General features: G+C 71.7%; 97 protein-coding genes and 1 pseudogene (2 of these 98 running past the window's edge). 60 read left to right on the forward strand and 38 right to left on the reverse strand.

Going from position 1 to position 115343, the window contains the following annotated elements; translation table 11 throughout:
* The 5 genes from GA0070607_RS31175 to GA0070607_RS31195 form a co-directional block, all read right to left on the reverse strand.
* Nucleotides 1-354: the start of a carbohydrate ABC transporter permease gene (locus GA0070607_RS31175; protein WP_089021396.1), read on the reverse strand. The gene continues 564 nt to the left of window position 1, outside the view; 354 of the gene's 918 nt are visible here — the first part of the coding sequence; its start codon is at nucleotides 352-354; the stop codon falls past the left edge of the window.
* A 113-nt stretch (nucleotides 355-467) separates the two neighbouring features.
* Entirely contained in the window at nucleotides 468-1763 is a 1296-nt protein-coding gene (locus GA0070607_RS31180) for an ABC transporter substrate-binding protein (protein WP_089021397.1), read from the reverse strand.
* A 567-nt stretch (nucleotides 1764-2330) separates the two neighbouring features.
* Nucleotides 2331-3791: a P-loop NTPase family protein gene (locus tag GA0070607_RS31185; protein ID WP_197701196.1), complete on the reverse strand. Its 1461-nt coding sequence runs from the start codon at nucleotides 3789-3791 to the stop codon at nucleotides 2331-2333.
* Nucleotides 3788-5644, reverse strand: coding sequence for a dynamin family protein (locus tag GA0070607_RS31190; protein WP_089021398.1), 1857 nt, complete (start codon nucleotides 5642-5644; stop codon nucleotides 3788-3790). The genes GA0070607_RS31185 and GA0070607_RS31190 overlap by 4 nt, the downstream gene beginning before the upstream one ends.
* 115 nt (nucleotides 5645-5759) lie before the next feature.
* A complete protein-coding gene (locus tag GA0070607_RS31195) occupies nucleotides 5760-6650 on the reverse strand; it encodes an IniB N-terminal domain-containing protein (protein ID WP_089021399.1) in 891 nt (296 codons plus the stop codon).
* Nucleotides 6651-6950: 300 nt separating this feature from the next.
* Between GA0070607_RS31195 and GA0070607_RS31200 the strand changes: the two genes are divergently transcribed.
* The 8 genes from GA0070607_RS31200 to GA0070607_RS31230 all read left to right on the forward strand — a co-directional run bounded on the left by GA0070607_RS31200 (nucleotide 6951) and on the right by GA0070607_RS31230 (nucleotide 15681).
* A complete protein-coding gene (locus GA0070607_RS31200) occupies nucleotides 6951-8216 on the forward strand; it encodes an Hsp70 family protein (RefSeq protein WP_172899138.1) in 1266 nt (421 codons plus the stop codon).
* Nucleotides 8217-8221: 5 nt separating this feature from the next.
* Nucleotides 8222-10798 (forward strand): helix-turn-helix transcriptional regulator, encoded by a 2577-nt coding sequence (locus GA0070607_RS31205; protein ID WP_197701197.1) that lies wholly within the window; start codon nucleotides 8222-8224, stop codon nucleotides 10796-10798.
* A gap of 43 nt (nucleotides 10799-10841) precedes the next feature.
* Nucleotides 10842-12773, forward strand: a complete 1932-nt coding sequence (locus tag GA0070607_RS31210) for a sensor histidine kinase (protein ID WP_157743328.1) — start codon at nucleotides 10842-10844, stop codon at nucleotides 12771-12773.
* Nucleotides 12770-13219 (forward strand): roadblock/LC7 domain-containing protein, encoded by a 450-nt coding sequence (locus GA0070607_RS31215; RefSeq protein ID WP_089021402.1) that lies wholly within the window; start codon nucleotides 12770-12772, stop codon nucleotides 13217-13219. Before GA0070607_RS31210 ends, GA0070607_RS31215 begins: the two co-directional genes overlap by 4 nt.
* Nucleotides 13197-13577, forward strand: a complete 381-nt coding sequence (locus GA0070607_RS31220) for a DUF742 domain-containing protein (RefSeq protein WP_089021403.1) — start codon at nucleotides 13197-13199, stop codon at nucleotides 13575-13577. Before GA0070607_RS31215 ends, GA0070607_RS31220 begins: the two co-directional genes overlap by 23 nt.
* 108 nt (nucleotides 13578-13685) lie before the next feature.
* The gene (locus tag GA0070607_RS31225) at nucleotides 13686-14384 is read left to right on the forward strand and encodes a cellulose binding domain-containing protein (protein WP_157743329.1); all 699 of its coding nucleotides are present in this window, start codon (nucleotides 13686-13688) and stop codon (nucleotides 14382-14384) included.
* 104 nt (nucleotides 14385-14488) lie between these two features.
* Nucleotides 14489-14611, forward strand: coding sequence for a hypothetical protein (locus GA0070607_RS33920; RefSeq protein WP_269458405.1), 123 nt, complete (start codon nucleotides 14489-14491; stop codon nucleotides 14609-14611).
* Between the two features lie 11 nt (nucleotides 14612-14622).
* Nucleotides 14623-15681 (forward strand): zinc-dependent alcohol dehydrogenase family protein, encoded by a 1059-nt coding sequence (locus tag GA0070607_RS31230; RefSeq protein ID WP_089021405.1) that lies wholly within the window; start codon nucleotides 14623-14625, stop codon nucleotides 15679-15681.
* On the opposite strand, the gene GA0070607_RS31235 is transcribed toward GA0070607_RS31230, so the two are convergent.
* Nucleotides 15656-17311 carry a glycoside hydrolase family 10 protein gene (locus GA0070607_RS31235; protein ID WP_089021406.1) on the reverse strand — a complete coding sequence of 552 codons (1656 nt, stop codon included), beginning with the start codon at nucleotides 17309-17311 and terminating at the stop codon, nucleotides 15656-15658. The two genes, GA0070607_RS31230 and GA0070607_RS31235, sit on opposite strands and share 26 nt — an antisense overlap.
* A 116-nt stretch (nucleotides 17312-17427) precedes the next feature.
* Nucleotides 17428-18504, reverse strand: a complete 1077-nt coding sequence (locus tag GA0070607_RS31240) for a glycoside hydrolase family 19 protein (protein ID WP_089021407.1) — start codon at nucleotides 18502-18504, stop codon at nucleotides 17428-17430.
* A 179-nt stretch (nucleotides 18505-18683) separates the two neighbouring features.
* On the opposite strand from GA0070607_RS31240, the gene GA0070607_RS31245 reads away from it, so the two are divergent.
* Together GA0070607_RS31245 and GA0070607_RS32900 are read left to right on the forward strand one after the other, a co-directional pair.
* Nucleotides 18684-19016, forward strand: coding sequence for a putative quinol monooxygenase (locus GA0070607_RS31245; protein ID WP_089021408.1), 333 nt, complete (start codon nucleotides 18684-18686; stop codon nucleotides 19014-19016).
* Nucleotides 19017-19035: 19 nt separating this feature from the next.
* Nucleotides 19036-19590: a hypothetical protein gene (locus GA0070607_RS32900; RefSeq protein WP_172899139.1), complete on the forward strand. Its 555-nt coding sequence runs from the start codon at nucleotides 19036-19038 to the stop codon at nucleotides 19588-19590.
* A 108-nt stretch (nucleotides 19591-19698) separates the two neighbouring features.
* Here GA0070607_RS32900 and GA0070607_RS31255 read toward each other — a convergent pair whose 3' ends face one another.
* The 3 genes from GA0070607_RS31255 to GA0070607_RS31265 form a co-directional block, all read right to left on the reverse strand.
* Nucleotides 19699-20493, reverse strand: a complete 795-nt coding sequence (locus GA0070607_RS31255; RefSeq protein ID WP_089021409.1) for a S1 family peptidase — start codon at nucleotides 20491-20493, stop codon at nucleotides 19699-19701.
* Between the two features lie 164 nt (nucleotides 20494-20657).
* Nucleotides 20658-21398 carry a GNAT family N-acetyltransferase gene (locus tag GA0070607_RS31260; protein WP_089021410.1) on the reverse strand — a complete coding sequence of 247 codons (741 nt, stop codon included), beginning with the start codon at nucleotides 21396-21398 and terminating at the stop codon, nucleotides 20658-20660.
* Nucleotides 21388-22458, reverse strand: a complete 1071-nt coding sequence (locus GA0070607_RS31265) for a LacI family DNA-binding transcriptional regulator (RefSeq protein WP_089021411.1) — start codon at nucleotides 22456-22458, stop codon at nucleotides 21388-21390. Before GA0070607_RS31265 ends, GA0070607_RS31260 begins: the two co-directional genes overlap by 11 nt.
* A gap of 219 nt (nucleotides 22459-22677) precedes the next feature.
* Here GA0070607_RS31265 and GA0070607_RS31270 point away from each other — a divergent pair, with 219 nt between their 5' ends.
* Nucleotides 22678-25032: an AbfB domain-containing protein gene (locus tag GA0070607_RS31270; protein ID WP_172899140.1), complete on the forward strand. Its 2355-nt coding sequence runs from the start codon at nucleotides 22678-22680 to the stop codon at nucleotides 25030-25032.
* Between the two features lie 73 nt (nucleotides 25033-25105).
* Here GA0070607_RS31270 and GA0070607_RS31275 read toward each other — a convergent pair.
* The 4 genes and pseudogenes from GA0070607_RS31275 to GA0070607_RS31290 all read right to left on the reverse strand — a co-directional run.
* Nucleotides 25106-25345: pseudogene (locus GA0070607_RS31275) on the reverse strand (alpha/beta hydrolase-fold protein); the annotation flags it as partial.
* Between the two features lie 137 nt (nucleotides 25346-25482).
* Complete coding sequence (locus GA0070607_RS31280; protein ID WP_089021412.1) at nucleotides 25483-27000, reverse strand: VCBS repeat domain-containing M23 family metallopeptidase; 1518 nt, start codon at nucleotides 26998-27000, stop codon at nucleotides 25483-25485.
* A 20-nt stretch (nucleotides 27001-27020) separates the two neighbouring features.
* On the reverse strand, nucleotides 27021-29084 hold the full coding sequence (locus GA0070607_RS31285) for an N-acetylmuramoyl-L-alanine amidase (RefSeq protein ID WP_089022231.1): 2064 nt from the start codon (nucleotides 29082-29084) through the stop codon (nucleotides 27021-27023).
* A gap of 20 nt (nucleotides 29085-29104) precedes the next feature.
* Complete coding sequence (locus tag GA0070607_RS31290) at nucleotides 29105-30547, reverse strand: FG-GAP-like repeat-containing protein (protein ID WP_089021413.1); 1443 nt, start codon at nucleotides 30545-30547, stop codon at nucleotides 29105-29107.
* Between the two features lie 230 nt (nucleotides 30548-30777).
* Between GA0070607_RS31290 and GA0070607_RS31295 the strand changes: the two genes are divergently transcribed.
* The 12 genes from GA0070607_RS31295 (at nucleotide 30778) to GA0070607_RS31350 (ending at nucleotide 44294) form a co-directional block, all read left to right on the forward strand.
* On the forward strand, nucleotides 30778-31899 hold the full coding sequence (locus GA0070607_RS31295; RefSeq protein ID WP_408630931.1) for a DUF4185 domain-containing protein: 1122 nt from the start codon (nucleotides 30778-30780) through the stop codon (nucleotides 31897-31899).
* A 71-nt stretch (nucleotides 31900-31970) separates the two neighbouring features.
* Nucleotides 31971-33110 (forward strand): sulfite oxidase, encoded by a 1140-nt coding sequence (locus tag GA0070607_RS31300; protein ID WP_231930613.1) that lies wholly within the window; start codon nucleotides 31971-31973, stop codon nucleotides 33108-33110.
* A 573-nt stretch (nucleotides 33111-33683) separates the two neighbouring features.
* Nucleotides 33684-34976 (forward strand): cytochrome P450, encoded by a 1293-nt coding sequence (locus GA0070607_RS31305; RefSeq protein ID WP_089021416.1) that lies wholly within the window; start codon nucleotides 33684-33686, stop codon nucleotides 34974-34976.
* Nucleotides 34977-35240: 264 nt separating this feature from the next.
* On the forward strand, nucleotides 35241-35720 hold the full coding sequence (locus GA0070607_RS31310) for a helix-turn-helix transcriptional regulator (RefSeq protein WP_089021417.1): 480 nt from the start codon (nucleotides 35241-35243) through the stop codon (nucleotides 35718-35720).
* Between the two features lie 253 nt (nucleotides 35721-35973).
* Nucleotides 35974-38364 (forward strand): sensor histidine kinase, encoded by a 2391-nt coding sequence (locus GA0070607_RS31315; protein ID WP_089021418.1) that lies wholly within the window; start codon nucleotides 35974-35976, stop codon nucleotides 38362-38364.
* A gap of 16 nt (nucleotides 38365-38380) precedes the next feature.
* On the forward strand, nucleotides 38381-38785 hold the full coding sequence (locus tag GA0070607_RS31320) for a roadblock/LC7 domain-containing protein (protein ID WP_089021419.1): 405 nt from the start codon (nucleotides 38381-38383) through the stop codon (nucleotides 38783-38785).
* A gap of 48 nt (nucleotides 38786-38833) precedes the next feature.
* A complete protein-coding gene (locus GA0070607_RS31325) occupies nucleotides 38834-40027 on the forward strand; it encodes an ABC transporter substrate-binding protein (protein WP_089021420.1) in 1194 nt (397 codons plus the stop codon).
* A complete protein-coding gene (locus GA0070607_RS31330) occupies nucleotides 40024-40920 on the forward strand; it encodes a branched-chain amino acid ABC transporter permease (RefSeq protein WP_089021421.1) in 897 nt (298 codons plus the stop codon). Before GA0070607_RS31325 ends, GA0070607_RS31330 begins: the two co-directional genes overlap by 4 nt.
* A complete protein-coding gene (locus tag GA0070607_RS31335) occupies nucleotides 40917-41945 on the forward strand; it encodes a branched-chain amino acid ABC transporter permease (RefSeq protein ID WP_089021422.1) in 1029 nt (342 codons plus the stop codon). The genes GA0070607_RS31330 and GA0070607_RS31335 overlap by 4 nt, the downstream gene beginning before the upstream one ends.
* On the forward strand, nucleotides 41942-42685 hold the full coding sequence (locus tag GA0070607_RS31340; protein ID WP_089021423.1) for an ABC transporter ATP-binding protein: 744 nt from the start codon (nucleotides 41942-41944) through the stop codon (nucleotides 42683-42685). The genes GA0070607_RS31335 and GA0070607_RS31340 overlap by 4 nt, the downstream gene beginning before the upstream one ends.
* Entirely contained in the window at nucleotides 42685-43455 is a 771-nt protein-coding gene (locus tag GA0070607_RS31345; protein WP_089021424.1) for an ABC transporter ATP-binding protein, read from the forward strand. Before GA0070607_RS31340 ends, GA0070607_RS31345 begins: the two co-directional genes overlap by 1 nt.
* A gap of 35 nt (nucleotides 43456-43490) precedes the next feature.
* On the forward strand, nucleotides 43491-44294 hold the full coding sequence (locus GA0070607_RS31350; protein ID WP_089021425.1) for a class I SAM-dependent methyltransferase: 804 nt from the start codon (nucleotides 43491-43493) through the stop codon (nucleotides 44292-44294).
* Nucleotides 44295-44439: 145 nt separating this feature from the next.
* Here GA0070607_RS31350 and GA0070607_RS31355 read toward each other — a convergent pair whose 3' ends face one another.
* Nucleotides 44440-46815, reverse strand: a complete 2376-nt coding sequence (locus GA0070607_RS31355; RefSeq protein WP_089021426.1) for an acylase — start codon at nucleotides 46813-46815, stop codon at nucleotides 44440-44442.
* Nucleotides 46816-47079: 264 nt separating this feature from the next.
* Here GA0070607_RS31355 and GA0070607_RS31360 point away from each other — a divergent pair, with 264 nt between their 5' ends.
* Complete coding sequence (locus GA0070607_RS31360; RefSeq protein WP_089021427.1) at nucleotides 47080-48060, forward strand: ATP-binding cassette domain-containing protein; 981 nt, start codon at nucleotides 47080-47082, stop codon at nucleotides 48058-48060.
* Nucleotides 48057-48884: an ABC transporter permease gene (locus tag GA0070607_RS31365; protein ID WP_089021428.1), complete on the forward strand. Its 828-nt coding sequence runs from the start codon at nucleotides 48057-48059 to the stop codon at nucleotides 48882-48884. The genes GA0070607_RS31360 and GA0070607_RS31365 overlap by 4 nt, the downstream gene beginning before the upstream one ends.
* Here GA0070607_RS31365 and GA0070607_RS31370 read toward each other — a convergent pair.
* Both GA0070607_RS31370 and GA0070607_RS31375 read right to left on the reverse strand, forming a co-directional pair.
* On the reverse strand, nucleotides 48844-52065 hold the full coding sequence (locus GA0070607_RS31370; RefSeq protein ID WP_089022232.1) for a BTAD domain-containing putative transcriptional regulator: 3222 nt from the start codon (nucleotides 52063-52065) through the stop codon (nucleotides 48844-48846). The genes GA0070607_RS31365 and GA0070607_RS31370 overlap by 41 nt on opposite strands.
* A gap of 74 nt (nucleotides 52066-52139) precedes the next feature.
* Nucleotides 52140-53573 (reverse strand): FAD-dependent oxidoreductase, encoded by a 1434-nt coding sequence (locus GA0070607_RS31375; protein ID WP_197701198.1) that lies wholly within the window; start codon nucleotides 53571-53573, stop codon nucleotides 52140-52142.
* A 207-nt stretch (nucleotides 53574-53780) separates the two neighbouring features.
* Between GA0070607_RS31375 and GA0070607_RS31380 the strand changes: the two genes are divergently transcribed.
* Together GA0070607_RS31380 and GA0070607_RS31385 are read left to right on the forward strand one after the other, a co-directional pair.
* Nucleotides 53781-54050, forward strand: a complete 270-nt coding sequence (locus tag GA0070607_RS31380) for an ATP-binding cassette domain-containing protein (protein WP_089021429.1) — start codon at nucleotides 53781-53783, stop codon at nucleotides 54048-54050.
* Nucleotides 54051-54079: 29 nt separating this feature from the next.
* Nucleotides 54080-54985 carry a siderophore-interacting protein gene (locus GA0070607_RS31385; protein ID WP_089021430.1) on the forward strand — a complete coding sequence of 302 codons (906 nt, stop codon included), beginning with the start codon at nucleotides 54080-54082 and terminating at the stop codon, nucleotides 54983-54985.
* Here GA0070607_RS31385 and GA0070607_RS31390 read toward each other — a convergent pair.
* The 8 genes from GA0070607_RS31390 to GA0070607_RS31425 form a co-directional block, all read right to left on the reverse strand.
* A complete protein-coding gene (locus GA0070607_RS31390; RefSeq protein WP_089021431.1) occupies nucleotides 54952-56229 on the reverse strand; it encodes a metalloprotease in 1278 nt (425 codons plus the stop codon). The genes GA0070607_RS31385 and GA0070607_RS31390 overlap by 34 nt on opposite strands.
* The gene (locus tag GA0070607_RS31395; RefSeq protein WP_089022234.1) at nucleotides 56226-57272 is read right to left on the reverse strand and encodes a thiopeptide-type bacteriocin biosynthesis protein; all 1047 of its coding nucleotides are present in this window, start codon (nucleotides 57270-57272) and stop codon (nucleotides 56226-56228) included. Before GA0070607_RS31395 ends, GA0070607_RS31390 begins: the two co-directional genes overlap by 4 nt.
* Nucleotides 57265-60045 (reverse strand): lantibiotic dehydratase, encoded by a 2781-nt coding sequence (locus tag GA0070607_RS31400; RefSeq protein ID WP_089021432.1) that lies wholly within the window; start codon nucleotides 60043-60045, stop codon nucleotides 57265-57267. Before GA0070607_RS31400 ends, GA0070607_RS31395 begins: the two co-directional genes overlap by 8 nt.
* A gap of 79 nt (nucleotides 60046-60124) precedes the next feature.
* Complete coding sequence (locus GA0070607_RS31405) at nucleotides 60125-61741, reverse strand: SagB family peptide dehydrogenase (RefSeq protein ID WP_089021433.1); 1617 nt, start codon at nucleotides 61739-61741, stop codon at nucleotides 60125-60127.
* Between the two features lie 10 nt (nucleotides 61742-61751).
* Entirely contained in the window at nucleotides 61752-63713 is a 1962-nt protein-coding gene (locus GA0070607_RS31410) for a TOMM precursor leader peptide-binding protein (RefSeq protein ID WP_089021434.1), read from the reverse strand.
* A gap of 93 nt (nucleotides 63714-63806) precedes the next feature.
* The gene (locus GA0070607_RS31415; protein ID WP_089021435.1) at nucleotides 63807-63992 is read right to left on the reverse strand and encodes a thiazolylpeptide-type bacteriocin; all 186 of its coding nucleotides are present in this window, start codon (nucleotides 63990-63992) and stop codon (nucleotides 63807-63809) included.
* Between the two features lie 292 nt (nucleotides 63993-64284).
* Nucleotides 64285-64467, reverse strand: a complete 183-nt coding sequence (locus GA0070607_RS31420) for a hypothetical protein (protein ID WP_046564715.1) — start codon at nucleotides 64465-64467, stop codon at nucleotides 64285-64287.
* A gap of 53 nt (nucleotides 64468-64520) precedes the next feature.
* Nucleotides 64521-66665 carry a TOMM precursor leader peptide-binding protein gene (locus tag GA0070607_RS31425; protein ID WP_172899141.1) on the reverse strand — a complete coding sequence of 715 codons (2145 nt, stop codon included), beginning with the start codon at nucleotides 66663-66665 and terminating at the stop codon, nucleotides 64521-64523.
* A gap of 444 nt (nucleotides 66666-67109) precedes the next feature.
* Here GA0070607_RS31425 and GA0070607_RS31430 point away from each other — a divergent pair, with 444 nt between their 5' ends.
* The 5 genes from GA0070607_RS31430 (at nucleotide 67110) to GA0070607_RS31450 (ending at nucleotide 71299) form a co-directional block, all read left to right on the forward strand.
* Nucleotides 67110-68066, forward strand: coding sequence for an ABC transporter ATP-binding protein (locus GA0070607_RS31430; RefSeq protein WP_089021437.1), 957 nt, complete (start codon nucleotides 67110-67112; stop codon nucleotides 68064-68066).
* A complete protein-coding gene (locus GA0070607_RS31435) occupies nucleotides 68063-68905 on the forward strand; it encodes an ABC transporter permease (protein ID WP_089021438.1) in 843 nt (280 codons plus the stop codon). Before GA0070607_RS31430 ends, GA0070607_RS31435 begins: the two co-directional genes overlap by 4 nt.
* Nucleotides 68906-68922: 17 nt before the next feature.
* Nucleotides 68923-69156 (forward strand): hypothetical protein, encoded by a 234-nt coding sequence (locus GA0070607_RS31440; protein WP_089021439.1) that lies wholly within the window; start codon nucleotides 68923-68925, stop codon nucleotides 69154-69156.
* Nucleotides 69157-69284: 128 nt separating this feature from the next.
* Nucleotides 69285-70739: an SDR family NAD(P)-dependent oxidoreductase gene (locus GA0070607_RS31445; RefSeq protein ID WP_089021440.1), complete on the forward strand. Its 1455-nt coding sequence runs from the start codon at nucleotides 69285-69287 to the stop codon at nucleotides 70737-70739.
* 83 nt (nucleotides 70740-70822) lie between these two features.
* Entirely contained in the window at nucleotides 70823-71299 is a 477-nt protein-coding gene (locus GA0070607_RS31450) for a heme-degrading domain-containing protein (RefSeq protein ID WP_089022235.1), read from the forward strand.
* A gap of 23 nt (nucleotides 71300-71322) precedes the next feature.
* On the opposite strand, the gene GA0070607_RS31455 is transcribed toward GA0070607_RS31450, so the two are convergent.
* Nucleotides 71323-72699 carry an FAD-dependent oxidoreductase gene (locus GA0070607_RS31455; protein ID WP_089021441.1) on the reverse strand — a complete coding sequence of 459 codons (1377 nt, stop codon included), beginning with the start codon at nucleotides 72697-72699 and terminating at the stop codon, nucleotides 71323-71325.
* A gap of 191 nt (nucleotides 72700-72890) precedes the next feature.
* On the reverse strand, nucleotides 72891-73268 hold the full coding sequence (locus tag GA0070607_RS31460) for a MerR family transcriptional regulator (protein WP_089021442.1): 378 nt from the start codon (nucleotides 73266-73268) through the stop codon (nucleotides 72891-72893).
* 109 nt (nucleotides 73269-73377) lie between these two features.
* Here GA0070607_RS31460 and GA0070607_RS31465 point away from each other — a divergent pair, with 109 nt between their 5' ends.
* Nucleotides 73378-74082, forward strand: coding sequence for an SDR family oxidoreductase (locus tag GA0070607_RS31465; RefSeq protein ID WP_089021443.1), 705 nt, complete (start codon nucleotides 73378-73380; stop codon nucleotides 74080-74082).
* Nucleotides 74083-74128: 46 nt separating this feature from the next.
* On the opposite strand, the gene GA0070607_RS31470 is transcribed toward GA0070607_RS31465, so the two are convergent.
* A complete protein-coding gene (locus tag GA0070607_RS31470; protein ID WP_089021444.1) occupies nucleotides 74129-75427 on the reverse strand; it encodes a D-alanyl-D-alanine carboxypeptidase family protein in 1299 nt (432 codons plus the stop codon).
* Between the two features lie 117 nt (nucleotides 75428-75544).
* Complete coding sequence (locus GA0070607_RS31475; RefSeq protein WP_157743330.1) at nucleotides 75545-76453, reverse strand: hypothetical protein; 909 nt, start codon at nucleotides 76451-76453, stop codon at nucleotides 75545-75547.
* Between the two features lie 109 nt (nucleotides 76454-76562).
* On the opposite strand from GA0070607_RS31475, the gene GA0070607_RS31480 reads away from it, so the two are divergent.
* The 4 genes from GA0070607_RS31480 to GA0070607_RS31495 all read left to right on the forward strand — a co-directional run bounded on the left by GA0070607_RS31480 (nucleotide 76563) and on the right by GA0070607_RS31495 (nucleotide 80757).
* The gene (locus tag GA0070607_RS31480; protein WP_197701200.1) at nucleotides 76563-76886 is read left to right on the forward strand and encodes an ArsR/SmtB family transcription factor; all 324 of its coding nucleotides are present in this window, start codon (nucleotides 76563-76565) and stop codon (nucleotides 76884-76886) included.
* On the forward strand, nucleotides 76883-77362 hold the full coding sequence (locus GA0070607_RS31485; protein ID WP_089021446.1) for an SRPBCC family protein: 480 nt from the start codon (nucleotides 76883-76885) through the stop codon (nucleotides 77360-77362). The genes GA0070607_RS31480 and GA0070607_RS31485 overlap by 4 nt, the downstream gene beginning before the upstream one ends.
* A 229-nt stretch (nucleotides 77363-77591) precedes the next feature.
* Nucleotides 77592-79751 (forward strand): amylo-alpha-1,6-glucosidase, encoded by a 2160-nt coding sequence (locus GA0070607_RS31490; RefSeq protein WP_231930615.1) that lies wholly within the window; start codon nucleotides 77592-77594, stop codon nucleotides 79749-79751.
* Between the two features lie 58 nt (nucleotides 79752-79809).
* Complete coding sequence (locus GA0070607_RS31495) at nucleotides 79810-80757, forward strand: PfkB family carbohydrate kinase (RefSeq protein WP_089021448.1); 948 nt, start codon at nucleotides 79810-79812, stop codon at nucleotides 80755-80757.
* Here GA0070607_RS31495 and GA0070607_RS31500 read toward each other — a convergent pair.
* On the reverse strand, nucleotides 80740-81336 hold the full coding sequence (locus GA0070607_RS31500; protein WP_089021449.1) for a helix-turn-helix domain-containing protein: 597 nt from the start codon (nucleotides 81334-81336) through the stop codon (nucleotides 80740-80742). The two genes, GA0070607_RS31495 and GA0070607_RS31500, sit on opposite strands and share 18 nt — an antisense overlap.
* Nucleotides 81337-81431: 95 nt before the next feature.
* Between GA0070607_RS31500 and GA0070607_RS31505 the strand changes: the two genes are divergently transcribed.
* From GA0070607_RS31505 to GA0070607_RS31530, 6 genes are all read left to right on the forward strand, one after another.
* Complete coding sequence (locus GA0070607_RS31505) at nucleotides 81432-82067, forward strand: class I SAM-dependent methyltransferase (protein ID WP_089021450.1); 636 nt, start codon at nucleotides 81432-81434, stop codon at nucleotides 82065-82067.
* A 263-nt stretch (nucleotides 82068-82330) separates the two neighbouring features.
* The gene (locus tag GA0070607_RS31510) at nucleotides 82331-82807 is read left to right on the forward strand and encodes a hypothetical protein (protein ID WP_089021451.1); all 477 of its coding nucleotides are present in this window, start codon (nucleotides 82331-82333) and stop codon (nucleotides 82805-82807) included.
* A gap of 34 nt (nucleotides 82808-82841) precedes the next feature.
* Complete coding sequence (locus GA0070607_RS31515) at nucleotides 82842-84656, forward strand: glycoside hydrolase family 15 protein (RefSeq protein WP_197701201.1); 1815 nt, start codon at nucleotides 82842-82844, stop codon at nucleotides 84654-84656.
* Between the two features lie 105 nt (nucleotides 84657-84761).
* Nucleotides 84762-85955 (forward strand): erythromycin esterase family protein, encoded by a 1194-nt coding sequence (locus GA0070607_RS31520; protein ID WP_089021453.1) that lies wholly within the window; start codon nucleotides 84762-84764, stop codon nucleotides 85953-85955.
* A gap of 145 nt (nucleotides 85956-86100) precedes the next feature.
* Nucleotides 86101-86613 (forward strand): hypothetical protein, encoded by a 513-nt coding sequence (locus GA0070607_RS31525; protein WP_089021454.1) that lies wholly within the window; start codon nucleotides 86101-86103, stop codon nucleotides 86611-86613.
* Nucleotides 86614-86727: 114 nt separating this feature from the next.
* Complete coding sequence (locus GA0070607_RS31530) at nucleotides 86728-87459, forward strand: DinB family protein (protein ID WP_089021455.1); 732 nt, start codon at nucleotides 86728-86730, stop codon at nucleotides 87457-87459.
* Nucleotides 87460-87490: 31 nt separating this feature from the next.
* Here GA0070607_RS31530 and GA0070607_RS31535 read toward each other — a convergent pair whose 3' ends face one another.
* Nucleotides 87491-88150, reverse strand: a complete 660-nt coding sequence (locus GA0070607_RS31535) for a helix-turn-helix transcriptional regulator (RefSeq protein WP_231930618.1) — start codon at nucleotides 88148-88150, stop codon at nucleotides 87491-87493.
* Between the two features lie 114 nt (nucleotides 88151-88264).
* On the opposite strand from GA0070607_RS31535, the gene GA0070607_RS31540 reads away from it, so the two are divergent.
* The 4 genes from GA0070607_RS31540 to GA0070607_RS31555 are packed head-to-tail and all read left to right on the forward strand — an operon-like array spanning nucleotide 88265 to nucleotide 91046.
* Entirely contained in the window at nucleotides 88265-88774 is a 510-nt protein-coding gene (locus GA0070607_RS31540; RefSeq protein ID WP_089021456.1) for a DUF2231 domain-containing protein, read from the forward strand.
* Nucleotides 88774-89169, forward strand: coding sequence for a hypothetical protein (locus GA0070607_RS31545; RefSeq protein WP_089021457.1), 396 nt, complete (start codon nucleotides 88774-88776; stop codon nucleotides 89167-89169). The genes GA0070607_RS31540 and GA0070607_RS31545 overlap by 1 nt, the downstream gene beginning before the upstream one ends.
* A 1-nt stretch (nucleotide 89170) precedes the next feature.
* Nucleotides 89171-89767, forward strand: coding sequence for a GTP cyclohydrolase I FolE (folE, locus tag GA0070607_RS31550; RefSeq protein ID WP_089021458.1), 597 nt, complete (start codon nucleotides 89171-89173; stop codon nucleotides 89765-89767).
* Nucleotides 89768-89795: 28 nt separating this feature from the next.
* Nucleotides 89796-91046, forward strand: a complete 1251-nt coding sequence (locus GA0070607_RS31555; protein ID WP_089021459.1) for an NAD(P)/FAD-dependent oxidoreductase — start codon at nucleotides 89796-89798, stop codon at nucleotides 91044-91046.
* A gap of 61 nt (nucleotides 91047-91107) precedes the next feature.
* On the opposite strand, the gene GA0070607_RS31560 is transcribed toward GA0070607_RS31555, so the two are convergent.
* Nucleotides 91108-92463, reverse strand: coding sequence for a glycoside hydrolase family protein (locus tag GA0070607_RS31560; RefSeq protein ID WP_197701202.1), 1356 nt, complete (start codon nucleotides 92461-92463; stop codon nucleotides 91108-91110).
* A 365-nt stretch (nucleotides 92464-92828) separates the two neighbouring features.
* On the opposite strand from GA0070607_RS31560, the gene GA0070607_RS31565 reads away from it, so the two are divergent.
* Genes GA0070607_RS31565 through GA0070607_RS31600 form a run of 8 tightly spaced genes read left to right on the forward strand, consistent with a single transcriptional unit; the run spans nucleotide 92829 to nucleotide 101870 of the window.
* Nucleotides 92829-93875 carry a LacI family DNA-binding transcriptional regulator gene (locus GA0070607_RS31565; RefSeq protein ID WP_089021460.1) on the forward strand — a complete coding sequence of 349 codons (1047 nt, stop codon included), beginning with the start codon at nucleotides 92829-92831 and terminating at the stop codon, nucleotides 93873-93875.
* Nucleotides 93876-93905: 30 nt separating this feature from the next.
* Complete coding sequence (locus tag GA0070607_RS31570) at nucleotides 93906-95510, forward strand: FAD-dependent oxidoreductase (RefSeq protein ID WP_197701203.1); 1605 nt, start codon at nucleotides 93906-93908, stop codon at nucleotides 95508-95510.
* Between the two features lie 27 nt (nucleotides 95511-95537).
* Nucleotides 95538-96821 carry an ABC transporter substrate-binding protein gene (locus tag GA0070607_RS31575; protein ID WP_089021461.1) on the forward strand — a complete coding sequence of 428 codons (1284 nt, stop codon included), beginning with the start codon at nucleotides 95538-95540 and terminating at the stop codon, nucleotides 96819-96821.
* Nucleotides 96822-96832: 11 nt separating this feature from the next.
* Complete coding sequence (locus GA0070607_RS31580; RefSeq protein ID WP_089021462.1) at nucleotides 96833-97780, forward strand: carbohydrate ABC transporter permease; 948 nt, start codon at nucleotides 96833-96835, stop codon at nucleotides 97778-97780.
* Nucleotides 97770-98612, forward strand: a complete 843-nt coding sequence (locus GA0070607_RS31585) for a carbohydrate ABC transporter permease (protein ID WP_089021463.1) — start codon at nucleotides 97770-97772, stop codon at nucleotides 98610-98612. The genes GA0070607_RS31580 and GA0070607_RS31585 overlap by 11 nt, the downstream gene beginning before the upstream one ends.
* Nucleotides 98609-99523 (forward strand): ROK family protein, encoded by a 915-nt coding sequence (locus GA0070607_RS31590; protein WP_089021464.1) that lies wholly within the window; start codon nucleotides 98609-98611, stop codon nucleotides 99521-99523. Before GA0070607_RS31585 ends, GA0070607_RS31590 begins: the two co-directional genes overlap by 4 nt.
* Nucleotides 99520-100227 carry an N-acetylmannosamine-6-phosphate 2-epimerase gene (locus tag GA0070607_RS31595; protein WP_089021465.1) on the forward strand — a complete coding sequence of 236 codons (708 nt, stop codon included), beginning with the start codon at nucleotides 99520-99522 and terminating at the stop codon, nucleotides 100225-100227. The genes GA0070607_RS31590 and GA0070607_RS31595 overlap by 4 nt, the downstream gene beginning before the upstream one ends.
* Nucleotides 100228-100229: 2 nt before the next feature.
* The gene (locus tag GA0070607_RS31600; protein ID WP_089021466.1) at nucleotides 100230-101870 is read left to right on the forward strand and encodes a DUF4127 family protein; all 1641 of its coding nucleotides are present in this window, start codon (nucleotides 100230-100232) and stop codon (nucleotides 101868-101870) included.
* 138 nt (nucleotides 101871-102008) lie between these two features.
* On the opposite strand, the gene GA0070607_RS31605 is transcribed toward GA0070607_RS31600, so the two are convergent.
* From GA0070607_RS31605 to GA0070607_RS31625, 5 genes are all read right to left on the reverse strand, one after another.
* Complete coding sequence (locus tag GA0070607_RS31605; protein WP_089021467.1) at nucleotides 102009-102716, reverse strand: copper homeostasis protein CutC; 708 nt, start codon at nucleotides 102714-102716, stop codon at nucleotides 102009-102011.
* A complete protein-coding gene (locus GA0070607_RS31610) occupies nucleotides 102713-104839 on the reverse strand; it encodes an ABC transporter ATP-binding protein (protein ID WP_089021468.1) in 2127 nt (708 codons plus the stop codon). Before GA0070607_RS31610 ends, GA0070607_RS31605 begins: the two co-directional genes overlap by 4 nt.
* 13 nt (nucleotides 104840-104852) lie before the next feature.
* Nucleotides 104853-105773 (reverse strand): ABC transporter permease, encoded by a 921-nt coding sequence (locus GA0070607_RS31615; RefSeq protein ID WP_089021469.1) that lies wholly within the window; start codon nucleotides 105771-105773, stop codon nucleotides 104853-104855.
* Nucleotides 105770-106729 (reverse strand): ABC transporter permease, encoded by a 960-nt coding sequence (locus GA0070607_RS31620; RefSeq protein ID WP_089021470.1) that lies wholly within the window; start codon nucleotides 106727-106729, stop codon nucleotides 105770-105772. Before GA0070607_RS31620 ends, GA0070607_RS31615 begins: the two co-directional genes overlap by 4 nt.
* Nucleotides 106730-106805: 76 nt before the next feature.
* Nucleotides 106806-108611, reverse strand: a complete 1806-nt coding sequence (locus GA0070607_RS31625) for a peptide ABC transporter substrate-binding protein (RefSeq protein WP_089021471.1) — start codon at nucleotides 108609-108611, stop codon at nucleotides 106806-106808.
* Nucleotides 108612-108901: 290 nt separating this feature from the next.
* On the opposite strand from GA0070607_RS31625, the gene GA0070607_RS31630 reads away from it, so the two are divergent.
* The 5 genes from GA0070607_RS31630 to GA0070607_RS31650 all read left to right on the forward strand — a co-directional run bounded on the left by GA0070607_RS31630 (nucleotide 108902) and on the right by GA0070607_RS31650 (nucleotide 114148).
* A complete protein-coding gene (locus tag GA0070607_RS31630; protein ID WP_089021472.1) occupies nucleotides 108902-110047 on the forward strand; it encodes an ROK family transcriptional regulator in 1146 nt (381 codons plus the stop codon).
* 12 nt (nucleotides 110048-110059) lie between these two features.
* Nucleotides 110060-111529 (forward strand): M81 family metallopeptidase, encoded by a 1470-nt coding sequence (locus tag GA0070607_RS31635; protein WP_089021473.1) that lies wholly within the window; start codon nucleotides 110060-110062, stop codon nucleotides 111527-111529.
* A gap of 4 nt (nucleotides 111530-111533) precedes the next feature.
* The gene (locus tag GA0070607_RS31640; protein WP_089021474.1) at nucleotides 111534-112526 is read left to right on the forward strand and encodes an ROK family protein; all 993 of its coding nucleotides are present in this window, start codon (nucleotides 111534-111536) and stop codon (nucleotides 112524-112526) included.
* A 63-nt stretch (nucleotides 112527-112589) separates the two neighbouring features.
* Nucleotides 112590-112970, forward strand: a complete 381-nt coding sequence (locus GA0070607_RS31645; protein WP_089021475.1) for a VOC family protein — start codon at nucleotides 112590-112592, stop codon at nucleotides 112968-112970.
* A 161-nt stretch (nucleotides 112971-113131) separates the two neighbouring features.
* A complete protein-coding gene (locus tag GA0070607_RS31650; protein WP_089021476.1) occupies nucleotides 113132-114148 on the forward strand; it encodes a helix-turn-helix transcriptional regulator in 1017 nt (338 codons plus the stop codon).
* An 88-nt stretch (nucleotides 114149-114236) separates the two neighbouring features.
* Here the strand turns inward: GA0070607_RS31650 and GA0070607_RS31655 are convergent, their stop codons facing one another.
* On the reverse strand, nucleotides 114237-115343 hold the 3' portion of the coding sequence (locus GA0070607_RS31655) for a M4 family metallopeptidase (RefSeq protein WP_089021477.1). The gene runs 1851 nt beyond the window's last position; only the last 1107 of its 2958 coding nucleotides appear in the window; its start codon lies beyond the right edge, outside the window; its stop codon occupies nucleotides 114237-114239.

Genomic DNA, 115343 nt, shown 5'->3' on the forward strand with positions numbered 1-115343 from the left:
GTTCCACCGGCTCGACTCCTGCACGAGCAGGGCCAACCCCAGGCCGAGGGCCAGGAGCAGCACGGTCGCGAGCACTGTGTACTTGACTGTGAACACCACCGAGTCGGTGAAGAACCGGTGGTTGACCGCCTTGACGAAGTTGTCCGGAGCGTTGATCCCCTGGTCGCCGGTCAGCAGCGGCCATCTCGACACCGACATCCTGATGACGAGCAGCAGCGGTAGGGCGAACAGCGCCACGACGAACACCGCGGTCGGTGTCGCGTAGAGCCAGCCCAGCAGGGCCTGCCGGCCGCGCGGGCGGGCACGGCCCCGCGTCGCCGCACTGGGCGGGCGAGACGGTGCGGTGACTCTCATGGGAACCTCTCGATCGGTCGACGGCGGGCGGTCGTGGACACCCGGGGACGTGTCCCGCCGCGGGCGTGCGCCGGCCCGGAAGCCGCTGGTCGGCACACGCCCGCGAGGGGCATCTACTGCTTGAGCACGGCGGTGATTTCGCCGTTGTCCTTCTGCAGGTCGCCGCTGCCGTTCAGCACCCGATTACGGACGAGGGTCAGCCATGGGCTGTTCGGCGCGTTGAACGCCTGCTGGAAGTTCAGCGCGACGGGGGTGTCGCCCTTGCCGGCCGCCTCGTTGATGGTGATCAGCCGCGGGTCCTCGGCGGCGTACTTGTTGTTCGCGAGGTCGGCGCGGGACACCACGTCCTTGTTCTTCGCCAGTACCTCGACCTGGGCGTCCTCGGACATCATCCAGCTCAGGAAGTTCCAGGCCTGGGCGGCCTTCTTCGAGTCCTTCGAGACGCCGATGCCGTCGCCGCCGACGAAGGTGGAGCCACCACCGCTGGGGCCGGGGATCGGGGCCACGCCGACGTCGAACGGGGTCGAGGAGAGCAGCGTCGCCGGATAGAGCATCAGACCGACCTTGCCCTCGGTGAACGGGGCGGTCCAGGTCGGGCCCGTCTCACTCGCCGAGGCGGGCAGCACCGCGCCGGACTTCCACAGGTCGTTCCAGGTGCTGTAGACCTTCTGGGCGGTGTCGTCGGCGAGCTTGGACTCGGTGCCGTCCTCGCTCAGCACCTCACCGCCGCCGGCCCAGACCGACGGGAACCAGGTGAAGACCAGGCAGCCGCCGCAGTTCAGGCCGGTCGCCGTGCCGTAGACGCCGTTCTTCTTGGTTGCCTGGACCGCCTTGGCGGCGGCGGCGTACTCCTCGAGCGACGCTGGGGCCTTCTCCGGGTCCAGCCCGGCGTCCTTGAACAGCTGCTTGTTCCAGAACAGCATCGACAGGTCCAGCACGAAGGGCAGGACGTGCTTCTTGCCGTCCACAGTGCCGGCGGAGAGGTGCCCCTTGTTGATGGAGTCCTTGAAGCTCAGGCCGTCGATGTTGGCGCTGAGGTCCTGGAAGAGGCCCTGCTTCACCCAGTTCGGCACGTAGACGATGTCCGCGGCGAAGAGGTCGGGAAGTCCGTCCGAGCCTGCGGCCGCACCGACCTTCGCGACGTAGTCGTCGTTGGGGACCACGGTCAGCTTGACCGTGTTCTGGTGGCCGGCGTTGTACGCGTCGACGAGGAGCTTCGCCTGCTTCTCCAGTGGCGCACGGGTCCACAGGGTGAGCTCGCTGCCGTCGTCGACGCCGTTGGGGCCGGCCTCTGCCGCGCTCGTGCCGCCGTCGTCGCTGCCGCACGCGGCCGTGGCCACGGTCAGCGCGGCCACGAGGACTCCTGCCAGTGAACGCAGAGCGGTGCGCCTGCCCAAGGTTCTAATCATGGTTCCTCTCCTAGGGGTTCATCGTTCGGAGAAAGCCGCTACGCGGGTCCCGCGAACGAGGATCAGTCCGGTTCCTTGGTTCGTTCGTGTCGTCGGGGTGGGCCGGAGCCGCCACGCCAGGGCGATGGTGTCGGCCGCCGCGGTCGATCGTGGTGGCCGCCAGGCAGGTCGGGCGGATCCGGTCGGGTTGGTGGCCGTGCCTGCCCTCCACTGCGGACCGTCCGGCACGTCGCGGGATTGCTGGTCCTCATCGCGCCCCCGCCTCCCGCCGGATCCGGCGCGGCTCGTGCAGCACGTCGTTACTGCCGCGACCAGGGTGGTGGATGTCACTTCCGCCGCTAGCGTCGCGCACGAAAACGGTTTCGGCAAGATGTCAGGTGGGTAAAACCTGAACCGCTCTCGCTGGCTTCCTTACCGTCCTACGTGGGCCGCCTGGGCCTCTGGCCTGCCGGGGACATGAGCCCACGAGCGACTGCCGGGTTCTCTGAAAAGTTTGCGAAAGGGTTTCGGTAGACCGACAGGCCGGTCGACCAGCTGTCCGCGGATCCGCGTCCGCGCCGTCGGATCTCACCGACCGCCAGCGGCCAACTCGGCCAGCATCCCCTCACAGCTGCGGACGACGACCTGCGCGGCGCGCCGCTGGGCCAGTGGCAGCAGCGGGTCCTCGGCCCGGTCCCGCCACCGCCACTGCGCGTCGGCGGCGACCTCCCAGAGCCGCTGCACCGTCGCCTCGTGCTCGACACCGAGGCGGGCCGCCAGCCCGACTCCGTCGCCACCGATCAGTCGCTGCGCCTCGGCCACCAGCTCGGGGTCGAACCCGAGCCGGCTGTTGCGCAGCGCCACCAGCAGACGAAGCTCCCGGAACTCGTGCGCGCCGGCGAGGATCTGCTCGATCGTGCCGACCAGCTCGTCGACGCCCCGGACGGGCTCGGCTCGCACCAGCGCCTCCACAGCGGCCAACGCCGACCGGGCCTTGAGCGTGTCGCGGCGATCGATGAAGCAGCGGGTCATCGACTCGCGCAGCTCGGTGAGCCCGCTACGCCGGATGAGCTCGGCGGACAGCTTCACCCGGCTGTCGAACCCGGAACGGACCAGGGTGGCCGCCAGCCGGATCCCGAAGAGCCCGAACCGATCCAGCAGCGCCGCGCGGACCTCGGGGTCCAGCCGTACGGGCAGCTCGCCACCGAGGAAACGGTCGGCGGAGAGCAGGTGCGCCTCGAGCTCCGGCCGGGGTACCCGGGCCAGCACCGCGAGCGCGGCGAAGTCCGACTCGCCGAGCATCCGGCCCGCCAGGCCGATCGCCCCGCTGCACGCCACCACGTTCACGCAGAGCGCGCCGACCCGCGGGTCCCGGTGGTGGCGCCGGGCCAGCTGGCGGGCCGTGAGCAGCCCGTCGATCCGGCCACCACCGGTCTCGTCGGCCCGGGACAGCACCATGATCACATTCACCGGCGCGGCCTGCCCGACAGCACTGTCCCGGCCGGACTCCAGCACCCGCAGGTCACTGTCACGCCCGTCGCGGGTCAGGTACAACACCGCGTCCGCGTCCCGCAGCACCCGGTCCATCACCGGCACGCGACCCTGCTCGCCGGTGCCGGTGACCGCCGGAGTGTCGATCAGGGTCACCTGGCGCAGTGCCCGGGTCGGCCACCGCACCACGATGTCCCGCACCTCCCCCGCGCCCCAGCCGAGGTCCACCCGCATCCCGGTCGCCGACTTGACCACCGACAACTCCTGTGGAGGCTGGCCGGCCGGGTAGGCGGTGGCGCGCGGTTCGGCACCGTCCTCGTACCAGGTGAAGACGCCGTCGGCTCCCTCGACCGGTGCGACCTCCTCCCCCATCAACGCGTTCAGCACAGTCGACTTGCCGGAACGCCAGGGGCCGGCGACCGCGATCCGCAGCGGTTGCTCCAACCGGGCCACCTGATGCCGCAACTGCCCGACGGCCCGGGGGTTGTCCTGGTAGAGGTCGATGGCCTGGTGCAGCAACCCCCACGCGGCCTCGTCCAACCGCAGCCCGACGGTCACGCCCGCGGCTCCAGCAGCACCGGGGCCGCGCGGGTGCCGCTCAGCTGCTGAGCCTGCTCGTAGAGCGCGGCCAACCGGGTCATCTTCAGCCGGATCTCGCGCTGCCGCTGGTCCCGCAGGGCGGCATCGGTGTCGGCCTCCTGCTTGGCGCTGCGGAACGACTGGACGATGGCCTCCTGCAACTCCTCGGTCAGCCCCGTGAAGTGGTCCCGCAGCATCCGCTGCACCTGTCGGGCGGCGTCCCGGCAGTCCCTGATCATCCGGACGAAGAAGTCGTCGACATGCCGCTGGATCGCCGTCTTGACGGTCGCCTGTCGGCGACGCAGCAACTGCTTGCTCTCATCGCGGATGCTCTTGCCGCCGAAGAGCGCGCCGATGCCGACCGAGACCGGATTGATCATCGGCATCCCGGCCAACGTCGTCGCCAGACCGAACATCAGCATGCCGCCGTACGAGCCCTTCATGCCGGTGAACAGCTTCTGACCGGTGGTGAACCGGTCGATCTTCGGCCGTTCCAGCTCGGGCAGCCGACCACCGATGTCCTCCGGCATCGTCATCGACCAGGGCGGCAACACGTCGTAGCCGTACCGGGCGAAGTTGGCGGCCACCCGGCGGGCGATCCAGTCGCAGCGCTGGATCAGCCACTCGTGGTTCGCCTCCGCCGCCTCCACCAGGCTCCGCTCCAGCCAGTCCTGGAAGGTGTCCCAGGCGATGAGCGGATCGGCCGTGTCGAACGCCTCGTCCACCGTGCGCAGGATCTGCCGGGTCCGGTCGCGCAGGTCGTACTCGATGTCCGAGAGCAGGTCGGCCATCTCGTCGGTGAGGGTGTTCTGCCACCGGGTGGAGCAGCGGCGCAGCTCGTCGACCTCACGCTGTGCCGCGTGCAGCCGGGAGATCGGCCCGGACTGCTCCTCGGCCTCCTGGGTCGCCAGCTCGGCGCGCAGCGGCGCGGCCAACTGCTCCACCACCGTGCGGGTCACCCCCTGCACCGAGGCCCGGGCCAACTGGTCGGCCTTGCCGGACAGGTCCCGCTGCAACCGGGCGATCAGCGCGGGAAAGCCGGACTCGGCGTTGAGGCCACGGTCGTCGGCCGCGGCCGCGCGCAGTCGCAGCGCCGCCGAGACCGGTATCACCGGCACCGGGACGCCGGCGTCGGCCAGGTGCTGGCGGTTGCGCTCGGCGATCGCGCGCCAGTCCGCCACGAGATCCGTCTTGCTCTGCACCACGACCACGTTCGGATGCGAGCGCATCACGTGCAGCAGCATGTTCAACTCGGTGACCGAGAGTTCCCGCGTGGAGTCGGAGACCAGCAGCACGGTGTCCGCCCGGGTGGGAGCGGCGACCGCCGCGGTGCCGCCCAGCGTGGCGATCTCGTCGGTGCCGGGAGTGTCCACAAGCACCAGTCCGGCACCGAGCAGCGCCCGGGGCAGCCCGATCTCGACGTACGCCGGCCCACCACCGGGCCAACGCCCGACCGCGCCGGCCACCCCCGCCGCGACCTGGTTGAGCGCCACCGGGGACCGCTCGACGAGCGCCGCGGGCGCGGCGCCGGCGGGCCGGCCCGGGGCCGGTGGTGGCGCCTGGATCACGGCCGCGGACGGGACGTCGGCGTGCTGCACCACGGTCGGCAGGACGGTGGTGCGGCCGTCGCCGACCGGGCAGGCCGGCGCGTTGATGATCGCGTTGATCAGCTGGCTCTTGCCCTGGTTCGGCTCGCCGATGACCAGGACGCGGAGCTTCGGGTCCAGCAGTTGGGCGCGTTTCTGGCGCACCGTCTGGAGCAGGTCACCTCGGCCGTGTGCGTTGCACGTGCGGGCGATCTCGTCCAGCACGTCCAACCAGATCCCCGCCATCACCGCACCAAGTGTGCGGATTTCGGCTCAATTATCAAGAGGGACCGGATGTGGAACCGGAGAGGGCCGGACCGCCCAGGGCGATCCGGCCTCCCGCTCCTACCGGGAATCCCCGTCAGAGCAGACCGCCGGTGATGCCCAGCAGCCCGTTGTCCGACGAGGCGTGCCCGCCGTCGTGCGATTCGCCCAGCACGCCATCGGTGAGGCCGCCGGTCACGTCGCCGACCGTGCCGGTGACACCGGGCACGAGTCCGTCGACCTGGTGCGTCACGCCGCCGACCACGGACGGCACGTCGAGCGGCGGGACCACGCCGCCGACACCGTCACCGTGACCCAGGCCCAGCCCGCCCAGGGTGTCGTCGACACCGAGGGAGCCGACGACGCCGTCGAGCTGACCGCCGGTGCCGGAGAGGAGACCACCGGTCAGGTCGCCGCCGAGCGGGCCCGCGTCGGCGGTGCCGACCAGGCCGGTCGGGTTGCCGACCGTGCTGGTGACGTCACCGAGCACCGGGTCCACGATGCCGTCCACCGGCGCGACCACGTCGGCGTCGAGGGTGTGCGCCACGTCGTTCACACCCGTCAGATCGGTGTCGAGCCCGTTCGGACCGACACCCAGGCCGATCCCGGGCAGCACGGTGACCCCGGCGGCGACCGTCGCCGGATCGACCGCGATGGCGCCCAGCACGCCGGCCTTGACGTCCAGGCCGGTGGGAGCACTGGTGATGCTGATCTGCTGCGCCACGCTCTGGAGCTGGCCGACCACATCGGTGGCGTCGGTCACCAGCGGGTCGAACCCGAGCTGCCCGACCGGGGCCAGCGGCGCCAGGCCCTGCCCGGGGGCGTAGTCGACCACCAGCGGAACCACGTCCTGCACGTCGGCCGCGGTGATGTCGGTGAGCCCCGCGGCGTTCAGCGCGCCCTCCGGGTCGAGGTCGAAGGCCGACCGCGCGTCGGGGTTCGTCAGCAGGTCGAGCACGAAGTCGTGGAGGGTCTGGTTCGAGTCCATGTGCCGGTGTCTCCTCGGATGTGGCGTCAGCGACCGTCGTTCGTCGACAGTGACGTTATTGCGGGTCGGCCCCCCGGACATCGGGGCTCGGCCCGCATCCCGTCCCGCTGCATTAGGGTCTCCGCAGCCTCGTACGTTAGGGGGACTGGGGGAAACCGTCCCGGTCAGATTAGGGTCCCGACCAGGGAGCGATCTCTGGTACGAACGTAGGAGCCCGCGGGGGTTCGCCGGGGGTGGGTCGCCGGGCAGCGCCGAAGCGGTCGCCACCGGCCGGCCAACTCACGGGGAGAGATGAGACGGATGCCGTACGTCCTGGGGATAGACATCGGAAACACCAACACCGCCGCGGCCGTCGCGCGGCGACATGGTACGACCTGGACGCGTCCCGAGGCGGTCCCTCTGCACGCCGGCTCGGCCCTCGTACCGTCGGTGCTGCACCTGTCGGAGGACGGCTCGCTGCACGTCGGCGAGCCCGTGACGGACGACGGCAGCCGCACCACCAGGGACTTCGTCCGCCGGATCGGCGACGACGTCCCCCTGCTGCTCGGCGGCGAGGCGTGCGCACCGCAGACGCTGACCGCCGAGTTGGCGACGTGGGTGGTGGAGCGGGTGCACGCCTTCGAGGGTGGCCCGGCCGAGGCGATCGTGCTCAGCCACCCGGCGGGCTGGCGCCCGTACCGGCGCGAGTTGCTGCACCGGGCGCTGTTCGACCTCGGTCTGCGCACCGTGACGCTGCTGCCCCGCACGGTCACGGTGGCCGAGAGCCACGCGGCGCGCGGGTTCTCGGGCACCACGGCCGCGGTCTACGCGCTGGGTGGCAACAGCTTCGAGGCGGCCCTGGTACGCCGCACCCCGCGCGGCACGTACGAGAGCTTCGGCGTCCCCCAGGGTCTCGACCCGATCGGCGGCACCGACTTCGACGAGGCGCTGGCCGGGCACGTACGGACCGTGCTGGCCCGGGAGCTGGCCGCCACCGCACGCCGGGGCACCCAGGCCGCCCTGCGCGGGCTCCTCGCCGAGTGCGACCGGGTCAAGCGGGAGCTGACAGTCGACCTCGCAGCCGACGTGGTGCTGGCCCTGCCGACCGGCCCGGCGCGGGTCCCGGTGACCCGGGCACAGTTCGAGGCCATGATCCGCCCGACGGTGCAGGCCACCGTCGACCTCCTGCTCCGGACCGTGCACGGCGCCGGCCTGGCGCCGGCGCAGCTCGACGGCGTCCTGCTCGCCGGCGGTTCCGCCCGCATCCCGCTCGTCACCGAGCTGATCAGCGCGGCCCTCCCGGTCCCCGTCGAGGTGGAGCCGGACGCACAACTCACCGCCGCCACCGGGGCCGCGATGGCCGCCTGCCAGGTGGTGTCGCCGCGCCCCCGCCGGCCGGAGCCGGTACGCGAAACAGCGCCGACCTCCGGTGCCGGGCGGGCCACCATCCCGGCGATGCGCCGCCCCCACCACGACACCATCGTCCCGGGCGATCCGCCACCCCGCCCCCCGGTCCGGATCCTCCCACTGGAACTACCGAAGGCGTCCCGCCTGGCGCTGGCCCGAAGCCGGGGACGCGAAGGATGACCCTGATGATCATGAATGACGTCGCCGAGTCCCGGCTGATCCTGGGCCAGGGGCCGGCAAGCCTGCTGGAGATGGTCGCCCAGGACCCGACCGGTCCGCTCGCCGTTGGCCTGGCCGGGCCGGGCGGCCACGGCAAGACCGCGCTGCTCGCGGAGCTGGCGCGGGTCCACCAGCAGGCCGGGATCGCCGTGCGCATGGGCGTCCCGGAGCCGAGCGAACCTGTCGACCCGGACGCGCTGGTGCTTGTCGACGACGCGCACCTGCTCGACGACGCGCGGCTCGGCACGCTGCTGCGTCTGGTGGCCACCCGCCGGCACCGGCTGGTGATCGCCCACCGCCCGTGGCCCCGGTCGGCTGCCCTCATGGACCTGGCTGACGCCCTGCGGCGGGACGGACGGGCACTGCTGCTCACCGCGTTCACCCGGGAACAGACCGCGGCCTACCTCGCCGCCGTGCCCGAGCTGGGCCGGCGGAACGACCTGGTCGACTTCGTGCACGCACAGACCGCCGGCGTGCCCCGGGACGTCGAGCGGCTGACCCGCGGACTGCGCGGGCCGGAGAACGTCACAGGCGTACCTGTCGAACCACCCCGGTCCGTCGTCCTGGAGTTCGGGCCGGACCTGGAGGTCCTGCCGGCCGACGTCCGACGACTGCTGCTCGCCGTCGCGGCGGGCGTGCCGCTGCCGGTGAGCATGCTCGGCGCGCTCCTCGGCCGGGAGCCCGAGGCGGTGGACGAGTTGATCGCGACGACCAGGGCGGCCGGGCTGCTCGGCGCCGACGGCCGGCTCGCGCCGATCGTCCGGCGGTCCGTCACCGCGCTCAGCCCGGCGACCGACCGCACCGCCGTCTGGCGCCGGCTCACCGAGTTGCAGCTCGCGCGGGGCGGCGCGGTGCTGCCCCTGGTCCGGTCCCTGCTCGCCGCCGGTGTGCTCGGTGACTGCCCGGCCCCGACGTTGGCGGCCGCCGCCGAGGAGGCACTGGCCGATGAGCCGGCGTTCGCCGCCGAGTTGTTCGCCGCCGCCACGGCGGCCGGGTGGCCGGCCAGCGCCCGGCAGGCGCTCGCCGCCGCGCTCGCCGGCAACCTCGACGGCGCCCTGCGGCTGGCGGACCGTCTCCTGGCCGCGGCCGCTCCCGCCGACCGCACCGAGGCTGCCATCGTGGCCGCGACAGCCCTGGCGCACCGCGGTCACGCCGACCGCAGCGTGGAGCTGTACCGGTGGGCGGGCACCTCCTCGTCGCTCGCGTTCGCCACCGTTGGCGGGCTCGCCACCGGCGACCTGGCCGCCGCCACCGAGCCGGCGGCGGGCGACCCGGCCGGCGAACCACCCACGCTGCACGCCAGCGCCGCCCGGCTGATGGCCGACGGGGTACGGGAGAGCGTCGCCGGCACGCCCACCGGTGCGCTCTCCGCGCTCGTGCAGGCCGCCGCACTGCTGGAACCGGACGGGCGGGCCGTGCTCCTGCCGGACAGTCCCGCCGCGCTCGCCGCGCTGACCGCCGTGCACTGTGGTGAGCTGGAGATCGCCGAACGGGTGCTGCACCGGTCCCTGGCGGCCGGTGTCGGCGGCCCGCTGATGGTCCGCCGACACCGGCTGTTGCACGCCTGGATCCTGATGGTCCGGGGCCAGACGCTCGCCGCGGCCGAACACCTCGCCACGGTGGCGGTCGACGGGCGACCGCTGGAGTCACGCGACCAGCTCTTCGCCGCCGCGCTCCAGATGGGCATCGGCCGGCGCAACAGCGACCTCGGCGCGCTCAAGCGCGGCTGGGGGCAGGCGCTGGAGGCGGTCGTCCGGCACCCCGTCGACCTGTTCGCGCTGCTGCCGCTGGGCGAGCTCGCCATCGCCGGCGCCCGGCTGGGTGACCTGGCCCGACTGGAGCCGTACCTGCGGGAGGGCCGCGCGCTGCTCGGCCGGCTCGGCGAGCCGGCACTGTGGAGCGTCCCGCTGCACTGGAGCGGGCTGCACGCCGCGATCCTGACCGACGAGCCCGTGGCCGCCGACGAACATGTCGCCGCCCTGCTCGCCGCCGCCGGCCACAGCCGGTACGCGGCCGTTGTCGCCGCGGCCGCCGAGAGCTGGGTGGAGGTGCTGCGGGGGGTGGTCGACCCGGTCCGGGTGGAGGCCGCCGCGCGGGGGCTGCACGACACCGGGCTGTGCTGGGACGGGGCTCGCCTCGCCGGGCAGGCCGCGATCCGCACCTCGGACCGGCGCGCGATGACCAGCCTGCTGGAGTGCGCCCGAGTCCTGCAGGGCCGGCCGGCCGGTGCCAACGGAGGGCAGCGGCCCGCCACCGGCGAGAGCGCCACCCAGGTCGCCGACGCCACCACCGGCACCACCCAGCAGGGGCTCAGCGACCGCGAGTACGAGGTGGCCGAGCTGGTGCTGGCCGGGCTGACCTACCGGGAGATCGGCGACCGGCTGTTCATCTCGGCCAAGACCGTGGAGCACCACGTGGCCCGGATGCGCAACCGGCTCAACTGCGCCAACCGCGCCGAGCTGCTGACTCTGCTGCGTGCCATGGTCGCCGACCGGGCCAGCAACGCGGCCGGCCAGCCGTGGCCGCAACGGACGGCCCGATGAGGCGGCAGCAGGATCGACGCCGGCCGACCGAGCGGAGCGGAACGTGACGCGGCCCGAGGACCGGCGAACGCTGACCCGGCTCGTCGCCCTGGCGGTCGTGCTGGTGACGCTCTGGTCGTACGCGGCCTACCTGAGCGTCCAGGACGCGGCCGACCTGCTGCGGGTGCGGGCCCTGGCGGACACGCTGGGCCAGCCCATCGACCGGCTGATCCTGAACCTGCAGACCGAGCGTCGGCTGACCGCCGAGACGATCGCCGGGGCCGGGCAGTCGGGAACCGCGCTGGCCGGGGCACGTGCGGGGACCGACCGGGCGGCCGCCGAGGTCCGCACGTTCACCGAGGGCCGCGACCTGCGGCTGCTCACCGCCGGCGCGGTTCGCGAGCGGGCCGACGAGCTGGGCCGGCGGCTGAACGGCCTGAGCGCCGTCCGGTCCGAGGTGGACGCCGAGCGGCTCGACCCCGCCGGGGCGGTCGACGGGTACGACCAGCTCGTCGACGCGGCCTTCGCCGTGTACGGCCCGGAGTGGGGCGCGTACGAGAGCGCGCTCGCGGCCGACACCCGTGCGGTGATCGCGTTGGCCCGCGCCCGCGAGCTGCTGGCCCGGGAGGACACCCTGGTCAGCGCCGCCCTGGCCGCCGACCGGATCTCCGCCGACGAGCGGCGCCGCCTGACCGAACTGGTCAGCAACCAGCGGTACGCGGGCGCCGAGGCGACCGTCGGGCTTCCGGTCGACGGCCCGGGAGAGCATCAGCGACTCACCGAGGGCCCGCGGTTCGCGAACCTGCTCGCCCTGGAGGACGCGCTGCTGCGGGCGGACAGCGCGAATCCCCTGAGCGGAATCACCAGGCCGGCGTGGCGGGCGGCGGCGGACGACGCCCTCGGCGCGCTGCACGAGCTGGTGACGACGACCGCCCGTAGCAGTGTCGAGCGGGCCACGCCGGGTGCCGCCGTGATCGTCGCGCGTACCGGCGCCGTGGTGGGCCTCGGCCTCATCGCGGTGATCGTGGTCCTGCTGGGCTGGGCCGGCACCGTCCGCCGGCTGACCGACCAGCTGGCCCGTTCGGGCGCCGACCCCACGGCGGAAGTCGAGACCCCGGCCCAGCCCCGGGACGCCACGGCGACCGAGCACACCACACGGGACCTGTTCCTGCGGCTCACCCGACGCAACCAGGTCCTGCTACGCGATCAGCTCGGTCTGCTGGACGGTATGCAGCGGCGGGAGCGGGCCGCCGAGGAGACCGACGAGCTGTTCCGGCTCGACCACCTCACCACCCGTGTCCGGCGCAACGTGGAGAAGCTGATCACCCTGGCCGGCGCGGCGCCGGCCCGCCGGTGGCGGCATCCGGTGCCTCTGCTCGACGTCGCACGCGGCGCGGTCGCCGAGGTGCCGGACTACCACCGGGTCCTGGTCGCGCCGCACTGGCCCTGGTCGCTCGCCGGTCCCGCCGTAACGGACGTCATCCACCTGCTGGCCGAGCTGATCGAGAACGCCCTCGCCTTCTCGACGCCGGAGACCACCGTCCGGGTCGCCGGTGAGCACCGGCCGCAGGGCTGCGCCATCCTGGTCGTCGACGACGGCGCGGGCCTCGACGCGAGAGCGCTGGCCGAGGCCAACCGGTTGCTCGGCAACCCGCCCCCGGACGGCCCGCCCGCCGGCTCGGCCGGGCTGTACACCGTCGCCGTGCTCGCCGCCCGCTGTGGCGCGCGGGTCTTCCTGCGCCCCAGCCAGCGCGGCGGGACGGCCGCGGTCGTGCTCCTTCCGGCCAGTCTGGTCACGGTCACCGGACCGGCCGCGGCGCCCCCCGACCCCGCGCACCGGCCGGCCCGGGCCGCAGCCGTCGAGCCGGACCCGGGCGGCCCCGGCGAGCTGCCGGTACGGACCCGCCAACCCGGTCCGACCGGGCCCGTACCCGGCACCCCCGGCCCCGACACCGTCGAGTTGCCGGTCGCGAGAGCAGCAAGGAGACATCGATGACGCATGCAGTGGTCAGCGGAGACAGCCTGACCGGTGCCCTGGACCGCCTGGTCGCCCGGGTGCGTGGCGCGGAGTTCGCCGTGGTGCTCTCTCCCGACGGGCTGCCGTTGGGCGGGTCCCGGCGTGTCGAGGCGAAGCTGGCCGAGCAGATCTCCGGCGTGGTGGCCGGCCTGCTGGCGTTGGGGTTGGCCGCCACCCGGACCTGCGACGCGGGTGGGCTGCGCCAGATCGTGGTGCAGATGTCGCGGGCGTTCCTGTTCGTCGCCACCATCCGCAACGGGACCATCCTCACCGTTCGGATCGCCGGCGACGAGGCCGAGATCGGGGACATGGCGTACGAGGTGGCGCTGTTCGTGGGGCAGGCCGAGCGGCACCTGCCCGTCACCCTGGAACCGGCCTCCGCGGCGATGAGCGGGGACACAGGTGTACACCTCCGACACCGCTGACGAGGCATGGTACGACGACGCCGCCGGTCCGGTGGCGCGTCCCTACACGATGACCGGTGGTCGCACCGCACCCGATCGCGGGCGGTTCGACCTGATCTCACTGGTCGTCGCCCGGCGGGGGGTCACGCCCGGTGCGCCGCTCTTCCCCGAACAGGCGCGGATCGTCGAGCTGTGCCACCATCCAGTGTCGGTGGCTGAGGTCGGCGCCGAGTTGGACCTGCCCCTGGGGACCGTCCGGGTTCTCCTCGGTGACCTGGTCACGGCCGGGCTGATCGAGACGCACGAACCACCGGCGTTGTCGGAGCGGCCGACCGCGGACCTGCTTGAGGCGATACTCGTCGGGCTTCGCGCGCTGTGACCGGGACGGGTGCCCCCCGACCGGGGGAAGCACAGGCGCGTGTCCGGTGACGAATTGAAGGGGAGACAGGTAGTGCCGGCAACACCGCCCCAACCACGGCGAACTGTGGTGATCGTTCTGCTGGACCGGATCGTGGCCGTCGCCGCGGCCGTACGGCGGGTCCTCACCGGCCGGGGCGACGTCTCCCGGGCCACCTGGGTGGCCGTCATCGCGGCCCTCGGGGTGCTGATCGCCACGGCGGTCTCCGTCATCGGGGTGCTGCGCACCCCGGAAGGGTTGACACCGGTGGCCCTCGACCCGCCGCCATCCGCCGACCAGGTGGGCGCCCTGCCGACCGACACGCCCAGGGCGGGGCAGGCGAGACCGGCAGCCACCAGCCCGAGGCCGGTGCACCCGTCGGCCACGGCAGCCCCGCCGACCCCCGGACCGTCGTCCAGCGCGCCCGCACCCTCCTCCGCGGCGGCTCCACCCACACCCGCCGCCCTGCGCGCCGACTTCGCCATCGCGGAGAACGCTCTGCTCAGCTACGGCGCCGCCGTGACGATCAGCAACCCCGGCGAGGTGCCGGTGGCGCGGTGGAAGCTGACCGTCACCCTGCCCAGGGAGTCGCTGCGGGTCAGTTCGGTCGAGGGCGCGACGGCCAGCCAGGACGGTGCGGCGTGGACGTTCGTGCCCGACGGGAGCGCCGCGCAGGTGCCCGGCAGCGCCTCGGTCCGGGTGACCTTCCGGGTCAACGGCTCGTCGATCGGCTCCACCCCCACGGCGTGCACCATCGACGAGGCGGCCTGCACCGGCCTGCCGGACTGACCGACCTTCCCGGAGGCGCCGATCCCTCGGTAGGGGTTTCCCCACCACTGAGATCATGGGTCGCCGTGTGGTCCGGAAACGTCGCCTCGACCAGGCTTTCCGCTATGCGAAACAGCGATGTGAACCCCGCTCGCGGGCTGGTCGTCGAGGTGCTCGACGTGACGAAGACCTATGCCGGCGGGGGCGGTGTCCGGGGGTGGGGAACTCGTCGGGCCTTCGGCGTGTGAGGATGCGGCGCATGCGTGCGGTGATCTTCGACGAGTTCGGTGCCCGACCCGAGGTCCGCGACGTCCCGGACGCGGTGCCGCCGCCCGGGGGCGCGGTCATCCGCGTCGAGGCGACGGGGTTGTGCCGCAGCGACTGGCACGGGTGGCAGGGACACGATCCGGACATCCGCCTGCCGCACGTGCCCGGTCACGAGTTCGCCGGCGTGGTCACGGCGGTCGGCGACGGCGTGCGCGGCTGGCGGCCCGGCGATCGGGTCACTGCGCCGTTCGTCTGCGCCTGCGGGCGGTGCCCGGCCTGCCTCTCCGGCGATCAGCAGGTCTGCGAGCGGCAGACGCAGCCGGGCTTCACCCACTGGGGCTCGTTCGCGGAGTACGTTGCGGTGCGGAACGCCGACGTCAACCTGGTCCGGCTTCCCGACGAGCTGGACTACCCGGCCGCGGCGGCGCTGGGCTGCCGCTTCGCCACGGCGTTCCGGGCAGTGGTCAGCCAGGGGCGCGTCGCCGCGGGCGAGTGGGTGGCGGTGCACGGCTGCGGCGGGGTGGGCCTGTCCGCGGTGATGATCGCGGTGGCCTGCGGCGCGCGGGTGGTGGCGGTCGACGTCACCCCCGGCGCGCTCGAGCTGGCCAGGAGCTGCGGGGCCGCGGTCTGCCTGGACGGTAGCGCCCTGACCGGGCCCGGGGCGGTGGCCGCCGCCGTACGGGAGGCGACCGGCGGCGGGGCCCACCTGTCACTCGACGCGTTGGGCAGTCACGCGACCTGCGTCGCGTCCATCGAGAGCCTGCGCCGGCGAGGCCGGCACGTGCAGGTCGGGCTCCTCCCCGCCGCGCAGGGCCGACCGGCCCTGCCGATGGATCTCGTGATCGCGTTCGAGCTGGAGCTGCGGGGCAGTCACGGCATGGCCGCGCACGCCTATCCGGAGCTGCTGCGGCTGGTCACCGCCGGCGTGCTGCGCCCCGCCGCGCTCGTCACCCGCACCATCGGCCTGAGCGAGGTGCCTGACGCGCTTGTCACGATGGACCGGCCCGCTCCCGGCGGGATGTGCCTCATCCGGCCGGCACAGCCGCGCTGAGTGGGCCCTCGTTCCCGCTGCGATCCAGCGCGGACACGCAGTAGGTGAGCGGACGGTCGGCCGGGGCGGTGCGGTCGATCCAGCCCGTACCGCGGGCGGTGCCGACGAGCCGGGCCCCGTCGCCGTCCATGCGGTAGACGGCGAAGCTCGTGGCGTCGTCGCCGCGCCAGTTCAGCTCCACCCCGGTGTCCGCACGCCGTACGCCGGTGACCTCCGGCGCGGCCGGGGGCGCCGCCGGCAGCCGCGCCATGGTGGGCACCAGCGCCGGGCTGCCGTAGTGCGCCGCGCTGTACCGGCTGACCGCCCCGAGCTTGTCCGCGCGCACCTGCCGGGCGCTGAAGTGCACGCTTCCGCTCACCGCGTACCGACGGTTGAGGGCGAGCTGGCGGTCCAGCTCGGCCGGGTCGCGCCAGGCGCCGCGCTCGCCCACCCGGTAGTCGGCCTGGCCGATGTAGAGCTGCACCCCTGTGCCCTTCACTGTGGCCGCCCACCACGGCAGGAGCTTGGCGTAGTCGGCCTTTTCGAACCCGATGTGCCAGTAGAGCTGCGGCACGACGTAGTCCAGCCACTGTTCGCGTACCCAGAGTCGGGTGTCGGCGTAGATGTCGTCGTAGCTCTGCAGTCCGGCTGTCGCGGAGCCGGCCGGGTCGGTGCGCTTGTTGCGCCAGATGCCGAACGGGCTGATGCCGAACTTCACCCACGGCTTGATGGCCTTGATCCGCTCGCTCATCTCCCGGACCAGCGTGTTCACGTTGTCGCGGCGCCAGGCGTCCTTGTTCGCGAACCCTCCGCCGTACCGGGCGAACGCCGCGCCGTCCGGGAAGTCCTGTCCGGCTTCCGGGTACGGGTAGAAGAAGTCGTCGAAGTGCACCCCGTCGACGTCGTACCGCTGGACGGCCTCCAACATCGAGTCCTCGACGAAGGCGCGCGCCTCAGGGATTCCCGGGTTGAAGTAGAGGCGACTGCCGGGTCGGTCGGCGCTGGGGTAGGTCACCACCCAGTCGCGGTGTCGCCGCAGCGGGTGTGTCGGCGCGAGCTGGTCCAGCTTCGGGCCCGGCCCGCCGACGGTGGCCGGCTGCCCGCCGCGGTACGGGTTGAACCACGCGTGGAACTCCAGGTTGCGGGCGTGCGCCTCGGCGACCATGAACTCCATCGGGTCCCAGCCCGGGTCGCGCCCGTCGCGGCGTCCGGTCAGCCACTCCGACCACGGCGCGTAGCTGGACGGCCAGAGCGCGTCCCCGCTCGGTCGCACGTGCACGAAGACCGCGTTGTGGTTGCGCCGTACGGCAAGGTCCAGCCAACCCCGGAACTCCGCCCGCACCGTCTCGGCCGGCAGCCCGCGACGGCTCGGCCAGTCGATGTTGTTCACGGTGGTGATCCACATGCCGCGCAGCTCGCGGGGCGCCCGTGCCGGCTGGCCGGCACAGGTGGCGATGCCGTTCGCCGGGGCGGCGTCGGATGCCGCGTTCGGGGCGGCCGCGCCTGCCGTCCGCGGCGCGTCGCCGCCGACGCGGTCCCGCAGTGTCCAGGCGCCGATCGCGACGGCCACGGCGATCGCGGCGACCACGGCGATGAACAGGTGGGCCCGGGGGCGACGAGCGGTGGCAGCGGGCGGATCGGCGGCGGGCATTGGCCCAGTCTGCCGAGTCCGCCGGCCCGGTGAAACCGGTGACCCGTTACTTAACGGTCAGCTAAGGCTGGCGGCCCGCCGGGCCTCGTCGCCGCGGCGACGAGGCCCGCAGTGCCTCAGCAGTACAGGTTGGCTCCGGCCGGTACGCCCAGGATGCCGACGAACTGCTGGTACCTGGTGACCCGGCTCTGCACCTGGCCGGAGTTCCCGCCGTTGCACTCGATCGAGCCGTTGATGCTGCGGATGGTCTCGCCGAAACCGGCGCCGGTGACCATCGCGTTGTGGGCGGTCATGCTGCCCGGCCCGTTCTGGGTCATCCAGTACCAGATGGCGGTCTTCCAGGCGACCGCGGCATCGTTCTGCACCAGCCAGGGGTTGGTCAGCAGGGGCAGCCCGAGGGCGTTTCCGGCGGCGTTGTAGTTGAAGTTCCAGCTCAGCTGGATCGGCCCGCGACCGTAGTAGGCGGCCTGCCCCGCCGGGCAGCCGTACGGCTGGCCGGGGTCGCAGTAGTGCGGGTAGTTCGCGGTGTTCTGCTCCACGACGTGGACGAGTCCGCCGGTCTCGTGGTGCACGTTCGCGAGGAAGGCCGCGGCCTCCTGGCGCTGGACGGTCGCGCTGCCGGTCCTGGTGAACGCCGAGTAGGCGTTGAGTGCGGCGACGAGCCCGGAGTACGTGTAGAAGGAGTTGCGGCTTGGGAACATCTGGTTGAACTGGGCCTCGCTGACCACGAAGCCGCCGGGGTTGGTGGGCGGGTTGGTGGGCGGCGTTCCGCCGCAGGTGTAGGGCTCCCAGTACCAGGTGCTGATGACGGGGTCGTAGCCGGGATTGTCGTGCTCGGCGATGTAGTACAGGCCGTTGGTGTACCGCACGATGCTGCCGGTGGCGTACCAGGTGCCGGCGACCCAGTTCGGGTGGTTGCAGCTGCCCGTGGGCGGCGGCGTGGTGCCGCCTCCGCAGGCGCCGAGGTCCTGCCACACGCCGGTGGTGCCCGGCGGCGCCTCGTTCTGGGTCCACCACTTCGCCTGGTAGTTGCGGCCGTTGTGGGAGACCTGGGCGCCTCCCGTGTAGACGGCCGAGGCCTGCCACGACGCTGCGCAGGCCGCAGCGGATGCGGCGGTCGCCGGGATGATTGCCACCAGTCCGCCGGCGACAACCAGTGCCGCAAGCGCGACCAGGGCCCGCAGTCTCGACATGGGATCACTCCTTCCTGGGATACCACGTGCCGATGACTCGGAACGCATCGACAGGAGTGACTGTAACACCCACTGTTCACAATCCTTACTATTTCCCGGGGTGAACCGCCCCCACGAACAGGGCGCGGCACACGGGATGGCTGCCGCCGATCCGCGGTGATCTGGGTAGCCTGGACGCCATGATCTTCATTACCGCCAAGTTCCGGGTTCTCCCCGAGCACGCCGACCGGTGGCCGCGGATCGCCGCCGAGTTCACCGGGGCGACCAGGGCCGAGCCGGGCTGCCTGTGGTTCGACTGGTCCCGCAGCCTGGACGACCCGACCGAGTACGTGCTGGTCGAGGCGTTCCGCGACGACGAGGCCGGCGCGGCGCACGTGCAGTCCGCGCACTTCCGCAAGGCGCAGCAGGACCTGCCTCCCCACCTCGCCGAGACGCCTCGGATCGTGAACGCCACAGTGCCGCAGCAGGACTGGTCGCTGCTCGGCGAGATGGCCGTCCCCGAGGGTCGCTGATCACCACCACCCCGGGCTGATGGACGTCACCAGGGACGGGCGACGCTGGCGGATCGGCACGAGCAGCGAGGTCGCCTGGATCGCCGGCCGGACCGTGCCCGGCCTCTCGATCACCACAGCGATCCCGCCGGTGTACGACGCCTACGCCACCTTCCACCCGCCCGATGGCGTCGCGCTGGACGCCCACGAACGCGCGGTGATCGACGAACTCGCCGAGCAGACCCCCGACCAGCCCTGGTGGCTGGGCTATCTCGACACCGGCGCGCACGACATCGTCTTCCCGCTCGCTCCGACGGTGCCCCTCTACTGGGACTGGCGCTACCTGCTGGTCGAGGCCGGCCCCCGACAGGCCCTGACCTGGCGGACCGGCCACATGCGCGGCGAGGGGTCACTGCCCGACCTGTTCTTTCCCGCGGACCGCTCCTGGCTGGTCTCCGCCCTCTGGGACGACACCTGGACCGACATCGGCGGCAGCCCTTCCCTGATCAGCGCGCTGCACCGCAACCCGCTGGTGAACGCCCGTCCGGTCGGACCGGACGACGATGCCCTGCCGCCAGGGCTCACGCGCGAATGACCCCGTTGGTGACCCTCGCCGCGTCGATCGTGGCGGCCCATCCAAGGGCGGCGCTGGCACGCGTGCGGCCCGGCCGTCGCCGGCCGGGCCGCGCGATCGGGCGTACGGTCAGCCGCCGAGGCTCGCGGCGGCCGAGGCGATCGTCGAGGCGAAGTAGCTCACCTGGGTGTAGACACCCGGGTAGTTGGGCCGGGCGCAGCCGTTGCCCCAGCTGACGATGCCGACCTGGACCCAGGCGTTGCTGGCGTCGCGGCGGAACATCGGGCCGCCCGAGTCTCCCTGGCAGGTGTCCACGCCGCCGCTGGCGTAGCCGGCGCAGATCTCCTGTGCGGGGATGATCTCCCCGCCGTAGTAGGAGTTGCAGGTGGAGTCGCTGACGAACGGCACGGTCGCCTTGAGCAGGTACCGCTGTTGCGAGCCGCCCTCGCGGGCGGCGCCCCAGCCGGCGACTGTGAAGGTGCCGCTGTCGTACGCGGTGGTGTTCGCGATCTTCAGGGTGCTCAGCCCGGTGACGGGGGTGGCCAGCCGGATCAGCGCCCAGTCCCTGCCGCTGCCGTTGTAGCCGGGTGCCCGGTAGACGTAGTTCGACCGGACGGTGATCCGGCTGGACGACTGGAGGTCGACCACGCCGAGCGTCGCGGTGATCCTGGTGTTGGTGCCGGTGGCGCCCACGCAGTGCGCCGCGGTGAGCACCAGCCGCGAGCTGTACAGGGCTCCGCCGCACCCCATCGAGAGCCGGACCATGAAGGGGAACTCGCCCTGGGCGGCGCGGGTGCCGCCGACGACGGTGGGCGTCGGAATGACGTCGGCCGCGGCCGCCGGGGCCGCGACAGTGAGGCTGCCCGCGGTCACCGCGGCCAACGCGGTGGCCAAGAGGCCGGTGAGGGTACGCCAACGGACCATGCATTCCTCCGCATCAGGACGGCACGCCTCGTGAGCGCACCTGATTCACGATGCGGTCATCATATTGAGATCAATAGATGAGGCAGGATATCCTCTCTGGGTCGTACCACCGGCGCTATGGATCCTCGTGGGGATCGGCCGCTCCGATCCATCCACAGCGACAGTCAGAGCCGGTGGCGGACCCACACGTTCGGTTCGACGTAGACGCCGTGGTCATGCTCGACGTCGCAGCGGACCGGGACGAGGGCGCCCGGCACGCGCACCGGGCCGGTGCGGTCGAACGGCAGGCCGGTCCAGCCCCGCCACTCCTGCAACGTGCCCGGGATGGTCATCGACCGGGGCGCCACGGACTCGATCACTCCGCCGGCACGCACGTGCGTACGCAACCACGGGTCCGCCGGCAGGCCGTCGTCGCGGACCCGGAAGGCGTACCGGTCCATCGGCTCGTCGGGATCCGCGTGCTTGCCGCTGGGGCGTACCGGCGCGACCAGGGTCTGGTAGCCGAGCCGGCGGGCGTTCTCGCGCATCGCGTCGAGCATCCGGGCGGACAGGCCCCTGCCGCGGGCCTCGGGGCGAACGCAGATCTCCAACGCGGACACCGTGTTCGTCGGCGTGCCGGCGAGGCGGTTGATCGTCGCTCGCTGCACGACCCGGTCCCATCCGCCCGGCGGCAGCCGCTCCTCGGTCCAGGACAGCGGCACGCTGTAGGCCCGTGCCAGCGCCCGGCCGGGCTCGGCGGGGTCGATGGCGAGCAGGACGAACTCCGGGTACAGCTCGTCGGCCACCGCGTAGTACAGCGAGGCCATCGGATCCCAGCCCATGAACTCCGGCCAGGCGCCGTCGAAGTCGTCCAGCAGGGGCGCGAGCTCGGGGCGCTGCGCGACCGTCACGATGTCAAGATCCATCCGGCGGACGATAGCGGAACGGCGGGGCGACAGCACCCGAGTTTCCGCCTCGCCTGCCGCAGGTGCTCTCCCTGCGGATCAGCCGGAACGGCGTCTGCACGGTCAGCGCGTCGGTGACCTCCGCACCCTCGATCCGGGCGACGAGGCGGCGTACCGCGAGACGGCCGATCGCCTCCTTGTCCGGCGCGATGGTGGTGAGGGTCGGGGTGCTGAAGAGTCCCTCCTCGATGTCGTCGATGCCGATCACCGCCACGTCCTCCGGCACCCGGTGGCCGGCCTCGGTCAACGCCCGCAGCGCGCCAACGGCGACCAGGTCGTTGTAGCCGAACACCGCGTCCGGGGGTTCACCGAGGGCGAGCAGGTCACGCATGGCCGTCCTGCCGTCACGTCGGCCGAACTCGGGGGTACCGGCGACCAGCCGCGGGCGGTACGGCAGGCCGGCCGCGGCCAGGGCCTCCCGGTAGCCGCGCAGGCGCAGGTGCGCCGACTGCCGGTCACCGCCGTCGGCCGCGCCGATGAACGCTATCCGGCGGCGCCCGATCTCGACCAGATGCTGGATCGCGGCCTGACTGGCGGCGACGTTGTCGATGGCGATGTGGTCGTGCGGTACGTCGTGGACGCCCTCGCCGATGAGCACCAGCGGGCTGTCGGCGGTCCGGGCCAACACCTCTTCCCTGCCGATGCGCACCGGACTGAAGATCAGGCCGTCGATGATGTGCCGCCGCGAGCCGTCGAGGAGCAGCAGCTCCGCCTCCCGGTCCGCGGCGGTGTTCTCCATCACCAGGGTGTAGCCGAGACCTGCCGCTTCCCGGATGGCGATCTCGGCCAGCTCAGCGAAGTAGGGGTTGTTCAGCTCCGGGATGGCCAGGGCGATCAGGCCGGTACGTCCCCGACGGAGGTGCCGGGCGCTGAGGTTGGGGCTGTACCCGAGTTCGTCGACCGCCTGCTGCACACGCTGACGCGTCCGCTCCCCCACGGGTCGGTACCCGTTGACCACGTTGGACACCGTGGCCAGCGAGACGCCTGCGCGTTCGGCGATGTCCCTCAGGCTGACGCCCATCCACCCACCCTTCGCACTCGACCGACGCACCGACAAGACATTGACGGACAAGGATTGACGGGGTGTCCGCCGTACCTCTATAACGTTATAGAGGCGATGATGGATGTCAATATCATCCGTCGATCCGTCCGTCCCTCGTCGAGTGACCACCCGATGCCCACCGCCAACGCGCTTCGGGCCAGCTGCACCGCCCGCGGCGACTCGCCCCCCGGAGACGGCATGACACGTCAGGTCCCCATCCGCCCCGCCCTGCCCCTGCTGCTCATCATCGCCCTGGTCGCCGGCGTCCTCGCCACGCCCGCCGAGCGGGCACGGGCCGCGCCGCCGAAGACGCCGCCACTGACCACCCCGTGGACCAACCAGGCGCTGGTCGGCACTCCACTGCCCGAGTACCCGCGACCGCAGATGACCAGGCCGGACTGGCTCAACCTCAACGGGGAGTGGCAGCTTCGCCAGTCCGCCACCGACGACGCCCCGCAGTTCAACACCACCCTGCCCGAAAGGGTAAACGTGCCGTTCCCGGTGGAGAGCGCGCTCTCCGGCATCCAGCGTGCGGCCAACGACAACCGCAACTACCTGTTCTACCGACGTACCGTCACCGTCCCACCGAACTGGTCGGGGCGACGGACACTGCTGCACTTCGGTGCGGTCGACTGGCAGAGCACCGTGTGGGTCAACGGCATCCGGGTCGGTGCGCACACCGGTGGCTACGACGCCTTCACCTTCGACGTGACCCCGCAGCTCACCGCCGGAACCAACGAGATCGTCGTCAAGGTGTGGGACCCCACCGACACCCGGCAGAACGGCAGCCTGCCGCCTATCGGCAAGCAGACCAAGCAACCCGGCGGGATCTTCTACACCCCCAGCTCCGGCATCTGGCAGACGGTGTGGCTGGAGCCGGTGCCCGCGGCCTCGATCAGCAGCGTGGACGTCTACCCGAACCTGAGCAACAACACCCTGCGGGTCCGGGTCTTCACGCGCGGCGACGTGAGCGGCCACAGCGTGCTCGCCGAGGCGCTGAACGGGAGCACAGTGGTCGGCTCGGCCACCGGCGGCTTCACCGACTTCAGCGTCCCGGTGCCCAACGCACGCCGCTGGTCACCCGACGACCCCTTCCTCTACAACCTCCGGGTCACCCTCCGCAACGCCGCCGGGGCCACCGTCGACCGGACCACGCACTACTTCGGGATGCGCGAGATCACCACCGGCCTGGTGAACGGGGTGCTACGCCCCAAGCTCAACGGCCAGTTCGTGTTCCAGGTCGGCACCCTCGACCAGGGCTACTGGCCGGACGGGCTGTACACAGCACCGACCGACGCGGCTCTCGCCTTCGACCTGCAGAAGCACAAGGATCTCGGCTTCAACATGGTGCGCAAGCACATCAAGGTCGAACCGCAGCGCTGGTTCTACCACGCCGACCGGCTCGGCCTGCTTGTCTGGCAGGACATCCCGTCGATGACCGCGCAGGACATCAACGCGACCGACGCCCAGCAGGCGCAGTTCGAGACCGAGGCCCGCGAGATCGTCGACGAGCACCGCAGCTCCCCCGCCGTCGTCGTGTACACCCCCTACAACGAGGGCTGGGGTGAGCGGGCCCTGGCGGACACCCGCCGGGTCGCGCAGAACATCAAGAACCAGGACCCCACCCGTCTGGTCAACCCGCACAGCGGGCACAACTGCTGCCAGTCCCTCGGCAACCCCGGCAACGGCGACATCGACGACTGGCACGCCTACCTCGGGCCGGACTCCCCCGCACCGTCGAGCAGCCGGATCGCCGTGCTCGGCGAGTTCGGCGGCCTGGGCCTGCACACCCCGGGCCACGAGTACAGCCCGAACGGCAGCTTCTTCGCCTACGAGTGGCAACCCGATTCGACCGCGCTCACCAACCGTTACGTGGGTCTGGTGCAGGGCAGCCAGAACCTGATGCTCGGCAAGGGGCTCAGCGCCTCGGTCTACACCGAGATCACCGATCTGGAGGGCGAGCTGAACGGCTTCCTCACCTACGACCGTCAGGTGATCAAAATGGGTCAGGCACGGGTCCGTGCCGCGAACACGGCACTGATCAACGCCTCGAAGACCATCGGCAGCTCGGCGCCCGTCACTCTCCCGGTCAACACGCGGCGGTCGTTGCAGGTGACCACGCCCGGCCACACCAACCGGTACCTGCGGCACCAGGACGGTCTGGCCTACACCGAGGTCGTCGACGCGGGCAGCCCGACCCTGCTCAAGAACGACGCGACGTACACCATCCGACCCGGTCTGGCCGACGCCACCTGCTACTCGTTCGAGTCGGTCAACTTTCCCGGGCAGTACCTGCGGCACCAGAACTCGCGGGTACGCAACTCGCCGAACGACGGCTCCGCGCTCACCCGCGCCGACGCCACCTGGTGCGCGCGGGTGGGACTGACCGGCACGGGCGTGTCGCTGGAGTCGTACAACTTCCGGGGCAGGTACCTGCGGCACTACAACTCGGAGGTCTGGCTCAGCAACGGCGCCGGCGGCGACGCGTACAACACTCCAACGCTGTGGGCCGCCGACAGCACCTGGACGATTGCCGCGCCCTGGGCGCCCTGACCGGTCGGAGGCCGCGACGACCCTGTCGCGGCCTCCGCTGACCCGGGGGGCTGACCTGGCCGGCCCCCCGCGGTCAGCCGGCGCGGCGCAGGCGTCCGAGCATGCCGTTGAGGTCCTGGACGAACAGCTCGCGGCGGAAGTAGTGCCCGCCCGGCACCTCGCGCCACTCGTGCGCGATGCCGGCCCGGGCGAGTGCGGCGCGGAACTCGCGCTGACCGGCCAGCACCTGGGTCTCGTTGACCGTGTCGAACCAGTTGACCGGATCGGGTGAGGTGCCGGCGGCCAGGAAGATCCGCGGCCGGTGCGGTGAGGGCGCCGCCGAGCATGCCGGCGGCGGCCACCGCGGCGGAGCCGCCGATCAACCGCCGACGGCTGATCGGCGAGGATGCGGGAACGTTGGACATCGGAACCTCCATGGTCCGGTGACAGGGGGAAGCCGCGAGCCGGGGATTAGAAGGTCGTTTCGTTGGGCAGGCCGAAGAAGTCGTGCCACTTGACGCCGCCGCGGAAGGCGGTGCCGGTCGAGAGGCCGACGTAGACGTCGTTCAGGCTGCCCCGGGTGAAGGCGACGATGTCGTCCCTGCCGTCGCCGTCGAAGTCACCGAGGTAGGGGAACTCGCCGGCCAGGCAGAAGAAGTCGTTCCACTTGACGGTGGTGCCGGCGAACGAGGTGCCGGTGGAGACGGCCGCGTAGACGTCGGCGTCGGCGTTGCAGGTGAACGTGACGATGTCGTCGCGACCGTCGCCGTTGATGTCACCGACGCGCGGCTGTTCGGCACCGACGGCGAACAGGTCGTGCCACGTCTGCGACGACCCGAACGAGGATCCCGTGGACAGGGCGACGATCACGTCCGACGCGGTGGCCGGCCCCTGGGTGAAGGTGATGATGTCGTCCCTGCCGTCGCCGTCGACGTCGCCGAGCGCCGGATACTCGCCGGCGATCGAGAAGTACTCGTGCCACTTCAGCGCCGTACCGGTGAACGACGACCCGGCGGAGAGCGCGACGTACACGTCGCCGGCGCCGTCGTGGGTGAAGGCGACGATGTCGTCGCGGCCGTCGCCGTTGACGTCCCCCACCGCGGCGACCTCGGCGTTCGGCGCGAACCAGTCGTGCCACTTCGTGGCGCCCGCGAACGATGACCCGGTCGACAGTGCCACGTACACGTCGGCGAGCGAGCCGTGGGTGAACGCCACGATGTCGTCGCGCCCGTCGCCGTTGAAGTCCCCGGACAGCAGCGTCTCGTCGTTCAGCCCGAAGAAGTCGTTCCACTTCACCGACGTCCCGGCGAACGAGGTCCCGGTGGACGCGGACACGTACACGTCGTTCAGCGACCCCCGGGTGAACGCGACGATGTCGTCGCGGCCGTCCCCGGTGAAGTCCGTCGGCGAGCCGGCCAGGTACCGGCCGCCGGACGACCCGCCGCAGTTGTCACTGACCAGGTATTTCTGGTTGTACTGCGACGGGTAGGGGGCGAGCGAGACGCCGTTTATGACGATCGTCTGCCCGACACCGTTGTAGAGCTGCTCGTAGTGGACGTGCGGCCCGGAGGAGTTTCCCGTGCTGCCCGTGATGCCGATCTGCTGGCCCTGCTGCACGTACGCGCCGTCGGGCACGGAATAGGCGCTGAGGTGGAAGTGGTAGGTGGTCCACCCACCACCGTGGTCGATGACGAGGTAGTTGCCCGCTCCGCTGGGCTGCGAGTAGTGCCGCGCCACACCCGCGGCGGAGGCGACCTGCGGGGTGCCGCCGGTGGTGCCGCCGTCGGCGCGGACGAAGTCCAGCGCCTGTCGGACCTCGGCGCTGTGGTGGTCGTACGTCCACCGCTGCCCGCAGGGGAACGGCGCCTTGAAGATCGGTGCGGCGAACGCGGGTGAGGGCGGCGCCACCACGGCGGCCAGGACCGCCGCGGCCAGGGTGAGAAGCGCGACCAGGGCGCGACGCGCGGGGGTACGTGAATGCCGGAACATGGCGTGACTCCTGTCGGGGCTCAGAGGGTCGTTTCGCCGTTGAGGCCGAAGTAGTCGTGCCACTTGGTGGCGCCGAGGAAGCTGGTGCCGGTGGAGAGCGCGACGTGGACGTCGTTGGTGGATCCCCTGGTGAAGACGATGATGTCGTCCCTGCCGTCGCCGTCGAAGTCGCCGAGGTAGGGGAACTCGCCGGCCAGGCAGAAGAAGTCGTTCCACTTGACGGTGGTGCCGGCGAACGAGGTGCCGGTGGAGACGGCCGCGTAGACGTCGGCGTCGGCGTTGCAGGTGAACGTCACGATGTCGTCGCGACCGTCGCCGTTGATGTCCCCGACGCGCGGCTGTTCCGTCCCGACGGCGAACAGGTCGTGCCACTTCTGCGGGGCACCGAACGAGCCGCCGGTCGACAGGGCGATGATGACGTCGCTGGCCGCGGCGGGGCCCTGGGTGAAGGTGATGATGTCGTCCCTGCCGTCACCGTCGACGTCACCGATCGCCGGGAACTCCCCGGGGATCGAGAAGTACTCGTGCCACTTCACGCCGGGACCGAAGCCGGTTCCGGTGGACAGCGCCACGTACACGTCGGCGTTGGTGTCGTAGGTGAAGGCGATGATGTCGTCGCGGCCGTCACCGTTGACGTCGCCGACGGCGGCGACCTCGGCCCCCGGCGCGAACCAGTCGTGCCACTTCAGGCCACCGCCGAAGCTCGTGCCTGTGGAGAGGGCCACATACACGTCGGCGAGGGTGCCGTGGGTGAAGGCGATGACGTCGTCCTTGCCGTCGCCGTTCACGTCTCCGGTGAGCAGGGTTTCGCCGGAGAGACCGAAGAAGTCGTTCCACTTGACCGACGTGCCCGCGAAGGCACTTCCGGTCGAGGTGGCCACGTAGACGTCGTTGAGACTGCCCTGCGTGAAGGTGACGACGTCGTCTCGGCCGTCACCGGTGAAGTCGGTCGGTGATCCCGCCAGGTACCGGCCCCCCGACCCACCGGCGTTGACCAGGGAGATGTAGTAGTTCCAGTTCCAGTTCGGCCCGGGGTCGGTGTGGTCGTTGCCGGGCAGCTCGTTGTGTCCCTTGATCGCGTTGCGGTTCTTCGGCAGGCCGTACCGGTCGCAGAGGTAGCGGGTCAGCGCGGCCGACGACCGGTACATGGCGTCGGTGAACCAGGCCGGGTTGTCCACGAACCCCTCGTGCTCGATACCGACGGAGTACGGGTTGGCCGAGCGCGCGTGGTAGGCCGTGTCGCCCTCGCGGACCATCTGGGTGATCTCACCGTTGCTGGACTTCACGACATAGTGCGCGCTCACTCCCGCCGACGGGTTCTGGAACCAGCTGACCGTGCCCGCGTACGACCCCTGGGTCACGTGCACCACAACTGTGGTGATCCGCGACGATCGGCCCACCTGGTAGTTGCCGCCGTACGCGGGGACCCAACGGGCCGGTCCGTACTCCGGTACCGCCGCGGCGGCGACGTTCGGACCGGGCGCGCCGGCGGGGGCGACCCGGGCGTAGCGACCGAGCTCGGGTCGGACCGGGTACGGCGCGACCCGTACCGGGCCGGCCACGATGCCGGTTCGCAGGAGGTCGTAGACGTGGTCGGCGTAGAGCCGGGCCGTCGCGTCGTTGACGGCGGCGCTGTACCGCGCCACGACCGGATACCAGGCGGACAGCCGGTCCCGCGCGCCCGCCGTCAGTCCTTCACTGTCGGCCAGGTCGCGCAGGACCGCGGCACCGCCCCGGACGTTGGCGGAGGTGATCGAGCGCAACCGATCGACCGGCTCACCGGTGAGCGTGGCCGCCCGTTCGAGACTGTGCTGGGTGGGATTGCTGACGAGGTGCATGACGCCGTATCCGTTGGCCTGGCTGGGCAGGCCGCCGTGCTCCTCCAGCCGCGACTCACCGTAGGCGACGGCGACCAGCAGGTCCCGTGGCACGTCGTATTCGCCGGCGGCCCGATCGAAGGCCGAGGCGAGTGGACCGGGGGCTGCGGGTTGGGAGGCGGCCGCCGGCGCGGCCGTCATCTGGCTGGCGAGCGCCACCGCCATGAGGAGGGCGCAGGCGCGCCACGAGAGCCTGGTCAGTCGCATGGGAGCCTCCAGTTCGCCGGTCACAGCGTCGTCTCGCCGTTGAGGCCGAAGTAGTCGTGCCACTTGGTGCCGCCGAGGAAGCCGGTGCCCGTGGAGAGCCCGACAAAGACGTCGTTGGTGGATCCCCTGGTGAAGACGATGATGTCGTCCCTGCCGTCACCGTTGGCGTCGCCGAGGTAGGGGAACTCGCCGGCCAGGCAGAAGAAGTCGTTCCACTTGACGGTGGTGCCGGCGAACGAATTGCCGGTGGAGACGGCCGCGTAGACGTCGGCGTCGGCGTTGCAGGTGAACGTCACGATGTCGTCGCGACCGTCACCGTTGATGTCACCGACGCGCGGCTGTTCCGTCCCGACGGCGAACAGGTCGTGCCACTTCTGCGGGGCACCGAAGGAACTGCCCGTCGAGAGGGAGACGATGACGTCGCTGGCCGCGGCGGGGCCCTGGGTGAACGTGATGATGTCGTCCCGGCCGTCGCCGTTGACGTCACCGAGGGCCGGGAACTCGCCGAACGGGCTGAAGTACTCGTGCCATTTCAGGCCGGGCCCGAACGAGCTGCCGGTGGAGAGGGCGACGTACACGTCGCCGGCGGGATTGTGGGTGAACGCCACGATGTCCGCGCGCCCGTCGCCGTTGACGTCACCGACCGCGCCGATCTCCGCGCCCGGCGCGAACCAGTCGTGCCACTTCAGCCCGCCGCCGAACGAGGTGCCGTTGGACAGCGCCACGTAGACGTCGCCGGTGTTGCTGTGGGCGAAGGTGACGAGGTCGTCCCGGCCGTCGCCGTTGACGTCGCCGGTCGAGGCGGTCTCCCCGCCGATGGAGAAGAAGTCGTTCCACTTCACGGAGGTGCCGGTGAAGGAACCACCGGTGGACGTGCCCACGTAGACATCGGCGAGAGTGTTCTGGGTGAAGGTGACGATGTCGTCGCGACCGTCGCCTGTGACGTCGGTGGCGGAACCGCCGGCGATGGCGTGGGTACGGGCCGCCTCGTCGAGTTGGGCTCGGGCGACGGCCGCCACCTGGTCGTACCGGTCGGGGAAGCCCGACCGTTGCACACACTGGGCGACCTGGCCCGCGCTGTACCCGGGGTTGTTGCGGTCGCAGACGATCGCCCTGGTCACGTACTGGGTGCTGGCGTAGACCGGGTCCATGATCTGCTCCGGAGTGCCCCAGCCGTAGTCCCAGCGTTGCTGGAACACCCCGAGCGACGACTTGTCGCCACACGGCAGGTTGTTCATGTGTGACTCGACCCAGCCCGCCTCGAAGGCGGACAGCGTCACCTTGTCGTTGGCGTTGTGGGCCCGCGCGACCCGGTAGACCACCAGGGTCACGGCGGGGTCACGGTAGGCGGGGATGGACGGGCAGGCCAGGGTACCGATCGGGTCGGCGTGTGCCGGCGCCGCCGCGACGGTCGCCACGGCCGCGCCGAGGGCGACCAACAGGGCCAGGAGAGTACGTCTCACGGTGCTCCTCGCGAGGTCGGGGGTCAGCTTGCTGGCTTCGCGTACCTGTCTCTGGCGCTGATATCGATTGCTGAGTGTGCCATCGGGACGATGATTTCTGTCAATGCCTCGTGAAGATTTCCTTCACTATGTTGTCAGTGATAGGCGCTTATTGACATCGACGTCCGTCGCAGGTTTACTCGCCGGTAATCGATGTCCGGCCGCCCACCAGCAGAGGACCCGCCATGGGTATGCGTCGCCGCTCGTTCATCGGCCGTGTCGCAGCGGTCGGCGCCGCCGGCGCCCTCGGCGGCGCCGGAGCCGCCCTCACGGCGGCCGGGCCGGCTCAGGCCGCCGTGTGGAAGAAGCGGTTGACCGGCGCGGACCTCGACACCAACAGCCGGTGGCGGGTCGCCGGCACCGACCTGGGCATCCCGTACGTGCTGGAGAACGGGTCGATCGGCTACCTCTTCGGCGACACCTTCGACACGCCGTGGCCGGAGGGCCCACCCCTGCCGAACGACTGGCGATCACCGGTCATGTTGCGCTCCGCCGTCCACCCGGGCGCGTCCGGCGGAGTGGTCTTCGACAGCGCGGCACGGGTCGCGGGCAACGGTCGGGCTCCGGAGCTGATGCACAACGGCCACCACGGCGTCGGCATCGACGGCCTCCCGGAGGTGACAGTCATCCCCAACGACGGCATCAGCTTCCCCGAGACCGGCCGGCAGCTCATCTCGTACATGAGCATCGAGAACTGGAACTCGGCCGGCCCGGCGGGACCGCACTGGAAGTCGCGCTACGCGGGGCTGGCCTACTCCGACAACGGCAACGACTTCGTCCGTACGCCCCTGAAGTGGTGGAACAGCCCGGACAACAAGGATCCGTTCCAGATGTGGACCATGCAGCGCGCCGGCGACCACGTCTACGTCTTCTCCGTGCGAGCGGGCCGCCAGAGCGGCCCGATGATGCTGCGTCGCGTCCGGTGGGACCGCCTCTTCTACCCCGAATCGTATGAGGGGTGGGGCTGGAACGGCACGGACTGGGGCTGGGGGCGGCCCTGCACACCCATCCTCACCGGCCGCTTCGGCGAGCCCTCCGTACGCCGCCTGGCTGACGGCACCTGGGTGATGTCGTACCTGAACTGCCAGACGGGATGCCTGATCACCCGGACCGCCCCCGGGCCGGACCAGGTGTGGACGGCCGAGAAGATCCAGGTCACGAGTTGGCAGGAGCCCGCCCTCTACGGTGGGTTCATCCATCCCTGGTCGAGCCGCGACGCCAACGGCCTGCACCTGATGGTCTCGAAATGGACCCGTACGCCGGACGGCCGCAGCACCGCCTACCACGTCAGTCAGTTCGTCGGCACGGTCTGACCCCGGCGATCCGGCGGCCACTCCTACTGCTTGAATGGGATCACCTGCCGTCGAGCCATTGGGGGCCCCGCGTGCCAGCCTCCTTCCCGTCGGGAGAGGCGTCCGACCCGCCGAGCGCTGGCGCGGCGATCGTCAAGCCGCTCCACCCGGGTCTGCTCACCTACCGTGACGGCAACGCCGAGATGCGGTGGGAGGCCATGGCGGGGCAGGGCCACGTGGTCCCGACCGACCGGTTCTTCGTCCGCAACCACACCAGCAGCCCACAGGTGGATGTCGACACGTGGCGGTTGCGTCTGTTCGGCACTGGCCTGCGGAACAGCCCGACGCGGGACGACGCGGTCGAGTTCGACTACGACGACCTGCGGGCCATGCCGGCCGAGGAGACCACGGCCCTGCTGGAGTGCGCGGGCAACGGCCGCCTCCACTTCGCCTCGCAGCAGGCCCACGAGACGCCGGGAGTCGCGTGGGGTCTCGGCGCGGTCGGGGTGGCGCGCTGGCGGGGCGTACGACTGTCGACCGTGCTCCACCACGCCGGCCTGACCGACGCCGCGGTCGACGTGCAGCCCGAGGGACTGGATCCGGACTACGTGACCGGCGGGGTGAACCTCGGTCGGGTGCGTCGACCACTTCCCATCGGCAAGGCCCTCGATGACGTACTGCTGGCGTACGAGATGAACGGCAGGACGCTGCCGGCCGACCACGGCTTCCCGGTGCGGTTGGTGGTGCCGGGCTGGGTCGGCGTCGCCTCGATCAAGTGGGTCGGCTTCGTGGAGGTCTCCGCGACGGCCCTCTTCTCGCCGTGGAACACCCTGTTCTACCGCATGTTCGGTCCCGGTCATCCCGCTGGCGGCGGCCTTCTGACGACCCAGACGGTCAAGAGCGCCTTCGAACTGCCCTGGAACGCACGCCTGCCGGCCGGCGTGGACGTGCTGCTGCGGGGACGATCCTGGTCCGGCAACGGCCCGATCCGGTCGGTCGAGGTCAGCACGGGTGATCGCGACGACTGGCGGCCGGCAACCCTTGAACGCCACGACGAGGGCGGGGCCTGGCAGCGGTGGACGGCCGTCTGGCGCCCGCCGGGGCCGGGCCGGTGGACCCTGCGTGCGCGGGCCACCGACGTCACCGGGGCCGGCCAGCCGGAGCACGCCCGTCCGAATGACCTGGGGTACGTGTTCGACGGCATCGTCCGGCACCCGGTGACGGTCGACTGACCCGGAGGCGCGGAGCCGGGCGGTACCCGTACACCGTTCCGCGGCTCCGGAAACGCGGGGCCGGCCCGCTTTCGGAGCTTTCGCCAGCCCACCGGAAACGCGCGTCACGGGCCCTCGCTCCCACCGCACGGCGGGCAACCTGACGCGCGTCACCTGCGGGTCGTGGTGGCCGTTTCCCCGGTCATGAGGGAAATGCGGCGACCTGTTATCCCCACCGTCCGTCGTGGTCGGTCCGATCGGGTCCGTCTCCGTCCGGTCGGCCGCAATGTCGCGGCCAACCAGGACCGGCATGGCGCTCGGCGCCGCCTCCCGGGCACCCCGATCCGGGCCGCTCAACTGCGCTGACTCAGGCAAGGACCGGCTCGCAACTTGCATCCGGCGGGCATTGACCCGTCCGTTGCACCACGCAATTACGACGTATGATAAATAGACGACTGCCAATCTTGACTTGTGCAGCTCGTCAGCGCACCGTGAAGAGTAAGAGGCAGATGCGCTCCATTATCGGCCCGACTGACGCGGTTCGCTGAATGGGGGCGCTGCCGATTTCACGCCGCGCGCAACAGGAGGCGTTACATGCGGTTGAATCCGTTCACCGGGGCCTATCTCAGCGATCCGGCCAGCGTGTGGCGACGCATTCTCGACGATCCCGCCGGGGTGCACCACGCCGAGGATCTGGGTCTGTGGTTGATCAGCAGGCACGAGCACGTGCGGCGCGCTCTCGGCGACGCCGGAACCTTCGGCAACGCCCTCACCCTCGCTCCGGTCTACGAGGTCTGCCCGGAGGCGATGAGTGTCATCATGCAGATCGACGCGCCTCCCACCACCGCCGCCGCGGATCCGCCCGTACACCCCCGCACCCGCCGGGCCCTACGCGCCACCTTCGCGAACACTCCGGACCGGGTCGAGTCCGAGTACGGCCCGATCGTCCGTCGCCGGGTCGACCAACTGGTGTCCCGGCTGGTCGCCCGCCAGGGCCGGCAGGTCGATCTCGTCCCGGAATTCGCCACCGAGCTTCCCCTGCTGGTCGTCCTGGACATCCTCGGAGTGCCCGACGCCGACATCGGGCGGATCCGGAGTTGGGCGGACGGTCAGATCGCCCTCATCTGGGGACAGCCCGACCCGGAGGAACAGGTGCGCCTGGCGCAGGGTCTGCTGGAGTTCTGGCACTACTGCCAGGAACTGGTCCGCCAGCGGGCCGACAGCGGGCACCTCGGCGACGACTTCATCAGCCGGGCCCTGACCTACCGCGACGACGATGACGACGTGCTCACGGTGACCGAGGTGGCGAGTCTCGCCTTCAACCTCCTGGTCGCCGGCCACGAGACCACCGCCGGGCTGCTCGCCCACGCCCTCGACCAGGCGCTGTCCAGCCCGCAGCGGTGGCGGGCGATCGCCGCCGACCCGCTGTCCGTCCCCGCGTTCGTTGCCGAGACGCTCCGGTTCGCACCCGCCATCGACGGCTGGCTCAGGGTGACGCGCCGAGAGGTCACCCTGGGGGACGTCACCATACCGGCGGGGGCACGCTGCCTGCTGTTGATCGGAGCCGCCAACCGGGACTCCGCGGTCTTCGCGCACCCGGACCGGTTCGATCCGCACCGCTCGGACGGAAGAGATCACCTGTCCTTCGGCCACGGGCCACATTTCTGCATCGGAGCGGCATTGGCGCGACTCGAGGCCGGGATCGCCCTCACCCGACTCGCGGCCGCCATTCCTGGCCTCCGGCTAACATCCGAGCAACATCGTTCATACAAGCCCAACGTTGCATTTCGCGCACACCACGCTCTGGCCGCAACAATCGATATCATGGCACCGGTCGACGACCCGAAGGTGCGGGCGACGGCGAGCGCCGAGGTGCGCGCCGCCTGACTGTTCCGCGATCCGTCCGCGCGCCAACGGGGCTGACCTGCGGACCGATCGGGTACGGGGCGGCCGGGCCCACCGCGCACCGCGGGTGCCCGGGGTGGGTCTCCTGCCGCCCTTGGTCGCGCTTTCCTCGACGATCCATGTCGGCCAACGTCTTCACACCCATAGCATCATGGGTTAAGAATTGCCCCCTATGAATGTTCGGCCCATCGGTTAATCTCGATCGGACGCCCACTGTCGATTCGCTGGTGCCATGAAGGTGAGCGCATGGAACACACGTCCCCGTCGAGCGCTGCTCACTCCGCCGCCAGTGAGCGGTTCCGATGGGAGCTCCGCAGCTGCCGGGTCCGACGAGGCCTGACGCAGCGGGCCCTGGCGGACCTGGTGCGGTTCAGCCGGGAGACGGTCGCGGCGGTCGAGTCGGGTCGCCGGTTCGGCAGTCACGAGTTCGCGGTCCGCTGCGACGACGTCCTCGACACCGGCGGCCGGCTGGTGGCGCTGTGGCCGCAGGTCGCGGCCGAGCAGTTGGCGGCCGACGGCCGCCGCGGCCCCCGCTCCCCGGACCCGGTGCGGCTGGAACCACCGGTGCCCCACCAGCGCGGTCGACGCGACGCGCGCGACCCGGGCGCGATGGTGGACGCCATCGACGAGCTGCGTGAGCTGATCGGCCAGGTGCTCAGCGGCCAGCCCGATCCGGACGACGGTGCGCGGCGTCGGGCGGTCAGCCCCCACGACGACCAGCGCTGACTTCACGGACCCCGCCCACCCTCGCTGCGTCACCGGCTGCTGACTCTGGGTACAGATGCTGGTACGGGCAGTTTGTACCACGGCCAGGTCTGGTCACCGGGCGCGCGTTCCGGCCGAATGAGACTTGCATTCCGCAACGTGCGTATAGACCGTCATCGACGAGTCGTGGGAGTCAATCTTGGCGTCGAGCACGAGGTCCCACGCGGCCCGACCCTACCCGACCCGGCGGCGCGGTTGGAAGATCGCCGGGCGGATGCGCCTCATCGTCGCGGCACCGCTGGTCGCCGTGATCGGGTTCGCCGGCCTGGCGCTGACCGAGAGCGCGCGCCAGACGAGCCGCGCCAGCGACCTGGAGGTGCTGGCGCGTCTCGGCGCCGAAGCCGGTGACCTGGCCTACCGGCTGCAACGCGAGCGCATCGCCGCCGCCGACCTGCTCACCTACGCCGCACCGGAGCAGCAGGACGCCTTCGCCGCGGAGATGGCCGCCACCGACGACGCCGTCGGCCGCTACCGCCGGCAGCGCGACCGGGTGCCCGCCGACACGGACGCCAACCGGCCCCTCCTGCGACGCATCGACACGGCCCTGGACGGCCTCGCCCCGCTGCGTACCCAGGTGCGCACGGCGGCGCACGCCTCGGTGTCGGCGATGACCTTCAGCTACCGCATCGCGATCGCCGACCTGATCAATTTCCGCGAGAACGTCTCGCACGGGGTGGTCAACGCTCAACTCGCCGACGGGATCCGAGCCTCGGCGGCACTGTCGAAGACGGCGGAGGCGATCGGTCAGCAGCAGGTCGCCGTGCTCCGCGCCGTCGCGGCCGGCGAGCTGACCCCCGCCATGCAGCAGGACATCACCGCCGCCCGCACCAGCTACACCGAATCGAGCCTGTCGTTCCTCGCCCTGGCCCCACCCGACTGGAGCCTCTGGTGGGACCAGGTCGGCACCGGCAAGGAAGCACTCGTACTGCAACGGATGCAGGACGAGGTGTCCCGGGCCCAGCCGGGGACGCGACTGCGACTGGCGACCGACTCCTGGGTGTCCACGACGCAGGAGCGTGCCGCACGCCTCTCCGAGCTGCGGGGCCGGGTCGACGACGCGGTGCTCGACGACGTCCGGGCCGCGCACGCCGACCAGCGCCGCCGGGCGGTCGCCGAGGCCGTCGGCGTCCTCCTGGCGCTGCTGCTGACCGCGCTGGTGACCTGGGCCGTCGCCCGGCAGATCACCCGGCGGTTGCGTCGCCTGCGCGACGCGGCCAACGCCGTCGCGTTCGAGCAGCTCCCCGCCGTGGTGGCCCGGCTCCAGCAGCCGGGCAGCGCCGCCGTCGACCCCAACGAGCTGGCCCGCCAGCAGTCCACCGCCGCCCTCGAACCATCCAGTGCCGACGAGATCGGCGAGCTGGGCCAGGCGTTCAGCGCAGTGCACCGGGCCGCCGTGCGGACCGCCGCCGAACAGGCGGTCATGCGTGCCAACACCGCCGACATCTTCATCCACCTGAGCCGCCGCGAGCAGCGGCTGGTCGACGCCGTCCTGGCCCAGGTCGATCTGGTCGAGCGGGACGAGACCGACCCCGACCGGCTCCACCAGCTCTACACACTGGACAACCTGGCCACCCGGATGGGACGGATCAACGCCAGCCTGCTGGTGCTCGGCGGCGTCGGCGTGGGTCGGGTACGCCAGCACGACGTGCCGCTGCAACAGGTGCTCCAGGCGGCGTTGTCCCAGATCGAGCACTACGCGCGGATCCGGCTCGGCATGGTCGACGGGGACGTCGCCGTCGCGGCCAAGTCCGTCGACGAGGTCGTGCACCTGCTCGCCGAACTCATGGACAACGCGACGACGTACTCGCCGCCGGGCAGCGAGGCGTGGGTGACCGGCCGGAGCCTGGGAGACCGGGTCATCGTCCAGATCAGCGACGAGGGCGTGGGCCTGTCCCCGCAACGGCTGCAGCAGCTCAACGAACTGCTGGCCCGCCCGCCGGCCATCGACGTCGCCGCCGTACGCGCGATGGGGCTGGTCGTCGTGGGCCAGCTCGCGGCCCGGTTGGGGGCGAGCGTCCAACTGCGACGCGGCCCCCGACGCGGCACCCTCGCCGAGGCGACGCTGCCCGCCGCGATGATCCGGTCGCTGCCACCGGAGGAGTACCTGCTCGCACCCGGCCGGCTGTCCCGCCGGGCGGCCCGTACGACCAACCCGCCACCGCCGTACCAGCCGCGCCCGCAACCCACCGCGGGGCACCCCCCGGCCGAGCGGACCCTGCCGGCGGCGCCGGTGTTCCGACCCGCTCCCACACGCACGGACCGGGGTGAGGCGCCGACCGAGGAGCTCCTCATCTTCGAACAGGTGAACCACTGGTTCCACACCGATGTCGTCAACGGTCACGACGGCCGGGAGTGGTCGAGTCCGGCCGACGACGCCTGGCGTACCGCCGCCCAGGCGCACGCCCCCGAGGTCGCCACGACGACCACGTCCGGCCTGCCCAAACGACAACCGCAACGGCATCTCGTGCCCGGTGGCGTCACAGTGCCGCAGCAGCAGCAACGGTCCGAATACCGCGACCCGGCCCAGGTGGCGACGGCGATGGCCGCGTACGCGCGCGGAGTGGCGACCCGACGACGCACCCCGATCAACCTCGGCAACAAATGACGCGACAGGAGAGCACGTGAGCGACCAACAGGATCTCGGCTGGCTGCTGGACAACTTCGCCGCGCGCGCGACCGAGGTGAGCCACGCGATCGCCATCTCCAGCGACGGTCTGATGGTGGCCGCCACGCGCGACCTGCCGCCGGACCGCGCCGACCAGCTCGCCGCGACGGGCAGTGGGCTGGTCAGCCTGCTGCGGGGCGCGGCGGCGTTCTTCGACGCCGGAGCGGTGATCTCCAACGTCACACAGCTCGAAGGCGGGTTCATGTTCTCGATGGCCTTCAACGATGGCGCCTCGCTGCTGGTCCTCGCCGCACCGGAGTGTGACGTGGGCAAGGTCTCCTACGAGATGACCGAACTGGCCAACCGGATCGGAGACGCGCTGACCCCCGCGGCCCGAGCTGCCCTGGCCCGCAGCCGCTGACACCCGGCGCCCCCACGCCGGAGACACCTCCCTTCCCCTGGAGAAGACATGCCTCTCACCACCCCTCGGCGCAGCCGTGCCCTCACCGCAAGCCTCCTCGCGCTCGTACTGGGCGTCGGCACGGCCTGCGGCGACGACGGGCCCGGCACGAGTGCCAGCGGATCGATAAAGATCGGCCTGCTCGCGTCACTGTCCGGGACGTACCAGGCCGTCGGCACGGAGATCCGCGACGGCTTCCAGCTCTACCTGGACACCCACGACGGCAAGCTCGGCGGCCGCCAGGTCGACCTCGTCGTCGCCGACGAGGGCAACGGCGCCCAGACCGCGGTGCCCGCGGCGACCAAACTGCTCAAGCAGGACCGCGTGGTAGCGCTCACCGGCATCGTCGGTGGCGGCTCGGTCGCCGGGGTCACCCCGCTGCTCGCCGAGACCAAGGTGCCGCTCGTCGGCTCCAACGGCCGGCCCGAGCTCAAGGACGTCTCCCGGGTCTGGCACACCTCGTACCTCTCCGACGAGCCCGGGGCGGCGATCGCCCAGCACGTCCGGGACAACGTGCAGGGCTCGGTGTACGCGATCGGCCCGGACTACCAGGGCGGGTGGGACGAGCTGCGCGGCTTCACCGACGCGTTCGCCAAGGCCGGTGGGAAGCTCGCCAACCCCGATGGCAAGACGACGTTCACCCCGTTCCCGGCGACCACCAACTTCACCCCGTACTTCGCCCGGATCAAGGCTTCTGGCGCGGCGGCCGTCTACACCTTCTACGCCGGCAGCGCCGCTGTCGACTTCGTCAAGCAGTACGCGCAGTCCGAGATCAAGGACGTCCCGCTGTACGCGGCCGGGTTCCTCACCGAGGGCGGAGTGCTCAACGCGCAGGGCGAGGCCGCCCGGGACATCTACTCGGTGCTCAACTACTCGCCCGACCTCGACAACGCCGAGAACCGTGCCTTCGTCGCGGCGTGGAAGGGGAAGCACGACGGCTCCCCCACGACGTACGCGCTCGCCTCCTACGACGCGGCGGCGGTGCTGGACCGGGCCATCGGGGCCGCTGGGAGCGACCCGACCCCGGAGGCCATCAACAAGGCCATCGGTCAGCTCGGCCAGATCGCCAGTCCGCGCGGCACCTGGCAGTTCTCCACCGCCACGCACTCCCCCGTGCAGAAGTGGTACCTGCGGCAGGTCCGCCAGGACGGTCGGGCGCTGTCCAACACCGTCGTGGGTGACCTCGCGACCATCGGCCGGTGATCGCGGTGGCGGCCGGCACGAATCGGATCGACCCGTACCTGATCCCGGCGCTGGACGGGGTCGCCTACGGGCTGCTCGTCTTCGTCGCGGCGTCGGGTCTGGTCATCTGTTTCGGCGTCGCCAACATCCTCAACCTGGCGCACGGCACGCTCTACGCGATCGGCGGGTACACCGCCGCCGCCCTGCTCGACGGCGGCTGGGCGAGCCTGGCGTTGGCGCTGGCGGTCGGTGTGCTGGCCGCCGCCGCGGCCGGTGTGCTGCTGGCCGGCCTGCTCACACCTGTCGCCACGGGCAACCACCTCACCCAGGCGCTGCTGACCTTCGGGGTGGCGCTGGCCGGCGGCAGCCTGCTCGTCGCCGGCTTCGGACCCGACGATCCGCAGGTCCAGGTCCCCGCCGCCCTGGACGGGTCGGTCGTCGTCGCCGGCCACCGCTACGCCGCGTACCGGCTGGTGTTCATCGTCGTGGCCGCGGTGCTCGCCGCCGCGCTCTACCTCGTGGTGCGGCGTACCCGGGCCGGGATGCTGGTCCGGGCGGCCGTCGACGACGCGGAGATGGTCGCCTGCATGGGCGTCAGTCCCGCGCGGATCCGGGCCGGTGTGCTCGCCGCCGCCGGCGCGCTGGCCGGCGCGGCCGGGGTCCTGGGTGCGCCCATCATCGGCCCCGGCGCGGACACCGCCGACACCGTGCTGCTGCTGTCCCTGGTGGTCGTCGTCCTCGGTGGCCTCGGGTCGATGGCGGGCACCCTGCTCGCCGCGCTCGCAATCGGGGAGATCCAGACCCTGGGAGTGGCGCTGCTGCCGTCCGCCGCACCGTTCCTGCTGTTCGCCGCCATGGCGGCCGTCCTCGCCGTGCGGGCGCGTGGCTTCGCCACCAACCGGAGGGCGACATGAGGGACGAGGTGATCCGTTGGGTACGCGGCGGTATCGCGGCACTCGTGCTGGCCGGCCTGGTCGTGGCGCCCTGGGTGGTCGACGACTACACCGCGGCGATCCTCGCCCGGACGCTGGCGCTGGCCCTGGTCGGGGTGAGCGTGGCGCTGCTCACCGGCGTCGCCGGCATGCCCACCCTCGGCCAGACCGCACCGTACGCGGCCGGTGCCTACGCCTGCGCCGTGCTCGGCAGCCAGATCTCCGACGTCGGCGTCGTGCAGGTCGCCGTCGCGGCGGGCGCCGGGGCGTTGCTGGCCGCGTTGACCGTGCCGCTGGTCGTCCCCGCCCGAGGGGTGATCGTCCTGATGATCACCCTGGCCATCGGTGAACTCGTCGTGACCGTCCTGGGCCGGTGGCGGTCGGTGACCGGCGGCACGGACGGGCTGGCCGGCCTGTCCCCGGTCCGCCCGTTCTGGGGCCTGCCGGTCCTCGCCAGCGACCAGGCGCGCTACCTGTACACGCTGGTCGTCGTGGCCACCCTGGTCGGCGCGGTGCTGCTCCTGCTGCGTACCCGGTTCGGGTTGCTGCTGCGTGCCGGCCGCGACGACGAGACGCGGCTGCGGGCCAGCGGGCACCGGGTGCCGCTGCACCTGTCCGGCGCGCACATCGTCGCCGGGGCGATCGCCGGTGCCGCCGGCTCACTGCTGGTCGTCGCCCAGCAGTACATTTCGCCCGCCGATTTCGGCTTCGACACCTCCGCGCTGCTGCTGCTCGGTGTCGTCATCGGTGGTACCGCCTCGGTTGGTGGCGCCCTGGTGGGCGCAGCGCTCGTCATCGCCGTCCGGGACTGGCTGTTCGGGGTGCTGCCCGGCCACGCGCCACTGGTGCTGGGCGCACTGTTCGTCGCGACGGTCTACCTGCTGCCGACCGGCGTCCACCGTGCCCCGAGATTGCGCGGCAGGGTGCGCCCGCCGACCGCCCCGCCGAGCCGGCAAGACGCCCCGGCCACCCGTGACCACGCCCCGGTACCGGAGCTACGCGGATGACCGGCCTGCTCAGCGCCCAGGATGTCAGCGTGCGCTACGGCTCGCTCGCCGCGCTCGCCGGCGTCGACCTGTGCATCCACGACGGTCAGCGGCACGCCCTCATCGGCCCCAACGGAGCCGGCAAGACGACGCTGCTCGACGTCATCGGCGGGTCGACGAGGCCACACCGAGGCACTGTGCGGTTCAACGGACGCGACGTCAGCCGGCTGGGCCCGGCGGCGCGGGCCCGCCGAGGCATCAACCGGATACACCAACGGCCCGCGGTGTTTCCCACGCTCACCGCGACGGAGAACGTCGTGGTCGCCGCGCTGCCCCGGGTCGACCGGCGCCGCGGGTGGTGGCCCGGCGGGCACCGACGTGCCGCCCAGCACCGGGCTGGCCCGCTGCTGGACCAGATGGGCCTGGCCGACGTCGCGGCGGTGCAGGCCGGCCACCTCGCACACGGGCAACGACGCCAGTTGGAGATCGCGATGGCCCTTGCCGGTCGCCCCCGCCTGCTGCTGCTCGACGAACCGGCGGCCGGGCTGTCCGCCACCGAGGTCGGCCGGCTGATCGAGCTGCTCCGGGCACTGCCCAGGGCGGTCGCCGTGTTGCTTGTCGAACATCGACTGGACCTGGTGTACGCCCTGTCCGACACGGTCACCGTGCTGCGCGACGGCCGGACGTTGGCCGCCGGGACGCCCGACGAGATCCGTACCTCGCCGCTGGTGCGGCAGGCCTATGCCGACGGGGTGTCCTGATGCTGTGTGTGGAGCGTCTCTGCGCCGGCTACGCCGGCGGAATCGTGCTGCACGAGGTGAGCCTGCGGGTGCCTCCGGGCAGCATCCAGGCGGTGGTCGGTCGCAACGGCGCGGGCAAGAGCACCCTCGTGCACACGATCGCCGGCCTGGTGCGAGCCTCCAGCGGTCGAATCGAGATCGGCGGGGTGCACGTGGCCGGCCGGCACCCCCATCGCGTCGCCCAGTCCGGGGTCGGTCTCGTCCCGCAGGGCCGGCGGGTCTTCTCCCGGTTGACCGTGGCCGAGCATCTCGTCCTGGCGGCCGCACCGTGGCGCGCCGCGACGGCCGGCGGCGAGGGCTGGACGGTGGCCCGGATCCTCGAGCTGCTGCCGAGGCTGGCTGTGCGGCTGCGGCACCGCGGCTGCGAGCTGTCCGGCGGCGAGCAGCAGATGCTCGCGATAGCCCGTGCGCTGCTCGGTCAACCGCGGGTGCTGCTGCTCGACGAACCGTGTGAGGGCCTCGCCCCCGACCTGGCGGCGCGGGTCCGTGAGCTCATCGGTGGCCTGGCCGCCGACGGATTGACCGTGCTGCTCGTCGAGCAGCAGCTCCAGCACGCGATCGAGATCGCGGACCGGGTGGCGGTGCTGGAGTACGGCCAGGTCGTCTATGACCGGCCGACGGCCGAGGCCCGTACGGATCCCGCCCCGCTGGCGGCGATGTTGAGCGTCGCCGCCGTCCCACCGCCCCCGGCCAACAGACCAGCCCCTCGGCTCTGGGCCGACACCCCGTAGGTCACCCGACCCCCTTTTCGGAGAGGTAGACACCGATGGCAACCGCTACCACCGATGGCGCGTACACCTTTGACAACGGCTCGCCGGACGCCGTCCCGCAGATGCAGGCGCTGGAGTCCTTCCTGGATCCGATCACGATGCGTCGCCTGGCCCGCCCGGTGCTGCGCCTGGGGGCGAGGTGCTGGGAGGTCGGTGCCGGCGGGGGCTCGATGGCCCGGCGGATCGCCCGGGCGGTCGGCGAGGACGGTCACGTGCTGGCCACCGACATCGACCCCACGCATCTCGTGGCCGAGGGCAACCTGCACGTACGCCAGCACGACGTCCGTACCGAACCGCCACCCGGGAACGCGTTCGACCTGATCCACGCCCGGCTGGTGCTGCTGCACCTGCCGGACCGACGACGGGTCCTGCGCACGCTCGCCGGCGCGCTGGCTCCCGGCGGATGGCTGGTGGTCGAGGAGTTCGACTGCACCGCGCCACTGCGGGTGCTGACCGCGCCGAGCGACGACGCGGCGAAGCTCTTCGCGCAGGTGATGGACACCATGATGGGTGTCCTGCAGGAGCACGGCGCCGACCTGGGGTGGGCGCAGGACGTGCACACCGAGATGGCCCTCGCCGGTCTGACCGACCTCGACACCATCACCCACTCGCAGAGCTGGGTCGGCGGTTCGACCGGGACGTCGCTCTACGACACGAACTCCCGCCAGTTGGAGCCGGACCTGCTCGCGGCGGGCCTGTCCCCCAACCAACTGCACGCGTTCCGCCGGCTGGTCCGCGACCCCGGGTTCGCCGTCATGTCGTACCACTTCGTCTCCACGCGAGGCCGCCTGCCGGGCTGAGAGGCAGGTGGACCACCGCGCGGAGAACGGTCGCGCCGTCCGTAACTCCTCCGCACAGCACGCCCCCGCTGATCCGGGCAGCTCTACGGAAGGCGCCGACCGAACCGGCCGGGCTTCCCGCCAGGGAGCCCGGCCGGGCCGCGTCTCAGTGGTGGCGGCCCTCGCTCACCCGGTACGTGCGCAGGTTCGGGTCGGCCTTGATCTGGGCCTCGGTGTACTTGATCGTGTCCCAGCCCTTCCCGGAGTAGAGCGCGGTCTGGTCGCCGTACCAGGGGGAGTTCGGGTTGGTCGACTGGGAGTAGGTCAGGATCTGCCGCCCGGACGGTCCGTGCGGGCCCAGCTCGACGGCCATCACGAACGACGAGCCGTGCACCACCTTCGGGTAGCCGACGCCCGGCACCCGATTGTTGATGATCATGTTGAAGATGCCGGCCTCGGCCCGTCCACCATGGATCGGGATACGCCGGTCGCCGCGCGGCTCGGTCTGGATGTCGCCGAGACGGGCGTCGAGCGGGATGCCGGCGAGGCGCTGCACCGCGTCGGCGAGCGCGGTGCGGACGCCCGGGTTGGTGGTGTCGAGCCGGCGCGGCGTGCGCACCGGATCGCTGGCGGCGAAGGTGTCGGCGAAGCGCAGCCCGTTGGCCAGGACGAACTCGGTGAACAGGTGGGCGCCGCGGCTGTTCAGGTCGGCGTGCAGGTCCCAGCGGGCCAGTGCGGTGCAGGCGGCACGCAGATCGACGGTCGCGCCGTTCGACGCGGTGCCGGTGGGCTGGGCGGTGCAGAGCGCCACCAGGTCGTCGCGGACCAGTTCACCGCCGTACACCCGGTTGCCGAAGACCGTCCGCCACAGCCGGTCGGCGGTGAACCCGCGCCCCGGCAGCCCATCGGTGCCGGCGAGGCGCTGCTGCACCTGGTCGAGGCCGAGACGGGTCCGCAGGCTGCGCGGGGTGCGTTCGTCGCCGATGATCCGCGCGTAGCCCTCGAGCGGGGCCTGCGGGTTGGCCAGCCAGTAGCTGTCGTTGGAGTTGGTGACGTAGTCGGTGCGGAAGCGGACAGGCAGGTTCGCCGGGCCGAGGATGCCGGGCACGGCGGCGTCCGGGTCGGCGCCGAGCGCGCAGGCCGACCGGGAGCCGTCCAGGACGGCCTGGCCGCTGCTGGCGTAGAGCGGCTGGAACGGCGCCGGGATGCAGGCGGCGGCGAGGGCGTCGGTCACCCGGGGCACCACCGAGTGGTCGGCGTAGAGCGCCTCACCGCGGGCGTCGGCGGCGATCACGTTGACCCAGGGCAGGAACTGGTAGCGGTCGAGCACCCTCTTCAGGTCGCGGACCGTCTTGGCGCGGCCCATCTGCAACCAGCCGTCGAAGGCCCGGTTGTTGGTGGCGTTGATGTCGGTGATGGCGTACGCGGTGCCGGCGGTCCAGTCGAAGGTGCCGGGCACCACCACGACCGGCCCGAAGTGGGTGTCGTGGAAGGTCCGGCTGACCGGTACCGTGCCTCCGTTCGGACCGGGCACCTGGACGGTGACCGTGCGGGTGGTCATCTTTCGCGGCTTGCCGTCCAGGTAGTAGGACGTGGGGTCGCCCGGGACCAGCGCGAGGCGGTGCCACACGAACCGGCGGGCGGTGGAGACTGTGTGACTCCACGCGAGGGTGCGGTTGTGCCCGATCTCGACGATCGGATCGCCGATGAGCGCGGCGCCCTCGACGTCGTACCGGCCGGGCACCTTGAGGTGCATCCGGTAGAAGCGTTCCGCGCCGTCCCATGGAAAGTGCGGGTTGGCCAGCACCATGCCGCCCCGGTTGGCGGTCGCCGCGTCGCCCAGCCCGTACGCGTTGCTGCCCACCCCGGCGGGCGCGCCGTCGCTGGCGGCGAGCACCGCCGCCGCGCCGGGCGCGTCCTGGACGGCAGCCGGGCCGGTGGCGGTGGGCGGCGCGGCGGCGACGATCCCGTCGAGCACCGCGCGGGAGCCGGCCCGGACCATGCTGGCCCAGGTGGTACGCCAGATGTCCAGCTCGGTGATCGGGCGCACCCACGGCTTGGCCCGGCACGCCGGGTCGGTGAGCTTCGCCGCACCTGTGCGGCGTAGGTAGGAGTTGTAGCCGGCGACGAAGCCGCGGATCTGGTCGCGGACGTCGTCGGACGGCGAGTGCACGCCGTCGCGGCGGCCGTCGAGCAGCCCCTCCACCGCTCGGTCGTCGATGGCCTTGCGGAAGAACAGGTCGCTGCGCACGTTCGCGTCGGTCGGGCCGGTCGCGCCGAAGTAGCGGGAGCGCTCGCCGTTGACCGTCACCACCTTCTCGGCGATCACGCAGAGGTTGTCCTCCGCCTGCACGTACCCCACCCCGAAGCCGAGGTTGGCGTAGCTCGTGGCGGTGATGTGCGGGACGCCGTAGGACGCGCGGCGGATCTCGGCCGAGTAGCCGTGATCGCGCTGGTGCGCGCCGGCCGGAGGCGTACTCAACCCGGCCACGACCAGGCCCAGGACCACCCCCGCCGCGCCGAGGCGTTGTGCTGCTGTCACCGCGTCCTCCCCCCGTCGCGTCCCCCAGACGCCGTTGCCGGAGGGACATTCACGTTGGTCGGCATTCTCGCCGCTGTTGTGCCGCCCCGTACACCCCGGCGCGCCGACCGCGCGCCGTGGTGCGTTCAGTGGCAGCCGGCCGGCGCGCAACGGCGAGGGCCCCACCGCCTCGGCGACGTGCCGGGCCCGGTGTCAGAGGCGTGTCAGGGCCCGTGTCGGTGGCGTGTCAGGGCCGTGTCAGGCGACCCGCGCAGGCTCTACGACATGACAACTGACCTGGTGATCGAGGCCGAGGGCCTCGTCAAGACCTTCGGGCGGACGAGAGCGCTTCAGGGCGTGGACCTCGCCGTGCCCCGGGGGACGGTGCTCGGGGTGCTCGGCCCCAACGGCGCCGGCAAGACCACCGCCGTACGCATCCTCTCCACGCTCCTGGTCCCGGACGGCGGCAGCGCCCGGATCAGCGGCTTCGACGTGGTACGCGACGCCGAGCGGGTCCGGCAGACGATCGGGCTCACCGGCCAGTACGCCTCGGTCGACGAGGACCTGACCGGACGGCAGAACCTGGAGCTGTTCGGCACGCTGCTGGAGCTGGGGCGCACCGGCTCCCGACGGCGGGCCGCCGAACTGCTCGAATGGTTCGATCTGACCGCGGCCGCCGACCGGCAGGCCAAGACCTACTCCGGCGGTATGCGGCGGCGCCTGGACCTGGTCGCGAGCCTGGTCGGCTCGCCGGATGTGATCTTCCTGGACGAGCCGACCACGGGGCTCGACCCGGCCAAGCGCGAGGACATGTGGGACGTGGTCCGATCGTTGGTCACGAACGGCTCGACCGTGCTGCTCACCACGCAGTACCTGGAGGAGGCCGACGCGCTCGCGGACGCGATCACGGTGATCGACCACGGCCGGGTCATCGCGTACGACACACCCGAGGGGCTCAAGCGGGTGGTCGGCGGTCAGACGCTCGAGGTCCGGCCGTCCGACCCCGCCCACCTGCGGCGGGTCGCGGCGATCCTGTCCGAGGTCGGCTCCGGCGCGCAGGCCGACGAGATCCGCAAGGGCGTGCTCGCGGTGCCGGTCACCGACGACGAGGCCCTGACCGAGAGCGTCGCGCGGTTCGCCGCCGCCGGCATCGCGGTCACCGAACTCTCCCTGCACCTGCCGAGCCTCGACGAGGTGTTCTTCACCCTCACCGGGCGTACGGCATCCGAGGACGACACCACCCGCCTGAAGGAGGTCGCCGCATGAGCACCCTGGTCAGCGCAGCACCCGCGAAGAGCCCGGCGCTCTCGGCGGCCGTTCCGAACCCTCGACCGTTCCGGCTGGTCCGGCACTCCCTGGCGCTCGCCAAACGCAGCCTCATCAAGACCTTGCGTACGCCCGAGGCGCTCATCGACGTCACGCTGCAACCGGTGCTGTTCCTGGTCATCTTCGTGTACATCTTCGGCGGCGCGGTCGCCGGATCCACCCATGACTACCTGCAGTTCCTGTTGCCCGGCATCCTGGCGCAGACGATCGCCACCGGCGCCATCGCGATCGGCGTCAACCTGAACACCGACATCGCCAAGGGCATCTTCGACAGGTTCCGGTCGCTGCCGATCCCCCGCTCGGCGCCGTTGGTCGGCGCGGTCCTGGGCGACGTCGTACGGTACGTGATCGTCACGATCTCGACCCTCGCGATCGGTTACGTGCTCGGTTTCCGGATCGACTCGGACCCGTTCCGGGCGATCGCCGGTTGCCTGCTCGCTGTGCTGTTCGCGCTCTGCCTGAGCTGGCTGCCGGTGTTCGTCTCGATGAAGGTGCGTACCCCGGGCGCCGTGCAGGGCCTGATGTTCGCGCTGATCATGCCGCTGAGCTTCGCGTCGAACGTGTTCGTCAGCGCCGACACCCTGCCGGGCTGGATGCAGGCGTTCGTGGACGTCAACCCGATGACCCACCTGGTGGCAGCGGTGCGCGGACTGTTCCTCGGCACACCGGTCGGCTCACATGTGTGGTGGACGCTCGCCTGGTGTGCCGGCTTCGTGGCGGTGTTCATGCCGCTGGCGTTGCGCGCGTACCGCAAGAAGATCTGACCTGGGCGAGCAGGTCGTCCATCAGCTCGCGGACCCGGGCGATGACCGCGGCGACCGGCCGCTCGCGCCACACGGCCAGCAACGGCTCACGCTGCTCCTCATCCCCGAGGGCGGCGGTGAGCCGTTCGGCGTCGCCGGGCGGGCCGAGGAACCCGAAGGTGGCGCCGACGCGCGTTCCGAGCGCGAACAGTTCCCGCACGGTAGCGACGTCACCCCGGTACGCCGCGAGTTCGGCGCCACCCAGCGCCCATGACCCGATGACCGGCAGGTCTCTCGTCGACAGCGCCTCGTCCCGGGCGAGCCTCAGCAACCCGGCCGCGGTGGCGTCGGCGTCCTGGCTCGAGCCGGGCCGCACCTGGGCCACCCGCAGTTGCAGGACCGCCACCGCGACCCGGAGCATGACGCGCGGCTGCGGTGGCCCGCCGGCCCACCCGGTCAGCCTCCGGGTCACCCCGTCAGCGTGGTCGAGCGCCTCGTCGTACCGCTCGCGTTGCCACGCGAGGTGGGCCAGCCCGAGGCGCGCCAGCGCGGAGTCCAGCTCCTCGGCCTCGCCCGGCGCCGCCGTCTCGCCCAGCCGCCGCTCGGCTTCCGGGTCGCCGGTCAGAGCAAGCTGCGCGTCCAGCCGTACCCGGATCGACCGGGCATCCTGCGCCGCGCCGACCAGTTCCATGTGCCGGATGCTGCGCGCCAGCCACTCGGCCGACTCGGTGCCCCCGCTGGGAATCAGGAACTGCCCGATCGCGCCCGCCGCCATCGCCATGCCCCAGTGGTCACCGGCCACCTCGAAGCGGCGGTACGCCAGCTCGGCGTCGACCACCGACGGCTCGGCCATGCCGCCGTTCTCCCGGATGGCGGCGCGGGCGAAGTGGCCGAGGCCCTGCACGTACGGGTCCGGGTGCGCGATCATCTCGGCGGCACCCTTCATGCTCTTTTCCTCGTCGGAGGCGTCGAACGCGGGCAACGCCGACGCCAGAACGCTCTGCCGGGGCGACATCTCCGCGGGCCGCTCGGCGAGGAGCGTCCGCAGGGCCCGGCGGGCGAGTACGGCGAGTCGGAGCTCGCCGCTGATACCGGCGTTGACGCCGATCGCCAGGCACAACCAGGCGAGCCGGTCCGCGTCGGGCAGTGGTCGGCCGGCGGCCCGGCCGCGCAGGATCCCCGATGCCCGCCGCCGGCCCGGATCCTCGACGTGCAACAGTCCCCGCGCCCAACCGATGACCTCGAGGTGCAGGCCGCGCACCGACCAGAGGTGGAACAGCGCGGCGGCGACGTCGACCGTCGCCGGCTCGTCACCGGACCCGAGCGCCCACCGCAGGCCCGCGATCAGGTTCTCCTGCTCGGCGGCGCAGCGGGCGAGCGCCTCGATCTGGCCGGGCCCGACGAAATGATCGGCGAACGCCACCGCCTGCTCCCGGGCCCAACCGACCAGGCCGGCCATGGCCGGCTCCCGGTCACCGACCGCGTCGAGCCGGGCCTCGCCGTACTCGCGGACGGTTTCGAGCATCCGATAGCGGGGCGGGTCGTCCCCCTCGACCAGGGTCAGCAGGGACTGTTCGACGAGCGTCGCCAGGCCCCGCCGTACGTCCGGGGTCCGGGCGACCGCGGCGGCGAGGTCCGCGGTGAACGCCGCGGGAATGACCGCGAGCCGTTGGAGCAGCTCGCGGTCCTCGGGTGCGAGCAGTTCCCGGCTCCAGTCGACCATCGCCCACAGGCTCGCGTGCCGTTCCGGCAGCCCTCGCAACGCGTCGTCGAGCAGCGCGAACCGGTCGGTCAGCCCGGCGAGCACGTCGTCGATCGGCATGTGCCGCAGCCGCGCGGCAGCCAGTTCGAGAGCCAGCGGCAGGTTGTCGAGCCGGTGGCACAGCGCGAGCGCCCGTTCGGTGTCCCAGGTGGGCACCGCGCCGCCGGCCGTCGCCCGGGCCTGGATCAGCCCGAGTGCGTCGTCGTCGGGCAGCGCGGTCAGGCGGTGGACCAGTTCGCCGGCCAGGCCCAGCGGGGCCCGGCTGGTGGCGAGGACCGCGACCTCGGGCGGGACCACCGCGATCAGGTCCGCGACGACGGTGGCCGCCGCGTCCAGGACATGTTCGCAGTTGTCCAGCACGATCAGCCCGTCGAGGTCCGGCGCCACGGCGCGCAACCGTTCCTCGGGGCTGAGCACCCGCCGTTCGAGGCCCAGGTTGCCGCCGGTCGCCGAGGTGTCCGCGCCGCCGAGTGCCGCGAGCACCGTGGGCAGCACCTCGTCGGGCGAGCGCAGGCCGGCGAGTTCGATCACCCGTACCGACTGCCCGGCCGCCGCCGCGCGCCGCGCCACCTCGGCGGCGAGCCTGGTCTTGCCCGCGCCGCCGGTCGCCACGATCGTCACCAGCGGCGCCTCGGTCAGCGCTCCGCCCACCGTCTCGACGTCCCGCTCCCGGCCGACGAGGGCGGTCATCGACCGGCGCCACGCGGCGGGCAGGGCGATCCGCGCCGGAGGCCGCGGTGGCGCCACGACGGCCGGGGTGGTGAGTTCGCCGCGCAGCAGCGCCAGGTGGACCTGTGTGATCACGGGCGACGGGTCGGTGCCGTAACGGTCGGCCAGTTCGGCGCGGAGTCGCTCGACCACCTCGAGCGCGTCCGCGTCCCGGCCCTGGGCGGCGAGCACCCGGACGAGCAGGGCCGCCGACGGCTCGTCCGGCGGCGTACGCGCGACGAGCCGGCGCAGGTCGACCTCGTCGAGCGGTCCCGCACCGGCGAGTGCGGCCTGTGCGCGCAGCGCCGCGACGTCCGCGAACAGGCGCGTCTCCTCGGCGGTCACGAGTTCCGGGACCTCGGGGAACAGCGCACGGGCCCGGTCGGCCGGGTCGCGGGCGCCCGGGGCGTCACCGGTACGGAGTGCCGCACGCCCCCGCTCGACGAGCGTCCGCGCCTCGACCGCGTCGACGGAGATCTTCTCGGCGGGCAGGCGGTATCCCGCCGGAACCGCGACCACGGGCAGCCCGAGACGGCGTACCCGGGACACGAGCGCCTGGACGGCACCGGTCGCGTCGTCGGGGGGCGTGCCGTCCCACACGGCGTCCACGAGCAGCGTGGTGGAGACCGCTCGGCCGCGCGCGTCGACGAGCGCGCGGACCACCGCGGCGAGCCGCTCCCCCCGGACCGGCCGGCCGTCGACGGCGAGCGGCCCGAGGATGGTGATCTGCACGGACCCAGCATCCCCCACCTCGTCCATCGAGCCGCCGGCAACCCGCTCGTGGTCACCGGCCCTCGTGTGCGGCGCTAGAGGGTGTGCGCCGGGGTGGCGGCGGTCCGGCGCCGGAACAGGCCGAGCCGCAGCGCCCGGAGCAGGGTGCCGGGGCGGCTCAGCGTCGCCGGGTGGTCGAGCATGGTGGTGACCCGGCCCAGCCGGGCGTTGAGCACCGGATCGGCCAGCGACGTCCGGAAGACCAGGTCTCCGAACCACTTGGTGACCTTGTACCCGGGTGGGTACGGGCCGTTGACGTGTGGCAGCTCGATGTCGGCCGAGGTGGAGATCTGCCAGGCGGCGTCGACGATCACCCGCACCTGGTCGAAGTACGCCCGCGCCGCCTGCTCGTGCGGTTTCGGATCCGAGCGCAGGTACGCCGACAGGCAGGACGCGTGCAGCATCGCGGAGGTCATGCCCTGGCCGTACACCGGGTTGAAGGACGCTATCGCGTCTCCGGCCGCGACCAGGCCGGCGGGCATCCGGTCGAGCTTGTGGAAGTCCCGGCGTCGGCTGTCCGCCTGGTGGTACGTGACCACCCCGCCGAGCATCTCGCCACGTTCGGCGATGTCGCCGAACATGTGCGGATAGTGCTGGCGGCAGCGGGCGGTGAAGTCGGCGACGTCGCGGCTGGGCCGGTCCTCGTCGTAGCCGGCCACCAGCATGATCCAACGGCCACCCTCGACCGAGTTGATCCCGCCGATCCGGGCGGAACGGCCCTTGCCGGCCATGGTGTGGTAGACCACCACCCAGGTGTCGCTGACCGCCGTGTCCTGCTTGTAGAGCGCGGTCGCGTAGTTCAGTTTGATCGGCATCCGCTGCATCGGCGGGCGCGGCCACCCGTTGTCGGCCAGCCAGTCGCTGAGCCGGCTGGACCGGCCCATCGCGTCGACCACGAGGTCCGCCGGTTCGACGATCGGCTCGGTCCCGCCGTCCGGCACGTACCGCGCGCCGGTGACGCGCCGGTCGGCGAAGACCAGGCCGTCCGCGCGGCCGTACACCATCCGGATGTTGTCGATCGCGAGCGTCCGCCGCCGGACCAGCGCCTCCAGGAACGGGCGCGTGGTGATCAGCATCGGGCCGGTGCCGGACGGTTCCGGCGGCAGCCCCAGCACGCCGTTCACGAAGATCTTCGCCGCGCCCTGGTCGGTCGGCGGCGGCGGGGCGCCGGCCGCGAGCGCCTCGTCGACAATGCCGGGGAACCAGCGTTCCAACTGGATCTGACCCGACGGCAGCAGCGCGTGCACCTGGCTGCCCTGCGGCACACCGGGACGCGGCCCGTCATCCACATCGGACGGATCTCGCTCGATGACGAGCACCTCGTCGGCATGGTCACTCAACACCCGAGCCGCCATGAGCCCGGCGATGCTGCCGCCCAGCACCACCGCCCGCCGCATGACCACCCGGGTCTCGGCCGGGGGTTCCGCTGTCGCTATCTCCGAGAAGAGCCGGGACGGCGAGGGGGGCATACGGTCACTCCTCGAGTGGTCGGGAAACCTCGGCATCCACGACCGTAACCACCAGAGGCGCCGCAGTCAGTGGCAGCGGACCCACCATTTCTGGTCCGCACCGGCGGCCGACCCCGCTCAGCAACGTCGATGCGCGAGGCACGGCAGCAATTCGCAGGCCCGGACCCGTCTTGACAGATCATTCGGCGGTTAGGTTAGCCTAACCTCATGCACAAGCAGCTGGCGTCGGCCGCCGGGGAAGACCGCCTGTCGGGCGTCGGCCTCCACCTGGGTTACCACGCCGTGACCGTGGTGCACGGCGCGGCGATCCGCTTCCGTCGGGGTGCGGTGACCGCGCTCGTCGGGCCCAACGGCAGTGGCAAGTCGACCCTGCTGCGCGCCCTCGCTCGGCTGCACCCGATCGAGGCCGGCGTGGTGCACCTCGCCGACGGCGGCGCCCCGGTCAGCCTGCCGGCCGTGGCGAACCACCCCCGGTAGCAGGCCGGACCGAACCCGAGAGAGGCACCATGACCGAGACCATGCCCATCGCCCCGTGGCGCCTGTTCACCGTCGAGGTCCGGGCGGTACGCCGGCTGAGCCCGTCGTTCGTCCGGGTGACCTTCACCGGGCCAGACCTCGACCGCTTCGCCGACAACGGTTACGACCAGCGGATCAAGCTGGCGCTGCCGCTGCCCGGCCAGCGTGAGGTGCGTCTGCCGGAGGGACCGGACTGGTACGCGAAGTGGCGGGCCCTGCCCGAGCACCTGCGCAATCCCGTGCGCACCTACACCGTACGGGCGGTCCGGCCGGAGCTGGCCGAGGTCGACGTCGACCTGGTGCTGCACGGCGACAGCGGCCCGGCGACCCGCTGGGCCGCGCGGGTGCGCGCCGGCGACGAGATCGCCATCCTCGGGCCGGACGCCGGCTACGACGGTGACCACGGCGGGATCGAGTTCCGGCCGTCAGCGGCGACGAGCCTGCTGCTGGCCGGGGACGAGACCGCCGTACCGGCCATCAGCGGCATCTGCGAACGACTTGGAAGCGATGCCCGTGGCACAGTCGTGCTGGAGGTGCCCGACGTGGACGACGTGCTGCCGCTGGTGGCTCCGCCGCGAGTCGAGGTCCGCTGGCTGGTCCGGGGCGCGGACGGGCACGGCAGCCGGCTGGTTCCGGCCGTCGCCGCCGCGGCGGGGGAACTGCTGGCCGGTGACGCGACGGGCGCCGCCCAGCCCGTCGCGGACGTGGACGTCGACACCGAGATCCTGTGGGAGGTCCCGGACGTGGTGCCACCGGTTCCGCTGTACGCGTGGCTGGCCGGGGAGGCCGGCGTCATCCGTACCCTGCGCCGACACCTGGTCGCGGAGCGGGGTCTCGACCGGCGGGCCGTGGCGTTCATGGGCTACTGGCGGCTCGGCCGCGCCGACCCGGCCTGAGTCGCCGCCGTGCCCGCCGAAGCGCTCCCGCCCGCCGCACGCCGCCGCCGGGCCAGGTGACCGGCGAACGCCAGCAGCAACAGGGCCTCGGCGAGCAGCACGGCCACCGCCCAGCCGGGCCCGAGCCAGCCGGCCAGCGAGACGTACCAGAACCGGACCAGCAGCGTCAGCACGGTCACCGCGAAAGCCGCCGACGCCAGGCCGTATCCGGTGTAGACCAGCCGGTTCCGGCGGCGGTAACCGGCGACCGTGGCAGGGCCGCCGCGCAGCAACCGACCCCAGAACCGATAGGTGTCGGCCCGCAGGTCGGCCAGGTTGAGGGCGTGGCTGAGCATGTGGTAGCCGTCCAGGCGCAGGAACGGCACCAGGTTGAGCGCGGCCGTCGCGGTGCCGAAGAGCAGCATGGTGCCGGCCAGGTCGCGCAGCGCACCGGCCCCCACCCAGGCCCGGATCGCGGCGAACGGCACCAGGGCCAGCATGCTGACGAACACGCCGGCGAACGCGGTGGCCACCCGACGCCGCGGGGTGAAGAGCACGATGTCGTCGACCTTGCAGTACGGCGCCAGCAGCGGGAACCGCCACATCAGCCCGATCTCGGTGACCCGCCCGCCGAAGTGCCGGCAGGTCAGCCCGTGCGCGCACTCGTGCACGAAGACGATCGCCCAGGTGATCACCACTGCCGCCACGATCGCGGCGAGCGGGCGGTGTCCGGAACCCACCCCGTGCATCAGGTCCGGCAGGTGCACCGCGACGTAGCCGGTCACGGCGAGCACGGCCAGCAGGGCGGGCAGCACGAACCCCCAGCTGAACAGCGCGCCCAGCCTCGGGAGCAGCCGGGTGAAGAGCCGGTCCGGGTCGAAGAGCGGCCACCGGGCCGACAACGCCCCCCGCCGGGCGTTCGCCGCGCCCTCGGCGGCCGAGGCGGTCAGGCGGGCGATCGTCTCCGGGTCGGTGGCGTCGGCGAGCAACTGTCGGCGGTGCAGCATGCCGAAGAGCTGCTGCCAGTTCTCCGGCCCGAGCCGGCGCCGGTACGTCGCGGCGTACTCGGCCGCGAGATCGTCGAGCGTGCGGGTGCCGTCCATCCGGGAGAGCAGGAAGTGCTCCCGTGGCCCGACCCGGTAGTACCAGCCGGTCTCGCCGTCCTTGACGTGGTGCACCAGCTTCTCGCCCCGCCACTGGCCGGGGCCGAGCACGACCGTGGCGCGCAGACGGGGGCGGGCCCAGGTGGCGTCGACCGTCGTCATCGCGCGCCGGCCGGTGCCTCGTCGAGCAGCGCGGCACGCATCAGGTACGACAGGTAGATCTCGTCCAGGATGCTCACTCCGAGCCGGTTGTTTGTCATGTGCACGTAGGAGCTGAGCAGGATGGGCAGCGCGGCGTCGAGGTCCGTGAGCGGGGTGGGCTCACCGCCGCCGCGCTGAAAGACCAGCTCACCGTCTCGCGCCAACGCCACCACCCGCTCGCGCAGCGCCCGGCAGTGCGCCCGCCAGCGGCCCTCGACGCCGCCCACGCGCGCGGTCGACTGCTCCCGCGCCGCCGCGCGGATGTCGGCGAGCCGACCGCGCAGCGCGGCGTCCATCCGCCGGTAGCTGGTGTCGAAGCTGGCGTGGTAGTCGTCGCTGGGCTCCGAGTAGGAGACCTCCCAGAACCGCCGGTACTCGTCGAGAAAGCCGGCGATCCGCCGGTCGTCGTCGAGGAAGACGGCGCACATCATCATGGCGAGCTGCGCGGAGAGCCCGAGCAGCACCGGACGGACGTGCACGTTCGTGGTGGCCAGCAGGTCGAGCACCACGTCGCTGGACTGCTCGAAGTGCCACTCGGCCAGCTCGACGCCGGCGGGGCCGCCGTACCGGCCGTACTCGCGTTCGTACGGGATGTGGTGGTAGCTGTTGTTCGCCCGCATCGGCATGACGCCGTCCGGGCCGTACTCCTCGTCCCACCGCTGCGCGCCGTACTCGGCGAGGAACATCTGCCGGTACAGGTCGCCCAGGCCCGCGTTGTCCACCTCGTAGAGCGCGGGCCGGCGGCGCAGGAACGCGTCGATGGCCGCGTCCACCCGGGCGCGGACCGCCGCCGGGTCGACGCCGGGGGCGGGCAGCACCCGCAACCGGACGTGTGGGCCCTCCATCCAGTACTTGATGAAGAAGTACCGGCTGATCAGTCCCTCGGCGCGCAGCTCGTCCACCAGCGGACGAACCCCCTCGACAAGCATGGGGTTGGCGTTGCTGGCGTAGAAGACGTGCACGCTGAGCCAGCCGTGGTCGGTCGGCGCGGGGTGGTCAGTCATGGTCTGCTCCAACTCGGACACCGTTGAGTTCGACGGTCAGTTCGGTGACGTACGTGCCGGTGCCGTCGTGCAGCACCTGCTCGTCAGCGCCCGGCAGCATCTCGGTCAGCACCAGCCGGCTGCCGGCGGCACGCGCCGTCGCGTCCAGCAGTTGCAGCGAGAAGTGGCTGTCGAGGTCCACGTAGAGCGGCTTGTGGTCCGGCCGGGCGCCGCCCTGCGCGGCTGGCTGGGCCGCGTCGTCCCCGGCCACCGGGGCGAGCCGGGTGCCCTCCGGGGTGGCGAACAGGCGGCGCGGCAGGCCGTTGTCGCGCCGCCACCGCTGCCAGGCGAGGAACCACTCCGCGTCGCTCTGCCCGGCCGTACGCGACGGTAGGTGATCCGGGTGCAGCTTCCACATCCGCCGTTGCAGGACCAGGTCGCCGTGCACGATACGGGGGTATCCGGCGATGCCCCGGCCGGGCAGCGGCACGGTCGTACCGGCCCACAGGTCGGGTTGCGCCATGCCCAGGTAGGCGAAGGTGAGCAGCACCTGCTGCACCTCCGGCAGCGCCATCGGCAGCAGGAACCCGAGATAGACCGGGATGACCTCGGCGTCGAGCCGCCGCGAACGCAGCAGCAGCCGGTCGGCGACCGGGTCATGCTCCACGCTGAGGTCGTCCATGTCGATCTGCTCGGCCGCCGGCCGGTGGCTGATCTCCCCCGGGCAGACCAGCTCGTACGGTGTGACAACGGGGTGCAGGTTGAGATTGGTCGCGTCGTACCCGCCCTTGATCTCGGCGAGCACCGCGCCGGGCGGTTGGAGCCGGACGAGTTCGGCGCGGAGCGCGCCGGCGAGGTCCTGCTCGGCGAAGAGGTGCGCGAAGCGGGAGAAGAGCAGGGTCATTCCCGAGTAGACCCGGTTGACCACCACCCGGTGTCGTCCGCCCTGGTCGGCGAGCTGGAGGAAGAACGACCGGGGGTCGAGCGTGCCGAGCGTCTCCGGCACCATGGCGGCGATGTCGGTCATGAAGGCGTCGTCGAGGGCCAACTCCTCGGCGCCGGCCGGCAGCCGGTCGTACGCCTCGTTCATGCGCCGGGCCACCTCCAGCCGGGCGTCGTCGAGCGCGGTGATCTCCTCCTGCCGGAACCAGTTCTCCTGCCGGACGTACCGGTTGTCCGCGTCGAACGCCCGGCGGCGCATCATCCGGCCGCTGTAGTGCTCGAAGAAGTCCTGCTGGAACTCGTGGGCGAAGGTGAGCAGGTCGTCGCAGCGACCCCCGGCGCCGTACCGGGCCCGGAAGAAGCCCTTGGTGGCCAGCCGGCGGGGCAGGTTGATGTCGAACACCGGCATGATCCGGGCGAGCGCCCGCAGGCCGGGTAGGACCTCCCGCTCCCAGCGCTCGCGGTCGGCGGTCACCGGGGCGCCGGTGTGTCGCGTGGCGTCCTCGTAGATGAGGGTGCGGGGGGCCGGGACATCGGGGCGGCCGAGGTCGGTGTGGGCGGCGACCAGCTCGTCACGGATCCCGTCCAGCGCTCGGCGACGCGCCGGCAGGTCGGCCGCCGGATACGCGGTGGCCAGCCGGTTCGCGGTGGTCACCCGCTCGGCGAGCCGGTCGGACCAGTCCCGGCCAATCCGCCGCAGCGCCGCCGCGTACCCCTGGACCGGGTCGTCGTCGTGGATGTCCAGTTGCAGGTTCGGCACCACCAGTAGACCGACCCGCAGCAGGTGGTGCAGGTACTGGGCGATCTCCTCGGCCGGGCGTCCGTCGGTGGCCAGCTCGGTGGCCAGGTCGTCCATCCGTCGTACCCGGCCGCCGGCGAGCGCGTCCAGGATGTCGTGCAGCACCCGCCCGGTGGGGAGCACGAAGAGCGACTCGTGGATCGACTCCAGGGTGATCGCGGCGTCGCCGTCCTCCGAGCTGGTCCGGCGGCGGCGCAGGTAGCGCAGCCGGCCGTGGGCGATGCGCCAACCGCTCGTCACGGTCACCGGAAGGTCGGCGCGGAGCGTCTCGTCGGCGAGCACGATGCTCGACAACCGGCCCAGCGCCGCCAGGTTGAGCCGGGCGCTGGCCCGCGTCGCCGTGACCGTCTCGCCGGTGCTCGGCGCGACGTCGAGGAGTCGGCCGCCGCCGGTTTCGAAGGTGCCGACGTTCACGGTGGTCAGCGTGCTGAACGGGCTGGTCTTGGCGGCGGTGCGGTAGGCGTACTCCAGCAGGGACCGCTCCACCCGGCGGGCCCGTTTGCCGAGCGGGCCGGTCCCGGTGAGGTAGCCGGTGAGGTACCGGTCCAGCGACGGGGAGGCGAGCAGGATGCCACCGCGCAGGTTCGGGTCGTCGGCGAGGCCACGCAGCACTGTCCGCCGCCGCCCCAACTCGTCGTCGAGCACCGCCGGGCCGGCGGCCAGCTCCCGGCGGTACGCGGCGAAGGTCTCCAGCCAGTGGGCCAGGTCCCGGTGGGTGTCCGCGCCCAACGCGGCAGCCGGCCAGGCCGACGGGTCGGCGGGTCGGGGCGGGCGGAGGTTGAACACGTCCCGGCGCAGCCGGATCAGCCGTTGCCGCAGCCCGTCATCTGTCACGTTCCGGCCCACCGCGACCTCGAGCGCGTCGGCAAGGTCCCGGCCGGTCACCCGGAGCCGGTCCTGCAGGTCGAGCACGCGGCGGGACCAGTCGGCGGTCCGGTCGAAGGCGAGCTGGTCGGCGACCTCGATGGGCAGTCCGGCGGTGCGCAGCATGAACACCCCGGGCATCCGCCAGGAGACCGGGGTCACCGGGGGTGCGGGCAGGGACACCGTCACGGGTCTCTCCTTCGTCGACGGATGGTCACGGGTCGGACGTCCGCCGCCGGCGTCGGCGCGGCGGCACGGGACGGGGCGGTCACAGCCGGTACGCCAGGTCGGCGGTGGCCTCAGGATGCCGCCCGAGGAGCAGGAAGAGCACGGTTCGTTCGTCGGTGCCGTCCAGCCCGAGGGCGGTGTTCATGGCGACGTTGTCGAAGCCGAGCACCGCGCCGCAGCCCAGGCGTTGCGCGGTGGCCGCGCAGTACGCCCGCTGGGCGACTGTGCCGACCTCGGCGTTCAGCATGCGGTAGCCACGGGGGCCGAACACGTCGAGGACCGCGTCCGGCCGGCCGGAGATGGCCAGCACCGCGCCGACCTGACCCATCGTGTAGTTGGTGAGGAAGTACTGCTGTTGCAGGAAGGCGGACATCCCACCCTCGGGTTCGGAGCCGGCCGGCAGCAGGGCGTGGCGCCGCTCGCAGTAGGCGTAGCCGCCGCCGGGCAGCCCGTCGACGTGGTTGGCGAAGACCCAGAGCCGGGTCAGCTCGGGCCCGCCGTCGGTTCGTTTGATGTCCGCCGGGTACCGCCGGGCGGCGGCGGCGAAGGCGAGCGTGGTGCCGAGGTCGGCCGCGGTCAGCTCGGGCGGCCGACGGAACCGGCCGAAGCTGCTGGACCGGCTGGCCAGCACCGCCGACAGTGGACGGCTGAGCCGGTCCAGCCGCGGCGCGGGCAGGGCGACCGGCTCGCCCGGCAGGTCCCGGGGTGCGGCGGATTCGACGGTGTCGGGGGCGGGTCGGGCCAACGTGGCCGCCGCCCGGTGGACCGCGGTGACCGCGGGGAAGTCCCGTATCCGGCGGGACCGTTCGAAGGCGGGGTAGCGGGCGCGCACCCGCGCGGTGGCGTCCGCCGGTGCCGCCGGTGAGCGGGTGTCGGCGCCGGTCCAGTCCACCGGCACGACCGCGAAGACGCTCTCCGCGTCGCTGTCCAGGTCGAGCAGCCGGTCCAGGGGCGCCGGATCGAAGCAGAGCAGCCGCCGCAGGGGTACGCCCAGAGCGGGCGCCAGCAGATCCCAGGAGCCGAGCAGAGCGCCGAGATCCTGGGTGACCACGTGGTAGCAGAAGCTGTTGTACTTGAAGGAGTTCTTCCAGAACCGGATGCCGGCCAGCAGGTAGCTGTCGCCGCCGGTACCCGGGCCGTCGGTGCCGAGGGCGGCGCGGACGGTGCCTGTGACGTCGCCGAGCAGCAGCCGCTCCAGCACGTGCGCTCCGGTGTGGTAGTGGTAGACGCCCGGCAGCAGCGGCCCGCCCGCCCCCACCACCAGGTACACCTCCACCGGGTACATCCCGCCCCCGGACGCGGTGCCGCGTCCCCACACCGCGTGCTCGAGGTGCGCCCGCTTGGCGACGTCCTGGTTCCAGTTGACAGCCATCCGCCGGTCCAGCACCCCGTACGACAGGCGCAGCAGGGCGGCCAGCCCGGCCAGCGACCAGCGGGTGGTCGCCGGCAGGTTCTCCCCGGTGTGCAGATCGCGCAGGGTGGGCAGCTCGGGCAGATCGGCGGGCAGCGGCAGCCGGGGCGCGCCGGGGTAGCTCTTGTGCCGTGAGGGCTGGTCGGCCCAGTCCACCTCGTAGTTGAGCGGTTCCATCGGAGTCCGGGCCCGGCGGAACACCGCCTCGGTGTAGTCCCGGACGACCTCGCGGGCCTCCTGCTGCATGTCGCTGCTCCTACGGGAAGGGGTGCGGGTGGGGGTTGCGGCCGGTGGCGCCGAGCCCGTCCGGTCCGTGCCGGCCCCGAGCCAGGTACCGCTCCAGCCGGTCGCTCCAGAGCACCCGCTGCCGCTGCCAGCCGAAGTCGATGGGGACCAGGGCCGGAGCCACGACGGCCATCGTGTGGACCCCGGCGACCTCCTGCTCCGGGCAGGTCTGGTCGACCGCGACGACGTCACCGCCGAGGCTGGCGATCAGGCCGGCGAGGTAGGTCATGTCCGCGCGCAGGTCGTCGTGTTCGGGCCGGACGGCGAGCCAGTCGCCGTACAGCTCCGACATGGATCGCAGCGGCGGGTCGTCCAGGAGGAACGCCGCGTGTCGCGCCATCTCCGGCAGGCCGTAGAGCAGCGCGTGGTGGCTCAGCTCGGTGACCCGGGTGTAGTCAGTGACCATCTCGCGCAGCTCGGGTTCGCTGGCGGCGACCCGCTCGTCGAAGCCGGGGACGTAGGAGGCGGTCTCGCAGAGCGCTGCCCGGACCGCGTCGTCCGGGTCGAGGCTCGCGCCGGCGGCGAAGCAGAGCCGACCGAGCCCGTCGCCGCGCCGGACCGCGACCGCGGTGACCACCGGAACCGGCAGGTCGGCGCGGGTGTCGAAGAGGCGGATGTCGTAGCCGAGCAGGTCGACCCGGTCCAGCATGAAGTGCACCCGCTCGTCGCGGCAGGTCGCCGGGTCGATCTCGGCGAGCCGGGCCGAGCCGTACCAGGCGAGCAGGAAGGCGTCCCGCTCGATGAGTTCGAGCATGCCGTGCAGCAACGCCTCCTCCGGGCAGCTGCCGCTGGCGCAGCCGTTGGAGCACTCCTGAACGAACTTGCGTTGGTCGGTGCGGCGGTCAAGGTAGTAGACGAGCTGTTCGGGAACGAGGCGGGGCGTGCTGTCGCGCAGCGACCACCCCCAGACCCAGTGCATCGGCTCGTCCGGCGAGTACGGGGTGTAGTAGAGCCCGTGCCCCTGGTAGAAGGCCGGGTGGTAACCCAGGCCGGCCGGGTCGAGCGCGTCCGGGGCGAGGTTGGCGTAGCTGTCGAAGACCTCGGTGCGCTTGGCCCGCGGGAACTGGCCGGCGTACCGCTCCAGCCCCTCCAGCAGCGCGTACGTCTCACTGCCGCCGTAGCTGTTGGCGTGCCCGCTCCACCACATCTCGTGCAGGTCGTACCGGCTGCGGACCCGGAAGTAGCCGGTGACCGGCGCGGTGGCGGTGGCGTTGTACGCCCGCAGCGCGTTGCCGCCCAGCGCCCCGGCGACCGGGTTGGCCAGCGCGCCGACCGGCAGGTCCAGCTCGCCGGCCGCACGCAGCCGGTACGCGGTCGGGTTCGGCTTGGCCCGGCGGGTCAGTGGGATCACCGCCGCCTCGGCGGTGTCCGGACGGGTGGTCCCGCAGGCAGGGCATTCGGAGTCGGCGAGCACCTCGACCACCGCCGTCTCCAGGGTGTCCATCCGCAGCTGGTGCAGCCGCGCCACACCGGGGCGGTCGGCCCGGGGGCGGCAGGCCTGCCGGAACAGCTGCCAGAGAGCGTCGACCGCGAAGGGGGTGAGGTGCGGCAGCGGCGCCACCGTCCCGACCTGAGCGCCGTGCTCCAGGGCGTGCCGCTCCTCCCGGAGCCGGATGGCCTGCCAGCGTCGTTGGACGCAGAACGGGCACGGGCCGGGTCGGGTCGGCGCCGGGTCACGGGCGCCGGTCCAGCGGGGGCCGACCAGCGCGGTGGCGCCGTGCAGCCAGATCGGCACCACGTCGCTGGTGAGCCCCTCACCGCCGTCGGCGTACGCGTCGGTCAGGCCGAGGGCGGCGATGCGGACGGTGATCCCGGCGGGCAACGGGTCGTTGCCGGCCGGCTGGCCAGCGTGGAGCCGCTCGTGGAACGCCTCGCCGAGCTGCTTGAGGCTGGCGTCCCACCCGGTGGAGGTGGTCCGGACGTCGACGATCATGCGGTTTCACCTGTCTGCGGTCGCTGCGGGTCTGGTGTCGGGACCGGGGCTCCCCGCCGGCGTGGCTCGCCGGCGGGGACGACTGCGGTGGGCTTACCCGCCGCCGCATCCGGTGCTGGTGCTGCTGCTGCAGCAACTGGACGTGCTGCAACTGCAGCAGCTGGAGCAGGAACAGCTGGAGCTGGACCAGTCCATGACCATCGCGTCGATCGCGTCGACGTCCTCGATCTCGAACGTCTCGGTCTCCAACGCGCGGAGTTCCTCCGTCAGATCCGGCATTTCCCTCTACCTCCCCTCGGGGCGTTCGCGGGCCTCTGCGCCGTCCGACCGTCCGGAGCGGCCGGTGGCGCCGAGGCTCGGCTGGTGCTGCTGCAACTCGACGAGGTGTGGCCTTGAGCCGCGGTCGGCGCCAGTCGTGGTGGGTCTGCGTCCGCACCACCACTGTGGAGCCAGCGGAGGCACGCAGGGGCTACTCGCCGGTGTCGGCCGGCGGCGGTTGGTGCGTTCAGATGCGACGTCCCACCGGGGACTGACTGCGTCAGCGCTGTGGGGGTCAACCCCGTCCACCCGGTCAGCCGCAGCTGGAGGTGCTGGTGCTGGTGCTGCAGCAGCTCGACGTGCTGCAACTGCAGCAGCTCGAGCAGGAGCAGCTGGAGCTGGTAGCGGCGAGAGCCTCGCCGCCGTCCTCAACCTCCTCGATCTCGAAGGTCTCGGTCTCCAGCTCGCGGAGCTCGTCATTCAGGGTGATCGGCATGTTTCCACCTCCTTCCACGGTGCGTGCCTCGCTCGGACCACTGATGTGGTGGTTCAGTCGGCCGCGCGGCCGTCGTGCCGCAGCAGGACCACGCCGCTGCGGAACGCCCCGCTGGCCCGAAGGTCCCGGGTGGTGGTCTCGACCAGCAGCACGCTGATCCCCCGCTCGGCCAGGGCGGCGAGCACCGCGTGCCGGTCGGTGCCGCCGACCGCCCCGGTGCCGTTGGCGGCGCGTCCGGTGAGGGTGGCCGGGTCGAGGTCCGCGAGCACGGGGTCGCCGAGGTCGGCGTCGTTCCCCTCGAAGTGCCGCACCTGGATCCGTCCGACCAGGTCCTTCAGGGCGCTGAGCCGCGTGGCGACCGGGTCGAAGCCGCCGGCGAGCCGCCAGTCGCGGTCCCCACCGCCCGGTGCCACGCTGACCGCGAGGACGGCGTGCGCCGGTGCGGCGCCGGTGAGGGTGAAGACCGCGAGCTGGTGGCCGAAGCGGTGGGCCGCCTTCACCACGAACGCGGTGTCCTCGTCGGCGACCAGCTCCTCCTCGCCGAGCGCGGCGAGGCCACCGTCGCCACGCATCGCCGCGGTCAGGACGTGGTACGCCAGCGCGTCCGCAAGACCCTGATCGATGACGCCGTCGAGGCTGTCGGCGGCCGCCGCGCCGGCGTGGGTCCGCTCGGCGAGCCCGTCGCCGTTGGCAGCGGAGGTGGGCAGCGCCAGGGCGGCCGGAACCCACACGCTCTCCGGACGGCCCAGCACGGTCGCCGGCAGCCAGCGGACCGTCCGGCGCGGGTCGTACGGCACCGCGCCGGTCGCGCTGTGCAGCTCGGTCCACGGCACCGGGTGCCCGCCACGCCCGCGCAGTTGTTCGGCCGAGGCCAGCACACCGGCGTGTGGGTCGGCGTACCTGGCGGCGTGGTCACGCACCGCCACCCGGTACGCGGCCAGCCGGGCGTTCAGCACGGTGTGCACGTCGAACGCGGTCACCTCGCGTGGCCGGTGCCGGCCGGGCAGCCGCAGCCGGGCCGTCTTCAGCGGTGCCTGCTCCAGCGGGTCGTCCACGAACCGGGTGAAGACCCCGGCGTTCGGTGACACCAATGCCTGGGCACGCTGGTAGGTCTCGTCGTCGGAGCCGCCTGCCCCGGCCGGTTCGGGCACGTCGACGTCCCGACAGACCGGGCAGGCCGGATGCGGCAGTACCCGTTCCCGGGCGGCCTCCAGGGTTGACCGGTCCAGCAGCAGCACGCCGTCGGCGGTGTCCGGCGCCAGGGCGCCGGTGAGGACCCGGAACAGCTCGAACGCGGCGACGTTGCCGACCATCCGCGCGGTCACCTCCGGCAGCGGCGTGGGCGCGTCGGTGCCGGGGCCGACGGCGAGCTGCCGCCAGAACTCGGCGGCGACGGCGGCATCGGCTGCAGCGGCGAGCCGCAGCTGGGCGCAGAGCCAGCATGGAGTCCGGCCCGGCTGGACCGTCGGTCCCACCACCGCCCGCTCGTCGTCCCAGAGAACCGGGACCAAGAGCGGGCCGTCGCGGTGACAGGCACGGGCCAGCTCGGCAAGGCCGGCCAGGCCCGTGCGGTCGGTGCAGTACACCACCGCGTCCGCTCCGCTCAGCTCGACCGGGCCGTCGTGCACCCGCACCGCGGCCGCCAGCCCGTCGTCGCGCAGCTCGACCACCTCCGGCCGCAACGCCTCGGCGTAGCGCGACGGGTCGTCGTCCGGGTACAGGTCAAGGTGGAGACACCCGTTGCGGAGCAGGCCGCTCGCCGCGGCCAGCAGGGTCGCTCCCCCACCGACCAGCACCACGCGGGCGGTGTGCAGGCGCAGGAAACGGCCTGTGGGATCGTCGGCGAAGTGGTCGATGAACTCGATCTGCGGGGCGAACCGCCGGGCGACCGCCTCGGCCAGCTCGGTACGGTCGCCGGCGTCCTTCGCGAAACCACGGGCGAGCAGCGCGCGGACCAGTGTGAGCACGGTTTGGCGCTGCCCCTGGTCCAGGGAGGCGGTGAGCTGCCCCAGGGTGTGCTCGCCGGTCAGGTACGGGCTCAACGAGGTCAGCCAACGGAAGGCGGACCTTCCCTTGATCAGGAAGGCGGTGTCCGGCCCGCGCAGGTAGGCGCCGGCCGGCGCGTCCAGGAAGACCACGTCATGTCGCAGCTTAGGTCGCACTTCCAGGTTCTCCGCACCGTCCCGCGGCAGGCTCATCCGGGCTCCTATGCCAGCGATCACCATCGACTCGAAAGTGTCTACATGCTGCCCATGGTCTATTCGTTCGTCAACAGATTGTTTCGTCGGGGGCAGCGGCGGGAGTCAATTGGGGGGCACTGAGCTGCGGCTGGGGGAAATTTTTCCGGACCCCACCGCGGAGGGCCTTCCGGCACCGATCAACCTCCGCTACTCTGTGGGCGTCATGGGCACCTCCGCAGGTCAGAGACTTTTACATCGTTCCAGGCGGTGGCGGGCCGGCGGCGTGATCCCGAGGCTGGCGGCGCCCCACCGCCACCTCGACCGCGCCTTAACGGTCAGTTAATTGACTGTGCGCAATCAACCGTCTGTTGTGGTCGGAAATAAGTAAGGACCGTCAGATGAAGACGCTGGAAAATCTCCTCGGCGGCATCCGCCACACCGCTCGACGATTGCGGCAATCCGTTGGGGAATGACCGATTCGCCATCGAATTGCACGACGTCACCAAGCGTTATCCCGGCGGCGTCACCGCTGTCGACGCCCTCGACCTGCGGGTGCCCGAGGGGACGGTCTTCGGCTTCCTCGGCCCGAACGGCGCCGGCAAGACGACCACCATGCGGATGCTGGTGGGGCTCGTCCGGCCGACCTCCGGCCGGATCCGGGTGCTCGGCCAGCCGCCCGGCACCCCGGACCAGCTGGCCCGGGTCGGCGCCCTGATCGAGTCACCGGCCTTCTACCCCCATCTGTCCGGCGTGGACAACCTGCGGTTGGCCGCCCGCTACGCGTCAGTGCCCGACAGCGCCGCCGACCGGGTGCTGGCCGAGGTGGGCCTGACCGGACGCGCACGCTCGGCGTTCCGGACGTACTCGCTGGGCATGAAGCAGCGGCTCGGGGTGGCGGCCGCGCTGCTCAAGGAGCCGAGCCTGCTGATCCTCGACGAACCCACCAACGGGCTCGACCCGGCCGGGGTGTCGGAGATCCGGGAGCTGCTCCGGTCGCTGGGGCAACACGGGCGCACCGTGCTGCTCTCCAGCCACGTGCTCGGTGAGGTGGAGCAGGTCTGCGACCGGATCGCGGTGATCAACCGCGGCCGCCTGGTCGCCGACGGCACCTCGGACGAGCTGCGCGCCGCGCTTGGCGCCGGGGAACTGCTCATCGCCGCCGACCCGGTGGACAAGGCCGCCGCGTGCCTGCGTGACCACCGGAGCGTCCGCGGGGTGGAGACGGTCGACGGCCGGCTACGGGTCAGCGCGGATCCGGCGCTGGCCGCGGAGCTCAACCGGCGACTGGTCGAGGCGGGCATCGACGTACGGGAGCTCCGGCCGGTGCGCCACTCACTGGAAGAGGCGTTCCTGGAGCTGACCGGGCCGGACCGGGCCGGTCGGGAGGAGTCGACGACCATGACGGGGGGCAGCCGGTGATCGCCTCGGTACGTGCGGCCTGGTTCGCGGACCGGAAACGGCCGGCGGTCTGGACCGTCACCCTCACCTGGATCGTGTTGGCGCTCGCCTTCGGCGTCGGTGTCCCGTACCTGGTGCACCTGGCGCTGGCCGGCGATCCGAAGCAGGCGGCATCGGCCGCGTCCCTGCTGGACGCCGTGCTGCCCGGCCAGCTCGTCACCACCGGAATCGGGCTGTTCCCGCTCTTCGGTGGGGCGATCGTGGTGATCCTCGGCGCTCTGGTCGTGGGCAACGAGTACCGCTGGGGCACGCTCAACCTGATCTTCACCCAGCGTCCGCGGCGGGCGCAGGTGCTGGCCGGGCACGCCGTCGCGCTCTGTGCCCTGACCCTGCTGCTCGTCGCGCTCACCTTCGCCGCGCTGGCCGGGGTCACCGCGCTGCTCGCGCTGATCGAGGGACGCGGCCTGCGCTGGCCGGCGACGAGTGACCTGGCGGGGGCCGTCGGGGCCGCCTGGCTGATCTGCGGCGCGCACGCCAGCGTGGGCTACTTCCTCGCGATCGTGTTCCGCAGCACCGCGACGGCGATCGCCGTGGGCCTGGTCTGGACGCTGGTGCTGGAGAACGCGATCAGCGGCCTCGCCCTGGTACTGAGCCCGCTGGAGATGGTCCAGAAGCTTCTGCTCGCCCCCAGCTCCGGCGCGCTGGCGGGCGCGCTGGGAGCCCGATCGCAGTTCGACGGGGGCACGCCAGGGGTGATCGAGTCGAGCGGCGCCGGGCTTCCCGCCGCCGTCCTGGCGGGATACGTGGTGCTGATGTTCGGCCTGGGGATCTGGCTCGCGGTACGCCGGGACGTCAGCTGACCGGAAAGGATGTCGAGATGGACTTCCTCCTCGCCTTCGCGTTGACCGGACTGGTGGCGTGCGGTGGCTGGATCGCGTGGGCCGTGGTGCGCGCCTGGGCCCGGGCACGCGACCGGCGGCACGAGCTGCGCCTCGCTCGGGCCCGGTCGGCGGCCGAGCTGCGCCAGGCGGAGCTGACCGCCCGTATCCGGGAGCAGGAGCTGGCCAACGAGACCTACCAGGACTTCGTCCGGCGCCACCCGGAGAGCTGACCCACGCGGCTTCGGCGCGAGCAGGGCGTGTGGGGTGCAGCGGAGGCCCTGCGGTGCGTACAGTTCCGGGTCGGACTTGGGGCGGGCCGGCTGGATCCGGCGCAGGGAACGGGACGAGACAGAGACGCATGACGGTGGACAACGGTACGGAAATCGGTCAACCCGGGATTGACCGGAGCCAGCTGGAGACCTGTCTCAGCGTCTTCGAGGCGTTGGAAGCTCTGCCGTCCGATCATCCCGACGTGGTGCGGGTGCAGCGCGCCACCGCGAAGCTCTACAAGGTGATCAAGCAGCGGCGACGCGAGGAGCGGCGCGACGCCATCGTGGCGGCCGACCGCGCGGTGACGGCGGCCACCGCCACGGGCGCCCCCGGCCGGATCGACGACGAGACGCAGGGCATCCCGCTCGCCTCTCCCACCGCGGGTGCCACGGCCGGCGTCCTGCACAATCCGCGCGGCTGCTACGTCTGCAAACAGCGCTACCGCGAGGTGGACGCGTTCTACCACCAGCTCTGCCCGTCCTGTGCGGCGCTCAACCGGCAGCGCCGGGACGCCCGCACCGACCTGACCGGCCGGCGCGCGCTGCTCACCGGCGGCCGGGCGAAGATCGGCATGTACATCGCGCTGCGGCTGCTGCGTGACGGCGCGCACACCACGGTGACCACGCGCTTTCCGCACGACGCGGTCCGCAGGTTCGCCGCAATGCCGGACAGCGCGGACTGGCTGCACCGGCTGCGGATCGTCGGGATCGACCTGCGCGACCCGGCTCAGGTGATCGCCCTCGCCGACTCGGTCGCCGCACAGGGACCACTTGACATCCTGATCAACAACGCGGCGCAGACCGTACGGCGCTCGCCCGGGGCGTACTCGCAACTCGTCGCGGCGGAGGCCGCCGCCCTGCCGGAGGGCCCGCTGCCGGAGCTGATCACCTTCGCCAAGTCGGGCGGCCAGAGCACCCCAAGCCTGACCGCCGGCCCACAGTCGACGGCGCTCACCCCGCACGCGCTGACCGCGCTGGCGCTGACCAGCGGCTCGGCCTCGCCGGAACGGATCGCGGCGTCCACCGCCATCGACGCCGGCGGTCTGGTGCCGGACCTCGACTCGGTGAACAGCTGGGTCCAGCGGGTGCAGGAGGTGGACCCGGTCGAGCTGCTGGAAGTGCAGCTGTGCAACGTGACCGCGCCGTTCGTGCTGGTCAGTCGGCTGCGCCCGGCGATGGCCGCCGCGAAGGCCCGCCGCAAGTACGTGGTGAACGTGTCGGCGATGGAGGGCCAGTTCGGTCGCGGCTACAAGGGGCCGGGGCACCCGCACACCAACATGGCCAAGGCCGCGCTGAACATGCTGACCCGCACCAGCGCCCAGGAGATGTTGACCGACGGCATCCTGATGACAAGCGTCGACACCGGCTGGATCACCGACGAGCGGCCGCACCCGACGAAGATGCGACTGGCGGACGAGGGCTTCCACGCCCCGCTGGACCTGGTCGACGGTGCGGCACGGGTGTACGACCCGATCGTCCGCGGCGAGCAGGGCGAGGACCTGTACGGCTGCTTCCTGAAGGACTACGCCCCCTGCGCCTGGTGACCGCCACGGCGCTTCCCCGAACCCACGACCAGCGGGTTTGCGACAATCAGCAGGTACGTCCACTCGACGAGGAGAAGGTACGCATGCCATCTGACCAGGACTCGTGGCCCACGCTGGACGAGCTGCGGCGCGAGGAGAGCGAGCTGGAGCTTGCGGGCCTGTCGGAGACGGACGCGTACGAGCTGGGGACGCTCGCCGTCGCCGCCGCGAGTGAGCAGCGGCTCCCGATTGCAGTGGGTGTATGGCGTTCCGGGCGCCAGCTGTTCCACTGCGGCCTGCCCGGCTCCACGGCGGACAACGACGTGTGGCTGCGCCGCAAGGGGCGCGTGGTGACGCGGTTCGAGCACTCGTCGCTGTACGTGGCCCGGCTCTGCCAGGACAAGCAGGTGACGCTGGCGGAGAAGTACGGCCTGCCGGCCTCCCGCTACGCGGCCGCCGGGGGCGCGGTGCCACTGCGGGTTCGCGGCACCGGCGTGGTCGGCTGGATGGGCGTGTCAGGCCTTCCGCAGCTGGACGACCACCGCTTCGTGGTCGACATCCTGCGCAAGATCCAGCAGTAGTCGCACGCGCGGCCGGCGACCGGTCAGCGTGCCCGCCGGTTGGCCCGCAGGGCGCCCAGGATCACCCGGGGTGCGGTCAGCGCGAGCGGGTGCTTGCGCATGGAAACGACCTCGTTGAACCGTCGCGCGGTCGCCACGTCCGTGACGGTCGCCCGGACGATCTGGTCGCTGGCCCAGCTGGAGAACCGGTAGCCACGCGGGTAGGGGCCGTCGACGTGCGGCAACGCCAGGTCGGCGGAGGTCGACGTCGACCAGGCGGCGTCGACCACGACCTTCTGCAGGGCGAGATACCGGCGCGCGGGGGCGCTCAGATCCGGGCCGGACCGCAGGTACGTCGACAGGCAGGCCGCGTGCAGAGCCGCCGCGGTCATCCCCTGCCCGTACACCGGGTTGAACGACGCGACGGCGTCACCGACGCTGACCAGGCCCGCCGGGAAACGCTTCATCGCGTGGAAGTCCCGCCGGCGGCTGTCGGAATGGTGGTAGGTCTGGACATCGCCCAGCATCTCGTTTCCGGCGACCTCGCCGAACTCCGACGGGAACTGCTCCCGCAACCGACGGACGAAGTCCTCCGCCGTACGCCCCGGGCGGCTGTCCCCGTAACCGGCCATCATGGCCATCCAGCGGCCGCCCTCGATCGCGAAGAACGCGGCGCCGACCACGTCCAGCGACATCTTCGGCGTGTGCAGTGCCAGCACGACCGCCGAAGCCGGGTCCGCGTCGGGACGTCGGAACAGGGCGGTCGCGTAGTTCAGGCGCACGGTCATCCGCCGTGTGGCGGGTCGGTCCCAGCCGGCCTGCTCCAGCCAGTCGGAGAGCCTGCTCGAACGCCCCATGGCGTCCACCACGAGGTCGCCGCTCTCGACCCCGGGGACCCCGCCGACCTCGCAGCGGACACCGCTCGCCACTGCATCGTCGAACACCAGAGCGGTGGCGCGGGCGGTGACCGTCTTGACGTTCGGCAGTCGCAGCACCTGCTGGCGGATCAGCCCCTCCAGGAGAGGCCGACTGCCCGCCAGGCTGTCGGCGTCGTCGGGGACGATCACCTTGAGACGGCCGTCGAGGTAGTTCCGCCTCGCCGCGGGCGGTGCCTCGACCGCTCCCTGCGCCAGGGCCTGTTCGCGGAATCCCGGGAAGAGGCGCTCGAAATGGAGGAGGCCGCCGGGCAGCAGCGCGTGCAGTTGCGTCCCCTGCGGCACGCCGGGCCGCCCGCCCGTCACCTCCAGGTCGTCCCGGTCGATGATGACGACGCTCTCCGCGTAGTCGGACAACACCCGGGCTGCCAGCAGCTCGGCGATGCTGCCGCCGAGCACGACGGCCTTGCCCATGACCGGGGACGCCTGGTCGGGGGGCAGCACGGCATTGAGCGCGGCGAAGACCCGAGCCGGGGAGAGGGGCATGGTGCTCTCCAAGGGGTACGAGGTGCGGCGCCCTCCCCCGGGTCTGTCAGCGACAGTGCGGACAGGCTGGCGGGAACTGGCGCTTCGACATGACGCCCGACGATCGTTGCACAGGCGTCGGACGTTGCCGGGACAGGTTCGTCACGCGGTGTCTGTCGTGAATCAGCTCTTCGTCGCGGCCTGGCCCACCGCTACGGCGCTTCGGACTCCATCCGGGTGCAGCCGCTGGCCGCGCTCTCGCTGAGCGCGATGACGGCGTCGAGCCGGTCTCGGGCCTGCATGAGTTGGGTGATCTGCCGGTCGATGCGTCCGCGTTCGGTGTTGAGCATGGCGCGGGACTGCGGGGTGTTGACCTTCGCGTCGACGCAGGGCAGCAGGTTCAAGATCGTCCTGCTGGACAGGCCGGCGGCGTACAGCATCTGGATCAGGTCGACCCGGTCGACGGCGCTGTCGGGGTAGTGGCGCTGTCCACCGCTGCTGCGCGCCCCGATCAGCAGCTCCTGCTCCTCGTAGTAGCGCAGCGCTCGCACCGACACGCCGGTCCTGGCGGCGAGTTCACCGATCCGCACGTCCCACCCCCGGGTTGTGAGGCCAGCCACACGGCTTGCCCCTCACGTCTACGTCAGGTTTTAGCGTAGCCCGCGTACCGCTCGTTCTTGCACCTGCCAGGAGGCAATCATGCGGATCTCGGATTCGATCGCGCTGGTCACCGGCGCCAACCGTGGCATCGGCCGGCACTTCGCCCAGCAACTGCTGGAGCGCGGCGCGGCGAAGGTGTACGCCACGGCTCGCAATCCCGAACAGATCGACATGCCCGGCGTCGAGAAGCTCCGCCTGGACATCACCGACCCGCAGTCGGTCGAGGAGGCGGTGCGGGCCGCGTCCGACGTCACCCTGCTGATCAACAATGCGGGGATCTCGACCTCGACCAATCTGGTCACCGGTGATCTGAGCAAGATCCGGTCGGAGATGGACACCCACTTCTACGGCACGCTCGCCATGGTGCGGGGGTTCGCGCCGGTGCTCGGACGTAACGGCGGCGGGGGCATCCTCAACGTCCTGTCCGCGTTGTCGTGGTTCGCCTACGACGGGGCCAACGCCTACGGCGCGGCGAAGGCCGCCGAGTGGAGCCTGACCAACGGGATCCGGCTCGAACTGGCCGGCCAGGGCACACTGGTGACCGGCCTGCACCTGGGCACCGCCGATACCGACATGACGGCCGACTACGACGGCGACAAGATGGATCCGGCCGACGTCGTTCGCGCCGCCCTCGACGGCATCGAGGCGGGCAAGCTCGAGGTGATCGCCGACGAGTGGAGCGCCCACGTCAAGGCGTCCCTCGCCGGCGACCCGAGCGCCTTCTACACCGCCACCGTCGGCTGACGGCAGCGGCGCAGCGCCGCTGAACGCCGAACGTCTCGTTCGGCGCTCAGCGGTGGCGGCGGATGCGTTCCCAGGTGGTCGGCGGTTCCATCGCGGCGCCGGTCCGCAGCGTCGTGACGACCGGCTTGCCGACGCCGGCGGTGGCCGTGAGCTGGCCGTGCTCGGCGCCGGCGGCGATCCGCGACGACACCGCGGGGATCTGCGCGGCGAGCCGTACCCGCAGGCCCGGCCAGCCGACCACCTCGACCTTCTCGGCGGCGTTGATGGTGCTGCCGGCACCCAACGGGCCACGCACGGTGGCGACCTGCTCGCCGGCCTCGACGAGCGTGTGGACAGCGAGCGCGGCCGCTGTCGAGCGCAGCAACGACCGGGTCACCGCGAACACCCGGTCCAGCTGGACCGGGGTGTTGGCGCCGGGTTGGCCCAGGACGGCACCGACGATGCGGAGCTTCCGGCCGCCCACGGTGAGCACCGCCGCGAAGACGAGACAACCGCCGGCCTCGTCGGTGGAGCCGGTCTTGATCCCCACCACGCCGTTGCGACCGACCAGCTCGTTGTAGTTCCGCACAGTGCCGGCCACCGGGATGGTCGCCTGCTTCTGCTTGACGATCTCGGCGAACGTCGGCAACGCCATCGCCCTGCTCGCCAGGATCACCTGGTCCCGCGCCGTGCTCACCGTGTCGGGGTCGAGGCCGGACGGGTCGGTGTAGTGGGTGTCGGACATGCCGAGGTCGTCCGCCACCGCGTTCATCTTGTCGACGAAGGCGGCGACGCTGCCCGAGTCCCAGGCCGCGAGGATGCGCGCCATGTTGTTCGCCGAGGGCAGGAGCACGGCCTGCAACGCCTGCCGTTCGGTGATCACCTCCCCGGCCCGCACCTCCACGAGCGACTCGCCGCGTGCCTTCTCGGCCGGATAAGCGGCCGCCTGCGCGGCGCTGACGGTCAGCTTCGGGCCCTGCTCGCCGGCGGCGAGAGGGTGCTCGGTGAGGATGACGTAGGCCGTCATCACCTTCGTCACGCTCGCGATCGGCAGCGGCTTAGACCCGCCGAAGGCGCCGAGCGTCCCGAGCCCGTCCACTGAGATCATCGCCTGACCGGAACGCGGCCAGGGCAGTCGCGGCGCCGTACCGGGGATGGCCATCGACGCCGGCAGGGTCAGCTCGACCGTCGGGGCGGGCAGCGGGTCGCGCAGCGGCGCGACGGCGTACAACCCGCCGCCGAGGAGCAGCAGCAGGACCAGCAGGCCGCCCAGCGCCCACGGCAGGCGACGCCGGTCGCGCCGGGCCGGCGGCGCCGGGAGCAGCCGGCCGAGATCCTCGGTCGGCGATTCCGCCAAACCACCCATCGTGTGACCTCCCCCGTGATCGAACTCCGGAGGTTAACAGTCCTGGTCGGCGCGTCGCTGGCCGTGCTCCGCCCCGGTGGTCACCGGTCCGTCGCGGCCGCCGATGCCACCGGCTCCTCAGCGCGTGGCGTCGCCCGGGCGACCCGGTCCGGTCGCGGAGCGCCGGTGACCGACGCGTGGGGCGCGTACCACCGGCGAGTTGCCCGCTCCCGGGCGGAAACTCCGCGCGGCGCTCGCCACCGTCTCGTCCGGATCACGGCCGAGAGCCTGCCGGATCCGCGACGGGATGATCTCGGACTTCGCCATCGCCAGTCGAACCTGCACCGAGCGGTCGTCGACGAGGCGTTCCAGATCCGCCTCCTCCAGCTCGACCGCCCGAACGAGCGCGGCACGGACGTCGACCACCGGGTCCTGGGCGAGCACGCTGCGCTGCACGGCGGTGGTCCGCGGGTTGCGGGCGACCCCCTTGCGTACGCGCGCGGTGCGGTCGGCCATCAGGGCGGTGATCACGTCGGGGTCGTGGGTGTGGGTGGCGAGTCGTTCCCGTACCTCGGGTGAGACGTCGTCGATCAGCCTGGCGGCCAGTTCGGGTTCGAGCCCCCGCGTCTCCGCGAGGAGACCGCGAAGCTCCTTGTCGGGCGCCGCCGCCATCACCTGGCGAACCGACTCGTCGCAGGCCGGGTTGCCGGCGACCGCCCAGCGGACCCACCGGTCGGCGTCCTTGACGAGACGCAGGAGATTGCCGACCGAGGTCGAGGTGTTTCTCGCCACGGCCTCCCGGACCTGACGATCAGCGTCCCGGGTCAGCGATCGCAGCGCCTGCGCGGGTGCGTCGGGCCGGGACGCGACCGCCTTGCGAACCACCGCCGACGGGTCGGACGCCAGATCGATGAGGGTCATCTGTGGCGTGGCGGGGTCCTGCGCGAGGGCGAGCTGCGCGTCCGCGCTGCCACTGGTCACAGGGTGGTTGGTGGTGCCTGAACCGTTCTGACGGTCGGGCCCGCCGACGTCCTGCTGCTTACCCATGGGCGCAATCATGTCACGGGCCGACCGGGGCAGCGCGAGCGTGACCAGCCCGTTCCCGGTCTGAGACGGCGCCTTGACTCACCCATCGGTAAGTCGTAGCTTACCGTTCGTGGCTACTTACCGAGCTGGTGCTGGCTGGGACGCGCTGGGAGACCCCACCAGGCGCGCAATCGTCGCGTGCCTGGCCGAGCGGCCCCGGGCCGTCGGCGAGCTCGCCGACGAGTTGCCGATCAGCCGGCCGGCGGTGTCCCAGCATCTGAAGGTGCTGAAGGACGCCGGGCTGGTCACCGACCGCGCGGCGGGCGCGCGCCGGGTCTATCGGCTCAATCCGGCCGGCGTGGCCGCGCTGCGAGATCAGCTTGAGACGTTCTGGAACCGGGCACTGGACAGCTATCAGGACGTCGTCGAAGAACCGACCGAGGAGGACCAATGACCCAGGCAGCCGCCGTGGTGATCCGACAGATCGTCGTCGAGGCGTCGATCGCGCGAGCCTTCACCGTGTTCACCGAGCGGTTCGGTGACTTCAAGCCGCCCGAACACAACCTGCTCGGCGCACCGATCGCCGAGACCGTGTTCGAACCGAAGGTTGGCGGGCACATCTACGACCGGGCCGTCGACGGCAGCGAGTGCCGCTGGGCGCGGGTGCTCGCCTACGAACCGCCGAACCGGGTCGTGTTCAGCTGGGACATCAGTCCGCAATGGCAGGTCGAGACCGAGCCGGACAACACCAGCGAGGTCGAGGTCCGGTTCGTCGCCGAGACCCCGCAACGCACCCGGGTCGAACTGGAGCACCGCCACATCGACCGGCACGGCCCCGGATGGCAGTCCGTCAGCGACGGCGTCTCCCACGACGAAGGGTGGCCGCTGTACCTCTCCCGATACGCCGCGCTGATCGCGCAGGAGAGCTGAGTGCGCCAAACAGGCCGCGATCCCGGCGCCGCACCGGGCAGTCGGGTCCGTACCGCCCATCCGGTGCTCGAGTTCGCATTCGCGTAGCCGGCAGCGGCAGCGAACGCGGCGGGATGACTTGCGTGTGGCCGGGAACCCGGTGCGGTGACGCCAGGCGGCGCCCGGCGGCGGTCATCGCCGCCGGGCAACGCCCGCGGTTGGCAGGCATCGGCAACCTGAGGAGGTGTGGGTGACCGCGACATCACGGCGGCCGACGCCCGCGGATCCGTGGCCGGACATGTCGGCGGGGCACCCGGTGTCCAGCGGCGCCTCTCGGGACCTGCCTCCGGAGCTGGGGCCCGACGCGGTCGGTGTGCTGGAGGGCCGTACGTTCATGTTCTCCGACGCCGCGGGGAACGTGCCGAGGGGCTCGATCGGCGGTCTCGTCCACGACGACACCCGGTTCCTCAACCAGTGGGAGCTGACCATTGACGACGCCCCGCTGATGGTGCTCTCCTCCGGGACGGTGGACGCCTACTCGGCGGCGTTCTTCCTGGCGAATGCCGACCTGCCCCACCTGCCCGCGAATCGGGTCGGCGTGCGGCGGCAGCGCTTCGTCGGCGACGGCCTCTACGAGCGGGTCGAACTGCGCTACTTCGGCATCGAGCCGACGTCCGTCCGGCTGCGCCTGGCGGTCGGTACCGACTTCGCCGACCTGTTCGAGATCAAGGAGACCGGCCGCGACCGCGCCCCGGACATCACCCGCGTGGACGGACGGGACGGCTCGGCGCTCGGGTTCCACTACCGCAACGGCAGCTACGCCGCCTCGGTGAGCGTCGAGGCCGACCCGCCGCCCGATCTGGTCGACGGCGACGCCCTGGTGTGGAACCTGCGCCTCGAGCGGGGACAGCAGTGGAGCTGCGAGTTGCGTGTGCCGCTGTGGTGCGGCGGGGAAGATCGCCGGCCGGTGGTGCGCGGGTTCGGCGAGACGTTCGATCATGGGCCGGAGGACCCGTCGACGCGATGGGCGGCGGAGAAGCCGCATCTGGACGCGGAGACCGATCTCCTGCGCGACGTCTACCACAGGTCCGCTCTCGATCTGGTGTCCATGCGGCTTGAGAAGACCATCGCGGGCGAGTCGGTCGTCCTCTTCTCCGCGGGTCTGCCGTGGTTTCTGACCACCTTCGGCCGGGACACGCTGATCACCGCGTACCAGACCATGACCTGCGGCTCGGAGGTTGCCCGGGGAGCACTCATCGTGCTGGCCCGGCATCAGGCCACAGTGTTCGACGACTTCACCGACCAGGAGCCGGGCAAGATCTTGCACGAGTACCGCTCGGGCGAGCTCAGCCAGCTGGGCATCAAGCCCTACCGTCCCTACTACGGTGCCGCCGACACCACGGCACTCTGGCTGATCCTCCTGTCCGAATACTGGCGGTGGACCCGGGACGCCGAGCTGGTGTGCCGGCTGCGCGAGAACGCCGAGGCCGCGCTGCGCTGGATCGACCGTCACGGTGATCGCGACGGCGACGGCTACGTGGAGTACGCCACCCGCTCCACCCAGGGCCTCGGTAACCAGTGCTGGCGGGACTCCCCGGACGGCGTGCAGTACGCCGACGGGACGATTCCCGTCCTGCCGATCGCCACCTGTGAGACACAGGGCTACACCTACGACGCGAAACTGCGCATGGCGGAACTGGCTGACGGGCCGTGGCACGACCCCGCGATGGCCCACCGCCTGCGCGCCGAGGCCGCGGGACTGCGCGAGAGGTTCAACCGGGACTTCTGGATCCCCGAACGGGGTGGCTACTACGCCATCGGCCTGGACGGCGACAAACGCCCCATCGACTCGATGACCTCGAACATGGGTCACCTGCTGTGGAGCGGCATCGTCCCCGAGGATCGGGCCGGACAGCTCGCGCGACACCTCATGTCTCCGGAGATGTTCTCCGGATGGGGCGTACGCACCCTGTCGACCCTCGACGTCGGCTACAACCCGATCGGCTACCACGTCGGCACGGTGTGGCCGCACGACAACTCCATCATCGCCGCCGGCCTGGCCCGTTACGGCTACCGGGAGGAAGCGAACCGGATAGCGATGGCCATGCTGGAGGCCTCCCGGCACTCCGATCACCGGCTGCCCGAGGCGCTCTCCGGCTACGACCGGTCCTTCGGTCGTCAGCCCGTGCCGTACCCCACAGCCTGCAACCCGCAGGCCTGGGCCAGCGGGGCGCCCCTGCTGTTTCTGCGCACGATGCTCGGCCTCGAGCCGGGCGAGGACGGGCTCCTCGCCGACGCCCACGTTCCCGACGAACTTGGACGGATCGACCTGCACGCGGTGGCGGTGGCCGGCCGACATTGGAGTGTCGGCGCCACCGGTTCCGACTGGCGCGTCTGGCCCGCCGACTAGGTGCGTGTGTCGTCCCGGCATACCGGTAGCCATGACCGGTACCGGGTAGAAGAGCGACATGAGCAGTCCCCGCGCGGTGGTGATCGGCCAACTCGCCCGCGATCTCGTCCTCGAGATCGACCACTGGCCGGAGGTCGGCCACGCGGCCGACGTCCGGGGGCGGCGCGAGATGCTGGGCGGCAAAGGCGCCAACCAGGCGGTGGCGCTCGCCCAGCTCGGCGTGACGGTGGCGCTGCTCGCCGTGGCGGGCGACGACGACATCGGCGACAACCTGCTCGCGCAGGCCACCCGGGACGGGGTGGACGTCACACAGGTGGCGCGCCGGCCGCACACCTCCACGGGGCTGATCGTGGAGGCGCTCGACGGGGCCGGGCGGTGGCGGTACCTGCAACACCTGCCCAGCGAGGTACTACTCACCGCGGCCGACGTCGAAGCCTCCGCCGAGCTGTTACGCGCCGCGGACGCCGTACTCGTGCAGTTGCAGCAACCGCCCGCGGTGGCCCTCGCCGCCGCGCGCCTGGCCCACGACGCCGGTCGGCTGGTGGTGCTGGACGGTGCGCCGGCCAACGACAGCGACGGCCCGGCGTTGCTCGCCGCGGCCGACGTCGTCCGTGCCGACGCCCACGAAACACGCTTGTGGACCGAGGCGCCGACCGACGAGGTCGACCGCCTGCTGGCCGCGGCCGGCGACATCCTGGCGGCCGGTCCGCGGCTGCTCGCCTTCGGCGTGGACGCCGGGAACCTCTTCGTCTGGCGCGATCAGCAGTGGGGCGACGGGCACCTGCTCGTCCCCCTGTCCGATCAGAAGGTGGTGGACACCACCGGCGCCGGCGACGCCCTCGTCGCCGCGCTGACCGCGGCGCTCCTGCGCGGCGACCCGCCCCCGGTCGCCGCCCGGTACGCCGTCGCCGCGGCCGGGGCGGCCGTCGGACATCCCGGCGGTAGGCCGAACCTGACGGCGGACGCGCTTCGGGTCGCCCGTGTATCCCTACTCGGCGGGGCTTGATCCTGGTGCCGCGCGGACGTGCGCGCGTTCGCCCTGTCTGCCGACGAGGCTGAGGAACTCGACGGGACCGGCGCTGGTGGACCCGAACCAGTGTGGCGTTCGGGTGTCGAACTCCGCGGCTTCCCCGGGCTTGAGGATGAGATTGTGCTCGCCGAGGACCAGGCGCAGTGTGCCGTTGAGGACGTAGACCCAGTCGTAACCCTCGTGGGTGCGCAGGTCGGGTTCGCGGTCGTCGGCACCGGTCGGGAGGACGAACTTGTAGGCCTGGATGCCTCCGGGCCTGCGGGTCAGGGGCAGGATGGTCGCCCCGTCGCCGCCGGCGATGGGGCGCAGGTTGATCCGGGGATCGCCGGTTGGTGGCGCGTCGACGAGCTCGTCGAGGGTGACGCCGTGGACCCGGGCGAGCGGGAGCAGCTGTTCGAGCGTGGGGCGTCGCAGGCCCGCCTCGAGCCTGGACAGTGTGCTGGCGGAGATGCCGGTTTCCTCGGCGAGGTCGGTGAGGGTGAGGTCGCGGCGGAGCCGCAGGTGCTTCAGCCTCGGTCCGACAGCGTCGAGCGTGCGGTCCAGGTGGGTGCCCATACCCCCATTTTGCCATTTGGCAAGAAGTTTTGCTTATCACGGGGTTGCCAGCCACAGTCGTCAGCGACACGCGAGGACTGTGAAGGGGTGGCTCGATGACACACGGATTCGACAAGGACTACTGGGATCGGCACTGGCACCAGGCGCACCGCGACGAACCCGCAGCGACGGCCGGGAGCGCCCCGCAGCCGTACCTCGCCCGCGAGACCGGCAGCCTGGTCCCGGGCACGGCGCTGGATGCCGGGTGCGGCACCGGCGCCGGCGCGATGTGGCTCGCCTCGCACGGTTGGCACGTGACCGCAGTCGACATCGCCCCCGAAGCCCTCGCCCGCGCCGCCGAGCACGCGGCGAACGGCCAGGTGTCCGAGCGCGTGCGGTGGGTTGAAGCGGACCTGACCGTCTGGGACCCGGGCATGCGGTTCGATCTGGTCACGACGCACTACGCGCACCCGGCGATGCCGCAACTGGCCTTCTACGACCGCCTCTCGGCATGGGTGGCGCCCGGCGGCACAGTGCTGATCGTCGGGCACCTGCACGACCCGGGAGCCACCGGGCACGGGCACCACCCTCCCGCCGAGGCATCGGTCACCCTCGCGGACATCACCGCGCGGCTGGAGAGCACGGCGTGGGACATCACCACCGCCGAAGAGCACGTCCGCGCGCTCACCGGCCCCGGCGGCCACGGGGGGCCGCTGCACGACGTCGTCGTGCGCGCCACACGACGCCCCTGATCAACATGCCTGACTCGGGGTGGGCGCCGTCCTGGCGCCATCTCGGCGAGCAGGCAACATGCCGTATTCCGGTGGCTTATGGTGAAAAGCCGGCGCGGCCCCTGTCGTCCGAGGCGGCGCGACGCGGGCGTCCAGATCAGGACCGTAGACCTTTCACGTTGTTCAGCCGAAGGACGGACCGATGACCGAGAGAACGTCACGGTGCCGCGTGCCGACGGCTCGGAACCGCTGTCCGGCCGTTCAGGCCCGGTCGCACCGCTGAGATGGACTGGGCCGGATGGGGTTTGTTCGGGCTGGTCGCCACCGCGGTGCTCACCGCGGCGATGATCGCTGCCCAACTGGCCGGCCTCACCCGCATCGACTTTCCCCTGGTTCTCGGGACCTTCGTCACCGAGGATCCCGACCGGGCTCGCGTCGTCGGGTTCTTCATGCACCTCTGCGCCGGTCAGGGCTTCGCCCTCGGCTACGCGGCCACGTTCGCCCTGCTGCACCGCGCCACCTGGTGGGTCGGGGCGCTGCTCGGGACCATCCACGTCGGGATTGCGCTGACGGTGCTCCTGCCGCTACTTCCGGGCGTACACCCGCGCATGGCCTCCCAGCGGGCGGGCCTGACCAGCACGGCCGTGCTGGAGCCGCCCGGCCTGTTCGCCGTCAACTACGGCATCCAGACTCCCGCGGTCGTGACCACCGTCCACGTCCTCTACGGGGTGGTCCTCGGGCTGCTCCTACAGGCCGACTGACCCGCGCCGCACGACCCGGCAGGCGGCGATCTCCGTGACCGGCGGGTACGACCCCAGCTGTCCCCGGGACCCGGCGCCGATCAGCGACTACGGGCTGCTGGGTGACACGCGCACGGCCGCCCTCGTCGCCGGTGACGGCGGAATCGACTGGCTCTGTGTGCCTCGCTTCGACGGTGAGCCCCTGTTCGGCAGGCTGATCGGGGGCGCCGACGCGGGAACCTTCCGGGTCGGCCCGGCCCGGCCCGCCACGATCGTCGAACGGCGTTACCGGCAGTACACCGCCACCCTGGAGACGACGTGGGTGGTGGGCGGCAGCCGGCTCACCCTCACCGAGGCCATGGTGACCGAGGTCAGCGGCCGCCTGCTGCCCGCGACACTGATGGTGCGGCGTCTGTCGACCGATGACGTGGCGGTCGACGCCGTAGTCGAGTTCGACCCCCGCTTCGGCGTACGGCACCGCCGGCCCCGGATCCAGCGCCGGCGCGAGGCCCTGGTGTGTGAGTGGGGGTCGCTCGCGGTCTCCCTGGGCAGCATGCCCGAGCTGACCATCGAACCAGGTCGGCCTACCCTGATCAGGGTCACGCCGGGCCGTCCGATCACATTCGTGCTGGCCGTGGCCCATCGGGAACCGCTGATCCACGTCGAGCCGGCATCGGCCTGGGACCTGCTGCGCGAGGACGAGGACCGCTGGCGGTCCTGGACAGCCGAGATCGACGGGTCACTGCCGTTCCGGGAACACGTCGTACGAAGCCTGTTGACCCTGCGGCTGCTGACGTACTCGCCCTCGCGAGCCCCGGTGGCCGCACCCACCACGTCCCTGCCCGAGGATCCTGGTGGGGTACGGAACTGGGATTACCGCTATGTCTGGCCCCGTGACGCCAGCATCGGCGTCAGTGCCTTCCTCAGCGTGGGCAAGCCCGACGAGGCCCACGGTTTCCTCGCGTGGCTGCTGCACGCCAGCCGGTTGCAGCGGCCACGCCTGCCGGCGGTACTCACCCTGCACGGACGCCACGTACCAGCGGAACGGGACCTGACCGGCTGGCCCGGCTACCTCGGTAGCGTCCCGGTGCGGATCGGCAACGGCGCCGCCGGGCAACACCAGCTCGACGGTTACGGCTGGGTGATCGACGCCGCGTGGGCGTTCGCGCAGGCCGGGCAGAGCCTGTCCAGCGAGACGTGGCGGGCGGTGCGCGGCTTCGCCGACGTGGTGGCCCGTTGCTGGCAGGAGCCCGACGCCGGCATCTGGGAGGTCCGGAAACCCGCCCAACACGTCCATTCCAAGCTCATGGGCTGGCTCGCGCTGGACCGCGCGCTGCGCATCGCCGACACGCACGCCCTGTCAGACCGCCAACGTCGACGCTGGCAGAAGGCGCGAGATGCCGTCGCCGCCGGGGTCCGGACATCCGGCTTCGACCCCACGGCGGGCAGCTACATGCGCAGATACGGCTCGGAGGACGTCGACGCGGCCCTGCTCGTTCTGCCGCTGCTGGACATGGACAACGCCGAGTCACCCCGCGTGCGGGGCACCATCGACTTCATTCGGGACAGCCTCTCCGCCGGCGGCCCGCTGCTTTACCGCTATCCGCCGGGATCTGACGGTTTCCCCGGCACCGAAGGCGCGTTCCTGCCCTGCTCGTTCTGGCTCGTTCAGGCCCTCGCCCGCACCGGACGTCGGATCGAGGCGGTCGAGCTGTTCGAGACCATGCTGGACTACGCCAGCCCACTCGGCCTCTACCCCGAAGAGCTTGACCCCGCGACGGGCGCCCACCTCGGCAACTACCCCCAGACACTGACCCATGCCGCGCTCGTCCAAGCCGCGCTGGCCATCCGCGACGCCCCGGTGAGCTAGGTTTCGCGGCCCGGGCTGGACAGGCGATTTGAAGGTTTCGCCTCGCTCAACCGGTAGACACCTGGTCTAAGTCTCAACCGGTGGTTCAACGATACCGTTCAAGGCATGACTGCTGGCATCACCGACGCCGTCCACACCGTCAACGCTCCTACCGTCATGGGATTGCTCCCGGCCAGACCACGGCTGCTTGCCCTCGGTGAGCCGACCCACGGCGCGGACGTTCTGCTCGAGCTGCGAAACGACCTCTTCCGGCAACTCGCCGAGCGCGACGGCTACCGGACGATCGCCATCGAGAGCGACTGCGTGCTGGGCCTGATCGTGGACGACTACGTCACCTCGGGCACGGGCACGCTCGACGAGGTCATGGAGCGCGGCTTCAGCCACGAGTGGGGGGCCTTCGCGGGCAACCGGGAGTTGGTGCGCTGGATGCGCGCGTACAACGACGGCCGGCCCCTGGCAGAGCAGCTGCGCTTCGCCGGATTCGACGGCCCGCTGGAGATCACCGCCGCCGCGAGCCCCCGGCAGACCCTCACCGCACTCCACGCGTACCTCGCCACCTGGGTCGACGCCGACCTTCTTCCCTGCACCGCGGAGTCACTCGACCGCCTGCTCGGCGCCGACGACCGGTGGACCAACCCCGCCGCGATGAGGGACCCGTCCCGGTCCGTGGGCCAGACGCACGATGCCGAACAGCTGCGCCTGCTCGCCGACGAGCTCGTAGCGCTGCTCGACGCGCAGACGCCCCAACTGATCGCGGCGTCCACACGGGAGGACTGGCACCGGGCACGCCTGTACGGGCGCACCGCCATCGGCCTGCTGCGCTACCACTTCGCGATGGCCGACACGTCACCCAGCCGCATGGCACGGCTGCTCGGCGTACGGGATTCGATGATGGCCGCCAACCTGCTCGCCATCGCCGAGCGGGTCCCGGCACTGGTGAACGCCCACAACGGCCACCTGCAGCGGGACAGGAGCAGGATGCGGATGGGCGACCTGCCGGTGGAATGGTGGAGCGCCGGCGCGATCGTCAACGCCCACCTGGGCCAGGGGTACGCCTTCCTCGCCACAGCCCTCGGCACGCTCCGCCGTCACGGCGTGAACTCCCCGCCTCCGGACACCGTCGAGGGACTGCTGTACGCGCTCCCGGAGAACCGTTACGTCGTCGACGCCCGCCGACTGGCCACCGCCCTCGCCAACGTGACGCCCGCTTCCCGGGTGTCCCAGTGGTTCGGTTACTCCCCGCTCGACCCGGCCCACGTGGCCAACACCGACGGGATCATCTTCGTCAAGGACGCTTGACGGAGCCCGCCTCCCCAGCGTTCGGCAACGAGTGACCAGTAGCGGTTCGGTAGCGGTTCGGGAAGCTATCGGCTGTCGCCAGCTGCACGTGCGCAGAGGGCGGGACCGGCACTACCACCTTGGTCGCGGGTTCTACCGTGCAAGTGTGGCCGAACAGCGCGAAGGCTTCATCGGGGACCGCAAGCGGTTCGCTCGGGACGTGCTGGTGAACGTGCTGGCGAACCTGGTGGCGGCCGCAATCATCTACATGCTCGCGGCTCTGGTGGGCCTGCTACCGCGTAACGCCGCGGCGTTCACGGTCGCCGGCTCCGTGCTGGCCATCACCCTCTACCTACTGTGGCACCTCTCGCACTCCAACCGTCGCCTTGGCTCCTTGCGTGGATCTCTTTTCGCGGTTGCCTGGGTGGCGGCGGCTGCGACCGGGATTGCCGCGTTCCTGGTCATGACCACGCCGTTGGGGGACGGCGTCTCAGCAGGCTGGCGCCCGGTGATCGAGTGGCTGTTCTACTTGGCGGCCGCGGTTGTTGCGGGTGTGGGGTTCACCTACTCGATCGTGTTCCTGATTGAAGCCCGGGACTGGTTCAGCCGCCAGCGGACGCGACGACAATCTGGTACGGGTGGACGGCATGCCGAACGAGGATCTGACGTGGGCCTCTAGTCCGAAACGCCGGTGACCGGCGGGCAGGCTGGCCCTCGGACAGTTCGCGTCGTGTCCAGGTTGTCGGACACGCGCGCTAGCATCGCCGCGATCGCCAGCGGGTGGGAGGACGCCATGGTCCAGGACGCAACGTTTGTCGACAGGGATCTGCGGGGTGCGCGGTTCACCAGGTCGACACTGGCCGGCGCGGTGATGCGCGGCGTCGACGTACGGGAGCTCGACATCGACGCGCCGTGGTTGGCCGACGGTGCACTCCTGGTCAACGGTGTCGACGTCGCGCCGCTCGTCGAGGCGGAACTCAACCGGCGGTTCCCCGGACGCGAGCTGAGGCAGGCCACCGACACGGCCAGCCTTCGCGCGGCGTGGGCGGCGACCGAGCGGGCCTGGGCGGCCGCGGTCGACCGGGTCATGTCCATGCCCGAGGGTGCCGCCGACGTCTCGGTCAACGGCGAGTGGTCGTTCGCGCAGACGTTGCGCCATCTCGCGTTCGCCACCGACGCGTGGCTGGGCAAGGCGATCCTGCGTCTGCCGCAGCCCTTTCACCCGCTGGGCCAGCCGCACGTCGAGTACGAGACCGACGGCTTCGACATGTCGGTGTTTTCGACGGAGCAGCCGACGTTCGCCGAGCTCCTCGAGGTGCGTGCCGAGCGGCAGGCCAGCGTGCGGGACTTCCTCACGACCGTCACGCCGGAGCTGCTCGCCGAACCTCGGCCCACCGCGTGGTCGGCCGAGCACCAGGAGCCGGTCCTGCACTGCCTTCACGTGATCTTCGACGAGGAGTGGGAGCACCTCCGCTTCGCGCTGCGTGACCTCGACGCGCAGGAGCAGGACCGGGTGTCCACGTAGGGACATGATCGGTGCCTCTGTCGAGGGGCAGCTAGCGCTCCGCTGGGCCGTCCAACCGGACGCAGCAGGCTCCGGGACGCGGCGCGAGGCGGGGCAGCAGGTCGGTCCGTCCCGCGCCGTCGACCATGCCGGCGAGGAACGCGTGGTTGAGCCCGCACACCAGGGCGGTCTGCCGGGTGGCGAGGGCGTGGAACGGGCAGTTGCGCAGCAGCACGTGGTCGCTGAGCGTCTCGGGTTCGAAGCCGAGTCCGGCGAGCACGGGGATGAGGTCCTCGTTGGCGTCGCGTACCCGTACGCCGATGTCCCGGCCGCGCTGGCGGGCATGCCGCCGTGCCGCCTCGGGGGCGTCGTGCGGGTCGTCGGCGACCGCGTCGGCGAGGATCTCGGCGATGAGCTCGTAGCGCCGCTCGGGGACGGTGATCGCCACGCCGTCGCCGGCCGCCTCGTAGACCTTCGGCGTCCGGCCGCGGCCCCGGGGCTGGTCGGTCGGCGTCTGGTAGTGGGCCCGCAGCAGACCGGACTCGACGAGCTTGTCGAGGTGGAACGCGGTGAGGTTGCGGGACATGCCGTGCGCCTCGGCCGCCTCCTCCCGGGTAACGGGGTGATCGGCCCGGCACACGTAGTCGTAGAGCGCACGTCGGGACCGGTCGACGAGTGCGGCCATCGCGCTCCAGCGCTCCCCGGTGCTCACAACCCCGAGATTATCACCAGCGAAGGCTATTGAAATTCCTGCCGCGCTGGGGCAGCATGATCGATATCACCAATGAGCGTTGGTGAAAATCATCTGGGGGTTTCCGTGCGACCCATGGATCAGGCCAGACACCCGGTGACCAGCCTGGCCGGCCGCTACGGCCACCCGATTCATCCCGCGCTGGTGGCGGTGCCAATCGGCGCCTGGGTGGGCAGCTTCGCCTTCGATCTCGCCAGCCGGTTCGTGTCCGAGCCGCAGGGCCTGACCGACGGCGCACGGTGGCTCATCGGCCTCGGCGTCATCGGCGCACTCACCGCCGCGCTCGCCGGCTTCCTGGACCTGTTCGCCATCCCCACCGGCACCCCCGCATTCCGCAAGGCACTCGCGCACATGGCGATCAACCTCGCGGTCACCGGCGCGTACGCGGCCAACTTCGCCCTTCGGGGTGCCGACCCGCCGGGCCCGGTGGCAGTGGGACCGCTGGCGCTCTCGGCCATCAGCCTCGCCGGGCTGACCGTCGCCGGTTATCTCGGTGGCGAACTGGTCTACCGGTACGGCGTGCGCGTCGCCGACGAGACCACCCAGGCGCAGGGCTACAACAGCACAGACAAGGAGAACTCCTGATGGGCATCGCCGCACTCGTCACCTGGCTGATCACCGCCGTCGGTGGCTTCGTCATGCTCGGCACCTGGATCACGCACGGCGGCCACCGGCCGGGAAGCGGCAGCCGCCTGGCGCCGGGCCTGGTGTTCGGCCATTTCGCCCTGGCGGCGATCGGGCTGGTGCTGTGGATCGTCTACCTGGTGGTCGACAACGACGTCCTGGCGTGGGTCGCGTTCGTGATGCTCCTGCCGGTGGCGCTGATCGGGTTCACCATGCTGGCCCGCTGGATTCCCGCCCGCCGCTCCGGGACCGCCGAGTCCCGGTTCCCCGTACCTGTGGTGCTCGGCCACGGCCTGTTCGCCGCCGCCACGCTGGTCCTGACCGCGCTCGCGGCCCTCGGCGTGGGAGGTCGCTGAGGTGAGTGTCACCGCCCTCCGGGTGCAGCATGAGCGTCCCCGCCGCGACCCGGCCGCCGCCGAACGGGCGGCGGCGGAGTTCCTGACCGCGCTCGGCGTCGACCTGTCCGCCAATGGGCTCGCCGACACCCCGGGCCGGATGGCCCGCGCCTACGCCGAGCTGCTCACTCCGCGCGAGTTCCAGCCGACCACCTTCGACAACGACGAAGGCTACGACGAGCTGGTGCTGGCCCGGGCCATCCCGATCCGGTCGGTCTGCGAACACCACCTGCTGCCGTTCGTCGGCGTCGCGCACGTCGGTTACCTGCCCGGCGAACGCATCCTGGGACTGTCCAAACTGGCCCGGGTCGTCGAACTGTTCGCCCACGGCCCGCAGGTCCAGGAACGCCTCACCAAACAGATCGCCGACTGGCTGATCAGCCAACTGCGCCCACGCGGGGTCGGCGTGGTCATCGAAGCCGAACACCTGTGCATGACGTTGCGCGGCGTCCAGGCCGTGGGCAGCAGCACCATCACCTCCACCCTGCTCGGCACCCTGCGCGACGACCACCGCTCGCGCGCCGAGTTCTTCACCCTGGCCGGGGTCGGCCCCCGCTGATCGACGCACCTCGAAAGGAGCTGGACCGATGTCGAAGACCGGCACGTTCGTGATCGTGGGAGGCGGGCTCGCCGGCGCGCGGGCCGCGCAGACGCTGCGGGAGGAGGGCTTCGACGGCGGGCTCGTCGTGATCGGCGACGAGCCCGAGCGACCGTACGAGCGGCCACCACTGTCCAAGGGCCTGCTGACCGGCGCAGCCGAACCCGACAGCGTGTACGTGCACGACGCACTGTGGTACGCGGAGCACGACGTCGACCTGCGCACCGCCGTGCGCGCCGTCGCCGTCGATCGCGCCGACGGGGAGGTCCAGCTCGCCGACGGCCAGCGGATCCGCTACGACAAGCTGCTGCTCGCCACCGGCTCCAGACCCCGCGACCTCGCGGCACCCGGCGTCGACCTGGACGGGGTGCTGCGGCTGCGCACCCTCGCCGACAGCCGTCGAATCGCCGCGACGCTTGTCGACGGCGCACACATCGTGATCATCGGAGCGGGGTGGATCGGCCTGGAGGTCGCCGCCGCCGCCCGGCAGCGCGGTGCCACCGTCGACATCGTCGAAACCGCCGCGCTGCCGTTGCGCCGCGTGCTGGGTGACGAGATCGCCCAGGTTTTCGCCAACCTGCACCGGGACCACGGCGTCACCATCCACTTCGGCGCCGAGGTTCGCGAGATCCGCGGCACCGATCGGGTCTCGTCGGTCCTGCTCGCCGACGGAACCGAGGTGCCCGCCGACGCCATGGTGGTCGCCGTGGGCGTACAGCCGAACACCGAGCTGGCGACGGCGGCGGGCCTCACCGTCGAGAACGGAATCGTCGTCGACGCGTCCCTGCGCACCGCCGACCCGGAGATCTACGCCGCCGGTGACGTCGCCAACGCCTACCATCCCGTGCTGCGCCGGCGCCTGCGCGTCGAGCACTGGGCCAACGCACTCCACGGCGGTGCCGCGGTGGCTCGCGCCATGCTGGGACAGCCTGTCAGCTACGACGACCTGCCCTACTTCTACACAGACCAGTACGACCTGGGAATGGAGTACGTCGGACACGCCCCGCCCGAGGCGTTCGACCGGGTCGTCGTCCGGGGCGACGTCGCCAAGCGCGAGTTCATCGCCTTCTGGACCACCGGCGGGCGGGTGCTCGCCGGCATGAACGTCAACGTGTGGGACGTCGTTCCGTCGATCCGGCGGCTCGTCGCGGCGGCCCAGCCGGTCGACCTCGAAAGACTGGCCGACCCGGCCGTGCCGCTCGACGAGCTGCTTCCGCCGCCGGCGGCTCAGATCGGGTAGCCGGCGTCACGCCTCGTCGGGGCCGGCCGCCACCCACCGGTGCCGGCCGGTTCCGACGTGACTAGTTGGTGCCCTGGTCGTGCGGGACGGTGACGGTCACGGTGCAGCCAACCGGGCGTCCGATCTCGTCGTGGCCGGCATACGTGAGGTGGTACACCCGCTCCCCCGCGTTCCCGGCTCGTTCGGCCCGAAGGCTGCCACGCGTGTCCGGTGTGCCGATGGCGAAGCCGCTGACGTCCGCGGCGTCGCCGCCGGTCACGCCGGTCAGGGTGAACGCGTTCGGACCGAGCACCCCGTCGTGCAGGTCCACTGTGACGTTGACGTCGACCAGCTCGTGGTTCGGCGGCCACAGGACCGGTCGGTCCGCCACACAATCGAGCTGCCGTACCGGTAGCGGGTTCGCCAGGGTGGCGGTGGCGTGTCCGATGGTCGCGGTGAGCCGGCCGCCGGCTTCGTAGTACATGTGCGCGGTCTGCCCGTCGAAGTAGAACGTCGGCGCGGCCGAGCGGCCGAGGTCGGGCGCGGCGGACATCGAGTCGTGCACGATGCCGAGGTGGATCTCCTGGTCGAAGTCCTGCCCGACGTCCACCGCGTGCATGTTGCCGTCGGCGGCGTGGTAGATCACCAGGTTGCGGTCGTTCCAGCGCAGGAAGAACGGTCCGGAGGCGTTCGGGCCCTCGATGCCCTGGGGGGTCACGATGGGTTCGGGTTGCATGGTCCAGGTCCGCGCATCGTTGGAGACCGCCCAGCGGATCCGCCGGGACACGGGCCCGGTCGGTCCGGGCAGTGCCGCGGTCGGGTTGTCCATGAAGAGCATCAGGTACCGGGTGCCCAGGCGGGGCACGGACTGCTCGAACACCCGGGCATAGGAGGTCTCGCCACCGGTCGTGTCATTCCGGCTGACCGCGGTGCCGCCGTAGCTGAAGTGGATGCCGTCGTCGGAGGTCGCGTACCGGGTGATGGAGTTCTCGCCGTGGAAGTAGAGGAAGAGCTTGCCCTCGTCCTCGATCCACACGGCGTGCGGCGAGGAGATGTGGCTGACCGTCGCGTAGTGCGGCAGCCAGGTGTTGCTGATCAGGGGGTTGGCGGCGTATTCGGTCCACGGACCGTTGATCGAGTCGGCGTACGCGAGGGCGATCCCGCCGGGACGCTCGTGCGGCGCGTAGTACAGGTAGTAGGTGCCGAGCGGGTTGGGGAAGTAGTCGGCGGCCCGGATGACGCTCGGGAAGATGAACTCGTTCGTCGGGTTGTAGGCGAGCGCGCCCTTGTCGAACGCCGTGCCCTGGTAGGTGAACTGCGGGAAGTCGAGCTCGGGTGCGGCGGCTGCTGGCCGCGCGCCGGCCATGGCGGCGACGAGCAGGCCGGCACTGGCGGCCGCCAGGACAGCGCGTCGGGACGGGGCGGATGGTCTCGTCATGCGGCTTCCTCTTTGGTCGGTCGGATCGGCGGCACGAGCGGCGGGCAGTAACGCTCAGTAAGGAGGCAGGGGGCATCGATCGGCGGGCGCCCCTGGCACCGCCGTGCTAATACGTATTAGCATCTATGTTTCTCGAATGTTGCGCGCCCAGCGGCGTCTCTGTCAAGAGACTGTTCGACACCCGGCTGATCCACCCGATCCACACACCAACGTGCCGGGGACCCCGACCGCTAATGCGCATTACTCCAGCGGGTTCATCGCGCCGAAATGTTGCGGCCAACCCCTTGACACACGCCTGTCCACGCGCCAAGCTCCTTCCCAACACCGAGCGCTAATACGCATTAGCAGCACCGGAAGGACCCGACGTGACCGCTCCCCCCAGACGCGTCACCCAGCGTGACATCGCGCGGATGGCCGGTGTCAGTCAGGCGACGGTCTCGCTGGTGCTCAACAATCGGACCGACGCCGAGGTCCGCATCGCCCCGGAGACCCGGGACCGGGTGTTGCGGGTCATCGCCGAGACCGGGTATGCCGCCGACCCTGTGGCCCGCCGCCTCGCCTCGCGGTTCAACCGGATCATCGGCGTCTTCACGTACGAGCCCGCCTTCCCCAGCGGCAGCCGGGACTTCTTCCACCCGTTCCTGCTCGGTATCGAGGAGTACGCCGAGCGGGTCGGCTGCGACCTGCTGCTGTTCACCAGCGCGCCGGTGCTGGACGGCCGGCGACGCATCTTCCACCAGGACAACCGGCTGCGTCTGGCCGACGGATGCATCCTGCTCGGGCGTGAGATCGACGGCGCGGAGCTGCACCGGCTCAACCGCGACGGATATCCGTACGTCGCCGTCGGGCGCCGCAACGACGCCGGCGGACCGGTCCCCTACGTCGGCGCCGACTACGCCTCGGCGGTGGCCCGGCTCGTCGAGGTGGCGTTGCGGCGCGGTCACCGCCGCCTGACCTACGTGAGCATGGGCACCACCGCCGAATCCTCCGAAGACCGCCTCCGTGGCTTCCGCGCCGCCGCGACCACCGCGGAGAGCGCCGGGCAGATGTCGGCGCTGGCCGGGGAGGCCGACACGACAGTCGACACCCTGATGGCCGACGGGACCACCGTCGTCCTCGTGGAGGACTTCGCCACGGCGGTCGCGCTGGAGGCGGCCGCCCGTCGGCGCGGCCTGACCGTGCCCGGCGACCTGTCGATCGTGACCCTCGGCGACCCGACGGTCCCGGTCCCCACCGACATCGCGTTCACCGGGTTCCGCATCCCCCGCGAGGAGATGGGCCGCCAGTCGGTCGAGGTGTTGACGGGAGTCATCGACGGCAGCGCGGCCGGCCTCCAACAGCGACTTCTCGCCTGCGAACTCGTCGAGGGCATCACCCTCGGCACCCCTGATCGGGCGGTCGACCGACGCTGAGCGGTCGGCCGCGCAACTGGAAGGAAGCACGTGGTACTTCTGCGTACGGACGTCCTCGTCGTCGGGGGCGGACTGGGCGGCGTCGCCGCGGCGCTCGCCGCGGCCCGGGCCGGCCGGTCCGTCATCCTGACCGAGGAGTTCGACTGGCTCGGCGGGCAGCTCACCAGCCAGGCCGTCCCGCCGGACGAACACTCCTGGATCGAGCAGTTCGGCGCCACCGCCAGCTACCGGGCGCTGCGCAACGGCATCCGCGACTACTACCGTCGCCACTACCCGTTGACCGAACGGTCCCGGGCCTGGACCGACCTCAACCCCGGTGCGGGTTGGGTGAGCCGGCTCTGCCACGAGCCGCGGGTGGCCGTGGCCGTCCTCGAACAGATGCTCGCCCCGTACCTCGGTTCGGGCCGGCTGCGGGTGCTGCAGCCGTACCGGCCGGTCGCCGCGGAGACCGACGGGGACCGGGTGACCGGCGTGACGCTGGCGCACCGCGACCGGGACGAGCGGATCGACGTGGTCGCGCCGTACATCCTGGACGCCACCGAGACCGGCGAGTTGCTTCCGCTGACGGGCACCGAGTACGTCACCGGGTTCGAGTCGCAGGCGGAGACCGGTGAGCCGAGCGCCCCGGCCGAGGCGCAGCCGATGAACATGCAGGCGGTGTCCGTCTGCTTCGCCCTCGACCACGTCGACGGCGACCACACCATCGACCGCCCCGCGGGGTACGACTTCTGGCGCGACTACAAGCCCGACTTCTGGGGTGACCGGCTGCTGTCCTGGAAGTCACCGCACCCGCGCACGCTGGAGATCGTCGAGCGCAGCTTCACCCCCAATCCGGACGACGACCCGCTGAGCGTCAACGCCGATCAACGCGTCAACCCCGGTGACGGCAACCTGTGGACGTTTCGGCGTATCGCCGCGCGGCGCAACTTCACCGACGGCGCGTACGGCAGCGACATCACGCTGGTGAACTGGCCGATGATCGATTACTTCGAGGGTCCGGTCATCGACGTGCCGAACGCGTCGTGGCACCTGGCCAAGGCCCGCGAGCTGTCGTACTCGGTGCTCTACTGGCTGCAGACGGAGGCGCCCCGGCCGGACGGCGGCACCGGCTTCCCGGGGCTGCGGTTGCGCGGCGACGTGACCGGCAGCTCGGACGGCCTGGCCCAGGCCCCGTACATCCGCGAGTCCCGCCGGATCCGGGCCGAGTACACAGTGGCCGAGCAGGACCTGTCCCTGGCGGTCCGGGGCGACCGCGGCGCGGTCAGCTACCCGGACGCGGTGGGCGTGGGCATGTACCGGATCGACCTGCACCCGTCGACCGGCGGCGACAACTACATCGACGTCGGCTCCTGCCCGTTCGAGATCCCGCTCGGCGCGCTGATCCCGCGGCGGATGGAGAACCTGCTGCCGGCCGGCAAGAACATCGGCACCACCCACGTCACCAACGGCAGCTACCGGCTGCACCCGGTCGAGTGGAACGTCGGCGAGGTCGCCGGCCTGCTCGCCGACTTCTGTCTGGCGCGGGGCGAGTCCCCGCGTGCGGTCCGCAACACCCCCCGTCTGCTGGCCGATTTCCAGGACCGCCTCACCGCGGCCGGCGTGGAACAGCGCTGGCCGCGGATCGCGGGCTACTGAACACACACCCCCGGTGAGGAGAAGATTGTGAGAGCAGGAAAGGCACTGCGCGGCGTCGCCGTGGCACTGGCCGGCGTGCTCGCCCTGACCGCCTGCGGCGGCGGTGGCGAGGCCGCCGACAGCGGCCCGGCGAAGCTGCGGATGACCGTCTGGTCGGCGAACGAGGCGCACCTCAAGCTGTTCAACGAGATCGCTGAGGAGTACCGCAAGAGCCACCCGGACGTGGCCGAGATCAAGTTCGACCCGCTGCCGTTCGACACCTACACCACGACCCTGACCACGCAGATCGCGGGCGGGAACGCGCCCGACCTCGCGTGGGTGTTCGAGAACTCCGCCCCGGACTTCGTCGCCTCGGGCGCGCTGCTGCCCCTCGACGACACGCTCAAGAAGGCTGAGGGTTACCAGTACGAGGACATCTCCCCTGCCACCCTCAAGCTCTGGCAGAACGAGGGGAAGCTGTATGCGTACCCCTTCTCCACCTCGCCGTTCGGGGTCTTCGTCAACACCGACATGCTCAAGAAGGCCGGGCAGAAGACCCCGGCCGAGCTGATCGCGGCCGGTCAGTGGACCTGGGACAACGCCCTGGCCACCGCCGCGGCGACGGCGGTCAAGTCCGGCAAGGCCGGCCTGGTCATTCGGGACTTCGACTACAAGGGCTGGGACAACCTGTCCACCTTCTGGACCGGGTGGGGAGCCCAGGCATGGAGCGAGGACGGCAAGACCTGCGGCTTCAACAGCCCGGAGATGGTCGACGCGATGACCACCCTGCACAAGGCCACCTTCATCCAGAAGGCGCTGCCCGGCCCGGGCACGACAGCCGACTTCTTCGCCGGTGACTCGGCCATGACGATCACCCAGATCTCCCGCGCCTCGCTGCTCAAGGACGGCGGCTTCGGGTGGGACCTGGTGCCGCTGCCCGCCGGGCCGAAGGGGAACTACGCGGTGGTCGGCCAGGCCGGCGTCGGGGTGATGAAGAAGAGCCCGCACGCCAAGCAGGCAGCCGACTTCCTGGCCTTCCTCACCAACCCCACGAACTCGGCGAAGCTCGCCCAGTTCTTCCCGCCGCCCCGCCAGTCGCAGCTGACCGCCGAGACCCTCGCCAAGACGAACCCGCAGCTCAAGCCGGAGCAGCTGCAGAAGGTCGTCATCGACGGCATCACCAGCGGCGTGGTCAAGCCCAGCCACTCCGGACAGGCCGAGCTGAGCCAGCAGGTCCGCGCCGGCCTCGACCCGCTGTGGCAGCCGAACGCGGACGTCAAGGCCGTACTCGACGGCGTCTGCGCCAAGATCCAGCCGCTGCTGGCGAAGTAAGGCCAACGATCATGACCCAGACGGACACCAGGGTGGGCTCGGCTGCTGCCGGGCCCGCCCCGGGCCCGGCCCGGCCGTTCTGGACCAGCCGCCGCCGGGACCAACTCGCCGGTTATGCGTTCATCGCCCCGCAACTGCTCGGCAGCGTCGTCTTCGTGATCCTGCCGCTGATCCTCGTGCTCTGGTACAGCCTGCACGAGTGGAACGTGCTCGCCGGGACCTTCGAATTCGTGGGCACCGACAACTACAAAGCTCTCGCCGATGATCCCAACCTCGGCGCGGTACTGCGCGCCACCGGGCTGTTCTCGATCGGCCTGGTAGTGGTCAACCTCGGCCTGGCCCTGCTGCTGGCCGTCCTGCTCAACCAGAGGCTGCGGGGCACGATCCTGTTCCGCACGCTGTTCTTCTCCCCCGTGGTGGTCTCGCTGGTCGCCTGGACCATCGTCTGGGGCTTCCTGCTTCAGGACAACGGCGGGATCAACGGGCTGCTCGACACCGTCGGCGTGCACGGGCCGAACTGGCTGCGCGGCGAGGGCACCGCGATGGTGTCCGTGATCGTCGTGCAGGTGTTCAAGAACGTCGGCCTGAACATGGTGCTGTTCCTGGCCGCCCTGCAGGGTGTGCCGGCCGAACTGTACGAGGCCGCGGAGGTGGACGGGGCGAGCCGGATGCGCCAGTTCTGGCGGATCACCGTACCGCTGATCAGCCCGACGATCCTGCTGACCTCGATCATCACCGTGGTCGGGTCGCTGCAGGTCTTCGCGCAGATCGCGGTGCTCACCCAGGGCGGACCCGGCACGTCGACGACCGTGCTCGTCTACTACCTGTACCAGCAGGCCTTCCAGTTCCATCACTTCGGCTACGGAGCCACGCTGTCGATCCTGCTGTTCGTCATCGTGCTCGCCCTCACCGTGCTGCAGTGGCAGATGCGCAAGAGGTGGGTCTTCCATGAATCGTGACCTGTCCCGACGGACCAAGCTGGTGCTCTACGGGGTGCTGCTGGTCCTGGCGATCCCGTTCGTCTTCCCGACCTGGTGGATGGTCACCTCGTCGCTGAAGCCGGTGGCGGACATCTTCGCCTTCCCGCCGAAGCTCCTGCCGACCAACCCGCGGTTCGACGCCTACCAGCGGGTGTTCGAGTTGCAGCCGTTCGGGCAGCAGTACCTGAACAGCCTCTACATCGCGCTGGTCGTCACGGTCGGCACCATGGCCGTGTCGGCGCTGGCCGGATACGCCTTCGCGCGCATCCGGTTCCGTGGCCAGAACGTGTTGTTCCTGGTCGTCCTCGCGGGCCTGCTCATTCCCAGCGAGGTGACGATCGTGCCGCTGTTCCAGATGTTCTTCAAACTCGGTCTGGTCAACACCCACTGGCCGCTGATCCTGGTGCCGATCTTCGGCGCGCCGAGCGTCCTGGCGACGTTCATCATGCGGCAGTTCTTCATCAGCCTCCCCGGTGAGCTGGAGGAGGCCGCCCGGGTCGACGGGCTGGGCCGCCTCGCCACCTTCTGGCGGATCGCCCTGCCGCTGTCGCGGCCGGCGCTGGGCGCGGTGGCCATCTTCACCTTCCTGCACAGCTGGAACCTCTACCTGGAACCGATCGTGTTCCTCTCCTCTCCGGAGAAGTTCACCCTGCCCCAGGCGCTCACCCAGTTCGTCGACGCCTACGGCGGTCCCATGTGGGACGTCCAGATGGCCGCGGCGTCAATGACCGCGCTGCCTGTCCTGGTGGTCTTCGTCATCGCGCAGAAGCAGTTCGTCGAGGGCCTCGCGCACACCGGCCTCAAGGGATGACGACACCGGCGGTCGGCATCGACATCGGCGGCACGAAGACGGCCGCCGCGCTGGTCGACCGGGGCGGGCAGGTGCTGCAGCGCCGCGAGGTGCCCACGCCCGCCCGGTCCGGGCCCACGGCCGTGCTGGACGCCGCCGCCCGACTGGCCACCGACCTGCTCGGCGTGGCCGCCGGGCCGGTGGGGGTGGGCACCGCCGGCACCGTCGACCCCGCAACCGGCGGCATCCGGTACGCCACCGACAGCCTGCCCGGCTGGACCGACACCCCGGTCGCCGACGCGCTGGCCGCCCGGCTGGGTCGACCCGTGCGGGTCACCAACGACGTGAACGCCGCCGCGCTGGGCGAGTGCTGGGCGGGCGCGGGGCGGGACCGCGCTCATGTGCTGCTGGTGGCCGTCGGCACGGGGCTGGGCGGAGCGGTCGTCCGGAACGGCCGCGTCGAGGCCGGTGCCCGTGGCGCCACCGGCGAGGTCGGGCATCTGCCGGCCCCGGGCGCCGAACGGCTGCGCTGCGGGTGCGGCCGGTACGGGCATCTGGAGGCGATCGCCTCGGGCAGCGGGCTGGCCGCCGCGTACCTCCTCGAGACCGGCACCCGGGTCACCGGCCGGACCGTGGCGGATCGGGCGGCGGCCGGCGACGTGGTCGCCCGAGGGGTCGTGGACCGCGCCGGAGCCGCCCTCGGCGCGGCCCTGGCGGGGTTGGTGGCCCTGCTCGATCCGGACGCCGTCCTGGTGGCCGGCGGCGCGGCCGGGGCCCTGCTGCCCGCCGCGTCGGCCGCCTACGCGGCCGAGTTGCCGGCGGGCTGGGCCGGCGTTCCGCTGCTGCCCGCCACGTTGGGCGCTGACGCCGTAGTGGTCGGCGCGGCCCGACTGGCCATGGACGGACGCGACATCGAAAGGACCAACGGGTGAGTGTGCTCGACGACCTGGCCGGCGGGCTGGTGGTCTCCTGCCAACCGCTGCCCGACGACCCTGACGACCCGATGCGTGACCCGTACGTCCAGGCCCGGGTGGCGGCCGCGGTGGTACGCGGGGGCGCGGTCGCGGTCCGGGTCAACGGACCGGACGACGTCAGAGAAGTACGCGCCACGGTCGACGTTCCGGTGATCGGGCTGTACAAGCACGGCACCGAGGACGTCTTCATCACCCCGACCGCGGCCCACGCGCTCGAGGTGGCGCTGGCCGGGGCGGACATCGTGGCGATCGACGCCACCGACCGCCCGCGACCGGACGGACGCCTCTTCGCCGACACGGTACGCGTGATCCGCGAACGGACCGACGCACTGATCCTGGCCGACGTCTCCACCACGACCGAGGGTGTCGCCGCCGTCGAGGCCGGCGCGGATGCCGTCGCCACCACACTGTCCGGCTACACCCCGGCCAGCCCACCGACTGACGGGCCCGACCTCGGGCTCGTGGCGCGACTCGTCGCACTGCTGTCCGTGCCGGTGATCGCCGAAGGGCGGTACCGCACCACCGAACAGATCGGCCGGGCCTTCGAGGCCGGTGCGCACGCGGTGGTGATGGGCAACGCCGTCACCTCGCCGCTGTGGATCACCCGCCGGCTCGTGCCGGCCACCCCCCGCGCGACGAGCGCCCCAACGAACAGGGAGTGAGCATGAGACGACGTACCCTCCTGGCCACCGGCATGGCCGGGCTGGCCACCGTGGCCATCGGCCGACCCGCCCTCGCCGGGCCCGCCCGGCGGCAGTTGAGCGTGGCGCTGGTGCCCTTGGACGATCGGCCGGTCAACACCTACGCCCCGCAGATGACCGCGGCGAGCGCCGGCGCCCAGGTGCGGTTGCCGCCGCGCGACATGCTGGGCCGCTTCTTCACCCCCGGCGACGGGGCCGCCATCGCCCGGTGGCTCGGCACCACCGACGGCGTCGACGGGTACGTGATCTCGGTCAGCATGCTCGCCTACGGCGGCCTGATCGCCTCACGCACCGCCGCCCCGACCCTGGCCGCCGCGCTGGAGAACCTGGCCGCCATCCGTAACCTCCGCGCGACCCGCCCGGGGGCGGTGATCGAGGTGCACGACACCATCCAGCGCCTCGCCATCACCAGCACGGGCACGGAGCTGGACAAGTACCGCGACCTGCTGGTCACCTGGGCGAAGCTCTACGACCAGGTGGTGAACCTCGGGCAGGAGGAGCTGCGGGCCCAGCTCGACGCCGTGCGGGCGCAGATCCCCGATCAGGTCGTCGAGGACTATCTCGCCGCGCGGGCCCGCAACCACCAGGTCAACCGGCTGATGGTCGAGTGGGTCGCCGACGGCACCATCAGCCACCTCGTGCTGTCCGAGGACGACACCGCGCCGGTGGGGCTGGCCCGAGCGGAGCGGGTGGAACTGGAGGCGCTTGTCGCCCAGCTCGGCGTCAGCGACCGGGTGGAAATCTTCCCCGGTGCTGACGAGGTCGACGCGTTGCTGGTCGCGCGGGTGATCGCGGCCGGCACGGCGCCCACCTACCGGGTGGAGTACGCCGGCGTCTCGGGCGAGGACTGGACCGCCCAACTGGAGGGCATCGCGTTCGCGGAGAACGTCCGCCGGCACGTGGCCGCCGTGGGGGGACGGGTCGTCAGCGGCGACGCGGACATCGTCCTCGCCGTGAACACCCCCTCGTCGGCACCCGGGCAGCGGGCCGCTGACCTGGACGCCTTCGTCGGACGGATCGGCGAGCTGCTGGCCGCCGGCACCCCGGTCATCGTGGTGGACCCGCTCATCGTGAACAAGGCGGACCACGAACTGGTCGCGCGGATGGAGAGCCGCCTGGATCTCGCGGCGCTGCTGTCGTACTCGGGGTGGAACACCGGCGGCAACGCCCTCGGCCTGGCGCTCGGGCACGGCACCGCCCGGTGGGCGTACCTGCGCTCCTCCGGCAGTGGGTTCGGCGTGCCCGACCTGCGCGGGCCCGGCCAGGCGCACGCCGAGTACCTGCTCTACCGGTTCGTCAAGGACGACCCGTGGAAGAACATCGTGCAGGTCGAGGCGTACGCGCACGCACGGGCGCAGGGCTGGGACCCGCTCGCCCTCACCCCCGAGCAGAAGAGCTACTTCGACGGCTGGGTGCGCGAACGGCTGGTGCCGCTGACCGAGCGCTACTTCACCGACCACTTCGCCGGGCACCGCCTCGTGCTGGGCCGGCGAGGCGCGAAGACCTTCATGGCGACCCTGGCTCGCTTCGAGTCGGCGCGTGTCGAGCTGCCGTGGGACCGGCTCTTCGAGGTGATCCTGGAGCCCCGGCTGCGACTGTCCTGACCGGACGGCCGGTCGCGCCGGGGGTTGACCCCGCCGGCGCGACCGGTCCGGTGCCGTCATCAGCCCGCGCGCTCGCGGTGCTGGCGCGCCTGGTGGTGCGGGCGGTTCGGGTCCGTCGCCGTCCCCCGTGCCGTGTGCTCAGGAGGGCGCGGAAGCCCGTGTGGCGGCGAGGACCCGGCGTACCTCGTCGCCGTCCGTGGCCTCGCGCCCGTCGCGCCGCACCGGTGCCCGCAGGTGCACCTCCCGCGCGCAGGTCTCCGCGAGCACCTGCCGGACGTTGTGCGACCGGATGCCGCCGCCGGCGATGACCCGCAACCGGTCGCCGGCCCGATGCCGCAGCGCGGCGATCCGTGGGGCACCGGCCAGCGCGCTCGGCGCCCCACCCGAGGTGAGCACCGCGTCGGCCCCGAGGTCGATGAGTTCCTCGATCGCCCCCAGCTGGTCGCCGACCTCGTCGAAGGCCTTGTGCACCGTCACCGGCAGCGGTCCCGCAGCCTCGATCAGGCGCCGCAGCACGGCCAGGTCGAGGCCGCCCGCGGCGGTGAGGGCGCCGACCACCACCCCGACCGCGAGACCGTGCGGATTGGGCAGGCCGCGGATGGCCTCGATGTCGGCGAGCATGACCTGCTCCTCGATCCCGTTCACCCGGAAATCACCGCCACGGGGACGGACCATTACCCGTACGCCCACCCGGCGCAAGGTCCGCAGCGCGACCCCGACCGTCCCCAGGCTCGGAGTGGTGCCGCCCTGGCCGAGGTCGGCGCACAGCTCCAGGCGGTCGGCTCCGGCCGCCTCGGCCACCAGCGCAGTCGGCACGTCGCTCACGCAGATCTCGACCGTGGTCATGTGGCCGCCCCGGCCCGAGCGGACGCCGCGGTCGACTCCGGACGCAGCGGGAAGTGGCACGCCACCTGGTGCGTGTCGCCGACCAGCGGCGGCTCGGTCTCGCAGACGTCCTGGGCCAGGGGGCAACGGGTCCGGAACCGGCACCCGGTGGGCGGGTTGAGCGCGCTCGGCAGCTCGCCGCGGATGGTCACCCCTTCGCGCGCGGTCTCGGCGTTCGGCGTGACGGAGGGAACGGCGTCGATGAGCGCCTGCGTGTACGGATGCCGGGCGGCTCGGACCACGTCCCGCGCGGGCCCGACCTCGACGAGCTTGCCGAGGTACATGACGCCGATCCGGTCGGCCATGTAATCGACGACGGACAGGTCGTGGCTGATGAAGACGTACGCCAGGCCGAGCTCGCGCTGCAGGTCCCGCATGAGGTTGAGGACCTGCGCCTGGATGGACACGTCCAGCGCGCTCACCGGCTCGTCGCCGACGATCAGCCGGGGTTGCAGGGCCAGCGAGCGGGCCAGCCCGATGCGCTGCAGCTGACCGCCGGAGAACTCGTGCGGGTAGCGCTCCAGGACGCGCCGCGACAGCCCGACCTGGTCGAGCAGCGTCGCGATCCGCGCCCGCCGCGCCGCCGGGCCGCCCACCTTCTGGATCTCGAGGGGTTCGGCGAGGATGGCGTCGACGCGCATCCGCGGGTTCATCGCGGCGTAGCTGTCCTGGAACATCAGTTGGACCTGCCGGTGCATCCGGCGGCGCTCCCGTCCGGCCAGGCCTGCGATGTCTGTGCCGTCCAGCATGATCTGCCCGGCGGTCGCCTGCTCCAGTCCGACGGCGAGCCGGCCCACTGTGGACTTGCCGCAGCCGGACTCGCCGACCAGCCCGAAGGTCTCGCCCGGGCCGACGTCGAACGACACGCCCGCTACGGCGCTCACCTGTCCGGCGGTCCGGCGCAGCAGCCCACGGCCGTGCGCCGCGTAGTTCTTGACCAGGTCCCGCACCGACAGGACGGGCTCGGCCGCCGGCTCACCGGGTGCGGCGGCCGCGTCCGCCGGCTCCGGCACCGGCTCGACCCGTGCCGGGGCGGGCAGGCTCACCGGCGCGGCGGGCCCCGCCGGCACGGGGTGCAGACAGGCGTGCTGGTGCGCGCCGGCCGACAGGGTCACCTCGCTGGTCAGGCACTCGTTGGTGACGTGCCGGCAGCGTGGCGCGAAGCGGCAGCCGGTCAGGGGCCGGGACAGGTCCGGCGGCAGGCCCGGGATGCTGTAGAGCCGGGCGTGTTCACCGAACTCCCGGATCGCCGACTCGGGAAGCGCCTCCATCAGGGCCTCCGTGTATCGGTGCCGCGGCGAGCGGAACAGCTCTCCGGTCGCTGCGGTCTCGACAACCCGTCCGGCGTACATGACGGCGACCCGGTCGGCGCGGCCGGCGATCACCCCGAGGTCGTGGGTCACCAGGATGACGGCCATCCCGAACTCTTCCCGCAGGTCGTCGATGAGTTCGAGGATCTGCCGTTGGGTGGTGACGTCGAGCGCCGTGGTCGGCTCGTCGGCGATGAGCAGGCGGGGGGAGCAGATCAGTGCCATCGCGATGGCAACCCGTTGCCGCATCCCGCCGGACAGCTCGTGCGGGTAGTTGTCGACAATCCGCTCCGGGCGCGGCATACCGACCCGGCGCAGGATCTCGATGGTCCGCTCCCGGGCCTCCGCCCGGCCGACCCGCTCGTGCACCCGCAGCGGTTCGCCGACCTGGACGCCGATCCGCATGGTCGGATTGAGGGAGGTGAGCGGGTCCTGGAAGACCATGCCCATCCGGACCCCACGGATCCGGCGTACGTCGTCGGCCGGCAGCGATCGCAGATCCCGGCCCTCGAAGAGGATCTGTCCCCCGGACACCTGGCCGCCGGGCGGCAGCAAGCCCATGATCGACAGCGCGGTCATGGTCTTGCCGCTGCCCGACTCCCCCACGACGCCGAGGGTCTCCCCCGGCATGACCTGGAGACTTACCCCGTCCAGGGCGTGCACCGTACCGCGGCGCAGCGCGATGTCGGTGTCGAGATCGCGCAGTTCCAGCAGGGGCTGGACCGCTGCCGGCCCGCCGGCCGCCGGGGCGTGTCGGACAGTCGATTCGCTCATTTTCTGCTCCTGCTCAGCGTCGCCGGAGGCGGACCTCGAAGGCGTCCCTCAGACCGTCGCCGATGAAGTTGAAGGCGAGGACGATGAGGATGATGGCGATGCCGGGCGGGTACAGCAGCCACCAGTGGCCGCTGTAGGTGTCCGCCAGGCCGTCGGAGAGCATCCCGCCCCAGTTCGCCGCCGGCGGGGGGACGCCGAGGCCGAGGAAGGACAGGTACGCGACGTAGAGGATCGCGTCGGCGACCTGGAAGGTCGCGTTGACGATCACTGTCCCGATGGCGTTCGGCACGATGTGCCGCCGCACGGCCCGGCCGCCGGTGCCGCCCATCCCCCGCATGGCCTGGACGTACTCGCGGGAGCGCAGGGTCAGTGCGTCACCCCGGACCAGCCGGGCCGGTCCCAGCCAGGCGAAGGCGCCGATGATGACGATGAGCATGGACACGCTCGGTGTGACGATGGCGGCGAGCAGCATGAAGAGGAACAGCGACGGGATCGACATCATCGCGTCGACGACCCGCATCATCGCCGAGTCCACCCAGCCGCCGGCGAACCCGGCGACGGCGCCCCAGATCGTGCCCACTGCGGTGGCGAGGATCCCGGCGGCGAGCCCGACGATGATCGAGGTCTGCCCGCCGAGCATGAGCCGCCCCAACTGGTCGTAGCCGACCCCGTCGGTGCCGAGCGGATGTCCCTGCTCACCGGGGCCCAGGTGGACGGCGGTGAGATCCGTGTGCACCTGGTCGGTGTGGTAGAAGACCGGACCGAGGAAGCAGATCGCGGCCAGCAGGACGAACAGGCCCAGGCCCACCAGGGCGAGCCGGTTCTCGCAGAAGACGGCCAGACCCTGCCGCCAGAGGCCGCGCACCGGCGCCTCGGCGTCGGCCGGCTGGTCGGGGGCGGCACCTGGGCCGACCGCCTCGGAGGGTGTGGTCATGACGCGCTCCGCTGGAGTCGGACCCGGGGATCGACGGCGGCGTAGAGCAGGTCGGCGACGAGCGCGCCGACCACCGTCGCGATCGAGATGATGACGGTGACCCCGAGCAGGATCGGGAAGTCACGCTTGAGCGCCGCCTGCCAGAACAGCTGTCCCATGCCGGGGAAGTTGAACAGCGACTCGACGACCAGCGCCCCGCTGAACAGCGCTGGCAGGTACATCCCGAGCAGCGCGATGACCGGGAACAGCCCGTTGCGCAACGTGTGCCGCAGCACCACCCGCCGCTCGGAGAGGCCCTTGCTGCGGGCCGTGCGGACGTAGTTCTCGTTGAGGTTGTCGACCATGGCGGAGCGGACGTACCGCGAGTAGACCGCGATGGTGACGATGGCGAGGGTGATCGTGGGCAGGACCAGCCCGGCCGGATCGGCGAGCACCTCCGCCACGGTGAACCCCTGCGGGGCCTCGGGCGGCAGGATCGGCCAGATCTGCGAGAATAAGATGATCATCATGAGGCCCATGAAGAAGATGGGCGTGGCGTACGCCAGCAGCGACAGCGAGGTGATGGCGTAGTCGGGCCAGCGGTTGCGGCGTACGGCCTGGATCACCCCGAGCGGGATCGCCAGGACGATGGCGAGCACTGTCGACAACAGCGACAGCACCATGGTCTTCGGCAGCCGCTGGGTGATCGCCTCGACTACCGACTGGTTGAGCTGGTACGAGTAGCCCAGATCGCCGCGCAGCAGACGGTGCACGTACATGCCGTACTGCTGGATCCAGGGCCGGTCGTAGCCCATGTCGTGGTTGAACGCCGCCAACTGCTGCAGCGTCGCCTCCTTGCCGAGGGTGGCGCGTGCCGCGCCGCCGGGCAGCAGGTGCAGGATGAGGAACGCGATCACCGTGACGAGCACGACGACGACGAGGGCCTGACCCAAGCGCGTGATGAGGTACCGGACCACCTGGGCCGTGCCTCCTCCCTGGTCGGGGCCCGGCGGCGCGGTGGGCGCCGCCGGGGCCGGGTCGATCAGTGGTCGGTCACTTCCAGGACCAGTCCTGGAAGTACATGAAGTTCATCGGGTCCTGCGGCTCGACCCCCTGCAGACCGGACCGGTAGGCCGAGACCTGGAACACCGGGTTCGGCATCCAGAGCACCGGCAGGTCCTTGGCGAGGAAGTCGTTGTACGCCTTGAGCGTGCTCTCGTCGCCGGAGAACTGCGTGGCTTCGATGAGCTTGTCGGCCTCCGGGTTGCTGTAGCTGCCCAGGTTCACCGGGGCGCCGGTGGCGAAGAGCCGTTCGCCGCTGGCGAAGGCCGGGTAGTACCAGCTGCCCTGCGAGCCGAAGAAGGACATGTCCCACGAGCAGGTGGCGTCCGCCGGCTTGCAGGCCGGGGTGACCGCGACCGAGTCGGGCACCTCCTTGATGGTCAGCTGGATGCCCAGCTTCGACATCTGCGACTTGATCTCGGCGAACGTCTTGGTCGTGGCCGCGAAACCGGTCTGGCTGGTCACTGTGAGGTTCAGCGCCGTGCCGGCGGCGATGCCGTCGCCGCACTGGTTCGGCCCGGTGCCCGGCGTCTGGCAGGTGGTCTGCCCGTCCGGGGTCACCTTCCAGCCGTGGCTCTCCAGCAGTTCCTTCGCCTTGGCCGGATCGAAGGAGTACACGCAGCCGGCGGCGTCGGTGCCGTTGGTGCCCGGCTTGACCGGCACCGGGCCGCAGGTCGGCGCGGCCGTGCCGGACCAGACCACCTTGCTGATCGTCGGCTGGTCGATGAGCATCTGCAGCGACTGCCGCAGGTACGGCTGCTTGAACAGCACACCGGTCTTCGGGTTGTTGAAGTTCAGCTGGAGGTAGGTGACGGACCAGCCGTACCACGGAGAGACCGTGTAGCCCTTGGACTTGAGGTAGCCCTCCTGGGACAGGTTGGCCGCGGGCACGTATCCGTAGTCGATGTCACCGGCGCGCAGCACGTTGAACTCGGCGTCGTCGCCGGTGAACGGACGAAGGACGACCTTGGCGAGCTTCGGCTTGTCCACACCGGAGTAGTTCGGCTGGGCCGCGAGGGTGACCTCGCCGCTCGGCACGTACTTCGTCAGCTTCCACGGGCCGCTGGTGACCTTCCACAGCTCGTTGGAGTCGTAGGTCTTGGGGTCCTTGGCGGCCGCGGTGAGGAAGTCGAAGACCTTCTTCGCGCCCGCCGGGGTGCTGGCCAGGTCGCTCACCGTCGCGGTGGCGGAATCCTTGTCCCAGGCGTGCTGCGGCATCGGGGTGATCTTGTTGAGCTGGTTGTCGACGAACCACGCGGTGTTGAAGACCTTGGTGGTGGTGATCGAGAAGGTCTTGTCGTCCTTGACCGACCACTGCGCGATGTTGTCCGGGAGGCCGCCGGCCCGGTAGGACGCCCACTTGTCCTTGTTCGCGCTGACCAGGTCGTACCAGAACTGGATGTCCCTGGTGGTGACGGGCTTGCCGTCGGACCAGGTGTTGTCCTTCAGCGTGATGGTCAGCGTCCTGCCGCCGTCACTCACCACCGGCGCCTCGGCCATCGAGCGCTGCGGGTCGATGTTGTACTGCGCCGAGCCGTCCAGCTTGTACTGGTAGAGGGACCGGTACAGCGCCTGGCCGAAGATCGCGTTCTCGCCCTGGGTGAAGCCGGGCGCCGAGATCGGCAGGATCCAGTTGGGGGTACGGAAGGCGACGGTCACCGTGTCCTTGCCCTGACTCCCGCCCTCCTTCGATGAACCGCTGCCAGCGCCGCAGGCGACCAGACCCGCCCCGAGGGCGACCGCGCTGGCTACCGCCATCGCGCCGCGGAGGGCTCGCCGGGGAAATCTGCTCCTCATGAATCTCCTCGATTGATGTGCACTGCCCCGCGTCTCCGGGCGCTACCGGCGGTGCCACACGTTCGGCCGCCTGGTGCTGCTCCTCGACGTTCGACGCGGAGAATGTATCCGGGTCGAAGTCGAGAGTCAACGAAACTTACCCTCTTTATTCGCTGACTTCCGCTAGGGTACGGTCGAAGTCGGCGAAGCATGGACCGATACTCTTCGCGTGGGCTCCGGAGCGCACCCTCCCGGGCACTGCGACACTGAGGCGGCGCCGGAGGACCGCCCGAACAAGGAGAGGCACCCCCTTGGAACCATCGATCTCCGCCACGCTGCGAGACCAGACCCTGAGCCTGCTGGCCAGCGGGACGGTCACCTCGCGCGCCGACCTCATCGAGGCGTTGCAGGTCGCCCCCTCGACGGTCACGAGCGTGGTACGCCGGCTGCTGGAGGAGGGCGTCATCCTCGAGGAGGGGGTGGGCCGGTCCACCGGGGGACGACGCCCCCGGATCCTGCGCCTGCGGGAGACCAAGGGGATCCTCGCCGTCGCGGAGCTGGGCGGCCGGCACGCCCGGGTGGGGTTGTGCGCGCCCGACGGAGGGCTGCGCACCACTGAGGAGGTGGCGATCGACATCGCCGCCGGGCCGGCGCAGGTGTTCGAGGTCGTCGGTGCGACGGTCGACCGACTCCAGGCCGCGACCGCGCCCGGCCAGGAGTTGCTCGGGGTCGGCGTGGCCCTGCCGGGTCCGGTCGAATTCCCCGGCGGGCGGCTGATCGGCCCGGCCCGGATGCCCGGCTGGAGCGGTGTCGACGCGAGCGCCCGCCTCGCCGAGCGCTTCCCGGTGCCGGTGGTCGTCGACAACGACGCGAAGGCGGCGGCGATCGGCGAGTACGTCACCCGGCGAGACGAGGTCGGCGACATGATCTACGTCAAGGCCGGCACCGGTATCGGCGCCTGCCTGGTCAGCGGCGGTCAGATCTACCGCGGCGGTCGCGGCCTCAGCGGCGACGTCACCCACGTCCGCGTGGCGGACAGCGGCGAGCGGGAGTGCTCCTGCGGCAGCCGGGGCTGCCTGGAGACCGTGGCCAGCGGCGCCGCCCTGGCCCGCCAGTTGGCCGAGCAGGGCTCGTCGGCGACCACGATCCGGGAGATCATGGCAGCCGTCAGCGACGCCGACCCGACAGTGGTGACCATGGTGCGCCACGCCGGCCGGCTGCTCGGCGTCGCCCTCTCCGGCCTGGTCAACTTCCTCAACCCCGACGCCGTCGTCATCGGCGGCGCACTGTCCAGCCTCGACGTCTACGTGGCCGCGACCCGGGGGATGCTCTACGAGCGCTGCCTTCCGTCCGTGACCCAGTCCCTGACCATCCAAGCCAGCGTCGCGGGCCCGGATGCGGCCCTGGTCGGCCTCGGGCACCTGCTGCGCACGACGACCGACGTACGACCCTCCTGAGGAGCAACACCCGTGTCCCGTCCCCTCCGCGTCGCCATCGGCGGCATCCACATCGAGTCCAGCACCTTCTCGCCGCACCTGAGCACCGCCGACGACTTCGAGGTCACCCGGGGCGACGCGCTGCTGGCCCGATACGACTGGCTCTCCCCCGCCCAGCCCTGGGCCGCCGACGTCGAGTGGATCCCGCTCGTGCACGCCCGGGCCCTGCCCGGCGGAGCGGTGGACCCGGCGACGTACGAGGTCTGGGCCACCGAGCTGGTGGAGAAGCTGGCCGCCGCCGGCCCCCTGGACGGCATGCTGCTGGACATCCACGGCGCGATGACCGTCGTCGGAAGCGACGACGCGGAGGGCGAACTCGTCACCGCCATCCGGTCGGTGATCGGGCCGGAGCCGTTCGTCTCCGCCGCGATGGACCTGCACGGCAACGTCTCGCAGGTGCTCTTCGACGCCTGCGACCTGCTCACCTGCTACCGCACGGCCCCGCACGTCGACGTGTGGGAAACCCGTGAGCGCGCCGCCCGGAACCTGGTCGAGGCGCTGCGCCGGCAGCAGCGCCCGCACAAGGCGCTGGTCCACGTGCCGATCCTGCTGCCGGGCGAGATGACCAGCACCCGCGAGGAGCCGGCCCGGGGCCTCTACGCGCGGATCGGTGAGGTCGAGGCCCGGGACGGCGTCGTCGACGCGGCGATCTGGATCGGGTTCGCCTGGGCCGACCAGCCGCGCTGCCGCGGCGCGGTCGTCGTCACCGGCACCAACGCCGCCGCCACCACCGAGGCGGCCCGCGAACTCGGCGGGCACTTCTGGGCGGCCCGCGACGAGTTCGCCTTCGTCGCCCCCACCGGCTCGATGGACGAGTGCCTCGACACCGCCCTGGCCGCGGTCGCCGATCCGGCCCGGCGACCGTTCTTCATCAGCGACTCCGGCGACAACCCGGGCGCAGGCGGCGCCGACGACGTCACCTTCGCCCCCGAACGGATGCTGGCCCGTCCCGAGATCCGCGACGGCTCCCGTCGTGCCGTGTTCGCCTCGCTGGTCGACCCGCAGGCCGCGGCACAGATCGCCGACCAGCCGCTCGGCTCCCCGGTCCGGGTGACCGTCGGGGGGCGGATCGACTCCCGGGACCCAGGGCCGCTCTCGCTCGACGGCACCCTGGAGGCGGTCGCCGACGATCCCGACGGCGGGCGGTGCGTCAGCGTACGCGTCGGCGGGCTCAGCGTCCTCGTCACCTCCCGCCGGATGCAGTACCGCCTCCTGGACTCCTACGCACGGCTGGGCATCAAGGTCGACGAGATGGACCTCGTCGTGGTGAAGATCGGTTATCTCGAACCCGAACTGTTCGACGCGGCCGGAGACTGGCTCCTCGCCCTGACGCCGGGCGGCGTAGACCAGGACCTCGCACGACTGCCGTACCAGAACGTGGTGCGACCGGTGTTTCCCCTGGACCGCGACTTCACCGCGGACCTCGCCGTGGTGACCGGGTGATCGCGTGACCCAGCCCGAAGGCCAGTGCGTCCTCGCCGTCGACGTCGGCGGAACGACCATCAAGGGGGCCGTTGTCGGCGAGGACGGCCGGCTCCGGCACCAGCTGACCGTGCCGTCGCAAGCGGACGACGACCCGGTCAAGGCCGTCCGGTCCCTGTGCCGGCAACTGCGCGACGACGCGCTCGATCTCGGCACCACACCCGCCGCGATCGGCGTGGTCACGCCGGGCATCGTCGACGAGAGGAACGGGGTGGTGCGGTACGCCGCCAATCTCCGGTTCCGGAACGTGCCGCTGCGCGCCCTGGTCGGGGACGACCTCGGGCTCCCGGTGGCGGTCGGGCACGACGCGCGGGCGGCCGGCGTCGCCGAGGCGGCGGCCGGGGCGGCCCGTGGGCTGGACAACTTCCTGCTGCTGCCGCTGGGCACCGGCATCGCCGCGGCGGTAGTGGTGCACGGCGAGCCGGTGCCGGGCGCGACCGGCTCGGCCGGCGAGGTCGGCCACATGCCGGTCCATCCCGGCGGCGAGCCGTGCAGTTGCGGGCAGCGGGGATGCCTGGAGGTCTACGCCTCCGCCGGCGGGCTGGCTCGCCGCTACGCCCGACTCGGCGGAAACCCGGACGCCGACAGCCGAGCCATCGCCGACGCGGTGGGCACCGACCCGGTCGCCGCCGCCGTCTGGAACGACGCGACCCAGGCGCTGGGGATCGCCCTGGCCACCCTCACCCTGACCCTCGACCCGGCCCGCATCGTTCTCGGCGGCGGGCTGGCGGACGCGGGCGCGCTGTTCTTCGACCCGGTACGCGACGCCCTGCGTGCGGCCCTCGCCTGGCGGACACCGCCCCCGGTGCTGCGCTCCGCCTTCGGTCCGCAGGCCGCGCAGATCGGCGCCGCCATCCTGGCCCGACGGCTCGCCGGCCTGTCCGTTCCCGACGGCTGGGGCGCACCGGCCCTCGGTGACCACGACCACGACGAGGGTGCAGTGGCCTCGACACCTTGACGATGCCCGTCCGGCGCGGGCGGCCATACTGACCGTGCGGGCCGGGGCCCGACCACGAAGGAGGTGACCGCTGTGCCGATCGGTCGGCTCCACCATCTGATCGTCGACTGCCCGGATCCGACGGTCGAGGCGCGTTTCTGGAGCGCGGTCCTCGGCGACCCGATCACGTACGCGGACGAGGACTTCGCCGTCGTGTCGGCCAGCACGTCGGCGTCCGGGCTGGCGTTTCAGCGCGCCCCCGACCTGACGCGGCCGACGTGGCCAGAGCCGGCGGTGCCGCAGCAGATGCACCTCGACGTGATGGTTGACGATCAGGCCGCGGCAGGCGAGGCGGTGCTCGCGCTGGGTGCGCGGCGGTTGCCCGGCGAGCACGTGTACGCCGATCCGGCCGGCCACCCGTTCTGCCTGATCAGACGCCCCACCTGGGCGCCGCCCGTGAACTGAACTCAGCCCTGGCTGTTACGGCTGGTAGAACTTGCACCGGCTGCACGGCAGCCCGGGCCACCGCGGTCCCGCCGACAACGAGGCCGCCCTGGCGGCCTGACCACCACACCGGTGGTGTCCGCCGCGGCGGAACGAGTCAGACCACAGGAGTGTCAGAACGTATGGACGGAACCGCAGGCAGCCTGTGGGCGGTAACCGGTCTGGATCCACTGGCCGGACGGGTGTTGGAGCATCTGGTAGCCGTGCCGTCGGCGGATGCCACCGAGGTGGCGTCCGCTGTCGGGGTGTCCTCGGCGGAGGCGGAACGAGCACTGCGCCACCTGGCGGACTCCGCACTGGCGCTGCAGATCGACGGCACGACACCGCGATGGGCGGCCGGCCCACCACGGTCATCGCTCAGCGCCCTGCTGGCCCGACGGCGGGCCGAACTGGCCCGTGTTGACGGCATCGTGGAGCGGCTTCACGAGGTGTACGAGGCGGTGTCCGGGCCGCGCGCTGCGCACCTGGTCGAGGTGCTGGAGCGCCAGGACGAGGTGCCGGGGCGCTACGGTCAGCTGCTGAAGGGGAGTTCGTTCGAGGTACTGCATCTGGCCAAGCCGCCGTATGTGACGGCCGCGCAGCCGTCCGTCGGGGAGTCGGGCGTGGCGCCCGGGGTGCGGATGCGGTCGGTGTACGAGACGGAGGGCTTCACCGACGCGGTGTCGCTCACGACGGCGCTGCGCGGGACGGATCAGGGCGGGGAACTGCGGCTGGCGGCACGGCTGCCGGTGAAGTTGGTGGTGTTCGACCGGGCGGCGGCTCTGCTGCCGGTGCGCGGGGACCGCCCGGCGGCGGGTTCCTTGGTGGTGCACTCCCCCGCGCTGGTGGTGGCGCTGGTGGCGCTGTTCGAGAGCGTGTGGGAGCGCGCCGAGCCGGTGTCGCTGGCGAGCCGACATGACGGGCCGGCTTCGAAGGGCGGCCCGGCGACTGAAGGGCCGGACGGGCGAACACGGGAGATCCTGCACATGTTGGCGACCGGGATGAAGGACGAGGCGATCGCCCGCGTGCTCCAGGTGAGCCGCCGTACGGTGCAGAAACATGTCAGCGAGGCGGGTTCCCTGCTCGGCGCCCGGACCCGGTTCCAGATCGCGCTGCTGGCGGCGGAGCGGGGGTGGCTCAAGGGCCCGGTGGGGAATTGACGAGGCACTGTCCTGAACGCGACGAAGCGCCGGGACCGCCCTGAGGGGTCCCGGCGCTTCGTCGTGGAGCGCCCGTCCTAGGAGGGGCTCACCTGCAGGACTTGGCTCCCTTCGCGTACGCCAGGCCGAAACCGCCGGCCGACGAGTCCATGAAGATCACCTCGCGCCCCGTGCCCGCCGTCGCGAACATCTGGGCGCCCGGGCTGCACGACGCCGGGCCGACGTACTTTCCGTTGAGCGTGTACTGCTTGAGCTTCGGATTGAGCGAGTTGTCCGGGTAGCCGCCGGTCGAGAGCCAGAGGTCCGCGGGCGCCTCCTCGGTGACCGTGAGGGTCGTGTCGGACAGCGTGAGGACGTCGGCGCGGATCGCCTGCGGGGAGTTCTCCTCGAAGAGCAGGTGGCTGGTGCCCGTGGCGAAGTCGAACAGCCGCACGGAGTCGTTGAACGTCCCCTGGCTCCACTCGCCGTCGACGTACCTGCCGTAGTCGCGGTTGATCACCCAGGCGACGCCGGTGGCGGACACCTGGGGGTAGCTCATCGTCTCGGCACCAGGGTCACCGCCGGCGAAGGTCGTCTTCCCCGTCGCGATGTCGTACACCTCGACGCCCAGCGACCACCGGTTGCCGTTGGCGTCGGGCTGCGGGTAGTCCTCGTACCGGACGTAGGAGATCTTCCCGTTCTTGACGCTCGGCGCCGTCGCGTTCCCGAGCCAGTCGGGGTGGGCGAGGGTGTGGACGGTCCGCGAGCTGCCCTGCAGGTAGCGCACGACGTCGCGGTAGCCCTGCTCCGGGTCGTACTGGCTCCACGTGACGACGGCGCCGTCGAAGCTCAGGCCGTTGATCCGGTACGGGGAGCTGTAGAGCTCCTCGACCTGGCCGCCGCCGACCGGCGCCGACAGGATGTGGTTGACCTCCCACGTCGGGGAGTCGGGGTCCGCCTCGATCGACAGCCACACGACCCGCTTGCCATCGGTGTGCGGGAAGCTGTGCATGTTCCCGTCGTCCGGGGAGATCCGGTACGGCGCGACCTTGCCGTCGATGCGGCCCACCCAGATCGACGGCGGCTGGGTGTGGTTCGCGTCCGAGCGCGGCACGGTGAACCAGCCGCCGGCCATGCTCGCCGTCATGTCGACGTACATCCCGGTGTTGAGCCGGTCGACCAGGAGGTCGGTCTTCTTGCCGTAGAGGTTCGCCTT

The organism is Micromonospora coriariae, assembly GCF_900091455.1.
In the GTDB taxonomy this organism is placed as follows: Bacteria; Actinomycetota; Actinomycetes; order Mycobacteriales; family Micromonosporaceae; genus Micromonospora; species Micromonospora coriariae.

Coding starts and splice junctions, on each gene's coding strand:
- GA0070607_RS31180 (WP_089021397.1), bottom strand. CDS start 1,763: ATGATTAGAACCTTGGGCAGGCGCACCGCTCTGCGTTCACTGGCAGGA.
- GA0070607_RS31190 (WP_089021398.1), bottom strand. CDS start 5,644: ATGGCGGGGATCTGGTTGGACGTGCTGGACGAGATCGCCCGCACGTGC.
- GA0070607_RS31195 (WP_089021399.1), bottom strand. CDS start 6,650: ATGGACTCGAACCAGACCCTCCACGACTTCGTGCTCGACCTGCTGACG.
- GA0070607_RS31200 (WP_172899138.1), top strand. CDS start 6,951: ATGCCGTACGTCCTGGGGATAGACATCGGAAACACCAACACCGCCGCG.
- GA0070607_RS31205 (WP_197701197.1), top strand. CDS start 8,222: ATGATCATGAATGACGTCGCCGAGTCCCGGCTGATCCTGGGCCAGGGG.
- GA0070607_RS31215 (WP_089021402.1), top strand. CDS start 12,770: ATGACGCATGCAGTGGTCAGCGGAGACAGCCTGACCGGTGCCCTGGAC.
- GA0070607_RS33920 (WP_269458405.1), top strand. CDS start 14,489: ATGCGAAACAGCGATGTGAACCCCGCTCGCGGGCTGGTCGTCGAGGTG.
- GA0070607_RS31230 (WP_089021405.1), top strand. CDS start 14,623: ATGCGTGCGGTGATCTTCGACGAGTTCGGTGCCCGACCCGAGGTCCGC.
- GA0070607_RS31235 (WP_089021406.1), bottom strand. CDS start 17,311: ATGCCCGCCGCCGATCCGCCCGCTGCCACCGCTCGTCGCCCCCGGGCC.
- GA0070607_RS31240 (WP_089021407.1), bottom strand. CDS start 18,504: ATGTCGAGACTGCGGGCCCTGGTCGCGCTTGCGGCACTGGTTGTCGCC.
- GA0070607_RS31245 (WP_089021408.1), top strand. CDS start 18,684: ATGATCTTCATTACCGCCAAGTTCCGGGTTCTCCCCGAGCACGCCGAC.
- GA0070607_RS32900 (WP_172899139.1), top strand. CDS start 19,036: ATGGACGTCACCAGGGACGGGCGACGCTGGCGGATCGGCACGAGCAGC.
- GA0070607_RS31255 (WP_089021409.1), bottom strand. CDS start 20,493: ATGGTCCGTTGGCGTACCCTCACCGGCCTCTTGGCCACCGCGTTGGCC.
- GA0070607_RS31260 (WP_089021410.1), bottom strand. CDS start 21,398: ATGGATCTTGACATCGTGACGGTCGCGCAGCGCCCCGAGCTCGCGCCC.
- GA0070607_RS31265 (WP_089021411.1), bottom strand. CDS start 22,458: ATGGGCGTCAGCCTGAGGGACATCGCCGAACGCGCAGGCGTCTCGCTG.
- GA0070607_RS31270 (WP_172899140.1), top strand. CDS start 22,678: ATGACACGTCAGGTCCCCATCCGCCCCGCCCTGCCCCTGCTGCTCATC.
- GA0070607_RS31280 (WP_089021412.1), bottom strand. CDS start 27,000: ATGTTCCGGCATTCACGTACCCCCGCGCGTCGCGCCCTGGTCGCGCTT.
- GA0070607_RS31285 (WP_089022231.1), bottom strand. CDS start 29,084: ATGCGACTGACCAGGCTCTCGTGGCGCGCCTGCGCCCTCCTCATGGCG.
- GA0070607_RS31295 (WP_408630931.1), top strand. CDS start 30,778: ATGCGTCGCCGCTCGTTCATCGGCCGTGTCGCAGCGGTCGGCGCCGCC.
- GA0070607_RS31305 (WP_089021416.1), top strand. CDS start 33,684: ATGCGGTTGAATCCGTTCACCGGGGCCTATCTCAGCGATCCGGCCAGC.
- GA0070607_RS31310 (WP_089021417.1), top strand. CDS start 35,241: ATGGAACACACGTCCCCGTCGAGCGCTGCTCACTCCGCCGCCAGTGAG.
- GA0070607_RS31315 (WP_089021418.1), top strand. CDS start 35,974: ATGCGCCTCATCGTCGCGGCACCGCTGGTCGCCGTGATCGGGTTCGCC.
- GA0070607_RS31325 (WP_089021420.1), top strand. CDS start 38,834: ATGCCTCTCACCACCCCTCGGCGCAGCCGTGCCCTCACCGCAAGCCTC.
- GA0070607_RS31335 (WP_089021422.1), top strand. CDS start 40,917: ATGAGGGACGAGGTGATCCGTTGGGTACGCGGCGGTATCGCGGCACTC.
- GA0070607_RS31340 (WP_089021423.1), top strand. CDS start 41,942: ATGACCGGCCTGCTCAGCGCCCAGGATGTCAGCGTGCGCTACGGCTCG.
- GA0070607_RS31345 (WP_089021424.1), top strand. CDS start 42,685: ATGCTGTGTGTGGAGCGTCTCTGCGCCGGCTACGCCGGCGGAATCGTG.
- GA0070607_RS31350 (WP_089021425.1), top strand. CDS start 43,491: ATGGCAACCGCTACCACCGATGGCGCGTACACCTTTGACAACGGCTCG.
- GA0070607_RS31360 (WP_089021427.1), top strand. CDS start 47,080: ATGACAACTGACCTGGTGATCGAGGCCGAGGGCCTCGTCAAGACCTTC.
- GA0070607_RS31365 (WP_089021428.1), top strand. CDS start 48,057: ATGAGCACCCTGGTCAGCGCAGCACCCGCGAAGAGCCCGGCGCTCTCG.
- GA0070607_RS31375 (WP_197701198.1), bottom strand. CDS start 53,573: ATGCCCCCCTCGCCGTCCCGGCTCTTCTCGGAGATAGCGACAGCGGAA.
- GA0070607_RS31380 (WP_089021429.1), top strand. CDS start 53,781: ATGCACAAGCAGCTGGCGTCGGCCGCCGGGGAAGACCGCCTGTCGGGC.
- GA0070607_RS31385 (WP_089021430.1), top strand. CDS start 54,080: ATGACCGAGACCATGCCCATCGCCCCGTGGCGCCTGTTCACCGTCGAG.
- GA0070607_RS31390 (WP_089021431.1), bottom strand. CDS start 56,229: ATGACGACGGTCGACGCCACCTGGGCCCGCCCCCGTCTGCGCGCCACG.
- GA0070607_RS31395 (WP_089022234.1), bottom strand. CDS start 57,272: ATGACTGACCACCCCGCGCCGACCGACCACGGCTGGCTCAGCGTGCAC.
- GA0070607_RS31405 (WP_089021433.1), bottom strand. CDS start 61,741: ATGCAGCAGGAGGCCCGCGAGGTCGTCCGGGACTACACCGAGGCGGTG.
- GA0070607_RS31410 (WP_089021434.1), bottom strand. CDS start 63,713: ATGATCGTCGACGTCCGGACCACCTCCACCGGGTGGGACGCCAGCCTC.
- GA0070607_RS31415 (WP_089021435.1), bottom strand. CDS start 63,992: ATGCCGGATCTGACGGAGGAACTCCGCGCGTTGGAGACCGAGACGTTC.
- GA0070607_RS31420 (WP_046564715.1), bottom strand. CDS start 64,467: ATGCCGATCACCCTGAATGACGAGCTCCGCGAGCTGGAGACCGAGACC.
- GA0070607_RS31425 (WP_172899141.1), bottom strand. CDS start 66,665: ATGAGCCTGCCGCGGGACGGTGCGGAGAACCTGGAAGTGCGACCTAAG.
- GA0070607_RS31440 (WP_089021439.1), top strand. CDS start 68,923: ATGGACTTCCTCCTCGCCTTCGCGTTGACCGGACTGGTGGCGTGCGGT.
- GA0070607_RS31445 (WP_089021440.1), top strand. CDS start 69,285: ATGACGGTGGACAACGGTACGGAAATCGGTCAACCCGGGATTGACCGG.
- GA0070607_RS31450 (WP_089022235.1), top strand. CDS start 70,823: ATGCCATCTGACCAGGACTCGTGGCCCACGCTGGACGAGCTGCGGCGC.
- GA0070607_RS31455 (WP_089021441.1), bottom strand. CDS start 72,699: ATGCCCCTCTCCCCGGCTCGGGTCTTCGCCGCGCTCAATGCCGTGCTG.
- GA0070607_RS31465 (WP_089021443.1), top strand. CDS start 73,378: ATGCGGATCTCGGATTCGATCGCGCTGGTCACCGGCGCCAACCGTGGC.
- GA0070607_RS31470 (WP_089021444.1), bottom strand. CDS start 75,427: ATGGGTGGTTTGGCGGAATCGCCGACCGAGGATCTCGGCCGGCTGCTC.
- GA0070607_RS31475 (WP_157743330.1), bottom strand. CDS start 76,453: ATGGGTAAGCAGCAGGACGTCGGCGGGCCCGACCGTCAGAACGGTTCA.
- GA0070607_RS31485 (WP_089021446.1), top strand. CDS start 76,883: ATGACCCAGGCAGCCGCCGTGGTGATCCGACAGATCGTCGTCGAGGCG.
- GA0070607_RS31495 (WP_089021448.1), top strand. CDS start 79,810: ATGAGCAGTCCCCGCGCGGTGGTGATCGGCCAACTCGCCCGCGATCTC.
- GA0070607_RS31500 (WP_089021449.1), bottom strand. CDS start 81,336: ATGGGCACCCACCTGGACCGCACGCTCGACGCTGTCGGACCGAGGCTG.
- GA0070607_RS31505 (WP_089021450.1), top strand. CDS start 81,432: ATGACACACGGATTCGACAAGGACTACTGGGATCGGCACTGGCACCAG.
- GA0070607_RS31510 (WP_089021451.1), top strand. CDS start 82,331: ATGGACTGGGCCGGATGGGGTTTGTTCGGGCTGGTCGCCACCGCGGTG.
- GA0070607_RS31520 (WP_089021453.1), top strand. CDS start 84,762: ATGACTGCTGGCATCACCGACGCCGTCCACACCGTCAACGCTCCTACC.
- GA0070607_RS31530 (WP_089021455.1), top strand. CDS start 86,728: ATGGTCCAGGACGCAACGTTTGTCGACAGGGATCTGCGGGGTGCGCGG.
- GA0070607_RS31540 (WP_089021456.1), top strand. CDS start 88,265: ATGGATCAGGCCAGACACCCGGTGACCAGCCTGGCCGGCCGCTACGGC.
- GA0070607_RS31545 (WP_089021457.1), top strand. CDS start 88,774: ATGGGCATCGCCGCACTCGTCACCTGGCTGATCACCGCCGTCGGTGGC.
- GA0070607_RS31555 (WP_089021459.1), top strand. CDS start 89,796: ATGTCGAAGACCGGCACGTTCGTGATCGTGGGAGGCGGGCTCGCCGGC.
- GA0070607_RS31560 (WP_197701202.1), bottom strand. CDS start 92,463: ATGACGAGACCATCCGCCCCGTCCCGACGCGCTGTCCTGGCGGCCGCC.
- GA0070607_RS31580 (WP_089021462.1), top strand. CDS start 96,833: ATGACCCAGACGGACACCAGGGTGGGCTCGGCTGCTGCCGGGCCCGCC.
- GA0070607_RS31585 (WP_089021463.1), top strand. CDS start 97,770: ATGAATCGTGACCTGTCCCGACGGACCAAGCTGGTGCTCTACGGGGTG.
- GA0070607_RS31590 (WP_089021464.1), top strand. CDS start 98,609: ATGACGACACCGGCGGTCGGCATCGACATCGGCGGCACGAAGACGGCC.
- GA0070607_RS31600 (WP_089021466.1), top strand. CDS start 100,230: ATGAGACGACGTACCCTCCTGGCCACCGGCATGGCCGGGCTGGCCACC.
- GA0070607_RS31605 (WP_089021467.1), bottom strand. CDS start 102,716: ATGACCACGGTCGAGATCTGCGTGAGCGACGTGCCGACTGCGCTGGTG.
- GA0070607_RS31610 (WP_089021468.1), bottom strand. CDS start 104,839: ATGAGCGAATCGACTGTCCGACACGCCCCGGCGGCCGGCGGGCCGGCA.
- GA0070607_RS31615 (WP_089021469.1), bottom strand. CDS start 105,773: ATGACCACACCCTCCGAGGCGGTCGGCCCAGGTGCCGCCCCCGACCAG.
- GA0070607_RS31625 (WP_089021471.1), bottom strand. CDS start 108,611: ATGAGGAGCAGATTTCCCCGGCGAGCCCTCCGCGGCGCGATGGCGGTA.
- GA0070607_RS31650 (WP_089021476.1), top strand. CDS start 113,132: ATGGACGGAACCGCAGGCAGCCTGTGGGCGGTAACCGGTCTGGATCCA.